The following is an 84,110-nucleotide window of genomic DNA, read 5'->3' on the forward strand; positions in this document are numbered from 1 at the left end:
CCGACCCCTCCCCCTCCCCCCCCCCGCCCGGCCCCCCCCCCCCCCCCCCCCCCCCCCCCCCCCCCCCCCCCCCCCCCCCCCGCCCCGTGCTGCTGGCCCTGCTGGTTCGTTGTCAGGCGCAGCAGGTCGGGCCGAGCTCGTCCACACAGCTGATGATCGTGGAGGTGGCCGACTTCGAACCGCAGGTGATCTTGGTGAAGCCCGCCATCGGCTGCAGGGAGGCGTCCAGCTCCGCGGACACGGCGAGGTCGAGCTCGAGGTCGAAGTCGGAAAGGTCGGCAGCGGTGGCGGGAATCAGGGTGGCGACGGCCATGACAATTCTCCTCTTGATGGTGTGACCCCGGTGGAAGTTTTCCGCCGGGCTCGTTCTGAGTTGGAGTCTTGTCCACGAATACGGGCTGACTCAATTCATTTGAGGAAGAGTTGAGGTCGCGGGAATCTGAATCCTGCATTCCGCACAACGATCACGCTAGGTGGGTCGCGATTGAGCGATGAATTCGGAATTTGAGATTCCATCATGCCGCCTGACCTGCGGTTTTCCGTTCCATGCGAGCAAGTCTCAGATCTAGCTCAAGTTACTCTCCGGTCATTAACAACTCGCTCGACTGGCGCGTAATGTTGCTGCCACGCCGACCCGAAGATCCCTTGGGTGACTTGATTTCACCTCACACGGGCATGGGGTGTCGGATCTGGGTGATCCGCCGTACGGCGAATGGATGCCCGGCGTTCTCAGCCGCCCGGGAGACGCCTTGTTTCCCGATTTCAAACATTCTGGAATGGAGCACGAAAATGGACCGATCGCGCATTCTTGCCATTGCTGGCAGCGTCCTCACGGCCGGCGTCCTGGCCGCCGGACCCGCTGCGGCGGCCGAACGGACCGGGCAGAGCGAGGGAGCCTCCTTCGCGGTGCAGGCGTCGGCCGAGCGTTCCGCCGCCGGGGGCGACCTCGTGGTGAACAAGTTCCCCTGCTGCGTCTGACACCGGCTACAGCGGCTGCTCGCCCTCGCGGCACGGGCAGCCGCTGCGCCGTTCTCCGTAGCGCCGAAGAAGGACCGATCGACGAGGTGACCATGTTCCGAGCGCTCCGGGCCGCGTACGCCGCGAGCACCACCTGCCCCGAGACTGCCCTGAGGCTGACGGACCGCCTGGCCGGCGCCGCCAGCCTGGTCGCCTCCCTCGAAAGCCTCGTATCGACACGGAACGCGTACCGCGACGGCTCGGTCCTGACCGGAGGCCTGATGAGCAAGAGGATTCCCCTCGGATCCAAGTTTGTCCCGGTACTCGTCCGGGCCAGCTCGGGACGCCGAACGGAGCAGGCGCTGGAAGCGGTCCGCTTGGCGGCCTCCGTCACACTGCTCGCGGGAAGACCGGGACGGGCGACCCGCGCGGCGGCGCTGGCCCTGCTCTCCGTGTCCTCGGCAGCCACCTACCGGCGCCATACCGCGCAGTCGGACGGTGCGGAGCAACTGCTCTTCCAGGTCCAGGCCGCGTCCGCCCTGGCACGAGCCGTCGGCGGCCCCCGCGCCGCGAACGCATGCCTCTGGTACATCGCCGCCCAGACGACGCTGGCCTACACCGTCTCCGGCTACTCGAAGCTCGCGGGCGCCGAATGGCGCTCCGGCGAGGCACTGCCCAACGTGCTGCGCACCGAGACCTACGGCGACCGGACGGCGTTCGAGCTGGCCCGGGCACACCCGCGCACCACCCGCGCCGTCGGAGCGGGCGTGGTGCTGGGCGAATGCGCCTTCGGCCTCCTCTACCTCCTCGGCAGGGGCAGACACGCCCCGGTATTCGTATCGGCGGGTCTGCTGTTCCACCTGGTCAACGCGCGCGCCATGGGGCTCGGCCGGTTCCTCTTCTCCTTCGTCGCCACCTACCCGGCCGTCCTCTACACCGCGCGCCGGATCTCCGAGGGGCACCGCCATGAGCGCTGAGGCACGGGTTCTCCGCATCGCAGCCGCCGGCACGGGAGCTGCGGCGCTGGCCGGGCTCGCCGACCGGGCCCTCCGCCGCCGCCGGGTCCTCACGGGGCGCGGTGACGAACGGACCCTGGCAGCCCGGTCGGGCAACGAACTCGCCTACCGCTTCACGGACACCTCCCCCTCCCCCGGCTCCCTCGGCGACCGGGAGCCCGTGTTCGTCTTCGCGACGGGCCTCCTGGCCACCATGGAGCACTGGACCTGGCTCACTGCGGCTCTCGGCCCGGCCGGAGGCCGCCCGTCGCTGCTCCGCTACGACCGGGCCGGCTACGGACGGAGCCGCCCGCGCCGCGGCAGCACACCCAATGCCGCCACGGCTGTCGAGGACCTCGTCGAACTCGTGGAACACACCTGCGGCGCCCGCCGCCTGATCCTCGTCGGCCACGACCTCGGGGCCGGTCTCGTCCTGCGGGCAGCGGAACGCCTCGCCGACCGGACGGCCGGGGTCGTCCTCCTCGAACCCCTGCTGAGCGCCGACGACAGCGGCAGCTCCGGCAGGGGCGACGGCCATGGCGGCGTCCCCTCCCTCCTCCTCTGGTCGCTACGTCTGGGCTGGGGCGGCCTCCTCACGGCCCCCCGCTGGGCGGCGGCCCTGCCGGACGACGCCCGCGTCCGGTGCGAAGACCAGTACCGGGACCAACACCTGTGGCGAACGGGAAGGAAGGAGAGCACCTCCATGCGCCACCTGGCCGCCGTCACCCCGTCCGTGCTCGCCCGGACCCCGGCACCGGTCTGCCTGATCTCCCTCGGCCACGGGCCAGAGCTGCCGCTGCCCGGGTCCGTGACCGGACACGTCGTGCGCGGTGCTCAGCCGGGGCACCTCCTCGTTTCACGCGAGAGCGCGGTGCGGGCGGCCTCCGCCATCACCAACTTCGTCGCGGCCCTGCCGGACGGGGACTCGCCGCGATGACACGGACCATGCGCCGCACCCGGGGCATCGGCCTGGCGGTGGAAGCGGTTCTGGGCGCCGCCCTCGTCGCCACCGCACTGGGCCAGCACCCGCTGCGGATCTTCGACCGGCTGCGCACCCTCGACCGCACCGGCCTGGTCCTGCCCGACTGGCGGCTGTTCGCACCGGTACCGGTCATGCACGACCTCCACCTCCTCCACCGGTCGGTGGAGGAGGGAATCGCCTCGGACTGGGAGGTGGTCTCCCACATCTCGGAACGAACGGCCCTGCAGATGGTGTGGTTCCCCGAGCGGCGCGAGCAGAAGGCCGTCCTCGACCTCTGCCAGGAGGTCTCCTTCCACGCCGCCCAAGGACTGCCCGACCTGCGAAAGACTCCCGCATATCAGATCCTCACGGCCTGGCTCGCAGCTCGGAGCACCAGGCTGCAGCCGGATGCGGACGGGTTCCAGTTCATGATCATGAGGGCGGCGGGCTACGACGAGGCCGTCACCCCGGAATGCGTCTTCAGCTCACCGGTCGAACCCATGCCGAGGACGTCGTCACCTCGCGGTGCGTCAATGGAGCCAGAACGGCCGGACGCCGAGTAGCTCGGTCCGCAGGACGGGGGCGGCGTCCACCGGTGCCGGGTCCTCCTCAACGAGCTCGAAGGGCAGGGCCAGCAGCACGGGGCGCGGCGGCCGGCCAGGCCGCGGCGCCCTCGGGACGGGGCGGCCGGGCGCCGCCCTCCTCATCTGGCGGCCGCGGTCCAGCCCAGGCCGAAGGGCGGGACGTCGTCGGCCGTCACGTCCAGCGGCCGCCTCGGGTCGCCGCGTGCCGGGCGCCCGTACGCGCGGACCTGCTCGTACCGCACCCGGGTGACCGAGCTCCAGCAGCCCGTCCGCTCCACCCCAGCCCCCGCTCGATAGCCGCGCCCGAGCAACTGAAGTCGCTGGCCACGGCAACGTGGGCTTCGCGTTGCTCGGGGGGTGCCACGGTCGCGGACAACGTCGGCGTAGGAATGGGAGCTGAAGCCGACCACGTCGCGGCGGAGGGTGCCGAGCGAGATTCCGCTGCGACGTCGAGCAGCAGTCCGTCCAGCGGCCGCCAACCAGCTCGTCCAGGTCGTGGGGCACGCACGGGGACAAAAGGCCAGTACCCGCACGGGCTGAGCGGTCAACTCACAAGAGGCCGACAGCTTCGGCCAGCCAGAGGCCCGGAATGTCCAGGCCGAGCAGGGCCGGCACGGCCACGCCTCCGGGAATCGAGGCACAGACAGCAAGCGTGACCAGCGTACTCGGGGCTGCGATGCCCTCCCCGGGGTAGAGCGCGGCCCGGCGGTAGGCCCAGGATCCGCAGAGCAGGGCGTAGCACCCCCAGACTGGCGAAGAGCAGCAGCACCCACTCCGACGGCCGGTCCGGGGCCTGCAGACAGGGCGCGAAGGTGGCGCCCAGCAGGCAGATCTGTGCCAGGTGTACGGCGCCGGCGAGGCCGTCGCGGAGCATCGCAGGCTCGCGTCGCAGTTCGCCGTCCAGGTCCCGGCCGCGCAGCAGCCGCACGATCATGACCAGGTTGCTCGGTTGTTCTTGCTGCCCCCAAAGGAAGCCGCCGTCCCGGCTCCTGGCGCCGTTCTCTTCCGCCGGGGCCGTCCCGGTAGCGTTTCCGTCCCCGGGAACGCCGTCCACCACAACGAACGACCGCTTCGCCCAGTTGTCGCGCGCCAGGCCACTGCCGCTCGGTGCAGCGGTGCTCTGGCAGCGATTCCAGGTTGTGGCAGCGGACGCGGGTTGCGCAGTTCGAGCACTCCAGCGTCCCGGTCTCAAGCCAGCTCCTGTACCAGGCCTGCTCCTGCAGGCGTCCAGGATGCGGTTGAGCTGATCGCGCTGGCTGTCGATCTCCCTCGCCCACGTCCACGGACGCCTCGCCTGGTTCCTCGGCGCAGCCGCAACCGCGCTGGCCCCCGTTCAGTGGCGCGCCCTGCCACCCGAAGACGGCCCCGCCTTCGGGACCTTCGAGCCTGACCCCGAGCAGTACGCCGAGGCCGACGACGCGGGCCCGGGCCGACCCGACCTGGACGGGGTTGGGTGTCCACGGGCGCCCTCCGACCTGACCTGGCGAGGCCGGTGACGGCGCCGATGACCGCCTCCATGGGAGCCTGCCGGCGACCCCACTCAGCGAATGTCGGCCGAAGAGGTCAAGGCCTGATCCATCCGACCAGCCGCGTTGATCCAGCATGACGGGTTGAGCTGCGCGGCGTCTGTGTCAGAAGGCCGTCGGGGGGCACCAGCGTGGTCATGACCGTGATGCTGCTGTTCCTGCTCCCCGCCGGCCTCGCCCTGGTGCTCCTGGCGACCACCGGGCCCCGGCACCCCGGCCGACACCGCCAGGACTGAGCGCGTACGGCGTGTGGTGCGGCCGAGCTGGGGCGGTCTCCCGCCGTGCCGGGAGACCGGGCCTTGCCCGGGCACGCCATACCGGCACGGGTCACGCGAACCCCAACCGGCCTCCGACCGCACCCGGAGGGCCGGCTGCGGCCTGCGGGACGTCGCCCCGCCACATGAACCGGCCGACCGGGTCGGCGCCAGGGCCCGGTCGGCCAGCTCGTAGTCAGACCGCCCACCAGGGCCGAACGCCCCGTGATCGGACATCAGCAGCGCCCCGTCAACGGTCTCCTGCGGGGGCCAGCCGGTCACGTCGAGCAGCAGACCGTCGAGCGGGCCGCCGACGAGTTCGACGTAGTCGTGGCCCCGCCGCGGGCCCGGCTCCGGGTCGTCCGGATCCGCCCCGTACACCTGCCGGACCCACCACGCGGCATCCATGCACGCAGCCTCCCACCCCGGCCCCGGCAGCGGGCGGGGATGCCCGCTCCGGCCCCGCAGGGATGAAAGGGCATCTACCGGCCGCCCATGCGGAACAGGGCCGAAGCCGGGGCCACCAGTTCCTTCGCGAGCTGCTCACTGCTGGTGGCCGCGGCCCGCAGCTGCGCCGCAGCCTCGGCGACCGCAGGACCGGCGGTCGACCACCCGGACAGCACGAGTACGGGATCACGGCGGTGCGGTGCACCGGCGGGAAGGAGGCGGGCCACGCGGACGTTATCTTTCTGATCTTGCGCAGGACCCCGGGGATGCCCCGCGAAACGCCCCAGCCACACCTCGAATTTCCGGCCCCCGGCAACCGCCGGAGCCGCCACGACCGCACCGGAGCTGAACGACATGATCCGCCTCTCTACCACCCCCATGACGTGGGTCGCCGCCGGCGACAGCATCACCCAGGCAGTACTGCACACCCACGGCGCACGCGGCTGGGTGGAACACCTGCAGGAACGGGTCAGGTGGCAGATGGACCGGCTGACCGACATCGTCGTCAACACCGGTGTCTCCGGCTGGCGCGCCGTGGACGTCCTCGGCTCCTACGACCACCTCATCGGGCGCTTCGCCCCCGACGTCCTGTCTATATCCCTCGGCACCAACGACGCGCGCGCCGGCCTCGGCGGGCTGCCGGAGTTCCGGGGCGCCATGCGCGAACTCATCGACCGTACGGACGAGGACACGCAGATCGTCCTCCACACCCCGGTCCTGGTCAGCATCGCCGGGCGCGACGCCCGCGGCACGCTCCCGGCATACGCCCAGGCCGTACGGGACCTCGCGAAGGAGACCGGCGTACTGCTGGTCGACCACGAGGCGTACTGGAACGAGCACTTCGACGGCGCCGACCCGATCGCCTGGCTCGACGACCCGGCCCACCCCAACGCCGTCGGCCACCTCCGGATGGCCGAGCACACGCTCCGGGTCCTGGGCCTGGGCACCCTGGAACCGCGCACCTGACGGCGGAGGGGGCGGGCTGGGCGGGCGGTCGGGTCGCCCGATAGCGAGCGGCCGGAACACAAGCCCGCTCATCTCTCCACCAACCTGAAGGTCACTTAGCTTGTCGTCTATGGTCTGGCGTCGAACGAGACTCGAACTTGATCAGCGTTTTCGCAGTTCAGCGGACGCGGAGGCGGCCTTCGTCTGATCCTGTGCTCCGTCACAGAGTGGATCAGCGCGAAGGCCGTGGTCGTGAGTCTGGTGCATCAGGGTTCCTGCGGGATGCGTTCGCGGAAGTGTCACGCTTCCGGTCGGAGTTGTACGCGTGTCTGACCGCGCGGGGCGACGCCCTGTTCGAACTGTGCGACGCGTTGCTGTGCACGGACGGGCCGGTGCGGACGCTGGGCGATCTCGCGCTCGCGCCGGAACACCGCCGTGGGCACGGGGCTCTGTACGGCGGACTCAACCAGGGCCGGATCGACATAGCCCGGCTGCGTCGAGTCCTGGCCGGGGTGCTGTTGCCGAGGGCGGCGGACGGTCGGCTCGTGCTGGCCGTGGATGTCTCACCGTGGCTGCGACCGGACGCCAACACCTGTGCTGACCGGGCCTTCTGCCACACGTTCGGCCGGGGTGAGGGCAAACATCAGATGGTGCCGGGATGGCCGTACTCGGTGGTGGCCGCGCTGGAGACCGGACGCACGTCCTGGACGGCGGTGCTGGACGCGGTCCGCCTTCAGCCCGGCGCCGACGTCGCCGCGGTGACCACGGTGCAGATCCGCGAGGTCGTCGAGCGGCTCGTCGCCGCCGGTCAGTGGCGGCCGGGTGACCCGCCGGTCCTGGTCGTGCTGGACGCGGGATACGACGCCCCGCGCATCGCTCACTTGCTGGGCGACCTGCCCGTCGAGGTCCTCGGCCGGCTGCGGTCGGACCGGGTGATGCGCCGGCCGACGCCCTCGCCCAAGGAGTACGCCTTGTCCTATCCCCAAGGTGGGCGGCCGCCGAAGCACCGGCGGCGAGTTCGTCTTCGGCGACCCCACCACCTGGGGCACCGAGCAGGCCGTGACGATCACGGACACCCGGCTCTATGGGAAGGCGACCGCGCAAGCGTGGGACCGGCTCCACCCGCGGCTGACCCGCCGGGCCGCATGGCTCCACCACGACGGGCCGCTGCCCATCATCGAGGGCACCGTGATCCGTCTGGTCGTGGAGAAGCTGCCCAGCGGTGGGGTCAACAAGCCGGTCTGGCTGTGGTGGTCGGGCACCGGCGCCACCATCGCGGACGTCGGCCGCTGCTGGCAGTCCTTCCTCCGCCGCTTCGACATCGAGCACACATTCCGCCTGTTCAAGCAGACGCTCGGCTGGACCAAGCCCCGGCTCCGCAGCTCAGAGGCGGCGGACCGGTGGACGTGGCTGTTGATCGCCGCCTATGCCCAGCTCCGGCTCGCCCGCCCGCTGGCCACCGACCTCCGCAGGCCCTGGGAGAAGCCGACCGAGCCGAACAAGCTGACACCCGCCCGCGTCCGCAGAGGGTTCAGGAACCTGTGCACGAAGGCCGGCTCACCCGCCGGTGCACCCAAACCCTCCCGTCCTGGCCCTGGCCGACCACCGGGTTCGAAGAACCGCCGCCCAGCCACCCGTCACGACGTGGGAAGAGTCCTTGCGACCGGCGAGGCATACAGCCGGCCAGCCCACCACAAGATCGGCACGAAACCCCGCCGCACTGGATAAACGACAAGTTAGGGCCTGTGTGATGTCGTGATCATTCGGCTGTCTTCAGCAGGTCGTCGATCCAGATCAATGCGGCGCGGAGGTGGAGGCCGGCGAGATAGCTCTCAGGTGTCTTGTCATAGCGGGTGGCGATGCCTCGCCAGGCCTTCAGCTTGTTGATCAGGCGTTCGACCGTGTTCCGCTCCTTGTAGAGGTCGGCGTCGTGGCTGAGGGGTTGGCCGCCTCGCGCGCCCTCCTTCTGGCGATCGGTGTCCAGGCCGCGGGCAGCGGCGCCTGGGCACCGAGGCCAGGGGCAGGGCTATCCAGGCTGTGGCGGACGGCTGCGTCTGTGCATCCGCCGTTGGCGATCGTGTTCACCAAGCGGATGAACCCGGACGCGACGGAGGTCTGGATGCGGCAGGTCGCCTCTCTGGGCGAGCAGGCCTGGAAGGGCCAGTGGAACATCGGCTACTCCAGGCGCTGGCCGGGCTTGGTCTGGAGTGGGCAGCGGCAGTGTGAGGCTTTGCGCCGTGTACGTGTCATAAGATCATCTTCTCGCCGGGTGTCCCGGCAAATCCTCTTTTTGGTTTTGATTTGGGAGAAGACTGTCGTGAGGTTTACGGGGAGGGTTGCAGCCATGACTGCAGCTGCTGGGGCTTTGATGCTGCTGACGCCGGCGGTGAGCCACGCCAGCGGGACTACGTTCGTCAACTGGGGCAGCAGGAAGTGCCTGGAGATCGAGAACTCCAGCAGCAAGAACGGTGCTCGCGCCCAGCAGTGGGACTGCAACGGCCAGGATGGTGGCCACTGGGACTGGGAATGGGTGGGGCCCGGCCAGCAGTACTGGATCAGGAACGCCCACACCGGCAAGTGCCTTGAGGTGGCCGACAGCCGTACGGACAACGGCGCCCCCGTTCAGCAGTGGGACTGTGCCAACGGCGCCAAGGGCCAGCTCTGGATCAAGCCAGGGGCTGGGAGCTTGGTCATCCGCAACTACGGGTCTGGCAAGGCCCTGGAAGTAGAGAACTCCTCAACTCGCAACGGTGCCCGCGTCCAGCAGTGGACCTACACGGGCGCGGACGGGCAGAAGTGGTCCTGATCAGGGGCGGTCCGATGGGGCCTGACGCCTGACCTTCGGACAGATCCTGGCAAGGGCGTTGCGGCGCCCCTGCCACTGGGCACCGCCCATGGCCAGCTGCCGGCTCCTGCAGGCACTGTGGGCAGTGGCTGCCCAACCTGCGCCGCCCCGGCGCCCTGGCCGATCCTCTGAGTGGGCGGTGACGCTGCGCGAGGCCGACGAGGACTGGAACCCGCAGTGGCCGGCGGAGTGGCAGCGGCCCCGCGGTGGCGCTTCGGCGCCGGGGTCGCCCAGCAGCGCCCCGGGTCCGCGCGTCCAGGACCGGTACGTCTCCAGTGCGATCAGGGCGGGGGGAGAGCGGGCAGCGCCGTATCGACATCGAGGCCCGGCTCGTTCGAGCGGCGGGTTCAGTCACTCCGGACCGGCAGCAGCCGGCGCGACTGACAGCCGTTCTGAGTGTCGTCGCTTCCAACCCTTGAGTCGGCGACCTCGGAAGGGGACCCGGATGTGCCTGCCAGCACCTTGGCATGCCTTATCCACCCCAGCATTTCAGTCGCGGCAGCGAGCGCCTTGACGATCCCGTGGCTTCGGGCGGCCACCACATCCACCTTGGATAAGAAGCACCGTTTTCGTGGCAGTGGAGACCGTGGTGGTGTATCGCCCCATGACAGCGAAAACCACCCCAAGCACCGCTTCCATGTCAGTAGCAGATGTGCCCCCTGGTCATACGACCAGCACGAACGCATCTGACTGACGGACCGTCACTGTCAATCCCCCACTGACACCAAACGGGCGCATCGCAGGAAGGACATCTGACGGTTCCCCGCAAACACGTCGAGACGATCACCATCGGCGACGGCCAGGCGCAGCGGGAAGTACCGCTGAAGCGCGGTACGTGGGTCGACAACCAGCGCCGCCGGGCCGCCACGCTGACACCGGAGCGGGTGGAGCGGCTGTCCAAGGTCGGGATGCGGTGGGCGTGACAGGCGTCATGCCGGTCCGGAGGCTGTCCGCCAGGCGGCGGGCGCCAGGAAGCCCCTGCTCCTCCGAGTGAGCCGGGAGGAGCAGGGGATCTCCGGGGGCAGGCTCAGCTGCCAACAACGTGCGGAGGCTGGGGTTAGGCCGGGGTGATGTTCTCCGCCTGGGGGCCCTTCTGGCCCTGGGTGACGTCGAACGTCACGACCTGGCCCTCCTGCAGCTCACGGAAGCCCGAGGAGTTGATCGCCGAATAGTGGGCGAAGACGTCCGGGCCGCCACCGTCCTGGGCGATGAAGCCGAAGCCCTTCTCCGCGTTGAACCACTTCACAGTTCCCGTAGCCATGTCTCATGCCTTCCAGTCGATGAACGCCTCCCGCACCATGCGGAAGGCGGAGGTGATCGCCCTGGTTCCTGCGGCACAGCACAGCAAAACGCCCACGCCGAGGCGTGGGCAAAGGGGACTTCCGAACCACGACAGCTGACGCAGACGGTACACGGCCGCACATGCAGTCACCACAACAATCTGCACACGTCGCGCCTTGGACCAGATGCGCGCATATCCGCCGAAGGCCGGCAGGCGCTCAAGCCGCAGCCTTGGGATTCGCTGAGTCGGCTACGCGACGGTGTTCGGTGTTGATGCGCTGTGCCTCCTCGAGTTGATCCTCGAGGATGACGATGCGGCAGGCGGCCTCGACGGGAGTGCCCTGGTCGACGAGTTCCCGCGCGCGGGCGGCGATGCGCAGCTGGTAGCGGGAGTAGCGGCGGTGTCCGCCGGCGGAGCGGAGCGGGGTGATGAGGCGGTGTTCGCCGATGGCGCGGAGGAAACTCTGGCTGGTGCCGAGCATTTCGGCGGCACGGCCCATGGTGTAGGCGGGGTAGTCGTCGTCATCGAGACGGTCATACATGTCGTCTGCTGTCATCACACCTTCCTGTTGAACGCGTGGAGGGGCCCGGGTGCCGTACTGGCACCCGGGCCCCGAAGGAACTGCTACACCATCTGCCGGCCCTAGTCCTGCGCCGGCCTTCTGTTTCCACAGACCCGACCTGAGCTCTGTCGGGGGTGCGGGGATCGCGGATGCGTGACCGGAGACCACCTCACTATCGATGTCCTGCGGTACCCGGGCTTCGTACTGCTCACCCGGGCGATCCTGATGGCGTCGGCTCCTCCGTTCTTCCCTCTGGATCAATCACTTACCAAACGGGAACTGCGTACTGCTGTTACTGCGAACCGCTTGTACTGCTGGTGTTGCGTACTACTGGTGGCCTCTCACAGCGCCACTTCGGCAGCCAGCCCCGTCGCCCATCCTGCATCTGCTCTGGCTTAGAACCCCACTGCCGAACCTCCCGGTGCGCGCGCCCGCAGCCGACGCCTTCACCGAGGTACCACTCACTGATCTCACTGCTGGGTACTGCCCACTGCACTTACTACGGGTACTGCTCACGGCGGCCCCTGATCACTGCGGGCCACCCGGTCCGGTCACCAGCCCCGTCGCCGTCCTGCAACAACCCTGGCTTCGAAACTCCGTCACCGCACCGTCCAACGACCTGCAACTGCGGGTACTACTGCCCGGCAGTTCGTCTCTGCCAGGCCCTTCGGCCCTTCTTGGTTACGTGAGAAACCATACCCACGCCAACGCCCAATGTCTACTCCGACCGACACAGATTTCTGTGCGTTCGCCGACCAGGTAATCTGCCTCGAACAAAGACACGGACAGGCGCGAGGAGCGGCCGTCACTGGATTACCCGCCACAGGCCAGGGCACAAGCACCATCCGGGCACCACCAGGGGCATTGACGATCCAGAGACCAGGGTGAACCACCTCATGGACACGACGAGCGTCAACCTCTCAACCGCCCGCTCCGCCGCCTCCGTCGAACTTCGCCCCGCAGCCGGCACAGGCAGGGCGGGCGGCCTCGCGCTCGGCCCTCTTCCGCTCGGCCGCCCGGCGCAGCTGCTCTGGGTAATCCTCGCGAGCTTGGCCGCCATCTCCTCGGCGGTCGTAGCAGTTGATGCTTTGGCGCGTCCCGGAGGGTACTGCTACTCGGCCCTTGAGGACGTGCGGTCTGTGGTGGCCAGCGCGGCGGCAAGTTGTGTTCTGCTGCTGATTCCGAGTTTGCGCAGGGCGTTGGCGACGTGGTGCTCGGCAGTCCGTGGCGAGACGTGCAGTTGCTCGGCGATGGCGCGGTTGGAGTGGCCTTGTGCGGCGAGGAGGGCGGTTTGGTGTTCGCGGGGGGAGAGGCCGTCGCCGTATCCCACGGGGCCGCGTTTGCTGGCGCGGGTGAGCCCGTGGCGGCGTAGCAGGCGGCGGCAGTTGTCGAGGTCCCATTTCGCGCCGATGCGCCGATACGTTTCCAGCGCCTCATCACTGAGTTCCTGTCCCCGCTGGCGGTCGGCGGGCAGGCAGCAGCGGGCGGCGTCCTGGAGGGCGTGTCCTGTTTCGAGAGGCCTGCCGGCCTCGGTCCAGGCTTGGGCGGCCCGTGTGAAAAGTGGTATGGCTGCGTCCGGGCGCTGGCCGGCTTCCGTGAGGTGGGCGCGGCAGGTGAGGAGGGCGGCGGTGGCGGCCGGGGCGTGTCGTCCCTCGATGCCGTGGGCGAAGTCTTCGACGAGCCGCTGAGCTTGGGGGTGCTGGCCGGTTCGGATGAGGGCTTCGACGGCGGTGGGGGCGAGGTCGGTGGCCCAGATCCATCCTCCGGTGCGTCGGATGTGGTCGAGGGTGAGGGTGGTGGCGGCGTTTGCGTGGTCGGGGCGGTCGGCGGCGAGGTGGATGCGGGCGAGGGCTGCGGCGGAGGCGGGCAGGACGATGCCGGTGTCGAGCTGGGAGGTTCCGGCGGCGTTCGTCAGGTCTTGGCGCGCGGTGGCGGTGTCCCCCCGCTGGTGGAGGGTGAGCAGGCCGCGGACGAGGAGGGACTCGGCGGTGAGGTCACGGATCTCGGAGTAGAGGTGGAGGGCGCGCTGTGCGCGCTCGGCGAGCCCTTCCCAGTGGCCGGTGGTCCAGGCGAGGAGGATGTGGGCGGTTTCGGCGAGTCCCTCGAGGTAGGGGATGCCGTTTCGTTCCAGGAATTCGTCCGCTTTGGCGAGGTGGTCGCGGGCGGCGGCGGGGTAGCCGAGCGCGGTGGTGGCGTGGGCGAGGTTGACGCGTGCGCGGGCGAGCTGGACTTCCTCGGAGGCCGACGCGGGGGTGCCGGGGAGGGCTGTTGCCGCGTTCCAGGCTTCCGGGTCGCCGGTGAACATCAGGACGGTGGCCCGGTTGACGGCGATGGCGGTGCGCTGGACGGGGTCCGTGATGCGCGGGAGGAGTGCTTCGGCGCGCTCCAGCCATTCCAGGTGCTGGGTCAGGGGCCATCCCTGGATGGAGGGGAAGGCGATTGCGGACATGGCGCGGGCGGCGAGTTCGGGTGCGGTGTCGGTGAGGTCGTCGGCGGCCCGGGCGATCTCGTCCATGCCGGCGAGTCCGAGACCCGCCTGGTTGCGCATGAGGGTGCCCAGGTAGAGGCGTAGCTCACCGGCTGCGGGGCGGGGCGGTGCGTCCTCGGTCAGCGTCCGGCGCAGGGCGGGGATGATGGCGTCGTCGGGCATCGCCGACAGGGCGGCGTTGCCGAGTTTGAGGCCGAGCCGGATCCGGGCGGTGGCGGAGGGGTGGTCGCTCAGCGCCGTGAGGTAGTGGCAGGTGGCGGTGCTGGTGTCGCCCTGCGCTGTAGCGCGGTCGCCGGCGGCTTCGGTGTAGCGCAGGTAGGCCTTGGTGCGGCCGGCCTGCTGGTAGTGGTGGGCGATCTGGGCGAGCGGCGGTGGTGAGATGTGGGTGAGTACGGCTTTGGCTGCGCGCAGGTGCAGGGGGCGGCGTTCGAACTCGCAGATGGCTTCGTAGGCTGCCTGGCGGGCCAGGGAGTGGCGGAAGTCGAGTGTCCCGGCGGCGGCGGGGTGCAGGACGCCGTGCTCGAGCGCCACGGTGACGGCCCGGCGGGTGTCGGGTTCGCTCAGGCCGGTGATGTCGGCGAGCAGGTCGACGGTGACGGTACGTGCCGCGACGGCGGCAGCGGCGACGACGTCACGGGCCTGCTCCGGGAGGAGGGCCAGCCGTTCCAGGAGCACGCGCCGCACGGGGGCGGGCAGGATGATCGTGCCGTCGGCGTCCGGGGTGGTGCCGTCGTCGTCGGTGATCAGCCTGATGACTTCCTCGATGGCGAAGGGGATGCCGGCGGTGCGGCGGTGCAGGCGTTCGGCGAAGTGCTGGGATGTGTGCTCCGCGCCCATGAGCTGGGCGGCCAGCTCTCCTGTCTCTGCTGCTGTCAGGGGAGCGAGGCGGACTTCGTGGACCTGTGCACCGGACAGCCACGAGGCCGCTCCACGGTGCCTTGCGGCATGAGGAGTGTCGTCCCGGTCGGTCAGTACGACCGTCAGGTCGGCGGGCAGGCGCGTGGTCAGGACCCGCAGGAACTCGCGGGTGCTCGCGTCTGCCCAGTGGACGTCCTCCAGCACCAGGACCGCCGGGTCTATGGACCGGAGCAGTGCGTAAATGGCTCCGTGCAGGCGGTAGGTCTCGGCCTGCACGTAGCTGAAGACCGGAAGCGACGGCGGCAGGAATCCGGCGAGGTCGGGCAGAAGAAGACGCAGAGCGCCCGCGAGTGCGGGTACCTCGCGCAGCGCACTGGCGGGGAGGCGGTTGAGCGCGGCGATGACCGGTCCCAGGACGGGAGTCTCCGCCATCTCGGAGCACTGCCCGATCAGGTGTGGGAGGTTCTTCAGCGCAGGGGTCCGCAGGAGTTCCTGGACGAGTCGCGTCTTGCCGATGCCGGCCTCGCCGGTGATGACGATGATGCTCGGCGGCTGGGCTGCCGCCCGGGACAGGGATTCGAGCTGGGCTGTGCGTCCGATCAGGGGGGCGGGGGTGGGCCGTGGTGCGTGCACGGGAGGCTGGCTCTCCTGGGTATTCCGGGCAGATACGCCACGTGGGGGCTCTGCCGCATTGCCCGTACGGGCCCGCCCCCGCGGGGCCCGTACGGTGCTGCAGGGGTCAGGGTCGGTGGCGCTCTGAGAGCTGCTGCTCGTAGAGGCTGGCGGGTGCTACTGGGTTGCCGGGGCTGACGATGGTCCCGAGGGCGGGCGGGGTCGGGAGGTCCTTGTCGTGCTTGCCGTCGACCCGCTTGCCGGTGATGCCGTAGGCCCAGTTGTTGGCGGTGGGCGGCGTCAGGATGGCGTACTTCGCGGCCTTGGTGTTCCAGAACATGTTGTTGGCGCCCTGCCAGCCGTGGCCGGTGCCGCCGTCCCAGGCGTTGGCGGCGATGAAGGCGCCGTCGGTGCTGTTGATGGTCAGCTGATCGTAGAGGGTGCCCGAGGCCCAGCGCATGTGCGGGCCGGCGTCGACCTGGCCGTGGCCCGTGAGGGACGTGGCGGTGGAGCGGGTGAAGACGTTGGGGCCCGCGGCGAAGGCCTGGGTGGTCCAGGCGTGGACGCGATCGCCGGTGACGGTGGTGTCGCGGACCAGCACCTGCTGCCCGCCGACCATGAACGCGGGCGGCGGTGCCAGCCCGTCCGGGACCTCCATGTTCAGGTCGGCGGCCCGCTCGATGGTGACCCGGCTGGCGTTGTCGCTGACGTAGAACCCGGATCCGAAGCGGGTCAGCTTCACGTCCTTGACCCACACGTCCCGTGCGGCGCCGATCGTCACCAGGCGCGAGGCGAAGGCCCCGGCGTCCTTGTTCTTGCCGTCCTCGGGCCGCCCGTAGTGGGGGTCCTCGGTGAATTCCTTCGCGTCCGCGGCCAGGTTCTCCACGCCCGCGTGGGTGACCTGGCCGTCGAGGGTGTAGTGCCAGGCGGTGCCGCCGCCGTACTTCTTCTCGATCGCGGTCGTGATCGGGGCGTCCAGCGTGAGGGTCTTCCCGGAGACGGACACGACGGTCCGCACCGCGAGGATGCCCGAGTTCGGCGTCCAGGACTCCCCGCCGGGGATCTTGTTCATGCCGATCGCGTTGATCCACTCCTGGGTCGTCGGGCGCTGGACCACGATCCGCTCGCCCGCCTTGAACGAGGAGGCGTCCTGGAGGGTGACCTTGGTGGCGCCGACGGGCACGTCGTCGGCGATCGACACCCGCTGTCCCGTCCGGGTGTAGGCGCCGTCCCCGCCGATGGTGATCAGTGATCCCGGCTCCCCCGTGGCCTTAAGGAGGGTCCCTCCCTTGCCGAGGTCGGTGCCGGAGCCGCGCAGGACGACTCCGTCCGCCAGCTTCAGCGAGGCCGTGACCCGGAACGTCCCGGGGCCCAGGAGGACCGCTACGGGCCCGCCCGCGGTCTTGGCCTTCTTCGCGGCGGCGTTGACGGCGTCCTGGATGCGGGGGGTGTCGTCACCGTCGCCGGTGCGCTCGTCGACGCGTCCGACGACCGCGGCGTCGGGCAGGGCGACGCCGCCGCCCTTGTAGCCGGCCGACGAGAAGTCGGGGATGCGGTTCCTGGACGCGTCCGGCGTGTAGGACAGCTTGCCGCCGACCAGCTCCAGCGAGGGCACCTTGGCCGTGCCCGGCTGCGTGGCCTGCGCGGCCTGCGCGGCCTGCGCGGCCTGCTCGTCGCTCTGCACCCACACGACCGCCGTCGTCGCGAGCGCCGCGACCGCGCAGGCGGCCGTGATCCGGCCCGCGCTCATCGTCCTGCTGTGCCGCCCCTTGCCCTTCCGGTCCGTCATCGGCTTCTTCGTACGCCTGGCGCTCATCGCGCTGCTCCTCAAAAGTGGTGCGGTGCCCTACGAGCCCCGCAACAGGAGATCGTAGGTGGAATGGAAAATCCAGTCGAAGATTCTTTGGTAATGGAACCGTTACAGGCATGAATCTTCGGTAATGGGGACTAGGGTCGCCGTCGGATCGGCACGCCGCCCCCGGGTTCCCGGGGACCGCGCCAGCCTGGTACCCGCTGTGGCACACGGGCCGCCGGGACTCTTCATGGCCCGGCAGCCCGTGCTCTGTGCCCGTCCCGATGCGCTGCGCTGGTGCAGCGCCTCTCTTGCCTGTCCGGGACGGGCCGTGGAGGGGGCAGGCGGCTGTCGCACCGGCCTGCCGGATACAACGGGTCAGAACTGGAGCGACCAGGCGTTGATGTAGCCGATGTCCTCCTTGGCGTTGTCAGTGACGCGCAGGTTCCAGGTGCCGTTGGCGACCTCGCCGGAGGCGTTGACGGTGTAGGTGCCCTGGACGTTGTCCGCGTCGTCGTTGCTGTTGTAGTCCTTCAGGCGGTAGGCGCTGCCGTCGGGGGCGATGAGCTCCACGCGCAGGTCACCGCGGAAGGTGTGGCGGATGTCCACGTTCACCGCCAGGGCCGCCGGCGCGTTGCCGCTGACTCCGGACACGGTGACCGGCGAGTTGACGGTGGCGTTGTCCCTGATCTGGTAGTCGGCCGTGTTCTCGAACTTCGGGCCGCTCGGCGGCGGAGTGGTGCCACCGTTGTTGATGTGGAGCAGCTTGTTCGGGGAACCGGCCTTGGCGTCGGTGACCTTGTTGGGGGTGGCGTCGGCCACGAGTTTGTCGCGGACCTGCGCCGGCGACCAGGAAGGGTTGGCCGCGAGGACCAGGGCCGCCGCGCCGGCCACGTGCGGCGAGGCCATCGACGTGCCGCTCATGATGGTCGTCGCCGTGTCGCTGGAGTAGGAGGCCGAGGTGATGTTCACGCCCGGGGCGAACACGTCCAGGCACGTGCCGTAGTTGGAGAACAAGGCGCGGGCGTCGTTGCTGTCCGTCGCACCCGCCGTGATCGCGTTCGGCGTTGACGCCGGGGAGCGGGTGCAGGAGTCGGTGTTGCCATTGCCGGCCGCGACCGCGTAGGTGATGCCGGAGGCGATCGAGTTGGTGATGGCGTCGTTCATCGACTGGGTCTTGGCGTCCTCGATGCTCATGTTCGCTACGGCGGGCTTGGCCGCGTTCCGGGTCACCCAGTCGACTGCGGCGATGATGCCGGAGTTGGGGCCCGATCCACCGCAGTCGAGGATGCGCACGCCCACCAGTTTGATGCCCTTGGCGACCCCGTACGTGCTGCCGCCGACCGTTCCGGCGACGTGGGTGCCGTGCCCGTGACAGTCGGAGGCGTTGGAGTCGTTGTCGATGAAGTCGTAGCCGCTGACCGCCCGGCCGCCGAAGTCCTGGTGGGTCATACGGATGCCCGTGTCCAGGACGTACGCGGTGACGTTCGATGCGGTGCTCGGGTAGGTGTACTTCTTGTCCAGCGGCAGGTCCCGCTGGTCGACGCGGTCCAGGCCCCAGGTCGGGTTGGTCTGCGTCTCGGCGGCGCGCGCGATACCGTCCACCTCCACCCGCGCCACCGCCGGGTTCCCGGCGAGCCGCTTGGCGGCGGCCTCCGGCAGACGGATGGAGAAGCCGCGCAGAGCGTCGGTGTACACGTGACCCAGCGTGCCGCCATGTCCGGCCGTCAGGTCCCGTGCGTGCCGCTCGACCTCACCGCGCTCGATCGACCTGTGCAGGGTGACGATGTAGGAGTCCTTCACCACGTCGGCACGCCCCGCGCCGACGATCACCCCCTCGCCCGAGGGAGAGGGGGTCGCGCTCACTGCCGTACCCGCCCCGATCAGCAGGGCAACACTCGCGAACCCTGCGGCAACAGCGCGCAGGCCCACAGCGTGGGAACTCATGCGGATTCCTCCTCAACGACTGACCGGACCACGCCGGCCCGGCAACCACGGAGCAACCCCCCGCCTGCGGGCAGGCCGGAAACAGGGCGCGGCAGCCTGGCGAAGCCACCGCGATCCGAAACCGTGCCATGGGGCCGACGACCATCCGGTCCGTGCCCGGCAATCCCCGCAGCGAGGGGCAGGCACGACCGCAGAAGCCCCCATGCGGTCATGCCTGCGCTCGACGGCTACTCCTCTGGGGGGAGGCTCCACGGCACATCCGGTCGCCTGACAAGGCGACCTAGGTGTGGCTGTGGACGAGCCACCGTCGAACCCCCAGAGCATCGTCCGCAGAGGTGGAAGCAGACAATCCGTAGCCCTACCTAAAAATTTTCCGGCCGAGGCGCGCAGCGACAAAACCGCAGTCCGCGTCATGACCCGTGCCGTAGACCCGGCCGCGCAGCGGCTCCTCGTCTTCCTCCGTGCGTCCCAGCGTCCCGGCGTCCACCGACAGCGCAGACCTGCCCTGGGTCGCCTAAGGCTTGCCCGCGTTAACGACGGAGGCTTGCCCAGCCCATCAGGAGGCTTGCCCGGGGCGGAAGCTGGAGCGCCAGCCGCGGGCCCTCTCGGCAGTCTCGGCGGCCTCCGCCGCCAGGCGGTCGCGCTCGGCCTGGTCCGCGGCCGCGACCGTCTTGTCCTCGCACAGCTCGCACAGCTCGCACAGCGTCGGTTGCCACCGGTGGCCCGGCTCAGGGGACAGCTGGGTGTTCTCCCAGCTGTCGTTGTCGAACTTCATCCCGCAGCCGGCGCAGGCAGGGCGGGCGGCCTCGCGCTCGGCCCTCTTACGCCCGGCCGCCCGGCGCAGCTGCTCCTGGTACTCCTCCTGCTGTGCTCGCGCTCGCTCCGCTCGGCGGGCGAGGACAGCATCGCGGCGGGGGTTGTCGATCGCGTCGCGCAGAGGCTGCATGTGGGTGCGGCCGAAGCGGAGGAAGACCGGTCCGTTGGGGCCGGTCTCGCGCAGGTTGCGCAGGCCGGTCGCGGTGATCGGGATCTTCCTGTCGTAGCTGCTGAACCCGTCGGCCGGCTCGCCCGCCCACAGCGGCCGGGTCAAGTCCTGCAGCCACGGGACGGTGCGGTTGGGGTCGCGGGCACCGAGACGGTTGAAGACGATCAGCACCGGCGGGTGCGGGGCCTCCCCGCGCTCCGCAACTCAGTGGCCGGCTTCCCGGCCGCGGTGCGGTCCGGGTTCCTGCGGGCGGTGCGCCTGCCGGTCGTCCCGGCACACCGGGCGCACCGGGTCTTCGTCGTCCTGTTCGGTGTAGCGGGTCGCGCGGGTGCTGGAGTCGTCGGCCGCCTTGGTGAACGTGTCCGTGAGGTGGCGAGCGCAGCCGATCGGCCGTGAGATCGAGGGCTTCCACGTCCGTCCGGGACTCCCGGAGGGCTCGCAGCGCCTTCATGCCGATCGCCTCCCGGGGCCCGGCCTCCGGCTCCTGGTCGTCGTCGGGGTCGGCGGCCACGGGCGCGAGCAGCTGCTCGGGCATCGCCGCCTGCTGGTGCGCCACGACGTCGTACGCCCGGCCCCGCACGGCGGTGGCGGTGGTGCGCAGCTTCTCCCGCACCACCGCACCGGCGAGGACGGCCCGGTCGTACTGAAGCGGGACGCGGGGTATCTCCCACTCCCCCGCGTCCTGGCCTGGAGGCCGGAGCGCGGCCGGCTCGCCGGGATCGGCCGGCGGATGCCGGTCCGGTCCGGTCCGGGCGCGGAAGTGGGCGGGCGGCGCCGGGTCGGGAGGTCGGACAGGTCCCACCGGGCCGTGTAAAGGCGGTAGTCCGACAGCAGGCCGATCGTGGTCTTCGGCTCGCTGATGTCCAGGCAGTGCGTGGAGATGGCGGCAGCCACGATCCGGTCGTCCAGGCCCGGGGCACGGCGGCGGCCGCGCAGGACCAGGGCGAGGTGGCGTCTTGCTTCGGCGAGCAGGTGCCGGCGGTGGAAGCGCCCGCCCTCGTTCATCACGAACACTGTCGCGGTGACGTCGACGGCCGCCAGGGCGACGTCGACCACGGCGGCGACCCGGGCCCGGATCGCCGCGGCTGGGGCGCGGGCGTACTCGAGGAGGGAGTTGATGACGTCGACGGCCACCCCGGAGGTCAGGATCGCGCTGGCCTTCCACCACGCGCGCAGCTGCGCGAGCGGCCGGGCCGTCTGCTTCGGCGGGCGCGTCTTGCGGGCGGCCAAGTCGACACCGGTCACCATCACCCGGCGACCGAGGGCGCCGGCCTTGAACGCCTTCGCCTGGGACGCGCCCTTGGCGAGCAGGTCGGCCTCAAGCCGGTCCGCGTACGGGTGCCGTCCCCGCTCGCCGAAGAGATTCCGCAGCTGCGCCTCGGTGACCTCCTCACCCGGCCCGAGTCCAAGCACGGCCAAACCGCGGCCCATCCATCGCCCGACCGGAACACCAGCCTGCTCCTAGGCCTCGCGCAGCGGCGTTCGGACCGGGCGGCGGCCGTCACCGACGACGGTCTCGCGCAGGTAGTAGCGGTACATCTGACCGGCCCGGACGGCCCTGATATCCACTGTCATGGAGACCAGGCCACACGGCTCTGACCTGCAAGGAAAGGCCGATCAGCGGGACGTCCCGCCAGGCGGGAGCAGCGGCCGGACTTTCTTCTCAGTTGCCTGTCAGGCGGGAAGCGGCCCCGGGCCGGAAGCGAATGTCATCGCTCTCCGGCAGCCCTCACATCACGACCCGAACGACACCAACAAGCACCACTGAGCACTACCGAGCGCCAAGGAACGCGCACCGCCAACGAGCACCGCCTACAGCAGCCCCCGGCACCCTCAGGGGACTTCGTCGTACTGCCCGGAGGAGACCACCGTGCCCACCTCCGAGACCCTCCCCCGCTTCACCGCCGACCTCCAGCACGTCACCTCCGCCCAGCGCCAGCGCTTCCGCCGCGTCGTCCTGGACGCCTTCGTGCACCGGCCGCCAGTTCCGCCCCGGCTTACGGGAAGCGCGCGAGTTCGCGGATTCTGCGCTTCGAACACGCTGGAACCCGTCTGTGCTGTTCAGCGAAGACACATCCGGGCGTCAGGTTCATCCGTTGGCCGCTGCCAGGAACCGGAACTCATGAACGGCCACGTGCCGGAGATCTCGTCAGGAAGCCGCTCCACCGCGGTCGTGCCTCTCATGTCGGAGTAAGCCCCTGCGGCTGGAGTGATTCTTGGGGTCTAACCACCCGGACGTGCGGTTTGGGATCGCGATCATGCGTTCTTCGGCTGTGCCGTGCCCCCTCGCGCTGGCCGTACGCGCTGCGTCCAGGGGGTCTTCGACGTGCTGTCATGTGCCTGTCCGGCTGGGCATTTCAGTCGCCGATCCCGATTGTTGACGCCACTTCGTTGCATCTGAGTTCCGGAGGTTTGCGAATGTCTGTCACACCCGGGCCGTTACTTCGCCAACAGCCCGCTGTGTCTCGGCCAGTTCCCTCACCGCCGCCGAGTGGAGGTAACGATTCCCTCGGCAAGCTGTTGGCGGATGAGTTCGCCCGCCGTTGGCCCGAGAGCACAACCGGCTTGGATGCCGTGCACCGGTACGCGTTGCTGCCATCCGGGAAGCTGCTTCGGCCTCATCTCCTGGCGCGGTCGGCGCTGGCCGTGGGCGGGAGCCTGGAGGCAGTGCTACCGGCGGCGGTGGGCTTCGAGGTCACGCACACCGGGAGCCTGCTGCACGACGACATCATCGATCAGGATGCGGTCCGCCGCGGCCGGCCCGCCGTACATGCGGCCTTCGGTCCGGAACTGGCCATCGTCGCGGGTAACGCGCTGTTCTTCACCTGGTTCGCGGCCCTGGCCGAGTGCGCCGCGTACGGCATCCCCCACCGGCGGATCGTGGGGGCGATGGAGATCCAAGCGGCGGCGGGTCAGCAGATCTGCCATGGTGCCGCCCTCGAACTCTCCCTGGTCGGCGACCTGGAGGCGTCGCTGGAAACCTATTCGGAGATGGCCCGGGCCAAGACGGCCGCGCTGTTCGAAGCGTCATGCCAGGTGGGGGCCATCCTGGGCGGAGGCGAGGCGCCCCAGATCGCAGCGCTCGGTGTATTCGGTGACCAATTGGGCTGCGCGTTCCAGATCCGCGACGACCTGCTGCCCTATCGCGAGGCCGGGGCGGGCGGGGGGAAGCCGGCCGACAGTGATCTGCGCAACCGTCGCCCGACACTGCCTGTCCTGCTCGCCCACCGTGAGGCCACGCCCGCCCAGCGGGCAGTGCTGCGCGCCTGCATGATGCCGGGGCTCGATGAACGGGAGGCGTTCGGGCGGCTGGCCGGTGTGCTGCGGGCTACCGGGGCGCTGGATGCCGCCGAGCAGAGTGCCCGGCACCACGCCGAGCAGGCCCGCCAGGCCCTGGCCGAGATCCCGCCCAGCGCGGACCGCGACGCGCTACAGGCTCTGACGTCCACGGTGGACATTCCGCTTGCGTGGTCCGCATGAGCAGCCGCCTGCCCGCTCATGCGGGAGTCACGTGGGTGCGGCCGTGGGTGGCGACGGGAGTGCTGTGCATGGGGCTGTTCGTGATCGGGGTGGACATCACCGTCCTCAACGTCGCCGTCCCCTCGCTCGCCGCTCATCTGCGTCCGGCGCCCGGGATGCTGGAGTGGATCCTCGATGGCTACACCCTCACCCTGGCCTGCGGGGTGCTGGCGGCGGGCGCCTTCGCTGACCGCTACGGCCGCAGGCGTGCCTTCGCCGGCGGGCTGGTGCTCTTCTTGCTCGCCTCGCTCGCGGGGGCGGCTGCGACGAGCGCGCCCGTGGTGCTGGGGGCCCGGCTAGTGATGGGCGCGGGTGCCGCGTTGGTAATGCCGGCGACGCTGGCGACCATCAGCACGCTGTTCCTCCAGCCTCATCTGCGCCGCCGGGCCGTGGCCTGCTGGGTGCTCGTGGCCGGCCTTGGTGGGCTGGCGGGGCCGCTGCTGGGTGGGCAACTGATCCAGCATTACGGCTGGCGGGCGGGTTTCTGGATCAACGTTCCGGTCCTTGCCGCCACCCTGGCCGCCTGCCCGGGGGTACCCGAGACCCGGGAGGACCAGGCGCCGTGCGTGGATGTGCGCGGCGCCGCGCTGGCCGGGGCGGCCGTGCTGGGGCTGGTCTTCGCCGTCATCCACGGTGGGCACCATGGCTGGGGCGGTCCGGCCGCTCTCTCGCTCGCCGCGAGCGTCGCCTGTGGGACCGGTTTCACGGTGCATGCCCGGCGGACCCCGCATGCGCTGCTGCCCAGTGGACTGTGGTCGACCGGTGGGTTCGGTGCGTCGATGGTGGTGCTGGCCGGCACTGCGTTCTGTCTCTTCGGGGCCCTGCTGATGGCGACCTTCCACGCGCAGGCCCGGCTGGGGGATTCCCCGGCGTCGGCGGGAGCGCGCTTGTTACCGCTGGCGGCCGGCATGGTCCTGGGCGCCGTGACCGCGGCGGGGATGGGGCCCCGGTGGGATGAGCGGAGGGTGGCAGCGGGCGGGATGCTGCTTATCGCCGTCTCCTACCTGCCCATCGCCACCGCAGCCGACGTCGGCGCGGGCCGACTCGCCCTCTTCCTGGTGACCGCGGGGGCCGGGGCCGGCATGGCCGCACTGCCAGCGACGCTGACCATCCTGGCCTGCGTGCCGGCAGGCCAGGCGGGCATCGGCTCGGCCGTCAACGACGCCACCCGCGAAATCGGCGCCGCCCTCGGCATCGCCGTCACCGCAACACTCCTCACCGGCCCCTACACCACCGGCGGTATCGCCCAGCAGCACACCGCACTCCAGCAGACCGCCGCCGCCGGCGGCGCCGTCGCGCTCCTGACCGCGGCAGCAGCCGGCGCGGGGCGAACACGCCCTACCTCACCAGTCCGCCAGGCGATCAAGAAAGCAACCCTTGCTCGTGGAGGCGCAGGGGCACCACGGCACTGACCGGACCACAACCCGTAGTGCCCGAGCGGAACAAAGCGGTCCGGGCCCATCTGAGATGCATCTACCCGAGCGTGGAAGGACTGACCATGCATCCGCTGCCGTACCGGATCCCCCCGCTGTACTGGCCCGTACCCCTCAAGACCAATCCCCAGGAGGAGAAACTGCGCCGGCGGCTGGAGGAAGAACTGGATGCCGACGGTGTCCTGGACGTCCCCCGCTACCGGTCCCTCTACGAGGAACTGGACCTGCCCAGTGTCGTGTGCAACTCCCACCCCTACGGCGACTTCGAGGGCGTCGTCCTGTGCGCGGTGATCGAGGCGTGGGCGTTCTTGTGTGACGACCCTCGCCACCCCCAGTGGGTACCCCCCACCCTGCTTCCCGACCTCTCCTCGCTTACCGCGCAGAGCCTGCTGGACCGTGCCCACGACCCCGCCGTCTACGAGGCGATGATGGACCCGCTGGAACGATGCATGGCGACCTCGCTGCGGAAGATCGCCGCCTATGCCGCTCCGGACAAGGCGACCCTGTACGCGCAGCGGATCGTCGAGTGGATCCTGGCCGAGGCCGACCTGATCCTGGACCAGAGCGCCGGCACCGTTCGGACTCTCCACGACCTGCTTGCCAGCCGCACCACCAACGACGGCATGCTCGTCGTCGAGGCGTACTCGGCCTGCAGCTTCCCCGAACTGTCCCTGGCTCAGGTCACCGATCCGCAGGTCCGCTCCATCTGCCTCCTCGCGAACATCGCGATCGCCGCACACAACGAGCTGTACTCCGGCTACTTCGACCACGCCCACGACCTCGCCAGCAACTTCATCCACGCCTACATGCGCGAAGAAGGCATCGGCCTGCAAGAAGCAGCCGACCGGGTGACCGAGCTCGCCGACCGGGCCGCCGCCGAATGCATGCGCCAGTTCGCCGACCTGCGCACGACCGCGTCGCCCGCCCTGATCGAATACGTCGAGGTCAACCTCGCCTACGTCACCACCGCTCTGGAGTGGTACCCCGGCCGCATGGCCGGCCGCTACGCCGCACCAGACCTGGACCTGTCCACCGTCACCCTCCGCTACGCCGACAAGCCGGCGGCCCTCGGCCCACCCGGCATCCCCAGCATCGACTACCTCTGGACCCACCACGCCTGACCCATCCTCAAAAGGAGATCACCAGCGGTAGAGACCAGGAACCGGCCAGAGGACCGGCCTGGCGCATTCCCCCGCAGCAATGCGCTGTTCTGGAGGCGGCGGCCGCCGTCAAGGCGCAGAACCTCTCCCCCGGCTGTCGCGGGGGGAGAGGTGTCGATTTCCGGGAGAGGGCTTGCCCACCGGTGCTGACTTGGGCAGATGGGCGGCCAGCGGTTTCTGGGAAGGCTACTGCCGTCTCGAACCCCTCGCTCCCTCACGGACAGCAGGCTCGCCAGGCTCCGCGTCCTCCCAGAACTCCTCGCGCCGCCGCAACCAGCGCACACCCGCTCGGCACCGCCTTCGACATCATCAACGAGCACGAAGGACACGCGCCCGCCACGCCCGCCGCAGACGGAGGGAACAACCTTCACCGGACGGCCGTCGGCAGGCAGCGTTCCGGAGAAACACCGCGAGGTCCGCAAAGACACCCTCGCCAGCCTGATCATCAGCATGCACAGGCGCATCGTTCCAGACGCCCGAACCAGCACCCATCCACCTTGACCAAAGGGATAACGGCCTCGGAGGCGGCCCCGCTCGGAGAAGCCTGGCGCCTGGCTGCCTGCCCGCAGTCACCGCGGGAGCCGGGAGGTCTTCTCGGGGTGGGCGACGGTGACATAGTGCATGGCGGTCTTCTCCTTGATCCCGAAAAGCCTCATCAGCCTGAGGGGGTCGGCGGTTTCGGCTGCCTCATTGAGGATGCGGTCCTGCCGCAGGCCGGCCAGGGTCAGCCCTTGGGGCACGTCCGAGCGGAGCAGTATCTTGCCGACGGCGGTTCGGCGGTGGGGAGCGGCGCGGCCCCGGCCCACACGTGCGTGGGCCGGGGCCGTGGCGGGGGCTCACTCCTGCGTGTCCTCGTGCGCGTCGCCGCGGTCTGCCTTGCGGGCTTCCATGCGGGCATGGCGGATTTCGAGGGTGATGGTGAGGGCCGATCCGATGATGGTGAGGATGTCGGCGGCGGCGGTGATGATCTCGTTCATGGGGGCTGCCCTTCCGATCGGGAACCGCCGTGTCGCGGCTCGGGGCAGACCTTGGTGGGGAGTTGGGCTGTCCGGACCACTCGGGCAGGACATCGCAGGTAAGTTCCGGACACAGAGGTGGTTGTCCAGGACGAGGGGACAACCGGCACGGGGCAAGGGGGCGCTTTATGCCGGGCAGGGGTTCCGCAGGAGGAAGGCCGTGGGGGCCGATCCGGCCCGAGAACACGCAGGCGGGGAAGCTGGCGGAGTTCCTGCGGGCGCGCGTGGACGAGTCGGGCAAGACCCTGGCGGTGCTGGCCGGCGAGGTGAACTTCTCCAAGTCCCAGGTCAGCGCCTACCTGGCCGGGAAGATCCCGCCGCAGCCGTTCGTGACGGCGCTCATCAACGCGACCGTGCCGCCCCAGTTACGCGAGCGGCGGCAGGAAGAGGCGGCCGGGATGCTGCGGGACGCGGTGCATCCACCGCGCAACGCCGTGACGGTGCCCGCCGTCCGGCCCCCTGAGCCCCCTGAGCGGGTGGTGGATATCGCTGCCGTTCAGGCACGGCAGATTGAGACTTACGACCGGCTGACCCGCTCTCTGGAACAGCAGGGAGAACTGCGGCAAGCCGCCGACAACTCAGCAAAGCTGATCATGGTGCTGCTGGGCATGATCAACCAGCTCCAGGACCGTGTCACCGGCCTCACCGAGGAGCGCGACCGCCTCTCCCAGAGCAATGCAGGCGCAGCGCTGGGCTCTGCCCAGCGCAGGCTCGCCCGGGCCGTTGCCCAGAAAGAGAGGGCCACGCAGGAGCTGAAGCGAGCGCAAGAAAAGCAGCGCCAGGCCGAAAATCTCGCCGCCCAGCTCCAGATAAGAATCGAAGAGCTGACGGACGAGCTCGACCGGCTCCGTGGCAACGATCGTTCTCCCCACGACCGTCTGCCCGACGCCGGCCAAGTGCGGCAGTCCGCCCCCGAATCCGAGGACCTGGAGGGCGATGACATCGACCGTGTGCTGGCTCGTGTCGAAGCGGTCAACGACAGCGACGCCGACATCGTGGACCGCATCACCACCGAACTCGGCAAGGCGCCGGGGAGCGTCCCGGACAACCCGTCCACCAGCCCGGGCGTGCAGGACAAGGGCCAGCTCGCGCAGCCCGACGCCGATGCCCGCGGCACCGATGATGAGCGTGCCGCCAGTTCCGCCCGCTATTACGCCGAACGCACTGAGGTCTCAGTACGGGAGAACGGTCCAGCTCACCCCAAGACCCTCCGCACCCGCGTGTACCACGCCCGCTGGACCGGCCAGGCCGGAGACGCCATCGCCGCACGCGACCTCTTCACCGCGCTGGTCGCCGACCACGTCCATGTACTGGGACCCAAGCATTTCGAAACCCTCACCGCACGCGATGACCACGCCCGCTGGACCGGTAAAGCCGGGGACGCCGCCACCGCACGCGACCTCTACAAGACCCTGGTCGACGATCGAGCCCGCGTGCAGGGAGTCAACCACCCCGATACGCTCGCCGCGCGCGATGCCCATGCCCGCTGGACCGGACAGGCCGGGGCCGCCGCCACCGCACGCCGCCTTTACTACGGCCTGGTCGCCGACCTCACCAGCCTGGTGGGAGCCGACGACCTCGACACCCTCGCCACACGCGATGACCACGCCCGCTGGACCGGCGAAGCCGGGGACGCCGCCACCGCACGCGACCTCTACGACACCCTGGTCGCCGACCGTACCCGCCTCCAGGGAATCAGTAGCCTCCACACTCTCGCCGCCCGAACGGGCCACGCCCGCTGGACCGGCAAAGCCGGCGACGCCACCCTCGCACGCGACCTCTACGACACCCTGATCAACGATCGCACCCGCCTCCAGGGACCCGACGACCTCCACACCCTCGCCAGCCGACGCAGTCACGCGTACTGGACCGGCCAGGCCGGAGACGCCGCCACCGCACGCGACCTATACACCCTCCTGGTGTTCGACCACATACGCCTGCTGGGCCCGGACCATCCCCACACCCTCACCACCCGCCATCAACGGGCCAATTGGACAGGCTGGGCAGGGAACCCCGCTCGCGCACGCCACCTCTCCGGCACCCTCACGGCTGACCGGAGGCGCCTGCAGGGTCACGATCACCCCGACACCCTCACCAGCCGCCACAACCACGCCCACTGGACTGGTGAGGCCGGAGAAGCAGGTGCCGCACGCGCCCATTACACCGCCCTGATCGCCGACCGCACCCGCGTCCTAGGACCCGACCACCCCGACACCCTCACCACGCGCCGCGCTCTCTCCCACTGGACACAGAAGGCAGCCGAAGAAGAAGCCTCTCCGGGGTAGCCGACGGGTGCCGCAAACGGAAAGCGGCACCCGCGCTGGACGCCTTACTCAATGCACCCTCTCCGGCCGCTGTCCACAGGCGGATTCCTTCAGCCTCAGGGGGTCGCCGTGATGCCCACGGCGGCTGACAGTTGAGGAGACCTCCATGCCGTACCTGATCCCGGCCGGCACCCCGCGCGCTCCGGAGGAAGTCGACCGCGCTTTCGGCTACCTCCTCGCTCTGCAGATGGGCGGCGGGAACTACGCCTCCGGCCGCACGCCGGCCACTGCGGAGCTGGCCTTCCTGATGCTGCGGCTCGCCGAGAACATCGTCTTCCCCGTCAGGGGGGTCCTGGGTGACGGGGAGCCGCACGCGGACTCCTTCGCCCTGGACGAGGTGGGGTGCATCCTGCTGTCCGCCCTGCGGGACTGGACGCGCGACTCCCCCACTACGGCCGTGCTGGGCATCGCCCGCAGCATCACCGCTTCGTCGAGAACGTCATCCCCGACCCCGACGACCACGGAGACACCCGCGCCACCCTGGAGACCATGCGCGACGAACACCTGGAGTGGGCCCGCACAGTGCAGTCCATGACCGGGCGTCCGTAGCCGCACGCACGATGCGCACCCGGCCTCCACTCAATGGGCGCCACCCAGTGGGCCCTGACCACCGGTACACGTACACGCGCCTCCGGAGTGGATGGTTTTGTGGTTGTAGCGGCTCCCGATGCAGGGCTTCCGAGGTCGGGCGCCTGGTGCGTTCCTCCTTGCCACGGGGCGAGATGTATGACAGTCGCACCCTGGCCCCGTCACCGTAGACGGCGACCGTTCGCTGACCGCGGCTACGAAACGACAAGTACCGACGTATGTTTCGCACCCGCGGCGTCACGCCGAAGATCGTCCGCGAGGGCATGCTGACCTGCTCAGGCCTCGGCAAGACCAGATGGTCCTCGAGCGAACCTTCGTTGGGCTCCACCAATTCACAGGCTTCCGGGTCCGCTACGAGATCCGAGTCGACCTCCACCTCGGGCTGGTCCACCTCGCCTGCAGCATCATCTGCTTACGCCGACTCCGGACGTCGTTCTGAAACGATCGGTCATAGGGTGACGCGCGGGGGCTTGAGGCTGCTGAATGTCGCCCCGGCGATGAGGACGGCAACGCCCGCCAGGAAGGCGGGCATACTGGCCGCAAGGTGCAGGACGACGGCCCACGGCTGCGCTCCACGACCGCCGCTCTTCCATCCCCCCACGGCAAGAACCAGGGGGATGGCGGTCAGGACCGGTGATGTGATCCGGGCGCCGGCAAGGGGGACGAGGAGCAGCGCAAGTCCGAGGTAAAAGGCGGTGTTCCGGCCGATGGCCAGGGCCACGGGGGCGGCTCCCGCGAAATGACCGAGGACAGCCATGGCCAGGGTAAGGACTGCACTTCCGCCGGCAAGGAAGGTATCCCAGCGGTGGACTGCCCGCACGGCCACGGTTTCCGTGGCGTTCCGGGCACGGCCGGTGAAGGCGAGCCAGATCACGGCGGGGATGACGGTGATCAGCGCGGCGAGAAGGAAGTTCCCGGCACCGCCGACCATCGCGGGGATGGGAATGCGGCTCTGTCCGAACGCCAGGCCGACGCCGGCCGTCACAGTGGTGACGGCGGCGAGTATAGGAATGTTGCGGGATGCTGCCCACCAGTTCACCGGCCCGCTCCTTCAGGGTTCAGGGCCGGCTTCTTGTCGCATCCGGTGAGCGCGGCCCGGTTCGCTTCGTACCAGGCGTGCTGACGGGCGGAGGGCAGCGTGAGGATCTGCTGGGCCAGTTTCGCGTCGTCGGGGGAGACACGGCCCTGGGCCGGCGCCGGGGGTGCTTGGGTGGCGATGGCCGTCAGCCATGCGGTGAGCGGTCCCCTGGCGGGGAACGCAGGGTAAGTGTGGCTGGTTCGGGCGCAATCGGGTATGGCGGGCAGCAGGGTGTTGGCGAGGTTGGCGGTGTAGTCCGAGCTGCTGTTGCTGTCATACCAGCGGCGTGACTCGGTCGGGGGCCGTCCACCATGAGATGTAGGACTCGAACTGGCCCTCGGTGACGCCCGCGTTCGCCGGCGTGACGCCGCCGATCCCCAGGAGCGCAACACCGGCCATCAGACCGGCTGCCCTCTTTCGCCAAGCACTCATCGGATCTCCTTCCCTTCTCGTTGACCCTGGGTGAGGGAATGACGGAGGGAGGAAGCATTCGCACAAGCACCTCCCCCAAGGCGCCTTGACACATATCCGCAGAACACCTCATTCCGCGGCAGGTGCTCGAGTATGGCTCAATTGCACACCTGCCCCTTACGCCCCGTACAGCACGGGCCATATGCAAGAAGCACGGTGTGAACAGGCACGCTCATGGCAGCCGGCTGTCCTCCTGATTGGCACTGGACGGCAGCAGCTTGGTCACCTCGCGACAGCCATGATCACTAAGGCTGCCCTGCCTGAGCAGGTGGCTGTCAGGCCGCCCCCTCTGACGCCCATCCATCGCCACCGCCGCACCCATTCACACGGCCGTGCCACATGCAGGCGAGGGACACTTCCCCGAACTGGGCCCGGAAGCCGGTGACGGCACCGGCCCGGCGCGACGGCGTGCCGCCCCGATCGCGGGCTCGGTCCTCCCCGCCGGCGCCTGGTGTGGGTTCGGCGGTTACGCCTTGCCGAGGATCCGGTTGCCGGGAGCGTTGCGGTCGGTCGAGGTGAAGAATTCGATGGCTGCGGCAAGCCACTCCTCGACCGTCAATTCGCCATCGGCGTCGCGGTCGAGTTCCCGGAAGATCTCTTCGGCTTCGGTGGAGGGGACTCCCAGTGCCTGGTAGAGGGACTTGAACTCCTCGACGTCCACCATGCCGTCGTTGTCGCGGTCGGCGATGGCGAGGTCGGCCTCGATGGACGGGCGGACCATGGCGGTGACTTGCTGAGGGCTGGCGGATTCGGCCAGGCCCGCCACGAACGCCTCCTTGGAGATCCGCCCCGCGCCGTCGATATGCGCCAGTTCGGTGACAGACCGCCAGTAGTGCGCCTTGGACTCGCGTACGGCATGGCTCTTCGGCGAAGTCACGGGCTCCCCCAGGCCGCGGATGACGCGGCTGCCGAGCTCCGTGAAGTCCTCTTCTTCGATGTATCCGTCGCGGTCACCGTCCAGCAGGTCGAACCGGTGCTCGTACTTGCGGCGCAGCAGATCTTGGCTCATCACGAATTCCTTGATGCGGGGGATGCCGGGTGCTTCAGACATAGCCGGTAGGCATCGGGCACGCCCGCAGAACCGCTCGGGGTGGACCGGATGTCACCCTGCCGGGTCCGGATGCCCCTCCGCGACGGGCCGCAGTCGCGGATACGGCACCGCGCCCATCAGGCCGGCAGGGGCTCTGAACGGCCTGTATGCGGCACGGTGACGGCATGACCTGGACGGCAGCGGCGCTGCCCTGGACCCTGCCGCTCCGGCCGCGGGTCGGGGGAATTGCTATCCGGGCTTACCGTTGGTCCCGCCGGTGACTTCGGTGAGGGCCGCTCGGCTGTTCAACGCAGGTCCGCGGCTGGCCAGGGCTGCGGGGCTGTGGTGGTGATCAGGTGGTCGACGACGTCGGTGAGGCGGGCGCGGTGGCGGTGGGCCGCGCGTTGGGCTTCGGCGCGGCTTCCTTGGGCGCGTAGCCGGGACCAGAGCGTGTGGACGAGCTGGGTGTCGCCGTGGTGGTGGAGTGCGGGTTGCAGGTGGGCCAGGAGCTGGTCGATTTGCGTGGTGGCTGGCGTCAGGTGGCCGGTGAGGGGGTCGAGGCCGTGGCCGGTGATGCCGTCGCGGGCTGCTCGCCAGCTGGCGGCTCTTAGGAGTTCGGGGGCGGGTTGTGGTGCCGGTTCGCCCGCGTCGATGGCGGTCATGGCGGTCGCGGTCAGCGCTCTGACGATGCCGGCGAGCAGCGTGGTGTCCTCGGGGGTGGCGGCGGCGTCAGCTGCGCGGAATTCGAGGGTGGGCTGATGGTGGGAGGGGCGGATGTCCCAGTACAGGCCGCCGGGGTCCAGGATCGTGCCGCTGCTGAGGAGGTCCGCGATGAGGTCCTCGAAGTGTGAGGGGGATTCGAAGTACGGCGGGGGGCCGGCGACGGGCCAGCGTCCCCAGGTGGTGGTGCGCCAGCTGGCATAGCCGGTGTCCCGGCCCTGCCAGTACGGCGAGTTGGCCGACAGGGCGATCAGGATGTGGGTCCAGGGCCGCAGGTGATTGCTGATCTTCAGGGCGGTGGCGAGGTCGGGTACTCCGATGTGGATGTGGCAGGCGCAGGCGATCTGCTCGTCGTCCAGGGCCCGGAACATGGCGGCGCTGGCGGCGTAGCGGGGGCCGTCGGTCAGGGGTGGGGGGCCGGGTGGGGTGAGGACGGGGGTGCCGGTGGAGATGATGCGCAGGTTCTGGCGGGCAGCGGCCTGGGCGATGGAGCGGCGGGTGGTGCGGATCTGGGCGGCGAAGTCGGCGAGGCGGGTGTGGGGGTCGGTGCGTGTCTCGACCTGGTAGCGGGTGACCTCGGGGCCGACGCGGTCGCCGAGGTCACGGGCGGCTTCGGCCACGACCTTCTCGGCGTCGGGGCGCAGCTCGCGGGTGAGCGGGTCGACCAGGAGGAACTCTTCTTCGGCGCCGACGGTGAGCGGGGGGAAGGGGGTGAGCCGTGCGGCAGGGGGTGGGGTTCGGCCATGGCCGGGGGCTGGTGATTGTGTGACGGCCGGCGTGTGCCCTGTACTCGTCATGGTGGTCATGCTGGCACGGGCAGCGGGCCTGGGGCAGAAGGCGGAATCGGCAGTTACCTCGAGTGGACGGGGATGTGCGTGCGTGAGGACAGGCAGGTGGTGGTCGCGGGCGGCGGGCCGGCGGGGGCGACGGCCGCGGGGCTGCTGGCGCGGCAGGGGTTCGACGTGGTGCTGCTGGAGCGCGAACGCTTCCCGCGGTATCACATCGGGGAGTCGTTGCTGCCCTCGCTGCTGCCGGTGCTGGACGTCCTGGGCGTCCGCGAGACGGTCGAGCGGCACGGATTCGTCCGCAAGAGCGGGGCCTTCTACGGGTGGGGCGGCCAGGAGTGGGCGCTCGGCTTCGATGGGCCCGGCAGGGAGGCTCCGTACAGCTTCCAGGTCATCCGCTCCGAATTCGACCAGCTGCTCCTCGACCACGCCCGCCGCCTCGGGGCGGACGTACGGGAGGCAACCCGCGTGCGCCGCATCGCTCTGGATGGGGGGCGGGCGGTGTCCGCGGCGTGGCTGGACGAGGACGGGGGCGGTGGGAGCATCGGCTTCACGCACCTGGTCGACGCCACGGGCCGGGCCGGAGTACTGGGCGCCCGGCAGCTGGGGATGCGGCGGGTCCACGACGTCTTTAGGAACGTCGCCGTGTGGGGCTACTGGCGCGGCGCCACCGCGCTGCCGCAGGCCCCGGAGGGCTCGATCGGCGTGTTCTCGCTGCCCGACCACGGCTGGCTGTGGGCCATCCCGCTCCACGACGGGACCCTCAGCGTCGGCCTGGTCACCGACAAACGCTCCTTCCAGCAGGCCCGCGACACCCTCGGTTCCATCGACGCCGTCTACGAGGAAGCACTGGGCCGGTGCCCCCTGCTGGGGCAGATCCTCCATGGGGCCCGCCAGGACTCCGAACTGAAGACCGAAAGCGACTACTCCTACACCGCCGAAGCGTTCTGCGGGCCGGGCTGGTACCTCGCCGGCGACGCCGCCTGCTTCCTGGACCCGCTGCTGTCCACCGGCGTGCACCTGGCCATGTACAGCGGGCTGCTCTCCGCTGCCGCCATCACCGCCGTCCTGCGCGGCGAGGTCGAAGCGGAGGCCGCGCGGGCCTTCTACCAGACGGCCTACCGCAACGCCTACGAACGCCTGCTGATCCTTGTCGGCGCGTTCTACCGCATCCACGACGGCCGCGACGCCTACTTCCGCCAAGCCCAGCAACTCAGCCACCGCGACCAACGCCCCCTGCGGCTGCACGAATCGTTCCTCAACATCATCACCGGCGCCGAAGACCTCCACGACGCCCGTTCCCTCTCCCCCGAACATCTCTACGCCAAGCTCCGCGACCCCGTGGCCGGCCGGACCGGCCAGGGACTCGGCGGCCACGGAACCAGCCACATGCTCCCCCTGCCCATCACCCCCGCCCACGCAGCCGCAGGCCACTACCTCGCCCTCAGCCCCTACCCCACCCTCCGCCCTGCCTGACCCCCAGCCCGTCCCCCGAACCCGGCGGGGTGCGCGGCGATAAGGCCGGTGCCGCCGTGCGCGCGGAACGGGTCCATGCGGACCGCGAGCGGGGGCAACTGGCGGGAGCCGAACGGGAGATCCACCTGCGTCTCGGGCGGCACGGCCTTCACGGCTCCCACGATCGCGAGCCTCGTTACGGCATTCGGATCCCGATCCTGCGGAGGAGCCGTCCGCCTCGTGCGGCGTGCTCGGGGTACTGTCCCCCCCCAGTAGGCGGGCGATGTCGACCAGGTCCATCGCGGTGTACACGTCAGAAGGCAGGGCGAGGGCGTCGAGGTCGCCAGCCACAGGGTCGCTCGCGCGCCGGCCGGGATGACCCCGCTGGGGCGGCAGGTAGCGCACGGAGCCCTTCGCGGGGCACGAAGATCTCCGCGTCGAGCATCCGCACGGCCAGTTGGCAGGCCAAGGCCTTCGGCCTGCTTCATGTCGGCGAAGACGGCCACCACGCGGTGCAGGTGTTGCTGTTCGATGATGTGGGCCGCGCCGACGGCCTGGGCGCGCCAGCGCGGGAGGGCGGGAGGGCGGGCCTTTCAGGGACCTGGATCCTCAGCAGCCGGTAGGGGGTGAGCAGTCCGGTCTCGACGAGCTCAAGGCGTTGCACGGTCGGGTGGTGGGTGCCGAAGACCGGCTGGGCGAGCATGTGGACGTCCCCGATGAAGCGTGCCTGTCGGTCGCCGAGGTCGGGCTGTTCGCGGGGAATGGGCGGGGTGGCGGTGAGGGAGAGGCGGGTGCGGGCGAGGATGCCGACGTCGTAGTGAATCGCGGCGTGCGGGTGGCCCTGTGTGATGACGCCTTCGGCGGTGCGGTGGGCTTCTTCGACGACGAGGTGTTCCCAGGGCGGCAGGTGGTGGTCGCGGTGGCTGTGGGCGATGAGGGCGGCGGCGATGTGGCGGGCCACGACCAGGGCGCTGGGGGCTGCCGTGCCATCCAGGCGGCCAGTTCGTCCGCGAAGCCGTTGGGCCGGACGCCTGCCCTGCCGTTGCGGGCGGGACAGCTGTTGAGGCCGGCGAGCGGCCCTTCGCTGACCGTCCGCCAAGTCCTGACCGTCTGGTGGAGGCAGGAGGTGTGGGGGGCGAGGAGCTGGCAGGCGGGGCTTGTGGCTCCGTGGACGGCCACGGCGGCCGTCATGCTCTTGTCCGCCCCGGCGGGCATGGGGAGCAGTATCCGGCTCCCGCGGTGAAACGGGATGTCCGGCAGCCCGAACGGTGGGGCGCTGCAAGCGATCCAGAAGACCGGGGCGGGCCGGGTGTGCTCGTGTGGCGGCTGTGGAGCGGGGGCTTCGGTGCCGCTGAGCTTGATCTTTAACCATTGGTACTTCTCAGGGGCCTGCCACATGTACGGTGCCGTGGTGACAGATGGGCTGTACCCACGACTGGCGGATGCGTTCCCGGCACTTGCTACCGAGATCGCTGAACTGCTGCGTGCTGACGGTGAGCCGCTAGCCGAGGTGGTCGCTGACCTGCCCTACTACGGCCCGTGCACCTGTACCGCAACGTGCATCAACCTGCTGACTGCGCCGCCCGGTTCGTCGGCTTCCTCGGTGATCCAACTCGAACGCGATGGCATGGACATCATCTGGCTGAGCTTGGATCCCTCCCGGACCGCTATCACCGACATTGAAGTTCTGGACGGACGCGATCTCGGCCCGAGCGCCCAGCGATCTGGTTGACCACGTCTCTTCCGCTGTCCGCCAGGCGTCCAAGCGGCCCGGGCTGATCACATGATGGCCTCGAACGATGCGCCGAACGTGATCGCCCGTACGGGGATTCCCGGGACGTGAACACGGCCTTCGTCTGATCCTGTGCTCCTACCAAAGAGGCACTTGACCAGTACGAAAGCCGTGGGGGAATGAGTCTGCTGCAACATGACGTCCGGCGGGAGGCGTTCGCGGTCGCGTCACACTTCCGGGACGAGTTCTCCGACTGCCTGCCCGTGCGTGGGGACACGCTGTTCGAGCTGACCGACGCGTTGCTGTGCGCGGACGGACCGGTGACCACACCGGTGGACCTCACGCTGACGGCCGGGCACCGGCGCGGGCACGGCGCGATGTACGACGCGTTGAACAGCGGGAACATCGATGTGTCGCGGCTGCGGCAGGTGCTGGCCGGGCTGCCGCAGCCCGAGGCTGCCGACGGGCGCCTGGTCCTGGCGGTGGACGTCACCCACTGGCTCCGGCCCGACGCGCCGACCAGCGCGGACCGCTTGTTCTGTCATGTCTACGGCCGCAGCGGACGCTCGTCAGATCAGTTCGTGCCCGGCTGGCCCTATTCGTTCGTCGCCGCGCTGGAGTCGGGCCGGACTTCGTGGTGTCAGATCCTGGACGCGCTGCGGCTGAGACCGGCCGACGATGTCGCCGAGGTCACCGCGGCCCCAGGTCCGCCGCGTGGTCGAGGACCTGATCGACATGGGGCGGTGACAGCAGGGCGACCGCGGCATTCTGATCGTCTTCGACGCCGGCTACGACGCTCCGCGCATGGCCCATCCAGTGGAAGGACTGCCGGTGGAGGTCATCGGGCGGATGCGCACGGACCGCGTGATGCGCAGGCCGGTCCCGGTGCCGTGGATCTCACCGCCACAGGGCGGACGCCCGCCCAAGCACGGCAAGGAGTTCCGCTTCGCCAAGCCTGACACCTGGGGCGAGCCTGATGCCGCGACCGTGCAGGTCACCGACCGCTATGGCACTGCTCGCGCGATGGCCTGGGACCGTATCCATCCTCGTCTTACCACCCGCTCCGCATGGATCGACCACACCGGCGAACTCTCCGTCATCGAAGGCACGTTGATCCGTCTGGAGGTCGACCACCTGCCCGGCGGCCACGATCCACTCCCCGCCTGGCTGTGGACGTCGGCCACCGGCCTGCCGGGCGAGGACGTCGACCTGCGCTGGCAGGCATTCCTGCGCAGGTTCGATCTTGAGCACACCTTCCGGATGATCAAGCAGACGCTGGGCTGGACCCGCCCGAAGCTCCGTACGCCAGCAGCGGCGGACCGGTGGACCTGGCTGATCATCGCCGCCCGGGTCCGCCGGGGGTTCAGAAACCTCCGCCCGAACCTGCCCTGCCCGGCCCGCGCACCGAAACCCAACCGGCCCGGCCCCGGCCGACCGCCGGGCTCGAAGAACCGGCACCCCGCCACCCGCTACGACGTGGGTAAAACGGTCAGACGGCCCGAGACCATCGCCGAACGTGACCAGGCCAGACCATAAAGAACAAGCTGAAGCCATCGAGGCCCCGACCGTCGGCGCCAGCTGTGCCCTCACCGGAGCGGGCCGCACGACGGCAGAGCCGGCCGTACCCCGCATCCGGCGGGCCAGGACAGCCCCACCCTGGTTACGCGCAGCTGCCGCCCGTGGTCAAGGTCAGCTGGTCATCGTTCTCGTTTCCATCGGCAGTATCGTCGTTGTCGTCGTACCAGACGGCTTTGGCGGTATCCGTGCAGGAAGTGGACACAGCCTGCAGCACCAGCCAGCTGGGGCGGAGACCGTCCCCGTTCTGCACGGACCCAGCCGCGTCCGTCGTACACAGGACCCGCGTAGAGCTCTGCACAATGCAGCTGCCCACCCGGGCACCCACGTTGATCGTCACCAGGGCGACGGAGGACCCCACCTCGTCGAGGAACCTCGCGTCGTCGGCAGCCTCCAGGCTCAGTCGCCACCTAGCGCTGTAGCCACAGGGGCCAGGGCCGCAGAGGGCTCCGGGTGTCCAACGGACCGTGGATCCCGGCTCTACTGGGCCGGCGGAAGCGAAGTACCAGTTGCTCACCGCAGCCGCAGTGCCCTTCCCAGCGGGAGCGGAGACCGGAAGCGGGACACGGACCGCCGCATGGGAGGCCGAGGTGGTCGTGAGCAGGGGCAGGGCGGCGAGGGCGAGCGCGGGCAGGCCGCGGCACAGCAGGTTCTTGATCACATGGATGGATGTAGCCCGGACAGCATCGACCTGAACAGGATGCCTGCAGTCACCTCACCCGGCTGGGTGCACCGGTTCACCGGGGAAACGACCCTGCACCCCGCCCCACGACGGCACGAACCCACTGCCTCCCAGGGGTGAACCGCGAGCTCACCCGGACCACTGCGCGTTCCTCCCGGTCAGGCTGTGGGCCCAGCACCCGCCTCGCGGGCCGCGCGAATCGGTGCGGTAGTGGCAGTGAATGGCATCCAGCCAGGACGCGGCGGTTGTCCCGGCTCTCCCTGCGCTGCAGGAGTGATCACGGCTGCCACGGAAAGCGGCTGTCAGCGGGTGCCCATCAGGAAGGTGGCCGGCTGTCATAGGCATCCCTGTTCACAGACCGAGCACCGCACCGAGGTGTGGATCGTCAACCAGAAGCAACGCCGCGACCGGCTCGACGCCAGCCAGCTCGCCGCCCTGGCCGCCCTGGCCGCCCTGGGGGTGGAGTGGACGCGGCCGAGTCAGTGCCTGTTTCTCAGTCCCTCTGAGTGCAGGTCAGCTGTACCGTCCCGCTTCCCGTTGCCTGCGGACAAACCGCTGGCCAAAGGGTAGGCGATTCATGGTGACCTTCCCGCCCCGGAGCGGGCCGGGATGACAATCCGGCGCCAGGGGACTCCGGCGATCACCGCCGGAATCCCCTGTTTGTTCAGCTTTTCACCCTGCGGGCGGCTGCGACGGGGCGCCTACTCGGCATACGTGACGCTGCTGTTGAACTTCTTCAGACCGGTCGCCAGCTCACGGTGTCAAGGCTGCACGGCGGCTCCCCGCACCACCAGCCCCTTCACCCCCTGCCTCTGCGTGGCGATGACGAACTTGTGGAGTGAGTTCTTACCCGCCTCGTCGCTGCTCTTCAGCGCCTTCACGTCCAAGGGTTGTCCCGTAAATGATCTCCCTCTCCCCTTGGGCAGGGGTGGCCGCCGTACGAGCCGCTGATTTATCCGGCGAGGGCGAGGTTGTGCATCCGGGCGATGCCGAGCATGGCGTGGTGCACGCCGTCACCTTTGAGGCGGCAGTCGCGGAGGATCTTCCAGTTCTTCATGCGGGCGAAGACGTGCTCGACGCAGGCCCGGACCTGCTTGTGGGACCTGTTGTGGTCCTCTTTCCAGTCCGGGAGCTCGGTCTGACCACGCTCCCGGTGGTGCGGGATGACGAGTCCAGTGCCCGGATAGCCGCCGTCGGCGATCGTGAGGGTCTTGCCGACGGCGGCCTTGGCGCCGGATTCCTCCCAGGCCCTGCAGTCGTTGCGGTTCCCGGCGAGCGGCCGGCCGACTACGACGACCAGGCGGGTGTCGGCGTCGATGACGACCTGGTGGTTCGTGGAGTATCGGTAGTTCTTCGACCGCTCGGCGATGGTGTGGTCGCGGGTGGGGACCAGGGTGCCGTCGACGATGAGCATGGTGTCCTTGGCGAACCGCTTGCGGGGCTGGAGTGCGAGCAGCGGCCCAAGGTGGTCGATGATGCGGTCCGCTGCCGACTTGGACACCCCGAACAGCGGAGCGAGCTGTCGCATGGTCAGGTTCGTGCGCCAGTAGGCCGCGACCAGCAGTGCGCGGTCCTCCAGCGGAAGGCTCCACGGCCGGCCTTTCCGAATGGCGTCCGCACCCTGGCGCCGCAGAACGGTTACCAGCTTCCCGAAGGTGCGAGGACTCAGCCCGGAGAACGGGGCTATCCAGGAAGATTCCGACGGCGTGATCACACCAGCCATACCAAGATCTTCCATGGTGTGATCAGCGGGTTTGGGCCACCTCTCAGCTGCCGCTCAACGGAGACGCCCACGCAGGGTCATGTCGGGATCTCCTCGTAAGGTGCGCCAGCAGGTGCTCCGCCGTGAGGGAGGCTGTGTCTTGCGGCGCGCCGACTGCGGTCAGGGCCGCGATAAGCCTTGCCGATGCTGTTTCCGGCACGTCCGGGTCGGTGAGGAGGGGAAGCAGTAGCAGGAAGCGGGTGGCCGTGTCCTGGACGCCTTCGTCCGCAAGGAACGGGCTGTCAGCGATCCGGATCAGTTCGTGCCACGTCAGCCCAGTGCCCGAGAAATCTCCGTCCCAGCTGGCGATCTGCTCGGCGTAGCTTCTGTCCGGATGGGTGAGTAGGTAGTCGGTGCCGTAGTCACCGTCCAGGTTGCGGTAGATCACCGCGGCTCCGGGTCCGTCGTCAGCCGGCACCCTGAACACGGGCCAGTGCTCAGGATCGAAGAGGACCTCGGACAGGGCATCGGCATCGGCGCCGTCCTCACCGAACCACTCTGGAACCGGGCGCTCGGCGCATCCCCCGTCGCTGCACATCGCCAAGAGGTAGTTCGACCAGAAGCCCGAGTGGAGCAGCAGTGACTCGCCCGGTACCAACGGGCCGACGTCGTATCCCTTGATCAGCACCCCTCGATCCTGTCACCAGCCACTGATACGGTCCGATCCGGGTCGGAAAGGGGACGCCGTCCAGTTACGGGACAGCTCTCAGGGTGACGGTCGCCGGCTGTGTGCTGAGGATCTTCTCGAAGATTTCGTCGAGCGGCGTGTACGCACTGCTGCCCCCCGCAGCCATCTCACCGCTGAAGACCAGGGTGGTGGTGGCGGGGTCGAAGGTCGCGGTGTAGTTCGATCCGCGCACATTCATGGCCGTTCCTCCTTGTGCCGGCCAACCCGAAGCAGGCATGACCATGCCCGGCAGACCCTGTATCTAGATCATTCGACTACACCAAGCTATCGAATGGCCACTGTGAGTTCACGATGCGGGGACTCCCGACTAGGCCGTGTATCGAAAGTCGATCTTGGACGATGGATGATCACGGTTCATGGCGCGGGGAGATTTCACGGACGAACAGTGGGCGATGTTGGAGCCGTTGTTGCCGAAGGGGACCAGGGCGGGACGGCCGCCCGTCTGGCCCCGGCGGCAGCTGATCGACGGGATACGGTTCCGGATCCGGACAGGGGTTCCGTGGCGGGACGTGCCCGTCGAGTACGGGCCGTGGGGCCGGATCTACGATCTGTTCCGCCGATGGCAGAGGGACGGCACCTGGCACCGGATCCTCGCTCAGCTCCAGGCCCTGGCCGATGCGCGGGGTGCGATCGTGTGGGACCTGAGCGTCGATTCCACGGTGTGCCGCGCCCATCAGCATGCGGCTGGGGCAAGGAAGCAGGGTGACCTGCAGAAGGAACCGCCGGGCGGCATCTTCACCGAGCCCGCTGATCATGGCCTGGGACGCTCACGTGGTGGATTCACCACTAAGCTCCATCTGGCAGTTGAGCAGGGTCAGAAGCCCATGTCGATGGTGGTGACGGCCGGGCAGCGCGGGGACTCGCCGCAGTTCGAACCCGTGCTGGAGAAGGTCGGCGTGCCCCGCATCGGGCCGGGCCGGCCGCGCGTCCGTCCCGATCGAGTACGCGCTGACAAGGCGTACGCCTCCTGCAAGAACCGCACCTACCTGCGCAAACGCGGCATCCGCTGCACCATCCCGGACAAGGCCGACCATGCACTCCACCGCCAGAAGCGCGGCTCGCGCGGCGGCCGTCCGCCGAAGTTCGACAAGATCGACTACCGCGCACGGCACGCCGTCGAGTGCGGCATCAATCGCCTCAAGCGCCACCGGGCCGTGGCCACCAGGTATGACAAGCTGGCGGTCCGCTACGAGGCAACCGTGCTGGTCGCGGCCATCAACGAGTGGCTGTGACCGCACGCTCGCACCGGTTTCTCGTTAACCCTTTGCCGAGGAACCGATGGGCCAGCTAGATTCTCCCAGCCGCCCGATGATCTTCGGGACCGGCGCTGTCGACGAGGAGGTGTGGAGCACATGCGCAGGAGTGCCCAGCGGTTGAGTCCGCGTACTGACCTTTGCCACTTCCTCACGACGGAGACACCTTGTCGTCTCGCATCACCCCACTGACCGACCCCGCTCACGGCCCGAACAGCCGGCGACTTGCATGGCTGGCGTCCGACGCCGATTCCATCCCCACCGGAACCGCCTTTCTGCGCCTGTTCAACAGCCCCGAACAGGAACATCTGGCCGAACTGACCCTCCAGGTCCATCCGGCGGAGCGACGTCAGCACATCGGCTCGCAGCTCCTCGACGCCGCCGTGGCCGCCGCCCGGGACGACGCCCGCCGCTGCGTCATCGCACAGGCCGAGGCCGGATCGCCGGGCGACCACTTCCTGCCCGCGCACGGCTTCCGGAAGGTCCTCACGCTGAGGTTCTCCCGCTTGCTGCTGGCCGACGCGGACACCAGCGCCCTCACCCGCATCATCGAGTGTCCGTACCCCGGCTACCGGCTGACGTCATGGCACGGAACCGTGCCCGACGACCTCGCCGAGACGTTCGCCGCCTCACGTCACGCCATGGACGACATGCCCATGGACGACACCGACTACGGCATCGTCGCCTGGGACGTGGACCGGGTCCGGGCCGCGGCGAAGGCTGTCGAACAGCGTGGCGACCACCTGCACACCGTCGTTGCCGTCGACACCTCCGACGACTCGATCGCGGGCTTCACCGAGCTGGTCGTCCCCGGCAACGGCACAGGTGACGCCCAGCACTACGGCACCGGCGTGCTGCCCGAGCACCGTGGACACGGCCTCGGCCGATGGATGAAGGCCGAGTCGATCCGACACGCCCATGGGCGCTACCCGAACCTCGGCGGCCTCCTGACCGACACCGCCGACAGCAACACGCACATGAGACGGATCAACGACAGTCTCGGCTACACGCCCACGCACACGACACACCAGTACCAACTCGACCTCTAGCAGCGGACGGACGGGCCAGACCTGGACATCACATCGTCCGGCCCGTCCATGCTTTCGATACACGGCCTAGAGGGCACCCTTGAGGATCTTGGCGAAGATTCCCTCCTGGCCAGGACGGACCTCGTTCTTGTTCGCCCAGCCCCCCGACCCCAGCATGTTGGCGGGCAGCTGGTGGGCGTACACGTCACCAGAGGCATTCGCGTAACCCGGGAAGGGGCCGGGGTAAAAACCGGGGAAGCCACCGAGGAAACCACCGGGGAAGAAGCCGGACGCGGACGATACGGGGGACGGAACGGGCTCAGCCGCATGGGCAGCGACCGGGACGGCCACGACAGCCACACCCGCGAGGACAACGGTGGTCAGAACCTGCTTGATTGCCTTCATACCCCGCTAAACGATCACCCGCCCCCCACGTCACCCACCATCGCGGGAAGGGCAGCGCGAGGCCGACCGGCACGCCCACCAGCGCGACCGACTCCACCCGGGCCAGCTCGAAACCGCCGCTGCCCTCGCAGTGGAGTGGGTCGGCTCGTGACCACACCCCCCGTGCTCCGGCCCCGGCTGCCGAGGCCGTCGCCGCCGGGGGCGGGACGAGAGCCCGGGTGCTGTGTACGGTCCCGCCTACGGGCAGGCTCCAGGCGCTGCGGCCGCTTCCCGGGCGGCGTGACGCAGGCCCCCGGTCCCAGCCACTGTGCCCGTCCGGCCTTCGGCAGGCCGGAGCCGACGCCGCGTCCGCCGGCGGGAGCACCCACATACGCTCGAACACCGCCCCGAGCGGCGGTCGGCCGTGACCCGGATGGAATCAAGATCGTTTGCAGGGCATGAACAACACCACGCGCGTATGCGCCGCGCTCGCCCTGGCGGCCGCTGCACTGACCTTCTCCGGCGCCGCACAGGCCGACGACGACGTCCTCAGCGCTCCACGGGAAACGAGTAACCGCAGCACCCTCGGCAACGAGGAATGGCTGCTGGTCGGCAATTCCCTCTTCTCCGCAGACGGGAGCGTTGAGTTCAAATAGGACAGACCTCATCACGAAGAGACCCCGGCGCTGCCTGCCGGGGGTCTCCTCATGCGTGGAGCGAGTCGGGTCTGGCTCAGCCGACCACTGGTTGCCTGCCTTTGCCCCGCATAGGCGGGCCCGGCGCGAAGCGCCTTCACGGGGGCCCGGGAGCGAAGCGACCTGCCCTAAGGGCAGAAGGCCAACGCGGCACATCGCGCCTTCGTCTCAGCGCATCCTGGTGAGGGTGGAGAACCGGTCACCGGTGTACCAGGCGGATCCGTCGTCGCCGGTGACGATCCGCTCCCCATCCCGGCTCTGGCCCGCCTGCTTGAGGTTGACGTCCCACTCCCGGTAACTGATCGGCGTGCCCCCGGCATCAGTACGGGGCAGCTGGCCATCCCGGTTCACCCAGACCGTGCCACCGCGCGTGCCCGAGCCGTCGGCCGGCGGCCACTGGCCGCCGTCGATCTTCGCCAGCGTGTCCCAAGCACCCTGCGGCACCACAGCGTCCACTGAGCCGGCCACACCGACGGGAGAGACCGGCGCGGTCCCCAGGAAGCTGATTGCCGAGGCGGACGGCGTGAACAAGACCACAGCAGCGGCCGAAGCCGCGGCAACCACCATCATCTTCTTGATCATGACTTGCTCAACGAACCCAGACCAGCCCAGACACGGACCACGTGAACCCGTGCACCGGGAAGACACCACCGGCCGAAGCCCTCCACCGCGAACGCTCAAGCAGCCAACCATTCCACCGCGCTCCCGCCCAGCACGGCCCCGACGAACGCCCGCTTCGTCCCCCTCACGCAACTACCCCGCAACACGCTCGGAAAGCTCCTGCGCCCACCGCTGGAACAGCACGCCGCACTCACCGTCCGGGAGGCCGCGGCGTAGAACACGTGCCGCTTCCGGCTCCCTCCGGCTCGCCGGCCAGCTTCCCGGACGCCCCGAAGCCATGATCTCTTGAGGCCCCCTGGCCGCCCACCACGCCACCCGCGTACCGGCCCCCGCCGTGATCCCCGACCTGACCCCCGGCGAACCCCGCGAGCTGTTGTCCACGCCCCCACGAACACCAGAAAACCTGCTGGAGCACCCCCGGACATGGCTCCGCCCCGACACAGCAGCGGCGCGCTGCACCGGGGCGGAGGCCCGTCCGTGAGCTACACAGAGCTCACACCCCAGTGATGTTGAGCTTGGCAAGGTTCGCGGGGTCCTTGCTGAGTGCGTAAGTCGCCAGGCTCCGCCCGCCGGGACTGACCGCAGGCGCGATCACGGCGCCCGTGTACGACGCGACGACCCGGCCGGACTGGTCCACCACCGTGAGCTGTGCCGGGAGGGCATCCCCGCCACTGACGACGAGCACCGGTGCGCCGTCCGTGTAGCGCACGCTCAGCAGACCATCTTCAGGCGTGACCTGAGTCTTTGGAATCGCGCCCAGGTCGGTTACCTCGGGCGTGGGCTGCTCTTCGGACATGGCGGTATCCCTCCCCGGCCAACTCCCTGTTGACCGCTGTGGATCTCCCCACACCGCATGCCGTCACACCACGACACCCCCACCGATCGGAGTTGACTTCTGTGCGGTCGTTCGCTCGCGGTAGTGCCAATCCCGGTCCCGATCCATGCAGCGGGGGACTGCAGCGTGATCGTTGAGATCGCAGATGTCGAGACCGGGCGCGTCGGCCCGGTCTCGCTGCTCGGGGGTGGGCTACGGCGCATGGGGTCGGCGAGATCCCTGGACGGTGGGGGCGGTGCCCTGCGGGGCTGTCTGTCATGGCGATGTGATCGTTTGCCTGACTGGCAGCGTCCGAGCGCCCTAGGGTTTGCGGCGTGGGCGTCAACGGAGGGGGTTCGGTGCCGGCTGTGGCGGAGCGGATGTCGAGTCGGGTGGCGGACGCGCCGGGAGCGTGGCCTCTCCTCGGGCACCTTCCGCACTTGAGGCGCGGGCCCTTGGAGTTCATGAAGTCGTTATCGGGATCCGGTGCCCTGGTCCGGATCCGATTGGGTCCGGTGCGGGCGTATGTGGTCTGCGAGCCGGGGTTGGTGCAGCAGATGCTCCGGGAGCCGGCGGTGTTCGACAAGGGCGGGATGCTCTTCGACAAGGCCCGCCAGATCGTGGCGAACGGGCTGGCGACCAGTGCGTGGGCCGAGCATCAGCGCCAGCGTCCGCTGGTACAACCGGCCTTCACGCGTGCCAGGCTGGAGGCATATACGCAGGTCATGACTGAGGAGGCCGACGCGCTGACCGGGGCGTGGCAAGCCGAACGGCCGGTCGACATCGTGAAACAGATGATCGAACTCTTCGCGCGGATCACCGCACGCACCCTGTTCGGTTCCGATCTGGAACGAGTTTCCATCGCGACCATCCAGCAAGCCATCCCCATCGTCATCGAGGGCGTCTACCGGCAGATGACCGCACCGCTCCGGCTGTGGGAGAAACTGCCCACCTCCGCCAACCGGAAGTACCACCGGGCAGCGGCGGACTTGCACGCAGTCATCGACCAGGTGATCGATGAGCACGAAGGCATCAAGGGCGACCGCCCCGACGGTGAGGACATGCTGTCGGCGCTGCTGGACGCCCATGAGGGCGAGGACAGACTGAGTAGCAGGGAAGTCCACGAACAGATCTTCACGTTCATGATGGCCGGAATCGAGACCACCGCGACCGCCATGTCCTGGACCCTGCACCTGCTCGCCCGGCACCCCGAAGTCCAGGAACGTCTGCACTCCGAAATCGCCGATGTCCTCGCAGGACAGGTACCCACCGTCAAGGACCTCTCCCGCCTGGAGTACACCCGCGGCGTAGTGACCGAGGCGATGCGCCTGTACCCGCCGGCCTGGCTGCTCACCCGGTCCACGACCGCCGACGCCAGCCTGGGCCAGTGGCGCATCCCCGCGGGGAGTGCCGTGGTGTTCAGCCCCTACATGCTCCACCATGACGCGCGGCTGTTCCCCGATCCCGAGCGTTTCGACCCCGACCGCTGGTGTTCCCCGCGGGGCGACAACGCCGGTCAGCGTGGCCTGTTCCAGTTCGGTGGCGGCGCACGCAAGTGCATCGGTGACGTCTTCAGCCTCACAGAGGCGTTGATCGCCCTCGTGGCGGTCAGTACCCGGTGGCGCCTGACTCCCGGGCCGGGTCCCGAGCCCCGGCCCGTTGCCAAGGCCGCGCTGACGCCCGACCGCGTCATCGTCATCGCCCACCCGCGACCGTCTCCCGGCGACGGCGGCGGCCGGTGACCGACCGGCCGTAAAACAGGCCCGCGCACCTCGCTCTCCCGCCCCGGCTCATCCCCTGGCGGCGGCCACAGCACGCCAACCGCGTGGCGAACCACGCCTGGACGCAGCCCGCCACGCACCGCACCAGCCACTCCGCCCCGCAGGCGCGCCATCACCATCCACCACGACCGCACAGACGAGGACCCAGCATGGCATCACAACCATTAACAGTGCCCCGGGCCAAATCCGCAGGTCAGATCCTGGCCGATGCCGCGCGTACCGTCGACCCGGCCCTGCGCCAGGCCACCCGGCACCTGACGCCACCGATACGCCGCCTGACGGACTACCACCTCGGCTGGACCGACGCCCAGGGGCGCCCCGCCACCGTGCCGGGCAAGGGCCTGCGCCCGGCACTGGCCCTCCTGGCGTGCCAGGCTGTCGGCGGCCAGGCCACCCAGGCCCTGCCCGCTGCGGTCGCGGCCGAACTGGTCCACAACGCCTCCCTGCTGCACGACGACGTCATCGACAACGACCACCTGCGGCGCCACCGTCCCACCATCCAGGCCCTGTTCGGCACATCGGCGGCCATTCTGGCCGGCGACGCGTTGTTCTTCCTCGCCGTGCAGACCCTTGCACAGGCGCCCGCACCACTGTGCGGCAGCGGCCTGCAGTGGCTGACGGCGGCCGTACAGGAGCTGATCGACGGCGAATACGCCGACACCACCCTCGAACAGCGCCCCGATCCGGTCAGCCCGAGCGAGACCGCCGCGATGGCCGCGGCGAAGACCGGCTCACTGATCGCCGTCTCCTGCGCCCTGGGAGCCCTGGCGGGCGGAGCCGACGCCCGGCGCACCGCCCATCTGCGTGACTTCGGCGCGCACCTGGGCCAGTGCTTCCAGCTCGCGGACGACATCCTCGGCATCTGGGGCGACCCGGCGGTGACGGGCAAGCCACGTCTGGCCGACCTGCAGGCGCGCAAGAAGAGCCTGCCGGTAGCGGCCGCACTGTCCGCGGACAACGAACCCGCCCGCGAACTCGCCGCCCTGTACGCCACTTCCCGCCCCCTGAGCCCTGACGAACTCGAACGGGCCGCCCACCTCGTCGAGGCCGCCGGCGGACGCGACTGGGCCGTCGGCCAGAGCCGCCACCACCTCGCTCAGGCGCTGGAAAACCTGCGCGCAGCCGACCCCGGGCAGGTGGCCGAAGCCGACCTCACCACTCTGGCCCGCCTCGCCGCCGACCGGACCCACTGAAACCCGCACCCCAGGAGCACCCCATGACCGCCCCCGCAACCGCCGCCGCATTCGAGCTGCCGATCTTCTGGGCCCCGATCACCCCCCTCGCCAACGCCGACACCCAGGCCATGGCCGAGGAGATCGGCCACTGGCTTCAGCAGACCGGGGTGTGCTCCGACGCCGAACACGCCGCCCTGCTGGGCACCGTCGGCACCTACGGCACCGCCGCCACCATCCCCTCCGCCACCGGGCTCAGCGCCCGTACCCTGGCCCGCTACATGGCCTGGGGCTTCGCCCTGGACGACGAAGGCGACCGCGCCGGCACCTCCGAGGACAGCCTCCACCAGACCATCCGCCGCGTCACCCGCCTCGTCCAGGTCATGGAGACACCAGACGCCCTCACACCCGACGACGACCTCTGGGTCCGCGCCTGGGCCGACATCGCCCAGGACCTGCACACCATCGCCCAACCCTCAGTCCTGCGCCGCGCCATCGACGGATTCCGCAGCTACGCACTGGGCCTGGTCCACGAAGCCTCCCTCCAGCGGACCACCACCCTGCCGTCCCTCGACGAGTACATCGCCTTCCGCTACGCCTCCGGCGCCGGCGCCGCGGTGGCCGCCATGGTCGAAATCGCCACCGGCGTCGACATCCCCGCCCACGAGATCGACGCACCCGCCGCAATCGCCGCCACCCAGACCGCCGTGACCATCGCCCTGCTCGACAACGAACTCCTCTCCCGCCACAAAGAGACCGAACGCGGCGAATACGACTGCAGCCTCATCCGCGTCCTGCAAAACGAAGACCCCCACCTCACCCTCCAAGAAGCCGTCGACACGGCCAACGCCCTACGCAACCGCACCCTGGACATCTTCCTCAAACTCCGCGACACCCTCCACCCGGGCGCCAGCCCCCAACTGCGCACCTACCTCGAAGCCCTCGGCCACCTCATCGCCGGCGTCACCATGTGGACCGCCACCTCCCCCCGCTACACCAGCAACACCTCCCCGGCCAACGAACCCCGACTGTCCGACACCGACACCGGCCGGCACCACCCACTGACCCTTCCGACGGACATCGCACGCTGGAACCGCTTCACCAAATGAAACGGAACGGAACTGCACGCCCAACCGGACGGGCTAGGGGACCCCGCAGCGATCCGTGCGGTCAAACAGGCACGCGGCCCAGCCGCCGGCCTGCCCTGTCGCCGAGCGGCAGCCGGACGTGACCCGAATGGAGGACAGGCCTCATCACGAAGAGACCCCGGCGCTGCCTGCCGGGGGTCTCCTCATGCTTGGAGCGGGCCGGGTCTGGCTCAGCCGACCACCGCTCGAGAACCGGCCCAGGGGCCGCCGTGATGGCGGCCCCTGCGGATTGTGCAGGTGCGGTCGCGGTCCGCTCAGAAGGCGACGATCCAGGTCTCGTCCACGACGCCCGGGAGAAAGGAAACAACACGCGGCTCAGCGGAGCCCGTGACGGACAGCTCCTCGACGCCGTAGGTGTCCTCTGCATGGGCAGGTCCAGCCAGCGACAGGGCGGCGCCCGCGAGAGCAACGGCAGCGAGGGTGCGCAGAATGGGTTTCATGCTCGGCACAACAGCCGCACGACGCGATACGTCACCACCGCCACCCACCTGGGGGAAGGGAAGCACAACCGGTCAGCGCACAGCGAATGTGCGCGCTGATGACAGCCGGCCACCATCCTGTTGGGCACCCGGACCTCCCCCGCCGGTGGAACGCACTGACTCAGTGAGAACGGGTTCTGCGAGAGGTCGGGGTTGGACGTTCGAGGCCGCTGGCACGCCCGCCTGACTGTCACGCAGGGTAGATCCGTCTGGCGCGCGCGGGGGTGAGGATCTGGCGCAGGATGTGCGGTCCGGTGAGGCTGAGGGGGGATTCGACGAGCAGGAGCGATTTCAGGACAGGCGAGGCTGTTTGGGGGTCTCGTTCGGCGGCGGCCATGAGGCGTTGGAAGCCGTATCCGAGGAGTTGGGAGCGTTTCCCCTGGCGGGTGAGGCTGTAGTGCCCACAGGCGGCCAGCCACCAGGGCAGGTTGGTGACGCGGTGCGCGGCACGGAAGTAGCGGCGTGCCAGTGAGCTGTCCGGAGGGTTCAGGCAGGTATCCAGGGCGTTGGCCTGGCCGACGGCCAGGGCGGTTCCGCTGCCGTAGACGGGGTTGACGGAGCACAGTGCGTCGCCGATCACCAGCAGGCCGGCGGGGAAGCCGTGCAGCTTGTCGTAGCGACGGCGGATTCCGCAGGGGAAACGGTGGAAGGTGATCTCGTCGACGGGTGCGGCCGCGTGGAGGTGGTGGGTGATGTCCTGCGGGGCCACGGCCAGGCACAGCAGTTCGGCGTCCGTGAGTTTCGGGGGTCGCCCGATCCGGCGACAAGGCGCCACGTGGTCGTCGATGAACACGTACAGTGCCGCCAGAAGGGCGTCCAGGTTTGTCTTCACACACCGACCAACGGGCGCCCTTCGCCATGGCCGCGACCAGCACAGACATCGGACTCATTCCGCGGAAGCCTTCCAGACCGGCATCCAGGCCCTTGAGCAGTACATCCGGCGCGAAGGCAGCGCCACACCGGGGCGAGCGCATGTTGAACACCTCCCCGACGGGACCGAACACCGCACGGGCGTGTGGGGCCCCTGCTCGCGCTGCACCCCGCCGATTTTCGTCACCCAGTGCGTGAGCGTTTCCGTGCGCTGCTCGATGTGCTCGACACCGTTCACGAACTGCGGGAACGACTCGAACTGCGTCCACTGGTTGTAGGCGGTGGTGATCGGGACGTTGACCTCGATGGATTCCCTGACCTGCGACATGACCGGACCTCCGTGGTGGGTGGGTGCCCGCCTGCCCGGGCCGGGCAGGCTGCGGAGAAGACTCGCGATGCCTCCCCCACCGCCGCCTGCCCGGCCCGCACACGCCACCCTCTGGAGCAGCCGGCGGGCGTGTCGCCGCAATCGGTCCCCGCCCACTTGCACACCTCGCCGCCGACGCAGTAGGCCAGCTCCGAGGGACACCGACAGGAGAGTGTCGCGGCACTGCGCCGGCTCTACGGCGCCGACGTGAACTCCGCCTCCGTGCCGCCGACTGGCCCGCCCGCGCATGCCCCGGGGAGAAACTCGTGTCGATCAGCCAGAGCCCTGTCGGCTATCCCCGGGGCCGGGGATGGCGCCGTCCGGTGCTCCATGACCGGCCCCGGCTGTGTTGTCGTCTCCGTGAGGGACGGAGGCCGCCCCCGGCGGTGTGTGGTCAGCGGGCGATGGAGAGCGCGAAGGGCGCGAGGCCGCTGGAGCGGATCACAGGGGGCACGAACAGGATCGCGGCCTCTGCGGCGCGGGCGGTCTGGATTCCGCCGAGGTCGGTGATCCACTCCCTACGCCAGCCGAGGTCGGTGAGCAGTTCGTGGACGGTCTGCTTGGCCTGCGGGTCCTCGCCGGAGAGGAACGCGGTCGGCGGCCGGGTGAGCGTGGCCGGCGCGGTCATCACCGGGAAGAGCATGGTGTTGAGTGTCTTGACGACGCGGGTTTCGGGGAGCGCTCCCTGAAGCTGTTCGGCGAGGCTGGAGCCGGGGTAGAGGAGGTCGGCGGGCAGTCCGTCCGGGCCGTCGGTGGTGGCGTTTGAGACGTCGACGAGGATCTTGTCTCGCAGTTCCTCGCGCAGGGCGGTGAGGCGTTCCAGTGAGCCGGCGCCAGGTGTGGCGTTGATGACGATCTGGGCAGCGCGGGCGGCGTCGGCGGCGGCGCCCTGCGCGCGGTCCGCCACGGTGACCTGGTGCCCTGCCCGGGTGAGGGCGGTGGCCAGGTTGCTGCCGACGCGGCCGTTTCCGAGTACTGCGATCTTGTTCATAGCGATTCGTTCCTTTTGGTCTTCTGCTTCTCGTAAGGGGTCAGTGGGAGAGCGTCGCGACGGCTTCGGCGTGGACGCCGGGTGCGGCAGCCAGGAAGCTCTCGCTCTGCGGGTTCCAGGGGTGGCCCTCGATGTCAGAAATCCGTCCGCCGGCCTCCAGCACGAGCAGCGCCCCGGGGAGCAGATCCGCGCGTGCCCCGGCGAACTGCCAGAAGGCGTCGGTCCTGCCGGCGGCCACGTTCACCAGGTGCAGGGTCGCGGGAACGGCGGTACGGACGACGAGTGCGTCAAGGAGCATCGCGGTGATCGAGGAGCCGACGCGCCGCACGATTTCCTCGTCTTCGTCCGGCCGGGCCTGGCTGGTGGCGACGATGCTCAGGTCGAGGTTCGCGGTGTGGGAGACGTGCAGGGGCCGGCCGTCGAGGTGGGCTCCCGCTCCGGTGAGCGCGGTATAGGTCTCGCCGGTCAACGGCAGGTGCACCACGGTGAGTACCGGTTGGTTTTCGCGCACGAGAGTGGCGGTCACCGCCCATTCCGGCAGGGCGTGAAGGTGGTTGACGTTGCCTTCGGCCGGATCCACGACCCACCATTCGCCGGGCGGCAGCGCGCCGCCGTCGAGCTCGCCCTCCACCCAGCCGGCGCCCGGGCGCAGCTGTGTGAGGCGGGGGCGCAGGATGTCGAGGGCCGTGTTGTCGTTGGCGGCGAGCGCGTGCATCAGCTCGTCGCGGGTCTGGTAGCGGACCACGGCGCCGAAGCGCTCGCGCAGCGCAGAACCGGCCGTACGCACGGCGGTCACGGTCTGGGCGAGCAGGTCGGCGTCCGAGGCGGAGATGGCCTTGGTCTGAAGCGTTTCGGACATGGTGGTGCTCCTGCCTGAGGAGGGGATGGTGAAGCCGGTCGGGCCGAGCCGCGCGTTCCGTCGTGCGCTTTCGTCTCAACGGTATGGAGCCCCATCGTTAACTTCAAATGCATGTAAAGCACGGCTAGGATTACTCAGATGCAATTGGATTTGAATCTGCTCACCGCGCTCGACGCGCTGCTGGAGGAGGGGAGCGTGGCCGGGGCGGCCGCGCGCCTCCATGTCACCGCCCCCGCGATGAGTCGGAGCCTGGGCCGGATCCGGCGCACGACCGGGGATCAGATCCTGGTGCGCACCGGCCGCACGATGACCCCGACGCCGTATGCGATCGCCGTCCGGGCACAGGTGCACGAGCTACTGCACCAGGTCCAGGGGGTACTGGCACCGAGCCGTGAACTCGATCTGGCAACGTTGGAGCGCACTTTCACGCTTCGCTGGCACGATTCCCTGGCCGCCCTGAGCGGACCCGCACTACTCGCGTCCGTGCGCGCACAGGCGCCGGGCGTACGGTTGCGCTTCGTAGCGGAATCGAGCATCGACACAGCCGAGTTGCGGCGCGGCGGGGTCGACTTGGAGGCGAACGCCAACCGACCGAGCGCACCGGACATCCGTGCCGAGAGTGTGGGCGAGACCCGCCTCGTCGTCGTCGTGAGGCGGGGGCATCCCCTCACCCGCGGCAGGACTCTCACCGCAAAGCGGTACGCCGCGGCTGAGCACGTCACCATCTCGCGACGTGGAAACCTCGTCAACGCCCTCGACGACGCCCTCGCGCGGCTCAGCCTCAGCCGCCGCGTGGTGGCGACCGCTCCCACGGAAGCGGCCGCGTGGGCGTTCGCTCGCAACTCCGATCTGGTGATCAGCGCCCCCGAAGCCGCCGCTCGTTCCGCGGTCACCGACCTCGGCCTGGTCGTGCTCCCCCTACCGCTCGAACTGCCGTCGGCGCCGGTGTACCTGTCATGGCATCAGCGCTATGACACCGACACCGCCCACGCCTGGCTGCGTGGCCTGGCGCGAAACGCTCTGGCTCTGAGCGGAACACCGTAGGCGGCGGGGGACGGCAGCCTCACCACGCACCAGCGGCTTAGTGGGCGGGGAGCGTCATTCGCAGGGTGCAGTATTCGACGAACCGGACCCGGGATGCAGGCGCCACCGCCACCGCGAGAGTGTCCTCGTCGCTGACGTGAAGACGTCGTCGATCAGCCGGGGGGCGCCGGCCCGCCCGCTGCGGTCGGCTACGGCCCGGCGACCTGGTCAGGTTGTCTCTTTGGATTCGACCCGTCCAATCGGATGAGGGCCGGCCGTCAGCGCGTCGCGCGCTGCCTGCCAGGAGGAGTCACCGGGGTGGAGCGCAGTGCGGAGGTAGGCCAGGGTGAGCCGCGCGACGGCGGCGACTCGTTCGGGGTTCTCGTCCGTGGTCTCGGCGACGTCGTAGCCGGAGACCCCGCCGAGCCCGTGCTCCGCGTCGAAGAGAGTGAGCAGGGCCTTGGGGGCCGGGGCGAGGGTGTAGGGATCGGTGTGCCACTCCGGGCCCTGGACGGTCAGGAAGGCGGAGTCGTCCTGGTCGCCGGCGACCACGAGGGCGGGCGTCGCCATCGGGGAGAAGTCCGTGGTCAGGAAGAAGGGGTAGTTCTCGACCGTGAACTCGGTGAGGGCGTCGCCGCCTCGGCCTGGCGCGGCCAGCAGCACGCCCGCCTTGATCCGGGGCTCGGTCAGGTTCACTTCCCCTCCGTCGTGGGGATCGGTGAGTCGGGCGCCCAGGAGCAGGCTCGCGGTGTGCCCGCCCATCGAGTGCCCGGCCACGGCGACTTTGCTCCGCTCCAGACGTCCGGCGAGCTGGGGGACGGCGGCCTCGATGGCGTCGAGCTGGTCGAGGATGCGGGTCATGTCCTCGGCCCGGGTGCGCCAGTGGGGGCGCGCCCCGGGGGTGTCGGGGTCCAGGCTCAGCGTCCGCGAGTCCAGGTGGGTGGGCTGGATCACGACGAAGCCGTGCGCCGCCCAGAAGTCGACGAGGGGGGCGTAGCCGTTCATGGAGGAGAGGTTGTTCGAGAAGCCAAGACCGTGGGAGAGGAGGATGACGGGCAGCTCGTTTCCGGACACCGGGGCGGAGATGCGCACCTGGAGGTCTACGGCTCGGCCGGGAGCCGGCAGCACGACCGGACTGACGGAGATGACGGAAGCGGGCGAGCCGAGGGTGCCGGCCGTGTGCGTCGATGCGGTCATCATGCGCATTCCCTTCGAGGGCCTCGGCGGCCGGGCTCGTAGGGCCGGGCAGCGCGCGAGGCGGGGCAGGAGTGGACCGCGGCTTCAGCTATCCTATAAACGGAGCGCGGTTCCGTTTTCAGAATACGGAGCAATGTTCCGTTTCGTCAACGCCGTCGGAAGGAGAGCGCGGTGCCCACTGCCAGCGAGCCCAGAGGAGCGTCAGCCCGCAGCAAGCGGGCTGACGCAGTGCGCAATCAGCAGACGCTGCTCGATGCCGCCGCCGAGGTGTTCGTGACCTCGGGAGTAGAGGCACCGATCCGCCAGATCGCGGCCCGCGCGGGCGTCGGGATGGGGACGATCTACCGCCACTTCCCCACCCGGGCGGATCTCGTCGTCGCCGTCTACCGCCACCAGGTGGAGGCGTGCGCCGAGGCCGGCCCGGACCTACTGGCCGATGCCGGCTCGCCGATCGAAGCACTCACCCAGTGGGTGGAGCTCTTCGTCGACTTTCTGGTCACCAAGCACGGACTCGCGGGCGCACTGCAATCGGACGGCAGCGGCTTCGACGCACTCCACGCCTACTTCCTCGACCGCCTGGTGCCCGTCTGCACACAACTTCTCGATGCCGCGGTCGACGCCGGCGAGATCCGGGCCGGCACGCGCGCCTACGAGCTGATGCGCGGCATCGGCAACCTCTGCATCGGACACGACAGCGACCCCCGCTACGACCCCCGCCGATTGATCGAACTACTCATCCAGGGACTGCGGCAACCGCAGTCACCCTGATTCGGGCAGCACTCGACGGCCTCCTCGGAGGCACGCCGCCCGGTCCTCGGCACCGGTCACGAGGCATCCCGACGCTCCCGCGGCCAGCGCCCCCGCGGCTTCAAAGAGCGTTTCATCCTGGCTGGGGTGCTTGTGTGGGCTCTTGGGTGGGTGCCCTGCCTGTGAAGGCTGAGGCTGGTGGTCGCCTTCGCGGCATCTGTGGCGGGTGACGACGGTCGAGGGTCCGTTTCGGTCCCTTCGCTCCTGTCTGATCCCAAGGCCCCCCACTCACACCCGTTTGCGCCCTGTGGTCGAGGGTCTGGTCTCGGTACTACCGAAACATGCGCCGAGAGCGACCGTACCCAAGTGACCTGTCCAATGCCCGGTGGGAGTTGATGGAGCCCATCCTGTCGGCCTGGAGGGCCGAGCGGAGAGGGAAGGGCCTGGACATAGGCCGGCCACCCGAGCACGATCTGCGGCGGATCATGGACGCGGTCCTCTACATCGACCACACCGGCATTCCCAGAGAGCCAGCCGCGTCGGGCCGATGTGCCCACGCATCACCTTGACGGCCTGCACAGTGCGACCAGAGGTGATCATTCCAAACACCTTTCCCAGGACAAAGCGCTCTTTCAGCTTGCCGTTTAGCCTCGGCACGAGATGAGTCGGGCGAGCGCCTCTGTGGGCCGGCAGAGCCATCGAAGAAGTGGGCTCATGACCACGAACCAGTGGACGCTGATTCGGCCCTGCTCCTTGTCCAGGATCGCTGGGGCCTCATCCCGGTAGACGTAGCGGAGGTATCGGCGGCGGATGGGTGCTCCTGCTATCAGCAGCACTGGTGAGGTGAGGAGGATGGCTGCCGGGACCAGGGCTCTCGCGGCGGTGAGCTTCGCCTTCTCCTCGTATCGCATGCGCTCAGTGTGCTGATCCTCGATGCCGCTCGTCAGTCTGCTCTGCGGGGTTTGGTGCCGACGCCGTGGTGGGCGGGCCGGGCATACGCCTCACCGGTGGCGAGGACGCGTCCGACGTCGTAACGGGTAGCGGGCCGCCGATCCTTTGAGCCGGGCGGCCTGCCGGAGCCGGGGCGGGTGGGTTTCGGTGCACCGGCTGGCGTGCCGGTCTTCGCGCGCAGGTTCCTGAACCCGCGGCGCACCCGGGCAGGGGTGAGTCTGTTCGGTTCCGCCGGCCTCTCCCACGGGCGGCGGAGATCACGCGTGAGGGAGCGGGCGAGGCGGAGCTGAGCATGCGCGGCCAGGACGAGCCATGTCCAGCGGTCGGCGGCCTGCAAGTCCCGAAGCTTGGGCCGGGTCCAGCCAAGGGTCTGCTTGAGCAGCCGGAACGTGTGCTCCACGTCGAAGCGCCGCAGGAACGACGCCAACACCGGTCGATGTCCTGGGTGGTGGCACCGCTGCCGGACCACCACAGCCAGACGGGCTTGTTCACCCCGCCGCTCGGCAGCTTCTCGACCGACAGGCGGATCACGGTGCCCTCGATGACCGGCAGGGGGCCTTCGTGATCACCCCAGGCTGTCCTACGGGTCAGCCAGGGGTGGAGCCGGTCCCAGGCCTGCGCGGTCGCCACCCCGTACCGGGACGTGTTGGTGACGGTCACCGCGGTGACCTCGCCCCACGTGGCCGGGTCACCGAAGACGAACTCGCCTCCGTGCTTGGGCGGCCGTCCACCCTGTGGCGGGCAGATCCACGGCACCGGAACGGGCTTGCGCATCACCCGGTCCGAGCGGAGCCTACCCAGAACCTCCACGGGCAGGCCGGCCAGGAGGTGGGCGATGCGGGGCGCGTCGTAGCCCGCGCCCAGCACGACCAAGATCTCCGGGTCCCCGTCCCGCCACTGGCCGACGTCCACAATGCGTTGGACGACATCACGGACTTGGTTGGCGGTGACCGCGGCCAAGTCGGCGCCGGGCTCCAGCCGGATCGCATCCAGCAGCGCGGTCCACGAAGTCCGGCCCCTCTCCAGCGCGGTGACGATCGAGTACGGCCGGCCGGGCACCATCTGATGCTTGCCCAAACCCCGGCCGAAGGTATGGCAGAAGGAGCGGTCTGAGGAGGTGTCGGCGTCCGGACGCAACCAAGGGGAGACGTCTACCGCCAGCACCAGCCGACCGTCACCGGCTCGGGGAAACGGGACACCAGTCAGTGCCCGCCGCAGCCGGGCGACGTCGATCCGACCGTGGTTGATCCCGGAGTACAAGGCCCCGTGCCCGCGCCGGTGCTCAGGAGCGAGCGCCAGGTCCACGAAGGTGCGGACCGGACCGTCCTTTTCGGGCGTAGCGGCACAGGACCAGGGGTTGCGTGCCGGAGCGAGGTCGCGGCGGTCATGTGTCAGCGCCAGCAGGTCCACAGGCGTAGCAGCCGGTCGAGGTCGCCGGCGCGGGCGTTCTGGAATGCCAGCGCGTACAGGCGGGCCCGGTATTCGTCGGGCATGCCCGTCAGCGTGGTCACGCCACGGCGCGGTTCGGCCTGAAGTCGGGGTCGGTCTCGGGCCTGGTGTCGACGAACCAGCCGCGGGCGGTCCGGCTGATGCCGACGAAGACCCTCCCGGCGGCTTGCGCCTCTTCGAAGGCGGGGACCACGTGGGCCCTCCTGTGCGACGGTCGGCTTGCTGTTGCTCAAGGCACATCTATGGGCTCGTAGAGCACGTCGGTTCTGAGAATTGTTTTCGTACCCTCAAGAAGCGGGGCCGAGTCGTGAAGCGTCCGATGCCAGAAGAGGAGCGCATCGCCCGGTTCGGGGCGGTGGGCGCTCAATATTTCCTCAGGCTCTGCGAGCCGGGGCCAGTCCGAGAAGTCGCGTTGCGCAAAGGGAAGGTCGTTCTGCCTGTCGGTGATGAACCGCGTTTCTCCGCCCACTGCCTCATACGACAGGTAGACGACGACCGTCAGGTGAGTTCGCGTTCCGTCGGGGGCGAAATAGGGCGAATCGTAGTGCGGGACAAGAAATCCGCCGTGTTCGTACGTGATGAAGCGCATACGGGGATTGACGGACGCCGGCTTCCAGGCCCTTCCGTCTGTATCCGTCGGATCGTCCGGTCCTACTTCAAACGACAGAAACGCCCGCAGCCTGCGGTAGAACTCCGCCGCCAAGACTTCGGAGTCAGCCGTGGCACGAAGAGAGCCGACCGGATCTCCCTCTGCATAGTTGGCGGCAATGCCGTCTAGACCCACCGGCACAAAGCGCTGGGCAGCGAGTTCGGCCGCGAATACCTCCACTTCGGCCGGAGTGAGGAAATGGCGAATCACCCTGGCATCGACGTGGGGGATCTCCGACTCGGTCGGGGACCATGAGCCATCGGCGGATATTCGGCTCAGCGTTTCTTCGGAGAGGTCGAAGGGATTTACCGGCATTCCGAACATGCTCACTTATCCGTCCTGAGGTCATTGTCGATGTCACTGCGGCCGTGGGCCCAAGCGCCCAGAACGGCCGCGGGCGGCACAGTGAGGTGAATGGCGGGACTGCCGGCCACGTACTTGTGCGCGTTGAATCTGTGGAGGTACTCGAAGCGTGCTGCCATTTCCTCGAATTCGAGGTGGGCGAATTCCGGCCAACTCTCTTTGTGTGATTCTCTCTCTGCCGGGGGTCCGGCGGCAGGCGGCCGCCGGGCGGCTGGTGCGCGCGCCGGCATTGGCTCCGGGCTCGTGCTCGACGTCACGGCCGTGCGCGCGGCGGCGGATCGAGGCCCCTGGAGTCAATGCCCGCAGGGAGCGGGGGCCGCTGAGCAATTATCGTCATGATGACGATATTAGACTGGAGTGAACCGCCAAAGCAAGCAGGACGTCCCCAACGCGGCGGAAGGCGGCGGGAGGCGGGGCGGGGACCGGCTCGGGGGACTACCGATGCGCGGTAATCCCAAGCAGCGCTGGGCCGCTCCGTACCGGGTGACCGCACGTGCGGTGTGGGAACACCTCTCTGACGCGGGGCCAGGCCGCCCGGCGTCGCTGTCCGTTGCCAATGAAGTCAGTCGAGTGCGGTGTCCTGACCTGGGTCGACTAAGACTTGTCTGATAATTGATCTTGTGGCAGGTCGAGGTGGGCAGACGGACACGGCGTGGAAGCGGATAGAGCCCTTGTTGCCGCAGGTGGATGGGCGTGGTCGGCCGTGGCGTGATCACCGGCAGGTGGTCAACGGTGTGCTGTGGCGGTTGCGGACCGGGGCTCCGTGGCGTGATCTGCCCGAGCGGTATGGGCCGTGGCAGACGGTCTACGAGCGGTTCGCCCGCTGGGAGGCGGATGGCACGTGGGCAAGGCTGTTGGAGCATGTGCAGGTCCGCGACGACGCGATGGGCCAGGTGGAGTGGACCGTCGCCGTCGACTCCACGATCAAGCGTGCCCGCCAGCACGCCGCCGGCGTACGTAAAAGGGGGCCGCTGACGGGGACGAACTGGAAGATCCGGGCCGCTCGCGGACGCGCCAGGCCTTCGGCCGGTCCCGAGGCGGGCTGACCACCAAGGTCCACCACGCTGTCGAGGGCCGGGGTCTGCCGTTGACCATCGTGCTCACGCCCGGCAATGTCAACGACGCCACCGCGTTCGCCCAGGTCCTCGACGGGATCCGCATCCCGCGCATCGCCACGGGTCGCCCGCGCACGACACCGGTGCGGGTACTGGGCGACAAGGCCTACTCCAGCCGGGCGATCCGGCACCTGCTGCGGCGTCGGGGTATCGCCGTCACGATCCCCGAGCGCCGCGACCAAGCGGCCAACCGCCGGCGCCGAGGGCGCCTTGGCGGCCGGCCGGCCGCCTTCGACAAGGAGGTCTACCGCGACCGCAACGTGGTCGAACGATGCTTCGCACGCCTCAAGCAGTTCCGCGCGATCGCGACCAGGTTCGACAAGCTCGCCAACCGCTACCGCGCCGGAGTCATCCTGGCCTCGCTGACCCTCTGGCTCCGCGAACCAATCCGTGATCATTCGTCAGACAGGCTCTAGGAGCAGGTCGCCGGTGATGGACAGCGGGACGTTCTCGGGTGTCTCTGGAGGGGTGGATATGGCGTTGGAGACCGAAGGCGATTTCGGAGTCGCCGAACGGGGCGAGTGGTCGTATGCGGCGGCCGTCGGGGTAGGACCGCTCCGGTTCGGGATGGCCGTCAGCGAAGTGGTCGAGGCGGCTGAGGTACTCGGCCCGGCGAAGGTCGGCGACTGCCGTCGGCAGTACGCGGTCTTCTCGCAGACGTGGAAGGTCGAAGTCCACCGCCGCGGGGGCACGCATTCTGCACCGGCCGTCACGGCCTACGTGAGTCAGGACGCGGTTCGGAATACTGCCTCTCCGCCAGTGCTGGTCGAGGACGGGCCCCAGGGCGAGCACACCGGGCGCTCCCGGACACGGGAGCGCGGCAAGGTGGAAGGGCCCTGACAACGCCCGTCGAGAGCTTCCCGGCCACGTCGCAAGGTGGCCGGCGGCTCCGCGGGCGGGCTGGCGTTGCCGGTGCGGGTGATGGGGCGCAGGGTGGGAAGACGCCCAGGGGGACCCGCGGTGGAGGGTGGTGCGGGCGATGGCCAGACCGGTGTGGACGGGGGTCTTGGGGTTCGGGCTCGTCAGCCTGCCCGTCGGCCTCTACACGGCCACCGACAGCCACACGATCCGCTTCCACCAGCTCCAGCGCGGGACCGCGGACCGGATCCGGAACCGGCGCGTGAACGAGCGCACCGGCGACGAGGTGGACCTCGCGGACATCGTGAAGGTCTACGACACCGGATCCGAGTACGTGATCGTCGAGCCGCAGGAGCTCGACGAGATCGCTCCCGGCCGCTCCCGGTCAATCGACGTCGCCGGCTTCGTCGACCTGGACACCGTCGACCCCGTCTTCTTCGACAAGACGTACTTCCTCGGGCCCCGGGGAGCCCAGTACGGGAAGGTCTATGCCCTGCTGGAACGTGCCCTGGCCGAGTCGAACAAGGCAGCATCGCCACCTTCGTGATGCGCGGGCGGGAGTATCTGGTCGCCCTGAAGGCGGAGGAGGCAGAGGGCCTCCTGACCCTCCACACGCTGCACTGGGCCGACGAGCTGCGCGATCCGCATGCCGAGGTGCCCGACCTGCCGGGGAAGGTCCAGGCGACGGCGGCGGAGGTGAAGATGGCCATGCAGCTGATCGACGCCCTGGCCATGGAGTGGGAGCCGGAGGCGTTCCACGACTCCTTCCGCGAGAAGGTCGAGGCCCTGGTGAAGGCGAAGGCGGCCGGGGAGACAGTGGAGAAGGCCGAACCGGCGGCGCAGCCGACCGGCGCCGTCGACCTCATGGAGGCCCTGCGCGCCAGTGTCGAACGGGCCAGGAGCCCCAAGGACACCGGCGACAAGGCCGCCTCCCCCGGCGCCCGGGCGGCGGGCGGGAAGAAGACACCGGCCGCGAAGAAGCGGGCGCGCTCCGGATCGGCGGCCAAGGGCCGGGAGCTGATGGCGCTGACGAAGGCTGAGCTGTACGAGAAGGCGGCCGCGGCCGGCATCCCGGGACGCTCGTCCATGAACCACGACCAACTCGCCGACGCCCTCGCCCATACCGGCCGAGGCCGGCGCAGGGCCTGACACACCGGCGGGCGCTGGCGCGGTCAGGCCACCGTGACGCGCAAGACGTACGGTGTGCCCGAGCTGATGGCCTGCGCCTGCTCGCGCAGGTCCGAGTCCGTGAAACCGAGCAACGCGTCGTCGGCGGCCCGGCGCAGCAGCGGCAGGATCTCGGCGGCGGGCCTGCCACGGCGTGCTTCGTTCGGCGGAGGCTCGCTGGTAGGGGGCTCCGTACGTGCTCGCGCTGTCAGCCAGCAGCCGGTGCCTGTCGACACTGATCTCGCTCATGGCCTGCTCCTCACGTCCTCAGCGGTCCCGGGTCCGGACGCTCCGCTTCGACGCTACGGGGGAGGTCTGACAGTGAGCATCTGTGCGCCGCAGCCCCGATTCCGGCCTCCTTCGGCCGCACCAACCGCGGCGGGGCCGACACGCTGACAGCGCTCTTCATATCCTCGTCCTGGTCCGCATGCCGTACGACCTGCGGACACGGGAATATGTGGCCAGACGCACCGCCGAGAGCATGTCCACCAAGGACATCATGCGGTACTTCAAGAGGTTCGTCGTCCGCGAGGTCTACAGGAACTTCACGAGACCCAGCAGCCTGAACACGACAGACCCGGGCAGGGCAGATCATGACGTCGACGGGTTGCCGTCCGTGTGATCGAGATCGAGCGACGCGGCCGCACCAGGGGCGAAGGCAGCCCCCACTCCTCGGCCAAGTACGCCGTGTCCAGCACGGACAACTGGCCGTCGTGACGGCCGATGCCCATCATCTCGCGTCGTCGGTCGGGAACGCGTTCCACAGCTCCGACACCACACCGCCGTTCTGGACCCACAGGATCTCCAGCAGCGAAGCCGGCAGACGGACACCGAGCTGACGCTCGGCATCCTGAACGACCGCGTCGGTCAACGGCAGCTGAACCCATACCGGCCCTCGCCCCAGAACGTCGCCTTGACCTCGTCGAACCCAGCCACGAGCGCATCCTACGGACCCCGCCCAAGGGATTGACGATCCATGGGAGCTTCAACAGCCCTGCCCGAGCTGGATACGCTACGCCGACGCCGCTGGAGCGGCATTCCCGCTGATGAAGTCCTGAGCATGTCCACCCACAGCGTTAGCAGGCGGCCCCGGCCGTCCACGCGGCCGATCCCAGCAACGAGTCCGTCCACGAAACCCACGTCCGCGCGACCGGTTGCCAAGCTTCCGCGGGAAATCACTGCTGGCAGCGTCCGAAGTCCACGACGTAGGTGCCGGTGTTGGACGACGATGCGCCGGCCGGGTCCGCCGCTCCGGGCAGGGCCGCCGCGCCGATGTCGCGCAGGGACGGCTTGAGGATGATGGCGCGGTGGCCGGGGCTGTTCATCCACCAATTGACGGCGGCCTGCGGGGTTCCCGATCCGCCCCAGCCGGTGTACGTGATCTCGCTGAACTCCCACGACCGGGGGTTCGTGCAGTATGCGGCCGCCTGGATGCGGCTCTGCGGTGTCGAGCCGGTCTGGGGGTTGCGGTGGGAGTCCTTGCCCGGCCCCCACCACTTCAGTTGCACGGATGCGGCGGCATGCTGCTGGGCCGCGTTGGTCAGCGGCTGGTTGACGGTGAGGACGGGCAGCCCGCGCTGCGTGCGCTGCGCGTTGATCAGGCAGATCACGGCAGCCCTCGCCTGGGCTGCCGTGCCGGCGGTCGGCGCCCGGTTGACAGCGGCCGGGTCACAGCCCGCGGCTGGTGCCGCAGCCGGGGCGACGGCCCGCTGCCCGTTGATATTGCCTGCCGCGGCGTACCGGCACACCAAAATCCAGCCCGTACTGCCGGCCACGGGTACGCCCTCTTTCACGCCGCAACCGACTGCCGTGGTCGCTGACGCGGGAGACATCCATATCATCTGGGAGTAATGACCCCACGCACGGTAATTGGTGCCCGCGGATGCACTGCTGTTGATCGGGGCATTGTTATCGGCGTCGAATTTGGACTTCTCCGCCGTCCAGCTGAAGCTCACGGAGGGGTCCAGTGCCATCAGCGGCCGTGCCGGGCCAGGGAAGGCGTTGAAAAGGTTCTCACCCTCGTTGCCATTGGTGTCACGGCTGCTGTGGTGCAGTCCGCCGCCCTGGCTGGAGGCAGGGTCATCGGCCCAGGCCTGCGCGTCGCAGGCAAGCTTGGGGTTCCATGCGACAGAAACCACGGAGGAGCCGGGGCTGTACTTCTGAACGGCTGCCCGGCGCGCGTCGTTGTGAATACGGACGATCTCGGCAGCGTCGGCGGCGGATATCCGTGAGCCCGTTCCGGGCGGGGCGTTGGACGAGGGACAGGTGGGAGATTTCCCCTCGGAGGCAGGGGCCGAAGCGGCGTGTGCGTGGGGGGAGCCTGCTGATACCGGGCCCATTATGGCAAGACCGCACACGAGCGCAGCCGCGGTTGCGGAAGGTTTTGGTTTCATGGAACACCCCGAATGCAGGTAAGGGTTCCCATGCGGGCGAAATGCCGGGGTGCCGTGTTCCGCACGCCCGGATCGACCGCACGCGGATGAAGTCGGCGGGGAGGTCTCCGTACGCCGGACGATGAGATCATCGTCGCCCATTCGGCGCAGATCCACCCGCCAGGCCATCGGCCGATTACTCCACTCGGGTGAATACGACGACTGTGGCTGCGATCAGCGTTCCCGCCTCGACACCCACCGCCACAGGGCTCAGCAGCCCGTGCCCAGGAGCGCTGCCCACGGGCGACGCGGTCGCGACGACATTGGGGTAGGGCTGGGAGCCGAAGCCGCGGGCCCTCCCCGGGAATTTCCACCAGTCCCGGCACGGCGACAGGGCTGATGCGTTCTCAGGTTGTGAGATGGAGTAGCTCGCACGCGTGGGCTGGGCGTGACCGGTAATGGTCGGTGGCTGCAGCGAGGTTCGCCCAGCCAGCTTGGCGCATGAGGCCGATGGCGATGTTGCGCAGGGTTGCCATGGCGCGGGGTGCGGTGCCGGTGCGGATGCGGGAGGCATCCTCGGCGAATGTCATGTCTCTGACGTGGTGCAGGGCCTTGACGGACCAGTGTCCGCGGATCAACACGGCGAGCTGGGTGGGGCCGGCCTGCTCGGGGCCGAGGCTGGTGACCGCGTGGATCGTCTTCGTGCCGGTCCTGCCCGTTCGGCGGTTGGTTCGGCGGCGCTTGACCTCGATGGCCTGCACGGCATAAGGGAAGAGCAGGCCGGGGCGGACGGTGCAGACCTTCAGGCGGCGGATCTCGCGGCGGCCGTGGCCGGTGTCCCTCGTGCGGTCCTGGAGCGGTATCTCGCGCCACGGCAGCGTCTTCAACTGCTTGCGCAGTTTCTTCTGATTGCCTTTCACGATCAGGATGTAGTGGCCGCCCTTGGCGAGGACGTATTCGGCGTGGTCGCGCTGGGTGTGCATGGCGTCGGCGGTGATCACGACGCCGCGCAGATCGAGCGGCTCCAGAAGCGGGGCGAACGCGGGGATCTCGTTGCTCTTGGCCTCGGCCCGTCGCTGGGCGATGACCGTCTGGCTGTCGTGCAGGGCGGCGGCGAGCAGGTGTACGGCCGTGCCGTCGGTGCGGCTCCCGCGCACGGTCTTGCCGTCCACGGCCAGCCCGGTCGGTGCGGGTGCGGGTTCCTCGACGGGGTCGGTGGCAAGTCGGGCGAGCCAGGCTCCCACAGCGTCGTCGAGGGCGTCGCCGTCCAGGCGGGCCAGCAGTCGGCCCAGGGTCGTGGCGGCCGGCGTGCAGGCCGCGAGCCCGAGACGTCGGCGCAGGTCCGGGCCGCTGTTGGTGGCGAAGCGCGCGATGCAGGCCAGCGAGGTTGCGCCGCTGAGCACGGCGACCAGGCACAGCGTGAGCAGGACGCCGATGCGGTAGCGGCGACCCCGGACACGGCGCGGGTCCGGAACCCGGTCCAGGACCTCGGCCAGAGTGCGCAGTTCGGTCAGGGAGGAGGGCATTCGAACGCGACCCCTGTTCATGATCTTTGGCTTCGACAACCTTGATCATCAGGAGTCGCGTTCGTCGTTTCCGGTCCGGCGGATCACCCGCGAATGACCACACCTGGGCGAACCACTCATCTCGTCACCCGAGAACGCATCGGCCCTGGACCGCTACGCGCCCGGCGCCCGGTACTGGACTCGTTCGGCTTGGCGCAGGGCATCCATGGTTTCATCGACGGTCAGGAGAACTGTCGTCTCGAACGAGCTAAGCGCGCCGCCTCCACTAATCGCCAGCGCAACCGCGGCCATGGACACGTTGTCGGGGGCCTCCCACAGGTTGTAGCCGTCGTGCGTGCCGAAGGCGTACCAGAAGCCGTGGAGCTTCCCGCCGACGGACTCGATGTACGCCTGAGCGGCCTTTGCGCGGTCCTCGGGGTGGACGATCAGCCTCGCCCAAGTCTCCGGTGTGTAGCTGAACCTCGATAGATAGAGCGGCATCGTGTCTCCCTTTCGTTCCACCAAGGGATGCCCCGGCGGGGCGGGAAACGCGCCGGATGCGGCCCGCGTATCCCCCGAACGGCTGGGGACGATGACCGGCACGGCCACAGCCAACGGGTGAGCGACCTACCCGGGCGCTCTGGCCCTGCTTCGTACACGGTGGCTGATACGTCCGCGTACGGTTCGGTCCGCGTGACCACCACCGGAAACACCCTGCCCACGCGTGCGAGCTACTTCATCTCACAACCTGAGAACGCATCAGCCCTGGGCACGGCGACCCATGGACGGGGTGGTCCTTCTCCGCCGGGTGGGGCAGCAGCGAGAAGCCAAGCGTCACGCTGATGGAGCCCGAGCTTCAGCGTGTGGTCGCCGGCCATGGTGCGGCGTACTTCGTGCTGTCGGATCCGGTTCCTTCATTGCGGGTGCAGTACTGCATGCCGTCGACCTCCAGGACCACGCGCCGGTTTCCCGGGAGCAGCATGAGGAAGTCCATGCGAAGGTTCTGCATGACCTGCGGTCCCCGTTCACGGAGGCTCTTGGGATCCCAGTGGTCCGGGGGCTACTGGACCAACCAGCCCCACGTCCAGGCCCTCCAGGCCTGGACCGACCGTTGGGACCCGGCCCCGCCGCCGGACGCTCCGCAGCTCCGCCCGAGGCACTCGCCGAACGCGCCCGCAACGCCGCAGCGGGACTGAGGAAGCCGGCGCCACTCCGTTTCGCCCAGGACGTCCTGCAGCATCAAGGTGTTCACGTACACCAGGGCGGATTACAGGATGCGCAGGCACGGGACGAACATCTCCTGCTCGGCGCGCCGATTCGAGACGATCTCCCCACCTTCGCCGTAGGCGATCACGTGGGTTCGGCCTTCGGGTTCAGGCGAACACGCGGGTGGGTGCCGAGCGGGTCGCCCCTGGGTGCCTCGTCTGGGAACGGGTCTGACACCGTTGGAGTCATGAGAGCCGAAGCAACGACACCGGAGCCGGAAACGCCTCTGCAGAGTGGCCTCACGTCTCTGGGGGAGGTGGCATGACGTTATCAGGCGGATGAGATACGGCCGGAGGACCTGCCGATGATCGCGGCTGAGGCACTCGCAGCCGGGCTGGACACCCCGACGCTGTGCGAACTGGCCGGTTTGCCTCGCCACGCGGATGCCCGCGATATTCGCGACGCGTTCGAGCAAGCACTTTCCGAGTCGGGAATCGGGTTGCCGGATCGGGGCTTGGCGCGGCGCCACGCTCTGCGCCGGATGGCGGCGAGACTCATCGATGGAGAAATCACTCCCGCCGGCCTGGCGACGGACGGCTGGTGGGAGACGGAGGCCGAGACCGTGGCGGAGCAATCGTTCGTGGCGCTGATCCCGCAATGCGAATGCTGCATTGAGTACACGTTGGGGCTTGTCCGGCAGACGTGGGCGGCCCAGCTGCGGATCGCTTCCCTCGCCCTGACATCGTCTCCGCCGTTCGGCCCCGGATGCTGATTCTGCCCGGCGTGCTCACCCTCGAAGAAGGCGTGGACCGGTCAAGCAGGATTCACTGAGGTGGCTGTTCAGCGGCCTGGTCCAGCAGCACCCGTGCGGAGTTCGCGTACCGGATCGCGGTCTTCTCGTCCAGGCCGAAGACCTCGTCGAGGTGAAGGGCGTCAGTGCTCTGGGAGAGGGCTTCTTCGAGCTGCCGGTCGACGCGGAGCGCTTCGATGCCAACCAGGGGCTCGGGCTGTGAACGTCCTGGAGAACCACGGCGGTCCCGGGGGCTGACGCTGGAGCAGCGGGACTGGGGACTGCGGAAAGGGAGCGGGCCCCTGGCCGCGGGTGGCCGGATGAGAGCATGACGGCTTGATCGTCACAGCTCGGAAGGAAAGTCCATGAGCCGGGGACCGGTGACCTACGAGGTCAAGTACAGGGGGTCCGCCCCGCTCGTCATACGCAAGGGCGGGAACGGCGAGGAGAGCGGGGCGGGTTGGCTCAGCCGCGACGCCTACGGGCCTGAGCACGACCAGCACGCGGAGGCGCGCTCCTTCACCGTCCTCGCGGATGGCGGGGTCCCGTCCGCGTTCGTGCGCACCGAGCAGTACGGTTCGCGCGTGAGTGGCCAGCCGACCGTCTACCGCGTCCTGGACCACTTCGGAGCGTTGTTGGGGCGGATAACGTACAGGCGCCGCCCCGCGTTGCGGATCGGCCGGACCAGATGGACGCTGGAGCCGGCGGCAGGGCCGGCCCTGCGCGGCTTCGCGGGCCGCCCGGCGTGGTGGGCTGTGTGGTGGCCGACGGGGATGCTGCTCAGGTGGATCTGCATCGTCATCGCCGTCCTCGCCGAGGACGATGGCGGCTTCCGCCCGCCCCGGCGCGTGACCTGGCGCGACGGCTCGGGCCGGGCCGCGCTCGTCTTCCGGGGCATGGCCGAGGACTACCGGGTCCGGACCGGGGAGCTGGACCCCCGCCTGATCACCGCGCTCGTGGCACTGCACCAGTCCTTCGACTGGCCCGAGGAAGCAGGCGCCTTCGGCTGGTACGGAGCCTGAGCGCCGGGGACGGCGTCCGGAGTTGAAGGCACCGGTGTCGGCCACGGTGAAGCCGTGTCCGGTGCCGGGGAAGCCCCCGAAGTTCCCGACCTTTACAGTTGCAGTGATCATCTTTTTTACGGAGAGGGAGCTTGGGGTGACGAGCAGGGCAAGACGTCTGGCCGTATGGGGCACGGCGACGGGTCTGGCACTGGCACTGACGGCCTGCCAGGGCGCGGCGAGCACCGCGGGCAACACCAAGCAGGGCACCGACGGTGAGCTGCTGGCCAAGTCCGTCCAGCTGTTCAGGGACGCGCCGTCGGTGCGGGTGACGGCCAAGGCCGCGGTCGCCATGGGGAGCGGAGTGGAGATATCCGTCGACCGTGACAAGAACTGCCGCGTCGACGCCCAGGGCGGGTTCTTCCACGTTGCCGTCGAACGCGGCGGCCGCACCTGGATGAGCTGGAGTGACGACTACCTCCAGAAGGCGGCGACCAGCCCGGACGGTGAGCGGCTGGACAAGGAGCTGCGCGGCAAGTGGCTGGAGCTCGGCCAGGACGGCCGTATCCGCAAGAGCATGGTCGACTTGTGCGACCTGACGGCCCTGCGCAGCGTCACGGACCAACTGGCAGAACCCCGCCAGAGCGCCACCCGTGGGCCCGAGGCCACCGAGGACGGCGAGCGCCTCGTCCCCGTGCGCCGGGGCGAGGACGGCAATGCGGTGACCGCGTACGTCGAGGTCGGCGAGAAGCCCTACCCGCGCAAGCTCGTCGTGGACGCAGCGACGTTCGCCCCCACGCCGGTCGAGTTCTGGCTCGGCTCGTACGGCGAACCGGTCACCGCGGAACCGCCGGCCGCCTCGCAGACCGTCCGCTCGGCAGCCGTCGAGGCCCTGGCGGAGAAGAACCTCGCGGCCGGCCTGCCCAGCAGCTAGTGCTCTGACCGGGCAGCCGGTCGGCATCACCAAGTAGGCGGAACTCGTCACATGATCTTCACCGACGAACAAAGGGTGGCTCGATGCGCATGCGCACGGTGATCCGTCCCGCGGTGGCCGTCGCCATGGCGGGTGTCCTGCTGGCCGGGTGCGGCGCCTCCCGGCAGGAGGTGCTGGACATGGTCGGGCTGCAGCTGCCGGACTGCGAGACGGAGAAGCTGCGCTACTCCGGTTCCAAGATGTTCGGAGGGGAGATGACACTGAGCTTCACCGCGTCGAAGTCCTGTGTGGACGAATACCTCACGGACCACGGCGTCGTGCTCGCACGCTCCACGCTCTGGCCGTACGGCGAGACCATCGTCGACGAAAAGATCGAACCGCAGGCCAAGACGCCGTTCCCGAAGGACGTCATGGACCAGCTCGGGCTGAAGGTGGAGCCCGGGCGCTCGTACCCCATGTACACGACCTTCACCACGCACAAGAACCCCACCTTCGACCTGCTGGTCGACGAGCAGGGGGACCGGGTGAGCGTGTACCTGGTGTTCGTGACCCTCCCCGACTACTGATCTTTTCGTAAGTCGGGTGGGTGTGGTGGGTGGATGGTCAGGCCGGTATGGGCGAGGAATGACCATGGCAGTCGGGGGTTGGTGTTGATGCGGTGGATGCCTTGGTCGGCAGCGTCGGCGACATCGGCGAGGTGGTCGCCGGCGAGGTGCCGCGCGCGAAGGCCTCGTGGGTGGTGGCAACCGCTGTGGGGTCCCGCTCCCTGGTCGCCTGCCGCGACCTCGGCACGGCAGGGGTGTGACGGGGTGATCCGGAAGCTGCCGGCACGCAGTTGCCGATCCGCCGGGGCTCCCCCGACCCGGACCATGGCCCGTCCGGGGTACGCCGGACGTGGCGGCCGTACCCCGGGGGTGAGGGACGGTGGCTGGCGCTGGGGTACGGCCGGCCCGGGCCGGTTGCGGCCGGGCCGGCCGTGGCCGGTCCGGGGGTGGGCCTAGCAGTGCACCCTGCTGCCGCCGCCCCGCAGGTAGTCGTCGCGGATCCAGCCCTTCACCCCGGTGGTGTCGTTGCGGACGTAAGTCCAGGAGTAGCCGCCGCCGTCGGACTTGTAGCAGTGGTAGTCCAGTGTGTGGTTCGGCGTGGCGACGCCCTTGGACCCGCAGCCCGTGCTGGGGCCGGAGCGCTCGTTGACGTTCTCCTTGGCGGACTTGCTCCAGGTGGAGTCGTCCTTGTCGGCCGGGTTCTCGTTGCAGGCGAACGGCGCTGCGGCGGCCGGGCCCGCCGAGACGACGGGCATCAGCACCGCGCCGAACAACAACGCGGCGGAGGCCAGGGCATGGCGCTTGGACGGTCGCATGGTGAGGTTCCCCCCTCTGTCATGTGAACGGTCGGCCACGACTCTGCCAACCACGGCCGGCCGGCTCCATAGCAGCCGGTGCCAGCCCCTTGGGAATCCGTGCCGATCATGCCGGCCAGGGCCAATGCCCGGAACTCGCCCGGCGGCATTCCGTAGGCGCCCCGGAAGGCACGGGTGAAGTCGGCGGGACGTACGCAGCCCCAGCGTGCGGCGATGGCTTGGACGGTGCTCGTGGCCTGCGCAGGGTCGGCCAGGTCGCGGCGGGCGTGTTCGAGGCGCTGGCGCCGTATGAAGGCACCGACCGGCTCGCCGTACGGCTGGAACAGCCGGTGCAAGGAGCGCAGGGAGATCTGGTGGGCGGCGGCGACCGTGGCCGGGGTCAGCTCCGGGTCCGTCAGCCGGCCGAGGATGAAGTGTCTGATCCGGGCGTGGAGGACACTCTGGCGGGCGTCGTCCGGCAGGGGGCGCCGGCTGCCGAGGTGGCCGGCGAGGACGGCTGCCGTCAAGCCGAGGACGGCGTGCTGGAGGCGGATGCCGTCGTCCGGGCTGAGAGCGTGCCTCTCCTCGCACACGCCGATCAGCAGACCGACCAGGAGCCGGCCTACGCCGTCCCGCGCGGGGACGGGAACGGCCAGTACCCGCCGTACGTCGCGCTCGGGCAGTGGCAGCAGCCTCCTGGGGAACCGCAGGACCAGACCGGTGGGCGGGCGGCCGTGCGGCGAGGCCGCGGCGTCGACGGGGCGGGTGCCGTCGAAGAGGACCAGGTCACCGGGGGCGGGCGCGCGGCCGCCGCGGTTCTGTTCGATGCTCCCGCAGCCGGTCAGGATCACCGCGAGCTGGTAGAGGTCGGTGTCGGGGTGCCTGGTCGGGGCGGGCGTGCGTTCGGAGCAGTGGGGGGTGTGGGTGAGGTGCGAGAGCCGCGCCGCACCGAGTCGCACCGCCGCGGGGCGGGCATCGGCGGTGGCGGAGGTGGCGGGTGTCTGCGCCCGGTCGTCGGCTTTGCGGTCAGGCCCGGATAACTCACCGTTGTCGTGTGAAATTTCCATGAACGGTACATTTCCCCGGCATGGCGGTGCACGAAAGAGGAGATTACGTCTTGGCCGGCCGAACGGAGTCGCCGTAGAGCACATTGCGCCAGTCGGCAGACGCAGAGCCGGCGTTCCCCCTCACCAGCCCAGGCGGGTGACGTGGTCCCCCGGTCTTCCGGCAGGCCCTCGCCCTGGACGCCGCCGCCCGGACCCGCGGCCGCAGCTGGGCGCCGGCCACCGGCTTGAGCGCCCACACCGCCTACGCCGCAACCGTCCCGCGCGTCGCCGCCCAGACCACCCGGCAGATCACCCAGGCACTGCTCGGCCAGAGGGTGTTGCAGGAGGTCGGGCTCGGGTAGGCCTGAGTGGTGCTTGGCCTGCTGTTTCACCGTGCGGGGGTGAGGTCGTGCATGGTGGCGACGGCCTGGATGGCCAGTTCTTCATCCGGGCGAAGGCGTGCTCGACACGGGCACGGACCCGCCGGTGTTCGGCGTCGTCCTCCTCCTGCGGTGCGGCGATCAGCCCGTGCCGAGGCAGACGCCGTCCGCGATCACCGTCGTCCCGGCCGCCGCGGCCGGTCAGCCCGGGAGCGGAGGACGTGGCGGCGATCGGTGTCGTCGTGTCCAGCTGCCCGTTGGAACGCCCCCTGTGGCGGGCCACCGTCCTCGCAGTCCGAACGGGCGGGCCGGGACCTCGCGTGGCGTGCGCCCCGTGCCCTGGTCGGCCCAGCAGTGGCAGGTGGCAGGGCGGCGCGGCACGGCTCTCCGTGTGTCTTCTCCTCATGCTCCGCGCAGCCCGCCCCTCTGCTTTCCTGCGGCGCGGTCACGCACCACACTGTTGCCTCATGGATATCTGCGTCTTCCTTTCCGCGGCTGATCTCGACGACCGCTACACCAGCCCCGCCCGCCAGTTCGGTGAACTCCTCGGCAAGGCCGGCCACACGCTGGTGTGGGGAGGTTCCGAAAGCGGCCTGATGAAGGTCGTCGCGGACAGTGTCCAGTCGGCAGGGGGCCGGCTCGTGGGCGTGTCGGTGGAGTTCCTGGCCGCCAAGGCCCGCAAGAACGCGGACGAGATGTTCATCGCCCGCGACCTCGCCGAACGCAAGGCGCTGCTCCTGGCCAAGGCCGACGCCGTCGTGATCATGGTGGGCGGGACCGGAACGCTGGACGAGGCGACCGAGATCCTGGAGCTCAAGAAGCACGGGAGGACCGACAAGCCGGTGGTGCTCCTCAACACGGCGGGGTTCTACGACGGCCTGAAGGAGCAGTTCCGGCGTATGGCGGAGGAGGGCTTCCTGCCCGTGCCGCTGCACGACCTGGTCTTCTTCGCCGACGACGCCGTCACGGCGCTCGCCTACCTGGAGGAGAACGTGACGGCCCGGCCCGTTGGAAGATCAGGCGCCTCCCGGACGTTGCCGGGGCATGAAGATCAGTGAAGCCGCCAGGGAGAGCGGTGTCAGCGCGCGGACGCTGCGGTACTACGAAGACGAGGGGCTGGTCGTCGCCGGCCGGCTCGCCAACGGGTACCGGGACTACGGGCCGGCGACCATCGAGCGGGTGCAGGTGATCCGGACGCTGCTGGAAGCCGGGCTGCCGGTGCGGCTGATCAAGGAGGTGCTGCCCTACGTGACGACGGATCAGGGGGTGTGCCCGGCGTTCCTGGCGGACGTGGAGCGCTACCGGGACCGGCTGGCGGAGCGGATCGCGGGCCTGAGCGATCAGCGGGCGGCCCTCGACGCCTTCCTCGCGGCATCCCGCCGGGGATCCGCTTGAGACACGGGTGTTGACCTTGCCGTATGCGTCAGGGTTCTACGTTCTGCCCATGGACATCACCGAGCAGTCCCAGAGCGTATTGATGCAGAACTCCCTCAAGGGTCCCGAGGACCTGACCCTCAGGCGTGGCCATCCCCTGCCCGTCCCGGGGAAGGGCGAGTACCTGGTCCGCGTCGGGGCGGCCGGGGTCAACTTCGCGGACGTCATGCAGGCCCACGGCGACTACGAGGGCGGACCAGCGGCCCCCTACGTCGCCGGCTTCGAAGCGGCGGGCGAGATCGTCGCCGCCGGTCAGGGGACCGAGGGCCCGCTCCCGGCCGGAAGCCACGTGGTCGGTTCGGGCCACGGAGCGTTCGCGCAGTACATGCTGATGCCGGCCGACAGGGTCCTTCCCGTCCCGGACGGCTGGAGCGGCGCCGAGGCCCTCGGTCTCGTCATCAACTGGGCGACCGCGCTGGCGGCCCTGAAGAAGCTGGGCGAGATCCGGCGGGGTGACACCGTCCTGGTCCACGCGGCGGCGGGCGGGGTCGGGCAGGCCGCCGTGCGCATGGCCGTCCACTACGGAGCCACCGTCATCGCCACGGCCTCGCCCTCCAAGCACGACACGGTCAAGGCCCTCGGCGCCGCCCACGTGCTGGATCCCTCGCACCCCGATCTCGCCGGGCGGATCCTGCGTCTGACGGGGCCGGTCGACCTCGTCCTGGAGTCCACCGGGCGAGCGACGTTCGGGGCGAGCCTGGCGGTCACCAAGGCCATCGTCGGCCGCGTGATCGTCTTCGGCGCTGCCTCGGGCCACGCGAGCCTGACCACCCACGACCTGGTGTTCACCCACCGGGTCCAGGTGAAGGGCCTGCACATCCTCGCGCTGGCGGAGGCGGCCCCCGCCGCCTTCCAGGGGTTGCTGACCGAGCTGGAGGACCTCATCGCCAAGGGCGTCTACCCGCCCGGCACTCCCACGGTGTACCCGCTGTCGGAGGGGCCGGCGGTGCTCCGGCGTCTCGCGGCGCGCCAGACGCAGGGCAAGCTCGCCCTCGACCCCTGGCGGTAGCCGGCGAAGGCGATGGCTGCTGCGGGCCGGGCGGGACGCAACACGCGACCGGCGGCCCTTCGTACACGAAAGCGGCCGGGGAGGCGCAGCGGCACATGGCGGCGGAGGACTCGGCAGCCGCCGTCGTGACGGCCGTGGGACGGCTGGCCGACCCGGCCGTGGCGTGCTCGACGCCGCTTTCGGACGGCTTTGCCGGGCGGTCGACGGCCCCGCCGAGGCAGAGGTTGCGCAGGGCGCCCCTCGCCCGGCGCCGCAGGCGTGGGGCTTGACGGGGCGGGTCAGTCCAGGAGCTCGACGTAGCCGTCGGTTCCGTGCACGCGGATCCGCTGCCCGTCCCGGATCAGGCGGGTGGCCCGGGCGACGCCCACGACAGCCGGCAGGCCGTACTCCCGGGCGATCACCGCGCCGTGGGTCATGAGCCCGCCCACCTCCGTCACCATGCCCGCGATCGCGACGAACAGCGGCGACCAGCTGGGGTCCGTGAAGACCGTGACCAGGATGTCGTCGGCCTCGAGGTCGGCGTCGGCCATGTCGAGGATGACGCGGGCCCGTCCCTCGACGGTCCCGGCGGAAACGGGCAGTCCGGCGAGGGCGCCCGCCGGTACGTCGTCGCGCCGGTACGACCCGGTGAGGGCCTCGCCGTCCGACGTGAGAACACGGGGCGGGGTGAGCGCCTGGTACGAGCGGAAGGCGTCCTGGCGCTGCTGGATGAGCCGGTCGTCCACCCGGTGCGAACGTACGGCCTCGCGCAGCTCCTGGAACGTGAGGTGGAAGGCGTCCTCCTTCTCGGCGAGCACGCCGGCCCGCACGAGCCGCTCGGCCTCCCGCATCAGGGCCTGCTTGTAGACGAAGGAGCGGCTGACGATGCCGTACTTCGGGTACTCCCGGTACCCGATGAAGGTCCTGACCCGGTCGATCATCCGCTTGGTCTCGTCCGCCTTCCGGTCCCCGTCCGGCAGTGCCCGCAATCGCGACAGCACCTCCTGCTCCTTCTCCCGCGCCGTACGCAGCCCCTGCTCGAAGCGCCGTTCGGCGGCGCCCGGCCGGAAGTTCCCGACGTTGTCGAGGATCACGGGTACGAGCGTGGCGGGGCGCTCGCGCCACCGCGGCCGCGTGATGTCGATCTCGCCGACGCAGCGCATGCCGTACCGGCCGAGGAAGTCCTCGATGGCGTCGCGTGCTCCGGGCCCGCCCGGGAGCTTCGGCAGCTCGTCCAGGAAACCGTCGTCCTCGACGCCCTGCAGGAACGCCACCACCTCCGGCCACGGGCGGATCACGTCCGCGACGTCGAGCAGCGCCAGTCCCATCTCCGACGTGACGTTGCCGGGGGCGGACAGCGTCAGCGTGTCGGCCGCGTTCTTCTCGCCCAGCCACGCCCGCAGGTTGTCGTTGAGCCACCAGGTGGCCTCCATCCCCGCCATGACGGCCTGGAGGCTCTGCGGATCACCGAGGAGTCGCTTGTGCTCCTGGAAGGCGTCCGACAGGAAGTCGAACAACTCCGGTCCGGTCTTCGTCCGGATGTCCCGCTCCAGGTCGGCGAGGGACTGCCGGCTGCGCTCGACCAGCTCGGTGACGACGGCCGGATCGGTCTCGAGGGGGGCGGGCGCACGGCCGGCCGGCGGCCCGCCGGGAGCCGCGTCGGCGGGCCCGGGCAGCGACGGGAGGAAGCCGTCGCGGTCGAGGACGGTCTCCAGCGCGTCCCTGACCAGGGGATCGCCCCGCCCGATCATGTCCAGGAGGCCGGCGCGGCTCGCGGGCGAGGCCAGTTGCCCGGTGACGTCGACGAACAGCCGGCCGCCGGCCTCGTGCATCGGCGCCATGGCCGTCAGCTGCCACACGGAGAGCCCCAGGGGCTTCAGGGGGTCGGTCATCATCTGCTGGTGACCGACCGAGACGTAGACGCGGTTCTCGTGGTCGCCGGGGACGGGGTCGGGGACGGGGACGGGGAAGAGCGTCGTGATCGGCCGGCTCTGGACGATGTGGAAGTCGCCGTCGGCCAGGCACCATTCGATGTCCTGCGGCCGCCCGAAGTGCGCTTCGATCCGCCGCCCGAGCCGGACGAGCCGCACGGCCTGCGCGTCCGTCAGCGTCGGCTGCTCCTGCCGCTGCGCGTCGATCGCCACCTCCCGCGTACCGCCCGCAGGCAGGGCGCGGACGGCACGCTCCTTGGCGACGATCGCCTTGGCCACGACTCGGCCGTCCCGCACCGTGAAGACGTCCGGGTTCACCAGGCCGGACACCAGGGCCTCGCCGAGACCGAAGCCCGCCTCCACGGAGGCGGCCTTCCGGTCACCCGTGACGGGGTCGGCCGTGAACAGGACACCGGCCGCCTGCGGTAGGACCATCCGCTGTACGACCACGGCCATGTGGACCGTACGGTGGTCGATGCCGTTGCTCTGGCGGTACGTCACGGCCCGCTCGGTGAACAGCGAGGCCCAGCACCGGCTGATGTGCCGGAGGACGGCCGTCGGGCCCACGATGTTCAGGTACGTGTCCTGCTGGCCGGCGAAGGAAGCGGACGGCATGTCCTCCGCCGTCGCGCTGGACCGCACGGCGTAGGCGGCCCGCTCGCCGAACCGGGCGAGTCCTTCGGTGATCCGCGCCGCGATACCGTCCGGGACGGGGATCCCCTCGATGGCCCGGCGGACCTCCCCGCTGAGCGTGCGGATGGCTTCCCGGTCGCCCGGGTGCACGCGCCGCAACCGGTCGATCCCGTCCTCGATGGCCGGTGCTCCCGCCAGGATCCGCCGGAACGCGTCCGTCGTCACGCAGAAACCCTCCGGGACGCGGACGCCCTCGATCCGCGACAGCTCGCCCAGGTGCGCGGCCTTGCCGCCGATGACGGCGACCTGCGCCGCGTCGGCTTCTCGGAGATCCAGCACGTACTGTTCGGTCATCGCGATGCCTCCGGGGAGCCCGGCCGCTCCGCGCCGAGGGGCCTGACCGCCCCGCTTGCCCTGGACGTCGACAACGACAGCAATCGCACTTCGTGGGCCCCATTCTTCGCGATTCGTGGCTTGGGCCGACGATTCTCTGCTGGGACGGGGGCCTTGCGGCAAGCCCCCCAGTGCGCTATAGCTTGGTAGTGGCAGGGAGAGCGTTCTCCCTGCCTTTTGCTTTTCCGCTCCGGGACCGTCGGCTGCCGGCACCCCGAACGCCGGCCGGCGTTCGGGGTGGCCGCCCTCGCCGACGCCCGGTTCCGGACCGAGCGCTCCCCGCACTGCCCGCGCTGGTTCTGACCGGACGGTCAGATCTGGCCGGGGTCCAGGTGTCCCTGCGGAGCGAGGTGCCCGGCAGCGGGCCCTTCACTCGGACGGGGCGGTTGCGTGGGACAGCGCCACGCCGCCGATGATCAGGGCGAGGGCGAGGAGGCGGCCCGGGGTGACCGGGTCCTTGTGGACCACGACGCCCAGGGTGATGGCGCCGGCCGCGCCGATCCCGGTGAAGACGGCGTAGGCCGTGCCGACCGGCAAGCCTTTCATCGCCAGGGCAAGGAGGTATACGGCGACGGCGGCGAGGGCGAAGCAGAGCAGGGTGGGCAGCGGGCGGGTGAACCCGGCCGTCGGTTTGATGCTCTGCGACCAGGCGACCTCCACCAGCCCGGCGGCGACGAGGAGGAGCCAGCTCACAGGGACGCTCCTGTCCTGCGGGCGGCCTCCGGCGCGGCCGCGCGGGACGCGTCGTGGGCCCCGCGCCGGCCGGCGAGGGCGGGATCGGTGAGGGAGTCGACCAGTTCGGTGCCGGGGAAGGTCATGTCCTCCTCCGGTAAGGCGAAGTATCCGGCGGAGAAGTCGCGCAGGTAGCGCTCCTGTTGGTCGTACGGGTGGCGCGGGGTGCCCGGGCCGTACGCGCCGCCGCGGGCGTACGCCACGGCGAACCGCCGTCCGGCCAGGGACGTGCGCGGGAAGGTGACCTGGCCGCTCCAGGCCTTCAGGGACGCCGGGACCGAGTAGTCGTACATCGGTGTGGCGATCAGCACGGCGTCACCGGCCTCCCGGCTGAAGGACTGGCGGCGGGCGCTGGCGTCGAGGTGCAGCAGCGTGGTCATGACGGGACCCCCTCGGTATCGGCCGGAACATTAACCGGACACAGCGTCCAGTTATACCGGACGAGAGGCTCAACCGGACGCAGCGTCCACTTATTCCGGTAGGATGAGGCGTCATGGAGACGAGGGAACGCGCGGACGCCGCCCGCAACCGGGCCAAGGTGCTCTCCGCCGCCGCCGAGCTGTTCGCCGCCGGTGATCCGCGGTCGGTCACGATGGAGGACATCGCCCGGGTGGCCGGCATCGGCCGCGGCACGCTCTACCGCCGCTACCCGGACGTCACGTCCATCGCGGCGGCCCTCCTCGACGAGCACGAACGCCGCCTGCAGGAAGAGCTGTTGCGCGGGGCCCCGCCACTGGGCCCCGGCGCGCCGCCGCTCGAACGGCTCACCGCCTTCTACGCCGCCATGGTCGACCTGCTGGACACCCACGGCCACCTGGTCCTTGGCGCCGAGACCGGCGAGAAGCGCTTCACCGTCGGGGCGTACGGCTTCTGGCGCAGCCACGTCCTCGTCCTGCTGCGCGAGTCCGGCATCCCCGACCCGGAGGCCCTGGTGGACGGCCTCCTCGCGCCACTGGCACCGGAGGTCTTCCTCCAGCAGCGCGCCCAGGGCGTGACACCGGACCGGATCAAGGCGGCGCTGGGGCGGCTGGCGAGCGGGCTGCGAGCCGACTGAACGGGACCCGGGCCCCCTCCCCCGGCCACCGCGGGCTGCAGGCCGGAGTCGCACCGGACCCGGGCCTCGGCGTCACCCGCGGGGGCGCGGCACGGTGGTGGGAGTGGCCGGGGCATCGCGAGCGCCGGCCGACGGGCACGACGGCTGCCTGAAAGGGCGGGACCTGGTGGCCGCGGCCGGCTGTCCTTCACTTCCCCCGGCCACCGGGCTGCGGCGGACCGCCGTCTCCTCACGAACACGAACGGTGCCTGCCCGCCCGCTGTTTCCGCGGGCGGGCAGGCACCATGGAGGCACCCCTGTCAGGGCGAAACGGCGGTGATCTGCCAGGCGACCATTCCCGTGGCTCCGGAAGCCGCGGTGATGTCGATCGGCAGCTCTTGCGGAGGGTCCTGAACGGGCCGGCTCGCCCTGACCCCGTCACACGGGACGGGTTGCGGGTGACCCTTTTCGCCGATCGTCAGCTCCACCGTTCCAGTGCCGACACAGGCTACGGAGACCTTGTACGACTTGCCCTTGGTGAGGGTGGAGCGGGCGTGCACGCCCTCCGGAACCCTCTCCAGACCGGATTCCACGAACTCCGGGGAATCGGGCGCGACCTTCTCCAGCAGGCCCTTGGCGCGGACGCCCTGGGCTTCCTCGCTCGCCGATGACGAGGCGGTCTCCCCGCTGCAGCCGGCCGCCAGGAAGGACGTGAGAGCGAGGGCCACGACCGCGGTCAGCGGCCCACGCCGAGCTCTCAAGAGCTCGTCTCCCAGTAGTTCCACCCGACCTCCGAGGTCGGCAGCTTCGCGGTGCCGCTCTTGAGGAGCTTCTTGCCGCACCCGTCCGCGCTGGTCTCGTACTTGGCCCACTTCACGGAGTACCCCCAGGAGCCGTACTGCAGGTGACCGTACTTGCCGTTGCTCACGTTCCTGCGGAACTCGTGGCCCACGGTGATCCCGGTCTCGGTTCCGATCTTCGCGCTGATCGAGACCTTGGCCTTCGCGACGATGCCGCTGACCTCGACCTCACCACCGGCGCTGACCTCCCGCTGGACCTTCCCCGACCTCTCCACCCTGACCACCATGGTGCCGCCCGGGCCGTCCTTGAAGGACGTCCCCCCGAACTTGGCCGGCATGTGGACCCCGGTCTTCGAGGGGATCTCGAACCACGTGCGGCGAGGGTTGTCACACCGCTGCGCCCCCGACTCCGAGTTGGTGGACGTCTCCGGCAGCTGCGCCAGCGAGTCGTCCTCGGGAGCGGCCGCCTCAACGGCCTCCACCGCGGACGGCACGGACGCCGGCCCGTCGCCGCCTGCCGCCTGCGCCGGGGACGCCAGCCCGCCGAGCAGGGCCAAGGCGAAGACCGGACCGACGGTCCCACGCACGGTAAAACGCATAATTCCCCCATGACATAGTGTTTATGAGTCACCGTCAGGTCAACGAGGCGACCCCTGCGAAGGAGACCGTAGCCGCGCTCGCGGAGGAACGGGGGGACCCGGGCGTTGTTCTGAGGAAGAATTGAGGATCACCGCTTCGTGCCCGATCGCGGCCCCCCGGGAGCCCTCGGAGCGGGCACGCGGGGGGGGCGCCGACTCGGGCCGGGGGCTACAGCAGGGCGATCGAGCTCGCCCGGTCGTTCAGCGCGTCCCCGACGTACTGCTGGTACTCCTGGTGGAAACCGGAGGTGTTTCCCGCCGGGCCCGTCGTGCAGGACGGCCGTGACGCACGAGCGGGCGCGTCGTTGGGATGATACGACCGCATACCCGCCCCAGAACGGTGCCGTGATGACCTCCTCCGCCCTGACCAGCTTCTATCCCGTGCTCTGCACCGAGCGGCTCGGCGAGTCCGTGGCGTTCTACACCTCGCTGTTCGGATTCGAGACGACCTACACCAGCGACTGGTACGTCAGCCTGCGGCGGCCCGAACCGCCGCACTACGAGCTCGCCCTGGTCTCCGCGGGGCACCAGACCGTGCCGGAGGCCTTCCGCCGGCCGGCGCGGGGGCTGCTCCTCAACTTCGAGGTGGCCGACGTGGACGCCGAGTACGCGCGCCTCGTCAGCGGGGCCGGGCTTCGCCCCGAACTCTCTCTGCGCAGCGAGGCGTTCGGCCAGAGGCACTTCATCGTGGCCGCCCCCGACGGCGTCCTGATCGACGTCATCACGCCCATCGCCCCCACGGCCGCCTACGCCGACGCCTACCAGGACGGTTCCGGGGCCGGGGTCTGACGGGTGCGGGGGGGGGGGGGGGGGGGGGGGGGGAGAAGGCTGCGGCCCGCCCCTCCGGGCAGGGGAGGGGGGGTGTTGCTCCCCCCGGGCAGGGCGGGAGGGGAAGCGGGGAGGAGAAGGCGGGGCG

80 protein-coding genes and 11 pseudogenes are annotated in these 84,110 nt (G+C 69.7%); 40 read left to right on the top strand and 51 right to left on the bottom strand.

Annotated features, from left to right (window positions below; genetic code table 11):
• Positions 1-112: 112 nt before the first annotated feature.
• Positions 113-313 (bottom strand): hypothetical protein, encoded by a 201-nt coding sequence (locus ACZ7IF_RS30935; RefSeq protein ID WP_470978105.1) that lies wholly within the window; start codon positions 311-313, stop codon positions 113-115.
• A gap of 476 nt (positions 314-789) precedes the next feature.
• Here ACZ7IF_RS30935 and ACZ7IF_RS30940 point away from each other — a divergent pair, with 476 nt between their 5' ends.
• From ACZ7IF_RS30940 to ACZ7IF_RS30955, 4 genes are all read left to right on the top strand, one after another.
• Positions 790-978, top strand: a complete 189-nt coding sequence (locus ACZ7IF_RS30940) for a hypothetical protein (protein ID WP_470978107.1) — start codon at positions 790-792, stop codon at positions 976-978.
• 86 nt (positions 979-1,064) lie between these two features.
• Complete coding sequence (locus ACZ7IF_RS30945; RefSeq protein ID WP_470978109.1) at positions 1,065-1,934, top strand: hypothetical protein; 870 nt, start codon at positions 1,065-1,067, stop codon at positions 1,932-1,934.
• Positions 1,924-2,889: an alpha/beta hydrolase gene (locus ACZ7IF_RS30950; RefSeq protein ID WP_470978112.1), complete on the top strand. Its 966-nt coding sequence runs from the start codon at positions 1,924-1,926 to the stop codon at positions 2,887-2,889. The genes ACZ7IF_RS30945 and ACZ7IF_RS30950 overlap by 11 nt, the downstream gene beginning before the upstream one ends.
• Before the next feature lie 8 nt (positions 2,890-2,897).
• Entirely contained in the window at positions 2,898-3,476 is a 579-nt protein-coding gene (locus tag ACZ7IF_RS30955; RefSeq protein ID WP_470978113.1) for a hypothetical protein, read from the top strand.
• 140 nt (positions 3,477-3,616) lie between these two features.
• Here ACZ7IF_RS30955 and ACZ7IF_RS30960 read toward each other — a convergent pair whose 3' ends face one another.
• From ACZ7IF_RS30960 to ACZ7IF_RS30970, 3 genes and pseudogenes are all read right to left on the bottom strand, one after another.
• Positions 3,617-3,775: a hypothetical protein gene (locus ACZ7IF_RS30960; RefSeq protein ID WP_470978115.1), complete on the bottom strand. Its 159-nt coding sequence runs from the start codon at positions 3,773-3,775 to the stop codon at positions 3,617-3,619.
• A gap of 1,575 nt (positions 3,776-5,350) precedes the next feature.
• Positions 5,351-5,685 (bottom strand): annotated as a pseudogene (locus tag ACZ7IF_RS30965) (hypothetical protein).
• 74 nt (positions 5,686-5,759) lie between these two features.
• On the bottom strand, positions 5,760-5,951 hold the full coding sequence (locus ACZ7IF_RS30970; RefSeq protein ID WP_470978116.1) for a hypothetical protein: 192 nt from the start codon (positions 5,949-5,951) through the stop codon (positions 5,760-5,762).
• Between the two features lie 127 nt (positions 5,952-6,078).
• Here ACZ7IF_RS30970 and ACZ7IF_RS30975 point away from each other — a divergent pair, with 127 nt between their 5' ends.
• Together ACZ7IF_RS30975 and ACZ7IF_RS30980 are read left to right on the top strand one after the other, a co-directional pair.
• On the top strand, positions 6,079-6,690 hold the full coding sequence (locus tag ACZ7IF_RS30975; RefSeq protein ID WP_470978119.1) for an SGNH/GDSL hydrolase family protein: 612 nt from the start codon (positions 6,079-6,081) through the stop codon (positions 6,688-6,690).
• Between the two features lie 275 nt (positions 6,691-6,965).
• Positions 6,966-8,420: a transposase gene (locus ACZ7IF_RS30980; protein WP_470978308.1), complete on the top strand. Its 1,455-nt coding sequence runs from the start codon at positions 6,966-6,968 to the stop codon at positions 8,418-8,420.
• A gap of 8 nt (positions 8,421-8,428) precedes the next feature.
• Here ACZ7IF_RS30980 and ACZ7IF_RS30985 read toward each other — a convergent pair.
• A pseudogene (locus ACZ7IF_RS30985) lies at positions 8,429-8,644 on the bottom strand (hypothetical protein); the annotation flags it as partial.
• A 393-nt stretch (positions 8,645-9,037) separates the two neighbouring features.
• Between ACZ7IF_RS30985 and ACZ7IF_RS30990 the strand changes: the two are divergent.
• On the top strand, positions 9,038-9,475 hold the full coding sequence (locus ACZ7IF_RS30990; RefSeq protein WP_470978311.1) for an RICIN domain-containing protein: 438 nt from the start codon (positions 9,038-9,040) through the stop codon (positions 9,473-9,475).
• A 788-nt stretch (positions 9,476-10,263) separates the two neighbouring features.
• Positions 10,264-10,437: pseudogene (locus ACZ7IF_RS30995) on the top strand (helicase associated domain-containing protein); the annotation flags it as partial.
• A gap of 134 nt (positions 10,438-10,571) precedes the next feature.
• Here ACZ7IF_RS30995 and ACZ7IF_RS31000 read toward each other — a convergent pair.
• From ACZ7IF_RS31000 to ACZ7IF_RS31030, 7 genes are all read right to left on the bottom strand, one after another.
• Positions 10,572-10,775: a cold-shock protein gene (locus ACZ7IF_RS31000; RefSeq protein WP_030303412.1), complete on the bottom strand. Its 204-nt coding sequence runs from the start codon at positions 10,773-10,775 to the stop codon at positions 10,572-10,574.
• Between the two features lie 238 nt (positions 10,776-11,013).
• Positions 11,014-11,352, bottom strand: coding sequence for a MerR family transcriptional regulator (locus tag ACZ7IF_RS31005; protein WP_470978121.1), 339 nt, complete (start codon positions 11,350-11,352; stop codon positions 11,014-11,016).
• Between the two features lie 1,117 nt (positions 11,353-12,469).
• On the bottom strand, positions 12,470-15,337 hold the full coding sequence (locus ACZ7IF_RS31010) for an ATP-binding protein (protein ID WP_470978122.1): 2,868 nt from the start codon (positions 15,335-15,337) through the stop codon (positions 12,470-12,472).
• Between the two features lie 106 nt (positions 15,338-15,443).
• Positions 15,444-17,132 carry a pectate lyase family protein gene (locus ACZ7IF_RS31015; protein ID WP_470978125.1) on the bottom strand — a complete coding sequence of 563 codons (1,689 nt, stop codon included), beginning with the start codon at positions 17,130-17,132 and terminating at the stop codon, positions 15,444-15,446.
• A 354-nt stretch (positions 17,133-17,486) separates the two neighbouring features.
• Positions 17,487-19,055: a S8 family serine peptidase gene (locus ACZ7IF_RS31020; protein WP_470978127.1), complete on the bottom strand. Its 1,569-nt coding sequence runs from the start codon at positions 19,053-19,055 to the stop codon at positions 17,487-17,489.
• A 556-nt stretch (positions 19,056-19,611) separates the two neighbouring features.
• Positions 19,612-20,211: a hypothetical protein gene (locus ACZ7IF_RS31025; protein WP_470978129.1), complete on the bottom strand. Its 600-nt coding sequence runs from the start codon at positions 20,209-20,211 to the stop codon at positions 19,612-19,614.
• A gap of 276 nt (positions 20,212-20,487) precedes the next feature.
• Positions 20,488-21,459, bottom strand: coding sequence for a hypothetical protein (locus ACZ7IF_RS31030; RefSeq protein ID WP_470978131.1), 972 nt, complete (start codon positions 21,457-21,459; stop codon positions 20,488-20,490).
• A gap of 1,155 nt (positions 21,460-22,614) precedes the next feature.
• On the opposite strand from ACZ7IF_RS31030, the gene ACZ7IF_RS31035 reads away from it, so the two are divergent.
• The 3 genes from ACZ7IF_RS31035 (at position 22,615) to ACZ7IF_RS31045 (ending at position 26,113) form a co-directional block, all read left to right on the top strand.
• Positions 22,615-23,520 carry a polyprenyl synthetase family protein gene (locus tag ACZ7IF_RS31035; protein ID WP_470978313.1) on the top strand — a complete coding sequence of 302 codons (906 nt, stop codon included), beginning with the start codon at positions 22,615-22,617 and terminating at the stop codon, positions 23,518-23,520.
• Entirely contained in the window at positions 23,517-24,971 is a 1,455-nt protein-coding gene (locus ACZ7IF_RS31040; protein ID WP_470978132.1) for an MFS transporter, read from the top strand. The genes ACZ7IF_RS31035 and ACZ7IF_RS31040 overlap by 4 nt, the downstream gene beginning before the upstream one ends.
• 86 nt (positions 24,972-25,057) lie before the next feature.
• Positions 25,058-26,113: a terpene synthase family protein gene (locus ACZ7IF_RS31045; RefSeq protein ID WP_470978135.1), complete on the top strand. Its 1,056-nt coding sequence runs from the start codon at positions 25,058-25,060 to the stop codon at positions 26,111-26,113.
• 608 nt (positions 26,114-26,721) lie between these two features.
• Here ACZ7IF_RS31045 and ACZ7IF_RS31050 read toward each other — a convergent pair.
• Together ACZ7IF_RS31050 and ACZ7IF_RS31055 are read right to left on the bottom strand one after the other, a co-directional pair.
• Complete coding sequence (locus ACZ7IF_RS31050; protein ID WP_470978137.1) at positions 26,722-26,892, bottom strand: hypothetical protein; 171 nt, start codon at positions 26,890-26,892, stop codon at positions 26,722-26,724.
• 96 nt (positions 26,893-26,988) lie between these two features.
• Entirely contained in the window at positions 26,989-27,129 is a 141-nt protein-coding gene (locus tag ACZ7IF_RS31055; RefSeq protein ID WP_369780046.1) for a hypothetical protein, read from the bottom strand.
• Positions 27,130-27,296: 167 nt separating this feature from the next.
• Between ACZ7IF_RS31055 and ACZ7IF_RS31060 the strand changes: the two genes are divergently transcribed.
• Together ACZ7IF_RS31060 and ACZ7IF_RS31065 are read left to right on the top strand one after the other, a co-directional pair.
• Positions 27,297-29,453, top strand: coding sequence for a helix-turn-helix domain-containing protein (locus tag ACZ7IF_RS31060; protein WP_470978138.1), 2,157 nt, complete (start codon positions 27,297-27,299; stop codon positions 29,451-29,453).
• A gap of 145 nt (positions 29,454-29,598) precedes the next feature.
• Positions 29,599-30,027: a hypothetical protein gene (locus ACZ7IF_RS31065; RefSeq protein WP_470978140.1), complete on the top strand. Its 429-nt coding sequence runs from the start codon at positions 29,599-29,601 to the stop codon at positions 30,025-30,027.
• Positions 30,028-30,528: 501 nt separating this feature from the next.
• Here the strand turns inward: ACZ7IF_RS31065 and ACZ7IF_RS31070 are convergent.
• From ACZ7IF_RS31070 to ACZ7IF_RS31090, 5 genes are all read right to left on the bottom strand, one after another.
• Positions 30,529-31,119 carry a hypothetical protein gene (locus tag ACZ7IF_RS31070; RefSeq protein ID WP_470978143.1) on the bottom strand — a complete coding sequence of 197 codons (591 nt, stop codon included), beginning with the start codon at positions 31,117-31,119 and terminating at the stop codon, positions 30,529-30,531.
• Positions 31,116-31,388, bottom strand: a complete 273-nt coding sequence (locus tag ACZ7IF_RS31075) for a DUF7224 domain-containing protein (protein ID WP_470978316.1) — start codon at positions 31,386-31,388, stop codon at positions 31,116-31,118. The genes ACZ7IF_RS31070 and ACZ7IF_RS31075 overlap by 4 nt, the downstream gene beginning before the upstream one ends.
• A 43-nt stretch (positions 31,389-31,431) precedes the next feature.
• A complete protein-coding gene (locus ACZ7IF_RS31080) occupies positions 31,432-31,590 on the bottom strand; it encodes a hypothetical protein (RefSeq protein WP_470978328.1) in 159 nt (52 codons plus the stop codon).
• A 505-nt stretch (positions 31,591-32,095) separates the two neighbouring features.
• Positions 32,096-32,638, bottom strand: coding sequence for an EF-hand domain-containing protein (locus ACZ7IF_RS31085; protein WP_470978145.1), 543 nt, complete (start codon positions 32,636-32,638; stop codon positions 32,096-32,098).
• A 326-nt stretch (positions 32,639-32,964) separates the two neighbouring features.
• Positions 32,965-34,176 (bottom strand): carboxylate-amine ligase, encoded by a 1,212-nt coding sequence (locus tag ACZ7IF_RS31090; protein ID WP_470978147.1) that lies wholly within the window; start codon positions 34,174-34,176, stop codon positions 32,965-32,967.
• A gap of 72 nt (positions 34,177-34,248) precedes the next feature.
• Here ACZ7IF_RS31090 and ACZ7IF_RS31095 point away from each other — a divergent pair, with 72 nt between their 5' ends.
• Positions 34,249-35,640: an NAD(P)/FAD-dependent oxidoreductase gene (locus ACZ7IF_RS31095; RefSeq protein WP_470978149.1), complete on the top strand. Its 1,392-nt coding sequence runs from the start codon at positions 34,249-34,251 to the stop codon at positions 35,638-35,640.
• A gap of 463 nt (positions 35,641-36,103) precedes the next feature.
• Here the strand turns inward: ACZ7IF_RS31095 and ACZ7IF_RS31100 are convergent, their stop codons facing one another.
• Entirely contained in the window at positions 36,104-36,580 is a 477-nt protein-coding gene (locus tag ACZ7IF_RS31100; RefSeq protein WP_470978152.1) for a hypothetical protein, read from the bottom strand.
• A gap of 288 nt (positions 36,581-36,868) precedes the next feature.
• On the opposite strand from ACZ7IF_RS31100, the gene ACZ7IF_RS31105 reads away from it, so the two are divergent.
• On the top strand, positions 36,869-37,351 hold the full coding sequence (locus ACZ7IF_RS31105) for a hypothetical protein (protein ID WP_470978153.1): 483 nt from the start codon (positions 36,869-36,871) through the stop codon (positions 37,349-37,351).
• Between the two features lie 179 nt (positions 37,352-37,530).
• Positions 37,531-38,887, top strand: a pseudogene (locus tag ACZ7IF_RS31110) (NF041680 family putative transposase).
• Positions 38,888-40,560: 1,673 nt separating this feature from the next.
• Here ACZ7IF_RS31110 and ACZ7IF_RS31115 read toward each other — a convergent pair.
• The 3 genes from ACZ7IF_RS31115 to ACZ7IF_RS31125 form a co-directional block, all read right to left on the bottom strand.
• A complete protein-coding gene (locus tag ACZ7IF_RS31115; RefSeq protein WP_470978156.1) occupies positions 40,561-41,331 on the bottom strand; it encodes a transposase in 771 nt (256 codons plus the stop codon).
• A 43-nt stretch (positions 41,332-41,374) separates the two neighbouring features.
• On the bottom strand, positions 41,375-41,998 hold the full coding sequence (locus ACZ7IF_RS31120) for a hypothetical protein (RefSeq protein WP_470978159.1): 624 nt from the start codon (positions 41,996-41,998) through the stop codon (positions 41,375-41,377).
• A gap of 64 nt (positions 41,999-42,062) precedes the next feature.
• Complete coding sequence (locus ACZ7IF_RS31125) at positions 42,063-42,236, bottom strand: hypothetical protein (RefSeq protein WP_470978160.1); 174 nt, start codon at positions 42,234-42,236, stop codon at positions 42,063-42,065.
• Between the two features lie 178 nt (positions 42,237-42,414).
• On the opposite strand from ACZ7IF_RS31125, the gene ACZ7IF_RS31130 reads away from it, so the two are divergent.
• Together ACZ7IF_RS31130 and ACZ7IF_RS31135 are read left to right on the top strand one after the other, a co-directional pair.
• A complete protein-coding gene (locus ACZ7IF_RS31130; RefSeq protein WP_470978163.1) occupies positions 42,415-43,290 on the top strand; it encodes an IS5 family transposase in 876 nt (291 codons plus the stop codon).
• 188 nt (positions 43,291-43,478) lie between these two features.
• Positions 43,479-44,360 carry a GNAT family N-acetyltransferase gene (locus ACZ7IF_RS31135; protein ID WP_470978165.1) on the top strand — a complete coding sequence of 294 codons (882 nt, stop codon included), beginning with the start codon at positions 43,479-43,481 and terminating at the stop codon, positions 44,358-44,360.
• Between the two features lie 66 nt (positions 44,361-44,426).
• Here ACZ7IF_RS31135 and ACZ7IF_RS31140 read toward each other — a convergent pair whose 3' ends face one another.
• The gene (locus ACZ7IF_RS31140; RefSeq protein WP_470978168.1) at positions 44,427-44,744 is read right to left on the bottom strand and encodes a hypothetical protein; all 318 of its coding nucleotides are present in this window, start codon (positions 44,742-44,744) and stop codon (positions 44,427-44,429) included.
• A 437-nt stretch (positions 44,745-45,181) separates the two neighbouring features.
• On the opposite strand from ACZ7IF_RS31140, the gene ACZ7IF_RS31145 reads away from it, so the two are divergent.
• Positions 45,182-45,379, top strand: coding sequence for a hypothetical protein (locus tag ACZ7IF_RS31145; protein ID WP_470978170.1), 198 nt, complete (start codon positions 45,182-45,184; stop codon positions 45,377-45,379).
• 207 nt (positions 45,380-45,586) lie between these two features.
• On the opposite strand, the gene ACZ7IF_RS31150 is transcribed toward ACZ7IF_RS31145, so the two are convergent.
• Both ACZ7IF_RS31150 and ACZ7IF_RS31155 read right to left on the bottom strand, forming a co-directional pair.
• Positions 45,587-46,000: a ribonuclease domain-containing protein gene (locus ACZ7IF_RS31150; RefSeq protein ID WP_470978173.1), complete on the bottom strand. Its 414-nt coding sequence runs from the start codon at positions 45,998-46,000 to the stop codon at positions 45,587-45,589.
• 532 nt (positions 46,001-46,532) lie between these two features.
• Positions 46,533-46,835, bottom strand: coding sequence for a hypothetical protein (locus ACZ7IF_RS31155; protein ID WP_470978174.1), 303 nt, complete (start codon positions 46,833-46,835; stop codon positions 46,533-46,535).
• A 398-nt stretch (positions 46,836-47,233) separates the two neighbouring features.
• On the opposite strand from ACZ7IF_RS31155, the gene ACZ7IF_RS31160 reads away from it, so the two are divergent.
• The 3 genes from ACZ7IF_RS31160 (at position 47,234) to ACZ7IF_RS31170 (ending at position 50,915) form a co-directional block, all read left to right on the top strand.
• Positions 47,234-48,595, top strand: a complete 1,362-nt coding sequence (locus tag ACZ7IF_RS31160) for a cytochrome P450 (RefSeq protein WP_470978319.1) — start codon at positions 47,234-47,236, stop codon at positions 48,593-48,595.
• Positions 48,596-48,804: 209 nt separating this feature from the next.
• Positions 48,805-49,827, top strand: a complete 1,023-nt coding sequence (locus tag ACZ7IF_RS31165) for a polyprenyl synthetase family protein (protein ID WP_470978177.1) — start codon at positions 48,805-48,807, stop codon at positions 49,825-49,827.
• Between the two features lie 23 nt (positions 49,828-49,850).
• On the top strand, positions 49,851-50,915 hold the full coding sequence (locus tag ACZ7IF_RS31170; protein WP_470978180.1) for a terpene synthase family protein: 1,065 nt from the start codon (positions 49,851-49,853) through the stop codon (positions 50,913-50,915).
• A gap of 293 nt (positions 50,916-51,208) precedes the next feature.
• Here ACZ7IF_RS31170 and ACZ7IF_RS31175 read toward each other — a convergent pair whose 3' ends face one another.
• The 5 genes and pseudogenes from ACZ7IF_RS31175 to ACZ7IF_RS31195 form a co-directional block, all read right to left on the bottom strand.
• Positions 51,209-51,394, bottom strand: a complete 186-nt coding sequence (locus tag ACZ7IF_RS31175) for a hypothetical protein (RefSeq protein ID WP_470978183.1) — start codon at positions 51,392-51,394, stop codon at positions 51,209-51,211.
• A gap of 742 nt (positions 51,395-52,136) precedes the next feature.
• Positions 52,137-52,265: pseudogene (locus ACZ7IF_RS31180) on the bottom strand (IS982 family transposase); the annotation flags it as partial.
• Between the two features lie 195 nt (positions 52,266-52,460).
• A pseudogene (locus ACZ7IF_RS31185) lies at positions 52,461-52,631 on the bottom strand (SRPBCC family protein); the annotation flags it as partial.
• 433 nt (positions 52,632-53,064) lie between these two features.
• Positions 53,065-53,661 carry an NADPH-dependent F420 reductase gene (locus ACZ7IF_RS31190; protein WP_470978186.1) on the bottom strand — a complete coding sequence of 199 codons (597 nt, stop codon included), beginning with the start codon at positions 53,659-53,661 and terminating at the stop codon, positions 53,065-53,067.
• Positions 53,662-53,701: 40 nt separating this feature from the next.
• Positions 53,702-54,520 carry an inositol monophosphatase family protein gene (locus ACZ7IF_RS31195; RefSeq protein ID WP_470978188.1) on the bottom strand — a complete coding sequence of 273 codons (819 nt, stop codon included), beginning with the start codon at positions 54,518-54,520 and terminating at the stop codon, positions 53,702-53,704.
• 138 nt (positions 54,521-54,658) lie between these two features.
• Between ACZ7IF_RS31195 and ACZ7IF_RS31200 the strand changes: the two genes are divergently transcribed.
• The gene (locus tag ACZ7IF_RS31200; RefSeq protein WP_470978191.1) at positions 54,659-55,564 is read left to right on the top strand and encodes a LysR family transcriptional regulator; all 906 of its coding nucleotides are present in this window, start codon (positions 54,659-54,661) and stop codon (positions 55,562-55,564) included.
• 207 nt (positions 55,565-55,771) lie between these two features.
• Here ACZ7IF_RS31200 and ACZ7IF_RS31205 read toward each other — a convergent pair whose 3' ends face one another.
• Positions 55,772-56,740 (bottom strand): alpha/beta hydrolase family protein, encoded by a 969-nt coding sequence (locus tag ACZ7IF_RS31205; RefSeq protein WP_470978322.1) that lies wholly within the window; start codon positions 56,738-56,740, stop codon positions 55,772-55,774.
• 171 nt (positions 56,741-56,911) lie between these two features.
• Between ACZ7IF_RS31205 and ACZ7IF_RS31210 the strand changes: the two genes are divergently transcribed.
• Entirely contained in the window at positions 56,912-57,508 is a 597-nt protein-coding gene (locus ACZ7IF_RS31210) for a TetR/AcrR family transcriptional regulator (RefSeq protein ID WP_470978194.1), read from the top strand.
• 320 nt (positions 57,509-57,828) lie between these two features.
• Positions 57,829-58,011: pseudogene (locus ACZ7IF_RS31215) on the top strand (transposase); the annotation flags it as partial.
• A gap of 120 nt (positions 58,012-58,131) precedes the next feature.
• Here the strand turns inward: ACZ7IF_RS31215 and ACZ7IF_RS31220 are convergent.
• The 4 genes and pseudogenes from ACZ7IF_RS31220 to ACZ7IF_RS31235 form a co-directional block, all read right to left on the bottom strand.
• Positions 58,132-58,398, bottom strand: a complete 267-nt coding sequence (locus ACZ7IF_RS31220; RefSeq protein ID WP_470978197.1) for a hypothetical protein — start codon at positions 58,396-58,398, stop codon at positions 58,132-58,134.
• 32 nt (positions 58,399-58,430) lie between these two features.
• A pseudogene (locus ACZ7IF_RS31225) lies at positions 58,431-59,764 on the bottom strand (NF041680 family putative transposase); the annotation flags it as partial.
• 181 nt (positions 59,765-59,945) lie between these two features.
• Positions 59,946-60,080: a hypothetical protein gene (locus ACZ7IF_RS31230; protein WP_470978200.1), complete on the bottom strand. Its 135-nt coding sequence runs from the start codon at positions 60,078-60,080 to the stop codon at positions 59,946-59,948.
• A 36-nt stretch (positions 60,081-60,116) separates the two neighbouring features.
• Positions 60,117-60,860: a 2OG-Fe(II) oxygenase gene (locus tag ACZ7IF_RS31235; RefSeq protein ID WP_470978325.1), complete on the bottom strand. Its 744-nt coding sequence runs from the start codon at positions 60,858-60,860 to the stop codon at positions 60,117-60,119.
• Between the two features lie 659 nt (positions 60,861-61,519).
• On the opposite strand from ACZ7IF_RS31235, the gene ACZ7IF_RS31240 reads away from it, so the two are divergent.
• The 3 genes and pseudogenes from ACZ7IF_RS31240 (at position 61,520) to ku (ending at position 64,021) form a co-directional block, all read left to right on the top strand.
• Positions 61,520-62,430 (top strand): IS5 family transposase gene (locus ACZ7IF_RS31240; RefSeq protein ID WP_470978203.1). Its coding sequence is split into 2 segments (ribosomal slippage): positions 61,520-61,859 and positions 61,859-62,430, totalling 912 coding nucleotides; the frame shifts between segments, so codons are not numbered across the junction.
• A gap of 16 nt (positions 62,431-62,446) precedes the next feature.
• Positions 62,447-62,854 (top strand): hypothetical protein, encoded by a 408-nt coding sequence (locus ACZ7IF_RS31245; protein WP_470978206.1) that lies wholly within the window; start codon positions 62,447-62,449, stop codon positions 62,852-62,854.
• A 139-nt stretch (positions 62,855-62,993) separates the two neighbouring features.
• A pseudogene (ku, locus tag ACZ7IF_RS31250) lies at positions 62,994-64,021 on the top strand (non-homologous end joining protein Ku).
• 23 nt (positions 64,022-64,044) lie between these two features.
• Here ku and ACZ7IF_RS31255 read toward each other — a convergent pair.
• Positions 64,045-64,275: a hypothetical protein gene (locus ACZ7IF_RS31255; RefSeq protein ID WP_470978209.1), complete on the bottom strand. Its 231-nt coding sequence runs from the start codon at positions 64,273-64,275 to the stop codon at positions 64,045-64,047.
• Between the two features lie 191 nt (positions 64,276-64,466).
• Between ACZ7IF_RS31255 and ACZ7IF_RS31260 the strand changes: the two genes are divergently transcribed.
• Positions 64,467-64,661: a hypothetical protein gene (locus ACZ7IF_RS31260; RefSeq protein WP_470978212.1), complete on the top strand. Its 195-nt coding sequence runs from the start codon at positions 64,467-64,469 to the stop codon at positions 64,659-64,661.
• A gap of 108 nt (positions 64,662-64,769) precedes the next feature.
• Here the strand turns inward: ACZ7IF_RS31260 and ACZ7IF_RS31265 are convergent, their stop codons facing one another.
• The 5 genes from ACZ7IF_RS31265 to ACZ7IF_RS31285 form a co-directional block, all read right to left on the bottom strand.
• On the bottom strand, positions 64,770-64,910 hold the full coding sequence (locus tag ACZ7IF_RS31265; protein ID WP_470978215.1) for an SMI1/KNR4 family protein: 141 nt from the start codon (positions 64,908-64,910) through the stop codon (positions 64,770-64,772).
• A 304-nt stretch (positions 64,911-65,214) separates the two neighbouring features.
• Positions 65,215-66,600 (bottom strand): CAP domain-containing protein, encoded by a 1,386-nt coding sequence (locus ACZ7IF_RS31270; protein WP_470978218.1) that lies wholly within the window; start codon positions 66,598-66,600, stop codon positions 65,215-65,217.
• A gap of 218 nt (positions 66,601-66,818) precedes the next feature.
• Positions 66,819-67,937, bottom strand: coding sequence for an ISAs1 family transposase (locus ACZ7IF_RS31275; protein ID WP_470978221.1), 1,119 nt, complete (start codon positions 67,935-67,937; stop codon positions 66,819-66,821).
• A gap of 153 nt (positions 67,938-68,090) precedes the next feature.
• Positions 68,091-68,417, bottom strand: coding sequence for a GYD domain-containing protein (locus ACZ7IF_RS31280; RefSeq protein ID WP_470978223.1), 327 nt, complete (start codon positions 68,415-68,417; stop codon positions 68,091-68,093).
• Positions 68,418-68,772: 355 nt separating this feature from the next.
• A complete protein-coding gene (locus ACZ7IF_RS31285) occupies positions 68,773-68,925 on the bottom strand; it encodes a hypothetical protein (protein WP_470978226.1) in 153 nt (50 codons plus the stop codon).
• A 561-nt stretch (positions 68,926-69,486) separates the two neighbouring features.
• Here ACZ7IF_RS31285 and ACZ7IF_RS31290 point away from each other — a divergent pair.
• The 5 genes from ACZ7IF_RS31290 (at position 69,487) to ACZ7IF_RS31310 (ending at position 72,652) form a co-directional block, all read left to right on the top strand.
• The gene (locus ACZ7IF_RS31290; protein ID WP_470978229.1) at positions 69,487-69,894 is read left to right on the top strand and encodes a hypothetical protein; all 408 of its coding nucleotides are present in this window, start codon (positions 69,487-69,489) and stop codon (positions 69,892-69,894) included.
• A gap of 383 nt (positions 69,895-70,277) precedes the next feature.
• A complete protein-coding gene (locus ACZ7IF_RS31295; RefSeq protein WP_470978232.1) occupies positions 70,278-70,934 on the top strand; it encodes a hypothetical protein in 657 nt (218 codons plus the stop codon).
• A gap of 136 nt (positions 70,935-71,070) precedes the next feature.
• Complete coding sequence (locus ACZ7IF_RS31300; RefSeq protein ID WP_470978235.1) at positions 71,071-71,847, top strand: hypothetical protein; 777 nt, start codon at positions 71,071-71,073, stop codon at positions 71,845-71,847.
• Positions 71,848-71,930: 83 nt separating this feature from the next.
• Positions 71,931-72,413: a hypothetical protein gene (locus tag ACZ7IF_RS31305; protein WP_470978238.1), complete on the top strand. Its 483-nt coding sequence runs from the start codon at positions 71,931-71,933 to the stop codon at positions 72,411-72,413.
• A gap of 92 nt (positions 72,414-72,505) precedes the next feature.
• Positions 72,506-72,652, top strand: a complete 147-nt coding sequence (locus ACZ7IF_RS31310) for a hypothetical protein (protein ID WP_470978240.1) — start codon at positions 72,506-72,508, stop codon at positions 72,650-72,652.
• A 192-nt stretch (positions 72,653-72,844) separates the two neighbouring features.
• On the opposite strand, the gene ACZ7IF_RS31315 is transcribed toward ACZ7IF_RS31310, so the two are convergent.
• Together ACZ7IF_RS31315 and ACZ7IF_RS31320 are read right to left on the bottom strand one after the other, a co-directional pair.
• A complete protein-coding gene (locus tag ACZ7IF_RS31315; protein WP_470978243.1) occupies positions 72,845-73,207 on the bottom strand; it encodes an SH3 domain-containing protein in 363 nt (120 codons plus the stop codon).
• A complete protein-coding gene (locus ACZ7IF_RS31320) occupies positions 73,147-74,253 on the bottom strand; it encodes a helix-turn-helix domain-containing protein (protein ID WP_470978246.1) in 1,107 nt (368 codons plus the stop codon). The genes ACZ7IF_RS31315 and ACZ7IF_RS31320 overlap by 61 nt, the downstream gene beginning before the upstream one ends.
• 155 nt (positions 74,254-74,408) lie before the next feature.
• Here ACZ7IF_RS31320 and ACZ7IF_RS31325 point away from each other — a divergent pair.
• A pseudogene (locus ACZ7IF_RS31325) lies at positions 74,409-74,594 on the top strand (hypothetical protein); the annotation flags it as partial.
• 73 nt (positions 74,595-74,667) lie between these two features.
• On the opposite strand, the pseudogene ACZ7IF_RS31330 reads toward ACZ7IF_RS31325, so the two are convergent.
• A pseudogene (locus ACZ7IF_RS31330) lies at positions 74,668-74,813 on the bottom strand (IS5/IS1182 family transposase); the annotation flags it as partial.
• Positions 74,814-75,079: 266 nt separating this feature from the next.
• On the opposite strand from ACZ7IF_RS31330, the gene ACZ7IF_RS31335 reads away from it, so the two are divergent.
• The 3 genes from ACZ7IF_RS31335 to ACZ7IF_RS31345 are packed head-to-tail and all read left to right on the top strand — an operon-like array spanning position 75,080 to position 77,055.
• The gene (locus ACZ7IF_RS31335) at positions 75,080-75,670 is read left to right on the top strand and encodes an LOG family protein (RefSeq protein ID WP_470978249.1); all 591 of its coding nucleotides are present in this window, start codon (positions 75,080-75,082) and stop codon (positions 75,668-75,670) included.
• Entirely contained in the window at positions 75,657-76,007 is a 351-nt protein-coding gene (locus tag ACZ7IF_RS31340; protein WP_470978253.1) for a MerR family transcriptional regulator, read from the top strand. Before ACZ7IF_RS31335 ends, ACZ7IF_RS31340 begins: the two co-directional genes overlap by 14 nt.
• A gap of 49 nt (positions 76,008-76,056) precedes the next feature.
• Entirely contained in the window at positions 76,057-77,055 is a 999-nt protein-coding gene (locus ACZ7IF_RS31345; RefSeq protein ID WP_470978256.1) for a zinc-binding dehydrogenase, read from the top strand.
• A 278-nt stretch (positions 77,056-77,333) separates the two neighbouring features.
• On the opposite strand, the gene rph is transcribed toward ACZ7IF_RS31345, so the two are convergent.
• From rph to ACZ7IF_RS31360, 3 genes are all read right to left on the bottom strand, one after another.
• Positions 77,334-79,952 carry a rifamycin-inactivating phosphotransferase gene (rph, locus tag ACZ7IF_RS31350; protein ID WP_470978258.1) on the bottom strand — a complete coding sequence of 873 codons (2,619 nt, stop codon included), beginning with the start codon at positions 79,950-79,952 and terminating at the stop codon, positions 77,334-77,336.
• Between the two features lie 408 nt (positions 79,953-80,360).
• The gene (locus tag ACZ7IF_RS31355) at positions 80,361-80,684 is read right to left on the bottom strand and encodes a DMT family transporter (protein ID WP_470978261.1); all 324 of its coding nucleotides are present in this window, start codon (positions 80,682-80,684) and stop codon (positions 80,361-80,363) included.
• Entirely contained in the window at positions 80,681-81,103 is a 423-nt protein-coding gene (locus ACZ7IF_RS31360; RefSeq protein WP_470978264.1) for an NAD(P)H-dependent oxidoreductase, read from the bottom strand. The genes ACZ7IF_RS31355 and ACZ7IF_RS31360 overlap by 4 nt, the downstream gene beginning before the upstream one ends.
• A 113-nt stretch (positions 81,104-81,216) precedes the next feature.
• Between ACZ7IF_RS31360 and ACZ7IF_RS31365 the strand changes: the two genes are divergently transcribed.
• Positions 81,217-81,777 carry a TetR/AcrR family transcriptional regulator gene (locus ACZ7IF_RS31365; RefSeq protein ID WP_470978267.1) on the top strand — a complete coding sequence of 187 codons (561 nt, stop codon included), beginning with the start codon at positions 81,217-81,219 and terminating at the stop codon, positions 81,775-81,777.
• A gap of 299 nt (positions 81,778-82,076) precedes the next feature.
• Here ACZ7IF_RS31365 and ACZ7IF_RS31370 read toward each other — a convergent pair whose 3' ends face one another.
• The 3 genes from ACZ7IF_RS31370 to ACZ7IF_RS31380 form a co-directional block, all read right to left on the bottom strand.
• Entirely contained in the window at positions 82,077-82,517 is a 441-nt protein-coding gene (locus ACZ7IF_RS31370) for a hypothetical protein (RefSeq protein WP_470978270.1), read from the bottom strand.
• Positions 82,514-83,143, bottom strand: coding sequence for a hypothetical protein (locus ACZ7IF_RS31375; RefSeq protein ID WP_470978273.1), 630 nt, complete (start codon positions 83,141-83,143; stop codon positions 82,514-82,516). The genes ACZ7IF_RS31370 and ACZ7IF_RS31375 overlap by 4 nt, the downstream gene beginning before the upstream one ends.
• A gap of 220 nt (positions 83,144-83,363) precedes the next feature.
• A complete protein-coding gene (locus ACZ7IF_RS31380) occupies positions 83,364-83,519 on the bottom strand; it encodes a hypothetical protein (protein ID WP_470978276.1) in 156 nt (51 codons plus the stop codon).
• Between the two features lie 23 nt (positions 83,520-83,542).
• Between ACZ7IF_RS31380 and ACZ7IF_RS31385 the strand changes: the two genes are divergently transcribed.
• A complete protein-coding gene (locus tag ACZ7IF_RS31385; RefSeq protein WP_470978279.1) occupies positions 83,543-83,983 on the top strand; it encodes a VOC family protein in 441 nt (146 codons plus the stop codon).
• The last annotated feature ends 127 nt before the right edge of the window (positions 83,984-84,110 follow it).

The organism is Streptomyces sp. NPDC037421 (assembly GCF_055602105.1).

Bases quoted from the DNA above. Each gene is read 5' to 3' on its own strand.
- ACZ7IF_RS30935 (WP_470978105.1), bottom strand. From the start codon at position 313: ATGGCCGTCGCCACCCTGATTCCCGCCACCGCTGCCGACCTTTCCGAC.
- ACZ7IF_RS30940 (WP_470978107.1), top strand. From the start codon at position 790: ATGGACCGATCGCGCATTCTTGCCATTGCTGGCAGCGTCCTCACGGCC.
- ACZ7IF_RS30950 (WP_470978112.1), top strand. From the start codon at position 1,924: ATGAGCGCTGAGGCACGGGTTCTCCGCATCGCAGCCGCCGGCACGGGA.
- ACZ7IF_RS30955 (WP_470978113.1), top strand. From the start codon at position 2,898: ATGCGCCGCACCCGGGGCATCGGCCTGGCGGTGGAAGCGGTTCTGGGC.
- ACZ7IF_RS30975 (WP_470978119.1), top strand. From the start codon at position 6,079: ATGATCCGCCTCTCTACCACCCCCATGACGTGGGTCGCCGCCGGCGAC.
- ACZ7IF_RS30990 (WP_470978311.1), top strand. From the start codon at position 9,038: ATGCTGCTGACGCCGGCGGTGAGCCACGCCAGCGGGACTACGTTCGTC.
- ACZ7IF_RS31000 (WP_030303412.1), bottom strand. From the start codon at position 10,775: ATGGCTACGGGAACTGTGAAGTGGTTCAACGCGGAGAAGGGCTTCGGC.
- ACZ7IF_RS31005 (WP_470978121.1), bottom strand. From the start codon at position 11,352: ATGACAGCAGACGACATGTATGACCGTCTCGATGACGACGACTACCCC.
- ACZ7IF_RS31015 (WP_470978125.1), bottom strand. From the start codon at position 17,132: ATGAGCGCCAGGCGTACGAAGAAGCCGATGACGGACCGGAAGGGCAAG.
- ACZ7IF_RS31020 (WP_470978127.1), bottom strand. From the start codon at position 19,055: ATGAGTTCCCACGCTGTGGGCCTGCGCGCTGTTGCCGCAGGGTTCGCG.
- ACZ7IF_RS31040 (WP_470978132.1), top strand. From the start codon at position 23,517: ATGAGCAGCCGCCTGCCCGCTCATGCGGGAGTCACGTGGGTGCGGCCG.
- ACZ7IF_RS31045 (WP_470978135.1), top strand. From the start codon at position 25,058: ATGCATCCGCTGCCGTACCGGATCCCCCCGCTGTACTGGCCCGTACCC.
- ACZ7IF_RS31055 (WP_369780046.1), bottom strand. From the start codon at position 27,129: ATGAACGAGATCATCACCGCCGCCGCCGACATCCTCACCATCATCGGA.
- ACZ7IF_RS31060 (WP_470978138.1), top strand. From the start codon at position 27,297: ATGCCGGGCAGGGGTTCCGCAGGAGGAAGGCCGTGGGGGCCGATCCGG.
- ACZ7IF_RS31065 (WP_470978140.1), top strand. From the start codon at position 29,599: ATGCCGTACCTGATCCCGGCCGGCACCCCGCGCGCTCCGGAGGAAGTC.
- ACZ7IF_RS31080 (WP_470978328.1), bottom strand. From the start codon at position 31,590: ATGAGTGCTTGGCGAAAGAGGGCAGCCGGTCTGATGGCCGGTGTTGCG.
- ACZ7IF_RS31085 (WP_470978145.1), bottom strand. From the start codon at position 32,638: ATGAGCCAAGATCTGCTGCGCCGCAAGTACGAGCACCGGTTCGACCTG.
- ACZ7IF_RS31090 (WP_470978147.1), bottom strand. From the start codon at position 34,176: ATGACGAGTACAGGGCACACGCCGGCCGTCACACAATCACCAGCCCCC.
- ACZ7IF_RS31095 (WP_470978149.1), top strand. From the start codon at position 34,249: ATGTGCGTGCGTGAGGACAGGCAGGTGGTGGTCGCGGGCGGCGGGCCG.
- ACZ7IF_RS31105 (WP_470978153.1), top strand. From the start codon at position 36,869: ATGTCCGGCAGCCCGAACGGTGGGGCGCTGCAAGCGATCCAGAAGACC.
- ACZ7IF_RS31115 (WP_470978156.1), bottom strand. From the start codon at position 41,331: ATGGCTGGTGTGATCACGCCGTCGGAATCTTCCTGGATAGCCCCGTTC.
- ACZ7IF_RS31125 (WP_470978160.1), bottom strand. From the start codon at position 42,236: ATGAATGTGCGCGGATCGAACTACACCGCGACCTTCGACCCCGCCACC.
- ACZ7IF_RS31130 (WP_470978163.1), top strand. From the start codon at position 42,415: ATGGCGCGGGGAGATTTCACGGACGAACAGTGGGCGATGTTGGAGCCG.
- ACZ7IF_RS31140 (WP_470978168.1), bottom strand. From the start codon at position 44,744: ATGAAGGCAATCAAGCAGGTTCTGACCACCGTTGTCCTCGCGGGTGTG.
- ACZ7IF_RS31145 (WP_470978170.1), top strand. From the start codon at position 45,182: ATGAACAACACCACGCGCGTATGCGCCGCGCTCGCCCTGGCGGCCGCT.
- ACZ7IF_RS31150 (WP_470978173.1), bottom strand. From the start codon at position 46,000: ATGATCAAGAAGATGATGGTGGTTGCCGCGGCTTCGGCCGCTGCTGTG.
- ACZ7IF_RS31155 (WP_470978174.1), bottom strand. From the start codon at position 46,835: ATGTCCGAAGAGCAGCCCACGCCCGAGGTAACCGACCTGGGCGCGATT.
- ACZ7IF_RS31160 (WP_470978319.1), top strand. From the start codon at position 47,234: ATGTCGAGTCGGGTGGCGGACGCGCCGGGAGCGTGGCCTCTCCTCGGG.
- ACZ7IF_RS31170 (WP_470978180.1), top strand. From the start codon at position 49,851: ATGACCGCCCCCGCAACCGCCGCCGCATTCGAGCTGCCGATCTTCTGG.
- ACZ7IF_RS31175 (WP_470978183.1), bottom strand. From the start codon at position 51,394: ATGAAACCCATTCTGCGCACCCTCGCTGCCGTTGCTCTCGCGGGCGCC.
- ACZ7IF_RS31190 (WP_470978186.1), bottom strand. From the start codon at position 53,661: ATGAACAAGATCGCAGTACTCGGAAACGGCCGCGTCGGCAGCAACCTG.
- ACZ7IF_RS31195 (WP_470978188.1), bottom strand. From the start codon at position 54,520: ATGTCCGAAACGCTTCAGACCAAGGCCATCTCCGCCTCGGACGCCGAC.
- ACZ7IF_RS31200 (WP_470978191.1), top strand. From the start codon at position 54,659: ATGCAATTGGATTTGAATCTGCTCACCGCGCTCGACGCGCTGCTGGAG.
- ACZ7IF_RS31205 (WP_470978322.1), bottom strand. From the start codon at position 56,740: ATGACCGCATCGACGCACACGGCCGGCACCCTCGGCTCGCCCGCTTCC.
- ACZ7IF_RS31220 (WP_470978197.1), bottom strand. From the start codon at position 58,398: ATGCGATACGAGGAGAAGGCGAAGCTCACCGCCGCGAGAGCCCTGGTC.
- ACZ7IF_RS31235 (WP_470978325.1), bottom strand. From the start codon at position 60,860: ATGTTCGGAATGCCGGTAAATCCCTTCGACCTCTCCGAAGAAACGCTG.
- ACZ7IF_RS31245 (WP_470978206.1), top strand. From the start codon at position 62,447: ATGGACAGCGGGACGTTCTCGGGTGTCTCTGGAGGGGTGGATATGGCG.
- ACZ7IF_RS31260 (WP_470978212.1), top strand. From the start codon at position 64,467: ATGCCGTACGACCTGCGGACACGGGAATATGTGGCCAGACGCACCGCC.
- ACZ7IF_RS31270 (WP_470978218.1), bottom strand. From the start codon at position 66,600: ATGGCCTGGCGGGTGGATCTGCGCCGAATGGGCGACGATGATCTCATC.
- ACZ7IF_RS31275 (WP_470978221.1), bottom strand. From the start codon at position 67,937: ATGCCCTCCTCCCTGACCGAACTGCGCACTCTGGCCGAGGTCCTGGAC.
- ACZ7IF_RS31280 (WP_470978223.1), bottom strand. From the start codon at position 68,417: ATGCCGCTCTATCTATCGAGGTTCAGCTACACACCGGAGACTTGGGCG.
- ACZ7IF_RS31285 (WP_470978226.1), bottom strand. From the start codon at position 68,925: ATGCAGAACCTTCGCATGGACTTCCTCATGCTGCTCCCGGGAAACCGG.
- ACZ7IF_RS31290 (WP_470978229.1), top strand. From the start codon at position 69,487: ATGATCGCGGCTGAGGCACTCGCAGCCGGGCTGGACACCCCGACGCTG.
- ACZ7IF_RS31295 (WP_470978232.1), top strand. From the start codon at position 70,278: ATGAGCCGGGGACCGGTGACCTACGAGGTCAAGTACAGGGGGTCCGCC.
- ACZ7IF_RS31305 (WP_470978238.1), top strand. From the start codon at position 71,931: ATGCGCATGCGCACGGTGATCCGTCCCGCGGTGGCCGTCGCCATGGCG.
- ACZ7IF_RS31315 (WP_470978243.1), bottom strand. From the start codon at position 73,207: ATGCGACCGTCCAAGCGCCATGCCCTGGCCTCCGCCGCGTTGTTGTTC.
- ACZ7IF_RS31320 (WP_470978246.1), bottom strand. From the start codon at position 74,253: ATGGAAATTTCACACGACAACGGTGAGTTATCCGGGCCTGACCGCAAA.
- ACZ7IF_RS31335 (WP_470978249.1), top strand. From the start codon at position 75,080: ATGGATATCTGCGTCTTCCTTTCCGCGGCTGATCTCGACGACCGCTAC.
- ACZ7IF_RS31340 (WP_470978253.1), top strand. From the start codon at position 75,657: ATGAAGATCAGTGAAGCCGCCAGGGAGAGCGGTGTCAGCGCGCGGACG.
- ACZ7IF_RS31345 (WP_470978256.1), top strand. From the start codon at position 76,057: ATGGACATCACCGAGCAGTCCCAGAGCGTATTGATGCAGAACTCCCTC.
- rph (WP_470978258.1), bottom strand. From the start codon at position 79,952: ATGACCGAACAGTACGTGCTGGATCTCCGAGAAGCCGACGCGGCGCAG.
- ACZ7IF_RS31360 (WP_470978264.1), bottom strand. From the start codon at position 81,103: ATGACCACGCTGCTGCACCTCGACGCCAGCGCCCGCCGCCAGTCCTTC.
- ACZ7IF_RS31365 (WP_470978267.1), top strand. From the start codon at position 81,217: ATGGAGACGAGGGAACGCGCGGACGCCGCCCGCAACCGGGCCAAGGTG.
- ACZ7IF_RS31380 (WP_470978276.1), bottom strand. From the start codon at position 83,519: ATGCGGTCGTATCATCCCAACGACGCGCCCGCTCGTGCGTCACGGCCG.
- ACZ7IF_RS31385 (WP_470978279.1), top strand. From the start codon at position 83,543: ATGACCTCCTCCGCCCTGACCAGCTTCTATCCCGTGCTCTGCACCGAG.